Source organism: Pseudomonas sp. BF-RE-25 (assembly GCF_019956105.1).
Lineage (GTDB): Bacteria > Pseudomonadota > Gammaproteobacteria > Pseudomonadales > Pseudomonadaceae > Aquipseudomonas > Aquipseudomonas migulae.
Genome location: NZ_JAHBDB010000066.1, coordinates 54943 through 170285 on the forward strand (window position 1 = coordinate 54943; position 115343 = coordinate 170285).

At 59.5% G+C, this 115343-nt stretch carries 108 protein-coding genes (2 of these 108 only partly in view); 63 read left to right on the top strand and 45 right to left on the bottom strand.

Features of this window, described 5'->3' with window-relative positions:
- From KGB24_RS24750 to KGB24_RS24770, 5 genes are all read left to right on the top strand, one after another.
- Positions 1-289 carry the 3' portion of a thiol:disulfide interchange protein DsbA/DsbL gene (locus KGB24_RS24750; protein WP_223413966.1) on the top strand. 353 nt of this gene lie to the left of the window's left edge, so the window shows 289 of its 642 coding nt (coding positions 354-642); its start codon lies off the left edge, out of view; its stop codon occupies positions 287-289.
- Positions 290-303: 14 nt separating this feature from the next.
- On the top strand, positions 304-1182 hold the full coding sequence (locus tag KGB24_RS24755) for an endonuclease/exonuclease/phosphatase family protein (protein ID WP_008027651.1): 879 nt from the start codon (positions 304-306) through the stop codon (positions 1180-1182).
- A complete protein-coding gene (locus tag KGB24_RS24760; protein ID WP_223413968.1) occupies positions 1179-3242 on the top strand; it encodes a GGDEF domain-containing protein in 2064 nt (687 codons plus the stop codon). Before KGB24_RS24755 ends, KGB24_RS24760 begins: the two co-directional genes overlap by 4 nt.
- 102 nt (positions 3243-3344) lie before the next feature.
- Positions 3345-4127: an N-acetylmuramoyl-L-alanine amidase gene (locus tag KGB24_RS24765; protein ID WP_223413969.1), complete on the top strand. Its 783-nt coding sequence runs from the start codon at positions 3345-3347 to the stop codon at positions 4125-4127.
- Between the two features lie 76 nt (positions 4128-4203).
- Positions 4204-5817: an EAL domain-containing protein gene (locus KGB24_RS24770; protein WP_223413970.1), complete on the top strand. Its 1614-nt coding sequence runs from the start codon at positions 4204-4206 to the stop codon at positions 5815-5817.
- A gap of 7 nt (positions 5818-5824) precedes the next feature.
- Here the strand turns inward: KGB24_RS24770 and KGB24_RS24775 are convergent, their stop codons facing one another.
- Positions 5825-7615, bottom strand: a complete 1791-nt coding sequence (locus KGB24_RS24775) for an ATP-binding protein (protein WP_223413971.1) — start codon at positions 7613-7615, stop codon at positions 5825-5827.
- Between the two features lie 10 nt (positions 7616-7625).
- Complete coding sequence (algB, locus tag KGB24_RS24780; protein WP_223413972.1) at positions 7626-8972, bottom strand: sigma-54-dependent response regulator transcription factor AlgB; 1347 nt, start codon at positions 8970-8972, stop codon at positions 7626-7628.
- Between the two features lie 437 nt (positions 8973-9409).
- Here algB and KGB24_RS24785 point away from each other — a divergent pair, with 437 nt between their 5' ends.
- From KGB24_RS24785 to KGB24_RS24800, 4 genes are all read left to right on the top strand, one after another.
- Positions 9410-9697, top strand: coding sequence for a hypothetical protein (locus KGB24_RS24785; protein WP_008027638.1), 288 nt, complete (start codon positions 9410-9412; stop codon positions 9695-9697).
- Between the two features lie 81 nt (positions 9698-9778).
- Complete coding sequence (locus tag KGB24_RS24790; RefSeq protein WP_003177151.1) at positions 9779-9943, top strand: DUF1328 domain-containing protein; 165 nt, start codon at positions 9779-9781, stop codon at positions 9941-9943.
- An 832-nt stretch (positions 9944-10775) separates the two neighbouring features.
- Positions 10776-12107: a glutamate/aspartate:proton symporter GltP gene (gene gltP, locus KGB24_RS24795; RefSeq protein WP_223413973.1), complete on the top strand. Its 1332-nt coding sequence runs from the start codon at positions 10776-10778 to the stop codon at positions 12105-12107.
- A 214-nt stretch (positions 12108-12321) separates the two neighbouring features.
- On the top strand, positions 12322-13551 hold the full coding sequence (locus tag KGB24_RS24800) for a nucleoside recognition domain-containing protein (protein ID WP_008027633.1): 1230 nt from the start codon (positions 12322-12324) through the stop codon (positions 13549-13551).
- 120 nt (positions 13552-13671) lie between these two features.
- Here the strand turns inward: KGB24_RS24800 and KGB24_RS24805 are convergent, their stop codons facing one another.
- The 9 genes from KGB24_RS24805 to KGB24_RS24845 form a co-directional block, all read right to left on the bottom strand.
- The gene (locus KGB24_RS24805) at positions 13672-14298 is read right to left on the bottom strand and encodes an ABC-type transport auxiliary lipoprotein family protein (protein ID WP_223413974.1); all 627 of its coding nucleotides are present in this window, start codon (positions 14296-14298) and stop codon (positions 13672-13674) included.
- Positions 14295-15233: an MlaD family protein gene (locus KGB24_RS24810; protein WP_192228125.1), complete on the bottom strand. Its 939-nt coding sequence runs from the start codon at positions 15231-15233 to the stop codon at positions 14295-14297. The genes KGB24_RS24805 and KGB24_RS24810 overlap by 4 nt, the downstream gene beginning before the upstream one ends.
- 1 nt (position 15234) lies before the next feature.
- On the bottom strand, positions 15235-16038 hold the full coding sequence (locus KGB24_RS24815) for an ABC transporter ATP-binding protein (protein WP_223413975.1): 804 nt from the start codon (positions 16036-16038) through the stop codon (positions 15235-15237).
- Entirely contained in the window at positions 16035-17183 is a 1149-nt protein-coding gene (locus tag KGB24_RS24820; protein ID WP_032828683.1) for an ABC transporter permease, read from the bottom strand. The genes KGB24_RS24815 and KGB24_RS24820 overlap by 4 nt, the downstream gene beginning before the upstream one ends.
- Before the next feature lie 54 nt (positions 17184-17237).
- On the bottom strand, positions 17238-18266 hold the full coding sequence (locus KGB24_RS24825; RefSeq protein WP_192228126.1) for a DUF5924 family protein: 1029 nt from the start codon (positions 18264-18266) through the stop codon (positions 17238-17240).
- Between the two features lie 207 nt (positions 18267-18473).
- A complete protein-coding gene (locus tag KGB24_RS24830) occupies positions 18474-19850 on the bottom strand; it encodes a M16 family metallopeptidase (RefSeq protein ID WP_223413976.1) in 1377 nt (458 codons plus the stop codon).
- A 181-nt stretch (positions 19851-20031) separates the two neighbouring features.
- Positions 20032-21690: a Na/Pi cotransporter family protein gene (locus KGB24_RS24835; protein WP_008027617.1), complete on the bottom strand. Its 1659-nt coding sequence runs from the start codon at positions 21688-21690 to the stop codon at positions 20032-20034.
- Between the two features lie 316 nt (positions 21691-22006).
- The gene (locus KGB24_RS24840; RefSeq protein WP_192228129.1) at positions 22007-22774 is read right to left on the bottom strand and encodes a TerC family protein; all 768 of its coding nucleotides are present in this window, start codon (positions 22772-22774) and stop codon (positions 22007-22009) included.
- A gap of 85 nt (positions 22775-22859) precedes the next feature.
- Complete coding sequence (locus KGB24_RS24845) at positions 22860-24167, bottom strand: CitMHS family transporter (RefSeq protein WP_008027613.1); 1308 nt, start codon at positions 24165-24167, stop codon at positions 22860-22862.
- Between the two features lie 439 nt (positions 24168-24606).
- Here KGB24_RS24845 and KGB24_RS24850 point away from each other — a divergent pair, with 439 nt between their 5' ends.
- On the top strand, positions 24607-25008 hold the full coding sequence (locus tag KGB24_RS24850) for a GFA family protein (RefSeq protein ID WP_223413977.1): 402 nt from the start codon (positions 24607-24609) through the stop codon (positions 25006-25008).
- Here the strand turns inward: KGB24_RS24850 and KGB24_RS24855 are convergent, their stop codons facing one another.
- A complete protein-coding gene (locus KGB24_RS24855) occupies positions 25009-25335 on the bottom strand; it encodes a DOPA 4,5-dioxygenase family protein (RefSeq protein ID WP_008044035.1) in 327 nt (108 codons plus the stop codon).
- Between the two features lie 81 nt (positions 25336-25416).
- Here KGB24_RS24855 and KGB24_RS24860 point away from each other — a divergent pair, with 81 nt between their 5' ends.
- A complete protein-coding gene (locus KGB24_RS24860; RefSeq protein WP_223413978.1) occupies positions 25417-26079 on the top strand; it encodes an NAD(P)-dependent oxidoreductase in 663 nt (220 codons plus the stop codon).
- Positions 26080-26162: 83 nt separating this feature from the next.
- Here the strand turns inward: KGB24_RS24860 and KGB24_RS24865 are convergent, their stop codons facing one another.
- Complete coding sequence (locus KGB24_RS24865) at positions 26163-27113, bottom strand: choline sulfate utilization transcriptional regulator (RefSeq protein WP_223413980.1); 951 nt, start codon at positions 27111-27113, stop codon at positions 26163-26165.
- A gap of 114 nt (positions 27114-27227) precedes the next feature.
- Between KGB24_RS24865 and betC the strand changes: the two genes are divergently transcribed.
- The 3 genes from betC (at position 27228) to KGB24_RS24880 (ending at position 31403) form a co-directional block, all read left to right on the top strand.
- Entirely contained in the window at positions 27228-28742 is a 1515-nt protein-coding gene (betC, locus tag KGB24_RS24870) for a choline-sulfatase (RefSeq protein ID WP_223413981.1), read from the top strand.
- A gap of 16 nt (positions 28743-28758) precedes the next feature.
- Entirely contained in the window at positions 28759-29679 is a 921-nt protein-coding gene (gene choX, locus KGB24_RS24875; protein ID WP_008027600.1) for a choline ABC transporter substrate-binding protein, read from the top strand.
- 155 nt (positions 29680-29834) lie between these two features.
- The gene (locus KGB24_RS24880) at positions 29835-31403 is read left to right on the top strand and encodes a SulP family inorganic anion transporter (protein ID WP_223413982.1); all 1569 of its coding nucleotides are present in this window, start codon (positions 29835-29837) and stop codon (positions 31401-31403) included.
- A gap of 120 nt (positions 31404-31523) precedes the next feature.
- Here KGB24_RS24880 and aroE read toward each other — a convergent pair whose 3' ends face one another.
- A complete protein-coding gene (gene aroE, locus KGB24_RS24885; RefSeq protein ID WP_223413983.1) occupies positions 31524-32345 on the bottom strand; it encodes a shikimate dehydrogenase in 822 nt (273 codons plus the stop codon).
- 9 nt (positions 32346-32354) lie between these two features.
- Entirely contained in the window at positions 32355-33269 is a 915-nt protein-coding gene (gene hemF / locus KGB24_RS24890; RefSeq protein WP_008027593.1) for an oxygen-dependent coproporphyrinogen oxidase, read from the bottom strand.
- Between the two features lie 180 nt (positions 33270-33449).
- Between hemF and KGB24_RS24895 the strand changes: the two genes are divergently transcribed.
- A complete protein-coding gene (locus KGB24_RS24895) occupies positions 33450-34427 on the top strand; it encodes an NADPH:quinone reductase (RefSeq protein ID WP_223413984.1) in 978 nt (325 codons plus the stop codon).
- 114 nt (positions 34428-34541) lie between these two features.
- Here KGB24_RS24895 and KGB24_RS24900 read toward each other — a convergent pair whose 3' ends face one another.
- The 3 genes from KGB24_RS24900 to KGB24_RS24910 all read right to left on the bottom strand — a co-directional run bounded on the left by KGB24_RS24900 (position 34542) and on the right by KGB24_RS24910 (position 37360).
- On the bottom strand, positions 34542-35099 hold the full coding sequence (locus KGB24_RS24900; protein ID WP_008027590.1) for an L-threonylcarbamoyladenylate synthase: 558 nt from the start codon (positions 35097-35099) through the stop codon (positions 34542-34544).
- Between the two features lie 54 nt (positions 35100-35153).
- Positions 35154-36254, bottom strand: a complete 1101-nt coding sequence (gene dprA, locus KGB24_RS24905) for a DNA-processing protein DprA (RefSeq protein ID WP_008027588.1) — start codon at positions 36252-36254, stop codon at positions 35154-35156.
- 80 nt (positions 36255-36334) lie between these two features.
- Complete coding sequence (locus tag KGB24_RS24910) at positions 36335-37360, bottom strand: LysM peptidoglycan-binding domain-containing protein (protein WP_008027586.1); 1026 nt, start codon at positions 37358-37360, stop codon at positions 36335-36337.
- A gap of 171 nt (positions 37361-37531) precedes the next feature.
- Here KGB24_RS24910 and def point away from each other — a divergent pair, with 171 nt between their 5' ends.
- From def to KGB24_RS24935, 5 genes are all read left to right on the top strand, one after another.
- Positions 37532-38038 (top strand): peptide deformylase, encoded by a 507-nt coding sequence (gene def, locus KGB24_RS24915; RefSeq protein WP_008027583.1) that lies wholly within the window; start codon positions 37532-37534, stop codon positions 38036-38038.
- 71 nt (positions 38039-38109) lie between these two features.
- The gene (gene fmt, locus KGB24_RS24920) at positions 38110-39069 is read left to right on the top strand and encodes a methionyl-tRNA formyltransferase (RefSeq protein WP_223413985.1); all 960 of its coding nucleotides are present in this window, start codon (positions 38110-38112) and stop codon (positions 39067-39069) included.
- Positions 39066-40376, top strand: coding sequence for a 16S rRNA (cytosine(967)-C(5))-methyltransferase RsmB (gene rsmB / locus KGB24_RS24925; RefSeq protein WP_008027580.1), 1311 nt, complete (start codon positions 39066-39068; stop codon positions 40374-40376). The genes fmt and rsmB overlap by 4 nt, the downstream gene beginning before the upstream one ends.
- A gap of 22 nt (positions 40377-40398) precedes the next feature.
- Positions 40399-41772: a Trk system potassium transporter TrkA gene (trkA, locus tag KGB24_RS24930; RefSeq protein WP_223413986.1), complete on the top strand. Its 1374-nt coding sequence runs from the start codon at positions 40399-40401 to the stop codon at positions 41770-41772.
- A 116-nt stretch (positions 41773-41888) separates the two neighbouring features.
- Positions 41889-42203, top strand: a complete 315-nt coding sequence (locus KGB24_RS24935) for a tetratricopeptide repeat protein (protein WP_008027576.1) — start codon at positions 41889-41891, stop codon at positions 42201-42203.
- Here the strand turns inward: KGB24_RS24935 and KGB24_RS24940 are convergent, their stop codons facing one another.
- The 3 genes from KGB24_RS24940 to tag form a co-directional block, all read right to left on the bottom strand.
- Positions 42204-42443, bottom strand: coding sequence for a PilZ domain-containing protein (locus tag KGB24_RS24940; RefSeq protein WP_008027574.1), 240 nt, complete (start codon positions 42441-42443; stop codon positions 42204-42206). It abuts the gene before it with no gap.
- 182 nt (positions 42444-42625) lie between these two features.
- Positions 42626-43513, bottom strand: coding sequence for a lysophospholipid acyltransferase (locus KGB24_RS24945; protein ID WP_223413987.1), 888 nt, complete (start codon positions 43511-43513; stop codon positions 42626-42628).
- A gap of 40 nt (positions 43514-43553) precedes the next feature.
- A complete protein-coding gene (tag, locus tag KGB24_RS24950) occupies positions 43554-44111 on the bottom strand; it encodes a DNA-3-methyladenine glycosylase I (RefSeq protein ID WP_223413988.1) in 558 nt (185 codons plus the stop codon).
- 81 nt (positions 44112-44192) lie between these two features.
- On the opposite strand from tag, the gene glyQ reads away from it, so the two are divergent.
- From glyQ to KGB24_RS24970, 4 genes are all read left to right on the top strand, one after another.
- On the top strand, positions 44193-45146 hold the full coding sequence (gene glyQ / locus KGB24_RS24955) for a glycine--tRNA ligase subunit alpha (RefSeq protein WP_003213601.1): 954 nt from the start codon (positions 44193-44195) through the stop codon (positions 45144-45146).
- Positions 45143-47197 carry a glycine--tRNA ligase subunit beta gene (glyS, locus tag KGB24_RS24960; RefSeq protein ID WP_008027567.1) on the top strand — a complete coding sequence of 685 codons (2055 nt, stop codon included), beginning with the start codon at positions 45143-45145 and terminating at the stop codon, positions 47195-47197. The genes glyQ and glyS overlap by 4 nt, the downstream gene beginning before the upstream one ends.
- Positions 47198-47203: 6 nt before the next feature.
- Positions 47204-47737: a D-glycero-beta-D-manno-heptose 1,7-bisphosphate 7-phosphatase gene (gmhB, locus tag KGB24_RS24965; RefSeq protein WP_008027564.1), complete on the top strand. Its 534-nt coding sequence runs from the start codon at positions 47204-47206 to the stop codon at positions 47735-47737.
- 82 nt (positions 47738-47819) lie between these two features.
- Positions 47820-48599, top strand: a complete 780-nt coding sequence (locus KGB24_RS24970; RefSeq protein WP_008027562.1) for a lysophospholipid acyltransferase family protein — start codon at positions 47820-47822, stop codon at positions 48597-48599.
- Between the two features lie 219 nt (positions 48600-48818).
- Here the strand turns inward: KGB24_RS24970 and tssD are convergent, their stop codons facing one another.
- The 5 genes from tssD to dnaA form a co-directional block, all read right to left on the bottom strand.
- The gene (gene tssD, locus KGB24_RS24975) at positions 48819-49325 is read right to left on the bottom strand and encodes a type VI secretion system tube protein TssD (RefSeq protein ID WP_223413990.1); all 507 of its coding nucleotides are present in this window, start codon (positions 49323-49325) and stop codon (positions 48819-48821) included.
- Between the two features lie 233 nt (positions 49326-49558).
- The gene (gene gyrB, locus KGB24_RS24980) at positions 49559-51976 is read right to left on the bottom strand and encodes a DNA topoisomerase (ATP-hydrolyzing) subunit B (RefSeq protein ID WP_008027559.1); all 2418 of its coding nucleotides are present in this window, start codon (positions 51974-51976) and stop codon (positions 49559-49561) included.
- A gap of 5 nt (positions 51977-51981) precedes the next feature.
- Entirely contained in the window at positions 51982-53085 is a 1104-nt protein-coding gene (recF, locus tag KGB24_RS24985; RefSeq protein WP_008041454.1) for a DNA replication/repair protein RecF, read from the bottom strand.
- A gap of 20 nt (positions 53086-53105) precedes the next feature.
- Entirely contained in the window at positions 53106-54209 is a 1104-nt protein-coding gene (gene dnaN / locus KGB24_RS24990) for a DNA polymerase III subunit beta (protein ID WP_008027555.1), read from the bottom strand.
- A 39-nt stretch (positions 54210-54248) separates the two neighbouring features.
- Positions 54249-55769 (bottom strand): chromosomal replication initiator protein DnaA, encoded by a 1521-nt coding sequence (gene dnaA / locus KGB24_RS24995; RefSeq protein WP_008027554.1) that lies wholly within the window; start codon positions 55767-55769, stop codon positions 54249-54251.
- Between the two features lie 566 nt (positions 55770-56335).
- Here dnaA and rpmH point away from each other — a divergent pair.
- The 21 genes from rpmH to glmS all read left to right on the top strand — a co-directional run bounded on the left by rpmH (position 56336) and on the right by glmS (position 76602).
- On the top strand, positions 56336-56470 hold the full coding sequence (gene rpmH, locus KGB24_RS25000) for a 50S ribosomal protein L34 (RefSeq protein WP_003213577.1): 135 nt from the start codon (positions 56336-56338) through the stop codon (positions 56468-56470).
- A 16-nt stretch (positions 56471-56486) separates the two neighbouring features.
- Complete coding sequence (rnpA, locus tag KGB24_RS25005; RefSeq protein ID WP_028620331.1) at positions 56487-56888, top strand: ribonuclease P protein component; 402 nt, start codon at positions 56487-56489, stop codon at positions 56886-56888.
- On the top strand, positions 56881-57126 hold the full coding sequence (gene yidD / locus KGB24_RS25010; protein ID WP_010207715.1) for a membrane protein insertion efficiency factor YidD: 246 nt from the start codon (positions 56881-56883) through the stop codon (positions 57124-57126). Before rnpA ends, yidD begins: the two co-directional genes overlap by 8 nt.
- A 2-nt stretch (positions 57127-57128) precedes the next feature.
- Positions 57129-58814: a membrane protein insertase YidC gene (gene yidC / locus KGB24_RS25015; RefSeq protein ID WP_008027549.1), complete on the top strand. Its 1686-nt coding sequence runs from the start codon at positions 57129-57131 to the stop codon at positions 58812-58814.
- Positions 58815-58893: 79 nt separating this feature from the next.
- A complete protein-coding gene (gene mnmE / locus KGB24_RS25020; RefSeq protein ID WP_008027547.1) occupies positions 58894-60264 on the top strand; it encodes a tRNA uridine-5-carboxymethylaminomethyl(34) synthesis GTPase MnmE in 1371 nt (456 codons plus the stop codon).
- Between the two features lie 550 nt (positions 60265-60814).
- Positions 60815-62713, top strand: a complete 1899-nt coding sequence (gene mnmG, locus KGB24_RS25025) for a tRNA uridine-5-carboxymethylaminomethyl(34) synthesis enzyme MnmG (protein WP_192417793.1) — start codon at positions 60815-60817, stop codon at positions 62711-62713.
- On the top strand, positions 62710-63354 hold the full coding sequence (rsmG, locus tag KGB24_RS25030; protein ID WP_007948096.1) for a 16S rRNA (guanine(527)-N(7))-methyltransferase RsmG: 645 nt from the start codon (positions 62710-62712) through the stop codon (positions 63352-63354). Before mnmG ends, rsmG begins: the two co-directional genes overlap by 4 nt.
- 18 nt (positions 63355-63372) lie before the next feature.
- Positions 63373-64170 carry a ParA family protein gene (locus KGB24_RS25035; protein ID WP_008027543.1) on the top strand — a complete coding sequence of 266 codons (798 nt, stop codon included), beginning with the start codon at positions 63373-63375 and terminating at the stop codon, positions 64168-64170.
- A gap of 9 nt (positions 64171-64179) precedes the next feature.
- Positions 64180-65052, top strand: coding sequence for a ParB/RepB/Spo0J family partition protein (locus KGB24_RS25040; RefSeq protein WP_223413991.1), 873 nt, complete (start codon positions 64180-64182; stop codon positions 65050-65052).
- A gap of 148 nt (positions 65053-65200) precedes the next feature.
- Positions 65201-65608: a F0F1 ATP synthase subunit I gene (locus tag KGB24_RS25045; protein ID WP_008027539.1), complete on the top strand. Its 408-nt coding sequence runs from the start codon at positions 65201-65203 to the stop codon at positions 65606-65608.
- A 16-nt stretch (positions 65609-65624) separates the two neighbouring features.
- Positions 65625-66494, top strand: coding sequence for a F0F1 ATP synthase subunit A (atpB, locus tag KGB24_RS25050; RefSeq protein ID WP_008027537.1), 870 nt, complete (start codon positions 65625-65627; stop codon positions 66492-66494).
- Between the two features lie 133 nt (positions 66495-66627).
- Positions 66628-66885, top strand: coding sequence for a F0F1 ATP synthase subunit C (gene atpE, locus KGB24_RS25055; protein ID WP_002555987.1), 258 nt, complete (start codon positions 66628-66630; stop codon positions 66883-66885).
- A gap of 56 nt (positions 66886-66941) precedes the next feature.
- Entirely contained in the window at positions 66942-67412 is a 471-nt protein-coding gene (locus KGB24_RS25060) for a F0F1 ATP synthase subunit B (RefSeq protein WP_008027535.1), read from the top strand.
- 12 nt (positions 67413-67424) lie between these two features.
- The gene (locus KGB24_RS25065) at positions 67425-67961 is read left to right on the top strand and encodes a F0F1 ATP synthase subunit delta (RefSeq protein ID WP_008027533.1); all 537 of its coding nucleotides are present in this window, start codon (positions 67425-67427) and stop codon (positions 67959-67961) included.
- A gap of 21 nt (positions 67962-67982) precedes the next feature.
- Positions 67983-69527, top strand: a complete 1545-nt coding sequence (atpA, locus tag KGB24_RS25070; protein ID WP_008027530.1) for a F0F1 ATP synthase subunit alpha — start codon at positions 67983-67985, stop codon at positions 69525-69527.
- A 50-nt stretch (positions 69528-69577) separates the two neighbouring features.
- Positions 69578-70438: a F0F1 ATP synthase subunit gamma gene (gene atpG, locus KGB24_RS25075; protein ID WP_008027528.1), complete on the top strand. Its 861-nt coding sequence runs from the start codon at positions 69578-69580 to the stop codon at positions 70436-70438.
- Positions 70439-70465: 27 nt separating this feature from the next.
- Complete coding sequence (gene atpD, locus KGB24_RS25080) at positions 70466-71845, top strand: F0F1 ATP synthase subunit beta (RefSeq protein WP_008027526.1); 1380 nt, start codon at positions 70466-70468, stop codon at positions 71843-71845.
- Between the two features lie 45 nt (positions 71846-71890).
- On the top strand, positions 71891-72316 hold the full coding sequence (locus tag KGB24_RS25085; RefSeq protein WP_007969909.1) for a F0F1 ATP synthase subunit epsilon: 426 nt from the start codon (positions 71891-71893) through the stop codon (positions 72314-72316).
- 116 nt (positions 72317-72432) lie between these two features.
- Positions 72433-73800 (top strand): bifunctional UDP-N-acetylglucosamine diphosphorylase/glucosamine-1-phosphate N-acetyltransferase GlmU, encoded by a 1368-nt coding sequence (gene glmU / locus KGB24_RS25090; protein WP_223413992.1) that lies wholly within the window; start codon positions 72433-72435, stop codon positions 73798-73800.
- A gap of 191 nt (positions 73801-73991) precedes the next feature.
- Complete coding sequence (locus KGB24_RS25095) at positions 73992-74768, top strand: DeoR family transcriptional regulator (protein ID WP_008027522.1); 777 nt, start codon at positions 73992-73994, stop codon at positions 74766-74768.
- A gap of 1 nt (position 74769) precedes the next feature.
- Positions 74770-76602: a glutamine--fructose-6-phosphate transaminase (isomerizing) gene (gene glmS / locus KGB24_RS25100; protein ID WP_223413993.1), complete on the top strand. Its 1833-nt coding sequence runs from the start codon at positions 74770-74772 to the stop codon at positions 76600-76602.
- A gap of 69 nt (positions 76603-76671) precedes the next feature.
- Here glmS and ppk2 read toward each other — a convergent pair whose 3' ends face one another.
- Entirely contained in the window at positions 76672-77493 is an 822-nt protein-coding gene (gene ppk2 / locus KGB24_RS25105) for a polyphosphate kinase 2 (RefSeq protein WP_223413997.1), read from the bottom strand.
- Positions 77494-77599: 106 nt separating this feature from the next.
- Here ppk2 and KGB24_RS25110 point away from each other — a divergent pair, with 106 nt between their 5' ends.
- The 5 genes from KGB24_RS25110 to KGB24_RS25130 all read left to right on the top strand — a co-directional run bounded on the left by KGB24_RS25110 (position 77600) and on the right by KGB24_RS25130 (position 84769).
- Positions 77600-78502, top strand: a complete 903-nt coding sequence (locus KGB24_RS25110; protein ID WP_223413994.1) for a LysR family transcriptional regulator — start codon at positions 77600-77602, stop codon at positions 78500-78502.
- A 130-nt stretch (positions 78503-78632) separates the two neighbouring features.
- Positions 78633-79259, top strand: coding sequence for a glutathione S-transferase family protein (locus KGB24_RS25115; protein ID WP_008041372.1), 627 nt, complete (start codon positions 78633-78635; stop codon positions 79257-79259).
- 63 nt (positions 79260-79322) lie between these two features.
- Positions 79323-81353, top strand: a complete 2031-nt coding sequence (locus KGB24_RS25120) for a pyridoxamine 5'-phosphate oxidase family protein (protein ID WP_223413996.1) — start codon at positions 79323-79325, stop codon at positions 81351-81353.
- Positions 81354-81468: 115 nt separating this feature from the next.
- Positions 81469-82665, top strand: a complete 1197-nt coding sequence (locus tag KGB24_RS25125; protein WP_223415532.1) for a DUF3142 domain-containing protein — start codon at positions 81469-81471, stop codon at positions 82663-82665.
- Entirely contained in the window at positions 82652-84769 is a 2118-nt protein-coding gene (locus KGB24_RS25130; RefSeq protein WP_223415533.1) for a hypothetical protein, read from the top strand. Before KGB24_RS25125 ends, KGB24_RS25130 begins: the two co-directional genes overlap by 14 nt.
- Positions 84770-84772: 3 nt before the next feature.
- Here KGB24_RS25130 and KGB24_RS25135 read toward each other — a convergent pair whose 3' ends face one another.
- Positions 84773-85402: a LysE family translocator gene (locus KGB24_RS25135; RefSeq protein WP_008041366.1), complete on the bottom strand. Its 630-nt coding sequence runs from the start codon at positions 85400-85402 to the stop codon at positions 84773-84775.
- Positions 85403-85546: 144 nt separating this feature from the next.
- Between KGB24_RS25135 and KGB24_RS25140 the strand changes: the two genes are divergently transcribed.
- Entirely contained in the window at positions 85547-86020 is a 474-nt protein-coding gene (locus tag KGB24_RS25140; protein ID WP_008027506.1) for an Lrp/AsnC family transcriptional regulator, read from the top strand.
- A gap of 121 nt (positions 86021-86141) precedes the next feature.
- Here the strand turns inward: KGB24_RS25140 and lpdA are convergent, their stop codons facing one another.
- Positions 86142-87542, bottom strand: coding sequence for a dihydrolipoyl dehydrogenase (gene lpdA / locus KGB24_RS25145; protein WP_223415534.1), 1401 nt, complete (start codon positions 87540-87542; stop codon positions 86142-86144).
- A 217-nt stretch (positions 87543-87759) separates the two neighbouring features.
- Here lpdA and hflK (KGB24_RS25150) point away from each other — a divergent pair, with 217 nt between their 5' ends.
- The 5 genes from hflK (KGB24_RS25150) to cfaB all read left to right on the top strand — a co-directional run bounded on the left by hflK (KGB24_RS25150) (position 87760) and on the right by cfaB (position 95092).
- Positions 87760-89718 carry a protease modulator HflK gene (hflK, locus tag KGB24_RS25150; protein ID WP_223415551.1) on the top strand — a complete coding sequence of 653 codons (1959 nt, stop codon included), beginning with the start codon at positions 87760-87762 and terminating at the stop codon, positions 89716-89718.
- Positions 89715-90755: a protease modulator HflC gene (gene hflC / locus KGB24_RS25155; protein WP_032828679.1), complete on the top strand. Its 1041-nt coding sequence runs from the start codon at positions 89715-89717 to the stop codon at positions 90753-90755. The genes hflK (KGB24_RS25150) and hflC overlap by 4 nt, the downstream gene beginning before the upstream one ends.
- On the top strand, positions 90752-91810 hold the full coding sequence (hflK, locus tag KGB24_RS25160; RefSeq protein WP_223415535.1) for a protease modulator HflK: 1059 nt from the start codon (positions 90752-90754) through the stop codon (positions 91808-91810). Before hflC ends, hflK (KGB24_RS25160) begins: the two co-directional genes overlap by 4 nt.
- The gene (locus tag KGB24_RS25165; protein ID WP_192417776.1) at positions 91807-93717 is read left to right on the top strand and encodes a cation-translocating P-type ATPase; all 1911 of its coding nucleotides are present in this window, start codon (positions 91807-91809) and stop codon (positions 93715-93717) included. Before hflK (KGB24_RS25160) ends, KGB24_RS25165 begins: the two co-directional genes overlap by 4 nt.
- A gap of 190 nt (positions 93718-93907) precedes the next feature.
- Entirely contained in the window at positions 93908-95092 is a 1185-nt protein-coding gene (gene cfaB, locus KGB24_RS25170) for a C17 cyclopropane fatty acid synthase CfaB (protein ID WP_223415536.1), read from the top strand.
- Here cfaB and cls read toward each other — a convergent pair.
- Positions 95089-96528 carry a cardiolipin synthase gene (gene cls / locus KGB24_RS25175; protein WP_223415537.1) on the bottom strand — a complete coding sequence of 480 codons (1440 nt, stop codon included), beginning with the start codon at positions 96526-96528 and terminating at the stop codon, positions 95089-95091. The genes cfaB and cls overlap by 4 nt on opposite strands.
- 132 nt (positions 96529-96660) lie before the next feature.
- Between cls and KGB24_RS25180 the strand changes: the two genes are divergently transcribed.
- Positions 96661-97182: a DUF3617 domain-containing protein gene (locus KGB24_RS25180; RefSeq protein WP_008027488.1), complete on the top strand. Its 522-nt coding sequence runs from the start codon at positions 96661-96663 to the stop codon at positions 97180-97182.
- Positions 97183-97261: 79 nt separating this feature from the next.
- Here the strand turns inward: KGB24_RS25180 and KGB24_RS25185 are convergent, their stop codons facing one another.
- From KGB24_RS25185 to folE2, 7 genes are read right to left on the bottom strand one after another with little or no spacing between them, the layout of a single operon-like run.
- Positions 97262-98167, bottom strand: coding sequence for a His/Gly/Thr/Pro-type tRNA ligase C-terminal domain-containing protein (locus KGB24_RS25185; RefSeq protein WP_008027486.1), 906 nt, complete (start codon positions 98165-98167; stop codon positions 97262-97264).
- Between the two features lie 22 nt (positions 98168-98189).
- The gene (locus KGB24_RS25190) at positions 98190-99527 is read right to left on the bottom strand and encodes a dihydroorotase (RefSeq protein ID WP_223415538.1); all 1338 of its coding nucleotides are present in this window, start codon (positions 99525-99527) and stop codon (positions 98190-98192) included.
- Between the two features lie 2 nt (positions 99528-99529).
- Positions 99530-100090 carry a DapH/DapD/GlmU-related protein gene (locus tag KGB24_RS25195; protein ID WP_150630614.1) on the bottom strand — a complete coding sequence of 187 codons (561 nt, stop codon included), beginning with the start codon at positions 100088-100090 and terminating at the stop codon, positions 99530-99532.
- Positions 100087-100962 carry a metal ABC transporter substrate-binding protein gene (locus KGB24_RS25200; protein WP_008041352.1) on the bottom strand — a complete coding sequence of 292 codons (876 nt, stop codon included), beginning with the start codon at positions 100960-100962 and terminating at the stop codon, positions 100087-100089. Before KGB24_RS25200 ends, KGB24_RS25195 begins: the two co-directional genes overlap by 4 nt.
- Before the next feature lie 11 nt (positions 100963-100973).
- Positions 100974-101840 carry a metal ABC transporter permease gene (locus KGB24_RS25205; RefSeq protein ID WP_192417763.1) on the bottom strand — a complete coding sequence of 289 codons (867 nt, stop codon included), beginning with the start codon at positions 101838-101840 and terminating at the stop codon, positions 100974-100976.
- Positions 101840-102508, bottom strand: a complete 669-nt coding sequence (locus KGB24_RS25210) for a metal ABC transporter ATP-binding protein (protein WP_223415539.1) — start codon at positions 102506-102508, stop codon at positions 101840-101842. The genes KGB24_RS25205 and KGB24_RS25210 overlap by 1 nt, the downstream gene beginning before the upstream one ends.
- A complete protein-coding gene (folE2, locus tag KGB24_RS25215) occupies positions 102505-103401 on the bottom strand; it encodes a GTP cyclohydrolase FolE2 (RefSeq protein ID WP_223415540.1) in 897 nt (298 codons plus the stop codon). Before folE2 ends, KGB24_RS25210 begins: the two co-directional genes overlap by 4 nt.
- An 85-nt stretch (positions 103402-103486) precedes the next feature.
- Between folE2 and KGB24_RS25220 the strand changes: the two genes are divergently transcribed.
- Complete coding sequence (locus KGB24_RS25220) at positions 103487-104683, top strand: N-acetylmuramoyl-L-alanine amidase (RefSeq protein ID WP_223415541.1); 1197 nt, start codon at positions 103487-103489, stop codon at positions 104681-104683.
- Here the strand turns inward: KGB24_RS25220 and KGB24_RS25225 are convergent.
- Complete coding sequence (locus tag KGB24_RS25225; RefSeq protein ID WP_207284987.1) at positions 104680-105057, bottom strand: glutamine synthetase; 378 nt, start codon at positions 105055-105057, stop codon at positions 104680-104682. The two genes, KGB24_RS25220 and KGB24_RS25225, sit on opposite strands and share 4 nt — an antisense overlap.
- Positions 105058-105201: 144 nt before the next feature.
- Between KGB24_RS25225 and zigA the strand changes: the two genes are divergently transcribed.
- Positions 105202-106410 (top strand): zinc metallochaperone GTPase ZigA, encoded by a 1209-nt coding sequence (gene zigA / locus KGB24_RS25230; RefSeq protein WP_223415542.1) that lies wholly within the window; start codon positions 105202-105204, stop codon positions 106408-106410.
- Complete coding sequence (locus KGB24_RS25235) at positions 106410-107069, top strand: DUF1826 domain-containing protein (RefSeq protein ID WP_223415543.1); 660 nt, start codon at positions 106410-106412, stop codon at positions 107067-107069. The genes zigA and KGB24_RS25235 overlap by 1 nt, the downstream gene beginning before the upstream one ends.
- A gap of 4 nt (positions 107070-107073) precedes the next feature.
- On the opposite strand, the gene KGB24_RS25240 is transcribed toward KGB24_RS25235, so the two are convergent.
- Positions 107074-107430 (bottom strand): NADH:ubiquinone oxidoreductase, encoded by a 357-nt coding sequence (locus KGB24_RS25240; protein ID WP_223415544.1) that lies wholly within the window; start codon positions 107428-107430, stop codon positions 107074-107076.
- A gap of 27 nt (positions 107431-107457) precedes the next feature.
- On the opposite strand from KGB24_RS25240, the gene KGB24_RS25245 reads away from it, so the two are divergent.
- On the top strand, positions 107458-108423 hold the full coding sequence (locus KGB24_RS25245) for a CobW family GTP-binding protein (RefSeq protein ID WP_223415545.1): 966 nt from the start codon (positions 107458-107460) through the stop codon (positions 108421-108423).
- On the opposite strand, the gene KGB24_RS25250 is transcribed toward KGB24_RS25245, so the two are convergent.
- The gene (locus tag KGB24_RS25250; RefSeq protein WP_008027461.1) at positions 108420-108833 is read right to left on the bottom strand and encodes a DUF3301 domain-containing protein; all 414 of its coding nucleotides are present in this window, start codon (positions 108831-108833) and stop codon (positions 108420-108422) included. The genes KGB24_RS25245 and KGB24_RS25250 overlap by 4 nt on opposite strands.
- 120 nt (positions 108834-108953) lie before the next feature.
- Between KGB24_RS25250 and pdxY the strand changes: the two genes are divergently transcribed.
- A complete protein-coding gene (gene pdxY, locus KGB24_RS25255) occupies positions 108954-109826 on the top strand; it encodes a pyridoxal kinase PdxY (protein WP_008041336.1) in 873 nt (290 codons plus the stop codon).
- A gap of 115 nt (positions 109827-109941) precedes the next feature.
- On the opposite strand, the gene KGB24_RS25260 is transcribed toward pdxY, so the two are convergent.
- Positions 109942-110424 carry an acyl-CoA thioesterase gene (locus KGB24_RS25260; RefSeq protein ID WP_008027457.1) on the bottom strand — a complete coding sequence of 161 codons (483 nt, stop codon included), beginning with the start codon at positions 110422-110424 and terminating at the stop codon, positions 109942-109944.
- 202 nt (positions 110425-110626) lie between these two features.
- On the opposite strand from KGB24_RS25260, the gene KGB24_RS25265 reads away from it, so the two are divergent.
- Positions 110627-112390 carry a cation:proton antiporter gene (locus KGB24_RS25265; RefSeq protein WP_008027455.1) on the top strand — a complete coding sequence of 588 codons (1764 nt, stop codon included), beginning with the start codon at positions 110627-110629 and terminating at the stop codon, positions 112388-112390.
- A gap of 21 nt (positions 112391-112411) precedes the next feature.
- Here the strand turns inward: KGB24_RS25265 and KGB24_RS25270 are convergent, their stop codons facing one another.
- The 4 genes from KGB24_RS25270 to uvrD form a co-directional block, all read right to left on the bottom strand.
- Positions 112412-112819, bottom strand: a complete 408-nt coding sequence (locus KGB24_RS25270; RefSeq protein WP_003187120.1) for an SMI1/KNR4 family protein — start codon at positions 112817-112819, stop codon at positions 112412-112414.
- A 137-nt stretch (positions 112820-112956) separates the two neighbouring features.
- On the bottom strand, positions 112957-113829 hold the full coding sequence (locus KGB24_RS25275; protein WP_223415546.1) for a Tim44 domain-containing protein: 873 nt from the start codon (positions 113827-113829) through the stop codon (positions 112957-112959).
- A 178-nt stretch (positions 113830-114007) separates the two neighbouring features.
- The gene (locus KGB24_RS25280; RefSeq protein WP_007934436.1) at positions 114008-114448 is read right to left on the bottom strand and encodes an EamA family transporter; all 441 of its coding nucleotides are present in this window, start codon (positions 114446-114448) and stop codon (positions 114008-114010) included.
- Between the two features lie 156 nt (positions 114449-114604).
- Positions 114605-115343 carry the 3' end of a DNA helicase II gene (gene uvrD, locus KGB24_RS25285; RefSeq protein ID WP_223415547.1) on the bottom strand. 1445 nt of this gene lie beyond the right edge of the window, so only the last 739 of its 2184 coding nucleotides appear in the window; the start codon falls outside the window, past its right edge — the gene reads right to left on this strand; the stop codon is at positions 114605-114607.

Consider the following 115343-nt stretch of genomic DNA (forward strand, 5'->3'; position numbering starts at 1 on the left):
AGAACACAAAAAGCTGACCGATAAAGACGACATGGCCGACTTCCTGGCGACTCAAGGCGTAGACAAGGACAAGTTCCTGGCGACCTTCGATTCCTTCGCCATTAAAGGCCAGATCGTCAAGGCCAAAGAACTGGCCAAGAAATATGAAATCTCCGGCGTTCCAACCATGATCGTCAACGGCAAGTATCGCTTTGACGTGGGCTCTGCCGGCGGTGCCGAGCAAGCGCTGCAGCTGGCCGACAAACTGGTCGACAAAGAGCGAGCGACTATCAAGGCTGTTGCCCACTAAGCGCGAGGCCTGCCATGCGCCGCTGGGGTACTGAACGCGTCGTTGGCCTGCATGATCCGCAGGTCAACGAGCATCACCTAGAATCGACGGGCCTGCCCGCAGACAGCCGTCTGCGCTTGCTCAGCTTCAATATCCAGGTGGGTATCAGTACCGAGCGGTATCGGCACTACCTGACCCGGGGCTGGCAACACCTGTTGCCGCACACCGGGCGTGCCGACAATCTGCAAAAGATCGGCAATCTGCTGGGCGACTTCGATCTGGTTGCACTGCAGGAAGCCGATGGCGGCAGCCTGCGATCCGGCTACGTCAATCAAGTGGAACACCTGGCGCAACTCGGCGCCTTCCCCTACTGGTATCAACAACTCAATCGCAACCTCGGTCGTCTCGGCCAGCACAGCAATGGCGTGCTCAGCCGCCTGCGCCCGTGGGCGATTGAAGATCACCCGCTGCCGGGGCCCAAGGGTCGCGGGGCGATCCTGGTGCGCTTCGGCGAAGGTCCGGAATCGCTGGTGGTGGTCATGATGCATCTGGCGCTGGGCGCACGCACCCGCAGCATGCAACTGGCTTACATCCGCGAGTTGATTGGCGGCTATAAACACCAGGTGCTGATGGGTGACATGAACACCCATGCCAGTGATTTGCTGCAAAACTCCCCGTTGCGCGACCTCGGCCTGCTGGCGCCGCAACTGGAAGCGACCTTCCCCAGCTGGCGCCCGCAGCGCTGCCTGGACCACATTCTGCTGAGCCCGACCCTGACGCTGGAAAAGGTCGAAGTGCTGGCTCAACCCATTTCCGATCACCTGCCGGTCGCGGTAGAAATTCGTCTGCCGGGTTCGCTCACGGCCGATGCATTCCCCGCGTTGAGTCCTGCCCCTCGCGGAACCCCTGAATGAGCGACGAAGCACAGCGCTGGAAAGAGAAATACCTCAAAAGCATCGAACAACAGGAAAAACTCGAGCGTCGCTGGGACGCCCGGCTCGACTTGCTGCGGCGCGGGTTGGTGCGCAGTACGCTGGCGGCCGAGGGCACCGACCGCGCTGTTGACCAGTGCATGAAAGAAATGCGCGAGGTCATCCGCACCAATGACATGGATGCGGGCCTGGCGGCGCTGCTTCCGCGACTGGAAAAAGCCGTACTCGACTCCGAACAGCGTCGCGAAACCCGAGTCAATCAGACCAGTGCCGCGCTGACCTCGCTGGTTGCGCAACTGCAAACGTTGCCGTTGCCCCGGGAAGTGAGCCGGCCACTCAAGAACTTTGCCAAAACCCTGGACGGACGCGTCAGCCAGGCGCGTGAGATCCCGTTGCTGCTCAGCGAACTGAGCGGCCTGCAAGGCAAAGCCTTGAATCAGCTGGAGACCCCGGCAGAACCCGGTCGTCCGGGCTTGCTGCAACGACTGTTCGGCGGTCGTGAAGCGGATGAAGCCACTCCGGAAGCTGCGGCTCCGCAGGCCCAGGCGTCAGCTCCAGCGCCTGTAGAAGCCATTGTTGCTTTGCCTGCCGAGACGCCGCGAACCGCCGTCGAATCCGCGCCAGTCGCCGCTGAGCCACCAGTAACCGTGCCTGACACACCTGCGGCCGCACCCGAGCCGCCGGTGATCGAGACGCCGACAGACGCCCCGCCGCCTGCCGTCGTGGCGTTTGTCCCGCCAGTTGTTGAGCCTCAGCCAGTACCCGACGTGGAAACACCGGCCCAGCCGCAGGTTCAACAACCGGAGCAACCGACACCCGCCGCGATGACACCGGTTGTCGAGGCTCAACCGCCTGGCAATCCCGACGAACTCACCCCAGTGGTGCCTCTCGACAGCCTGCCCATGCCCTCGGCCGTGACCCAGGCGCTGGCCGCCATTGATCCGGAACAACCTGAACACGATATTCTCTACGCCCTTCCGGACTCGCCCGAGCCGTCCTACAGCTCGGTGGCCAAGCACATCGAAGACACGCTACTGGGCCTGCTCGACGACCTGTCGCTGCCCGAACGCTACCGCCCACAAGCCGAAGCGATGCGTGATCGCCTGCAAAACGGTTTGAACTGGTACGAATTGCTGCCGATCCTCGACGATCTGGCAACTTTGATGCTGGCGATCAACAACAGCGGGCAGCACGAGTTCGAAGTTTATTTGCAGCAACTCAACGAACGCCTCGAGTCGTTCCAGAGCAACTTGCAAGCCGCCAGCGATGGCCATGCCGACAACCAATCTGCCGCACGGCAAATGGACACGCAGATCCGCGAACAAGTCGATGGCTTGCAGAGCAGCATGCAGGAAGCCGCCGACCTGGACGACCTCAAGCATGTGCTGGAGAACCACCTCGAAGGCCTGTTGGGCACCATGGACCAACACCAGAAGCAGCGCGACGAACGCGAACAGGAAGTGGCCGCCCGCCTGAAAGGCCTGGCCGAACGGGTGGCGCACATGGAGCAGGAAGCCCAGGGTTATCGCGAACATCTCGAAGAGCAGCGCCAGAAAGCCTTGATCGACCCGCTGACCGGGCTGCCGAACCGGGCGGCCTGGAGCGAGCGGCTCGACCACGAAATCCATCAGTGGCAGCAGCACGGCAACACCCTTCTGCTGGCCATGCTCGACCTCGACCATTTCAAACGCATCAACGATAACTATGGTCATCTGGCGGGCGACAAAGTGCTGAAAATCATCGCCACGGTGCTGCGCAAGCGCCTGCGCGGGACAGATTTCATCGCGCGTTTTGGCGGAGAAGAATTTGTCCTGTTAATGCCCGGCACAGTGCCGGCCGTCGGCGCAAAGCTGTTGGAAAGCTTGCGAGCGGCGGTCGAAGCCTGCCCGTTCCATTTCAAAAGCGAGCCGGTGACCATCACCATTTCCATGGGACTGACAGCGTTCAAACCCGGCGAGCACAGCGATCTGGTGCTTAAAAGAGCCGATCAGGCGCTGTATCGCGCAAAACATGCCGGGCGTAACCGAGTGGAACTGGGCTGACAGCCAATTGTTCCATTTTGTTTAAAAGCTCGCGCCGACCATTCTCGCGCAAGGCAGTACGTTACACTGTTGCATTACTGTCTTGCGCGTACTGCCTCTACCATGAAATTTCTCACCCTCTTCGTGTCGCTGATCCTGTTGGCCGGCTGTGCCAGCGGACCTCGGTTCGACACCAGCCATCCTTCGGCCAATCACGACAGCCGCGTTCAATTCGTGGTGGTGCATTACACCTCGGCATCGCTGGAACGCTCGTTGCAACTGCTGACCCACGGCGAAGTCAGCAGCCATTACCTGATCGGCGACGACAAAAACGCCACTATCTATAAGTTGATGGACGAAAACCAACGGGCATGGCACGCCGGAGAGAGCGAGTGGCAGGGTCGGACCTGGTTGAATTCCAGCTCCATCGGCATTGAAATCGTCAATCCAGGATTCAAGGAACTCCCGACCGGAGAGCGTTACTGGTATCCCTACAGCGAAGCTCAGGTTCAGTCCTTGATCGTCTTGCTAAAAGACATCAGCAAACGTCACGCCATCAGCCCTCGCAGCATTATCGGCCATAGCGACATCGCGCCGTTTCGCAAGCTGGACCCGGGGCCGCTTTTCCCCTGGAAGCGCCTGGCCGCCGAAGGCCTTGGTGTTTGGCCAGACGAGCAGGCCGTGACGCGGCAACAAGTGCAGTTCGACTCGAAACTGCCAAGCGTCAGCTGGTTTCAGGCGCAGTTGGCCCGCCTCGGTTACGCCACACCGCAAACCGGCGAGCTGGACGTTGCGACGCGTCACGTGATCGGCGCCTTTCAAATGCATTTCCGGCCGTCGCGCTTCGACGGCATGCCGGATGCGCAGACAGCTGCGCTTCTCCAGGTGTTGAATCAGACAAAATAATGACGCCCGCCCGACGGTGCGGGCTTTTTCCCAATCAGCAGCTATAACTCATTGGTAATTCTTCGGATATTCCCATATGCCTGCTGCTCGAGAGACGCTTCGTAGCTGGTTCTATCGCCCGTGGTTTTTGGCGATGCTGGCGGCCGCCCTGAGCAGCGTGTTGCTATTGGCGCTTAGCCTGTTCGTGGCCATTCATCAGATCGAGCAAAACGAAAGCCTGGAAATGAACGCGCAAGGCGAGCGATTCCTTTCGCGCCTGGAGCAGTTGTTCGGGCAACTGCGCGAAGGCCTCGATGATCTGGAGGCCCAACCGCTGCGATCCTGCGACAAAGACATGATCGCCACTTTGCAGCAGGTCACCTTCAATTACCGCTTCGTTTACGAGGCCGCGTATATGGATGCCTCGAAGATCTGCTCCAACCGACCGAGCCAGGAAGGACTGTCGCTGTCACGAGCACCAGACATTCAAGACCCCACTTACAGTTATTGGCTGAACACCACCACCGAACCTGATGAAAACCGCGCCGCACTCATGCTCGGACGGGGCAACTTCCGGGTCGCGACCTCTCGCGGACATTTGACCGACATGGTCGACCTGTCGCCGGGCAGCAGTCTTTTGGTGATACTCGACAACGGCACCCGCGCGATACCGGTGCTGGGCTCCCCGCAAGCCTGGCCACCGACCGTGCCTTGGCCACCGAAAAGCAGCGAAGCCTTGCAAGTCACCCCGACTCGCTTGATTTACCTCATGCCGACCAAAAGCCCCGAATACCAATTGGTGCTGATCACCCCGCGCACCGCCGTGAATGCGCCCACCGCCTGGTGGTGGCTGGTGCCGGCCAGCCTGGCATTGGGAGTACTGGTGGGCTTCATGGTGTTTCTGCTGGTGCGTCAGCGGCAGTCGCTGGACGCCGAATTGAGCGGTGCGATACGACGTGGCGAGTTGCAGGTGTTGTATCAACCGATCTTCGACCTCGACAGCCGCAACTGCGTCGGAGCCGAAGCCTTGCTGCGCTGGCGCCGGCCGGACGGCACCCTGACCAGCCCCGACCTGTTCATTCCGATGGCGGAGAACACCGGCCAGATCCGGCAGATGACCGACTTCGTCCTGCAACGCCTGCTGGAGCAATTGGGGCAGTTGTTGCGGGCCAATCCGCAACTGTACATCTCGGTCAACCTCGCAGCGTGCGATGTCATGGTGCCGCGAATCGGTCAGGTGATGGCGCGCCTGCTGACCTTGCACCGGGTCGCAGCCAAGCAGATTGCCTTTGAGGTGACTGAACGGGGATTGATTGACGTGGTGGTGGCCCGGGAAAATCTGCAGGCCTTGCGTGATGTCGGGCATCAGGTATTGATCGATGACTTTGGCACCGGCTATTGCAGCCTCGCCTATCTGCAAACCCTGCCGGTGGACTGCCTGAAAATCGACAAGGCGTTCATCGATGCGCTGGGGCATGACGCCGCCAGCAGTGGCGTGGCGCCGCACATCATTCACATGGCCCAGTCGCTGCACTTGAAGGTGATTGCCGAAGGCATCGAGCATGAAGCCCAGGCCGCATTCTTGAGCAGTGAAGGGGTGAAGTTCGGTCAGGGCTGGTTGTTCGCCCATGCATTGAGCGCCGTACAGTTCATCGAGCTGATAACCCGGGGTCGGCGACTGGCCGGCCGACGCCTGGATGACGAAGCGTAAACGCGCGTTAAACCGCCAACGCCATGTAGAACTGCGTGCCCTGCCCCGGTCGCGAATAAACCCCCATCCGCCCACCGTGCAACTGCACGATTTCCTTGCATAACGCCAGGCCGAGCCCCGCGCCACCCTTCTTGCGCCCAACCTGCACAAAAGGCTCGAAGATCCGCCCCTGCTGGCCGTAGGCGATGCCCTCGCCATTGTCCTCGACGCTGATGATCACCCGCTCCCCATGACGCCGCGCCTGCAAGCGTATCTGGCCGTCAGGGCCGGTATGGCGCAGGGCGTTGTCGATCAGGTTGTCGAGCACACGGTCCAGTTGCGGTTGATCGGCCTGCAACCACGGTAACGGACCTTGCACCTCCACCAGCAGGTTGATGCCCTTCTCTTGTGCTGTTTCAGCGAACCGCGACCGGGCCTGCTCCAGCAGCGCCTCAATGGAACACGGCGCCAGCGAGAGTTTCTGCAGTCCGTTCTGGTAGCGGGAGAAGTTCAGCAAGTCGTTGATCAGTTGCATCAAACGCTGCATCTCTTCATTGACGGTGTCCAGCAGGTCCGCTTCTCGCGAGTCCTGCGCAAAATGCGCGCGCTCACGGAACAGGCCGAATGCCATGTGCATTCCCGTGACCGGCGTTCGCAGCTCATGGGAAGCGCGCAACACAAACTCGCTGCGCACACGCTCGAAAGCGCGCTGCTCAGTGACGTCATGCAACACCATTACCGCGCCCAGAATATGACCCTGCGTATGACTGACCGGTGTCAGGCTGTACGTGAGCAACCGCGACTCGCCATCGACCTCGATACTCAGGTCGTCCGGCGCCCGTTCCAGCGTGCCGCCACGCAGTACCAGTTGCAGCTGTTGATCCAGCTCGGGTCGTTCGAGCGCTGTGCCCAGCCCCTGGCCGAGACGGTCGGTGTCCCAACCCAACTGGCGCTGCGCCACCGGGTTGAGGTGTTCGAGATGGCCGTCGCGGTCGATCATCAGCAGCCCGTCATCAATGCTGTCGAGCACCGCCTGCAAACGCTGCTGGCCGGCGAGCAATTCGTCGATATTAGTGGCCTGGTGCTGACGCAGAGCCTCGGCCATGATCCCGAAACGCTTGGTCAGCAGATTCATTTCCACTGCCGAAGAAATCGGCAGGGTAACCTCGAAATTGCCTTGGCCGATGTTGTCGGCGGCCTGGGCCAACGCCTCGATCGGTTCGCCGAAACGACGTGCGATCGCATGAGCGGTGACGAAACCGATGATCAGCACCGCCAGCCCGACCAGACCGAGCAGGCCGGCAATCAACAGCGCTCGTTCCCGCGCCTGACGTTGCGTTTCATTGATGGTATCCAGCGCTCGCTTTTGCTCGGTAATCAGCCCGTTGCGCAACACGTTGAGTTTTTCGGCGAGGTCTTCGTTGCCACTCAGTACATGGGACGGATCGTGTGCCTGGTCCAGCGCCTGAAGAAACCGCAGGTAATCGTCCTTGGCCTGCCTGAAACCGTGTTGGCCGCTCTCTTGATTCTGCTCATGGGCGATGCCTTCATCCACCAACTGAAGATAATGCAGCCTGGACGTTTCAAACGCCGCTGGATCCGATTTTTCGCCCAGCATGAGGATCAGTTGATCGCCCAGGGTCTGGCGCATCTTCAGGCCCAGATCCAGGGTGACGAAATTGTTGCGAATCAGCGCTTCCTGGGTTCCCGCCATCTGCATCACGCTGACCAGACCGAGCAAAAGCCCCAGCAGCGCCACGGTGATCAAGGCGGAAATACTCAGGAAAAGCCGAGTACGCAACTTCATCGCCAGTTTCATCGCGCAGGGCTCACAAGTTGTACTGCTTGCGTTTGCGGTAGAGCGTCGAAGCGTCAATGCCGAGCGTCTTGGCGGCCTGATCCAGGGTGTCGGCGGTGGCGAGGACCGCGCCGATGTGGGCCTTCTCCAGTTCATCCAGGCTCAGCGCAGCGCCGATGCGTGGCGCATTGTTGACGGGGGTTTCGGCCATGCCCAAGTGGCTGATTTCAACCCGTTCCTGTGGACAAATAATGCTCGCCCGCTCGACCACGTTACGCAGCTCACGGATGTTCCCGGGCCAGCGATAGCTGAGCAGCGCTTCACGGGCTTCGTCACTGAAAACCCGCGCCGGACGTGCATATTCCTTGACGAACCGGGCCAGAAAACGCTCAGCCAGGTTCAGAATATCTTCCCGCCGTTCGCGCAGCGGTGGCAGGTGCAAGGTGATGACGTTCAGGCGATAGAGCAAATCTTCACGGAAACGTCCGTCGCGGACCATGTCTTCAAGATTGAGGTTGGTGGCCGCGAGGATGCGCACATCGGCGCGGCGGGTGACCGGATCGCCGACGCGCTCATATTCCTTGTCCTGGATGAATCGCAGCAACTTTGGCTGCAATGTCAGGGGAAAATCGCCGATTTCGTCGAGAAACAGCGTTCCGCCGTCAGCCTGGTTCACTCGCCCGAGCGTGCTTTCACTGGCGCCGGTGAACGCGCCACGGCTGTGACCGAACAACTCGCTTTCCATCAGTTCGGCGGTCAGCGATGGGCAGTTGATGGTGACGCAGGATTTTTTCGCACGCTTGCTCCAGCCGTGAATGGCCTGGGACAGTTCACCCTTACCGGTACCGGACTCGCCGAGGATCAGGATGTTGGCATCCGTGCTGGCCACCTGGCGGGCGGTTTCAAGCACCACTTTCATCGCCGGGCTGTGGGAATCCAGACCGTCCTTGGGTTTGCGCACTTCACCTTCCAGCGCCTCCAGACGGGCCGACAGTTGCCGCACTTCCAGTTGCTTGGCGGTGGCAAGGCGCAATTGATCGGGGCTGCACGGCTTGACCAGATAATCAGCGGCGCCGGCCTGAATGGCATCCACCGCGGTGTCCACAGCCGAATGTGCGGTGACAATCACCACGCGCATCCACGGCGCCTGAATGCGCATCTGCGCCAACACGTCGAGGCCATTGTCCTCGCCGAGGCGCAAATCGAGGAAGCACAGGTCGAACACCTGGCGTTGCAGCAGCGCATCGGCCTGCGCCGCGCTGGTGGCGGTGGCGACGCTGTAGCCTTCATCTTCGAGGCAGTATCGGAACGTTCGCAGGATGGCGGATTCGTCATCCACCAGCAGAATGCGGCCTTGATGCTCAGTGGCTGATTCCATTTTCCTACGCTCCTTAAAGAATGATCTTGGTTTAGTCCCGGAATAATCGGGCAAGTTGCATGGTTGATTCTGGTCGATTCCGGCTACAGCAGGGTAGCTCGCCCCTCACCCTACGGCTAATCACCTGATTTTGTTGTTTTTTTATCAGATAGCCGGTTTTCAGTTGATTCCCCATCTTTCCTTGTGACATCCGCGCCCTCCCCGCAATTCAAAAAAAATGAAAGTTCCTACAAATCCATCGTGCATTACGCACGACTGTGGAAGAGCCATCGTGCAGGATGCGTCCGGCATGATTTTCATGAAAGTCATAACCATCTGATTTTATTGGTATTTATCATCGTTAAAAGCTGGCATGCAGGCTGCAACAACCTGATTAACCAGGGCATTCAGAAACGAGGCCCATAACAAGATCACCACAGAGTGGGAGGAGCTTCAGGATGAATCGCCAACATGCCGCCCAATTGCGTATCTCGCCACTGCATATCCAGCAAGGCCTGTTTGCTGTTCTGGCGCTCCTGATCACCTTGATCGGCGGCCAGCAGTTTCAGCGTTGGGAGCAGAGCCAGCAGCAAGAAGCGCCACGCGTGTCGATTCAGCATCCGCCCCAAACCCACTTCAGCGCCGTCAGCAGCAGCTTCGCTGACAGCGTCCCGATGCGAATGATGGATGTCGACCAGGCTCAGCCTGCGGACGAGCTGACACATCAGGAACGTTGGGTGTTCTAGACACACGAACTTGGCGCGCTCGCGGCGCCGGGAAACGCACCACAAGTAGCCTCTCTAAATAGAAGCGTAAGGAGAATCACCATGTTGAGCTGGGCAATCACATTCTTGATCATTGCCATCATCGCTGCAGTACTGGGCTTCGGTGGTATCGCGGGCACCGCCACGGGTATCGCCAAGATTCTCTTTGTCGTGTTCCTGGTGATGTTCATTGCTTCGTTCTTCTTTGGCCGTCGCGGTCGAGGTTGAAGATGAGCGTTTCACCCAAAACGTTGGCAGCCGCCCTGCTCCTGGGCGGCAGTGCCATCGCGATGGGGGCCAGACGCGGCGAAGAAAACAACTGAAGAAAGATCCTGGCTGGTACTGAATTTGTCACACGAAAGAAGCAGCATTGCTTCTCTCCAATGCGCTACCTGAGGAAGGTAGACGCATGACCAAGGGGTCGGGACGTTCTGCCTGTTTCAGGGGCGGAGTGACCTACGGGTACAGGGAGTACCTGCGAAAGGGCCGGGTCAGGAAAAAGCTGCGACGCAAGTTCGTCGACCCTGCGCGGTTCGATGGACTTGCGAAGAGCTTGCGCGCAAACCTTTGAAATAGAGCGATCCATTCGGTTTCGCTGCTCTACCCTCTGATTCGCACGAACAATCACCGGAAAATACTTTCCCGGTGTTTTTTACGTGACCGTACATCGAGAAAAAACCGCCTGAATTCGCAGCGATTTCTCGCCTCTTACTCTCGGATTTTTCTGAAAAAACCCTCCCGCACAACTGATCAAAAAACACCCAGACCAGCCGGAGATGGCCGGTTCGCGGCACATATGCCTGCCGAAATGTCATATTCGAACCGTTTGCGACGTCGCTTTCAGTAAAAAAACCTCATGCCGATTCGGCATAGGGTAGGCGTTTACGGCATTAGACGTCGCATCCTTGCATCGGAATAGTTGCGCCTTTTTTCGCCTGCCAGAGAGCCATAAATACTCGCTCCGGGGCACCTTATACGGGGGCAGATGCACAAGACTTTTTCGCCAAAAGCGTTCCAGTTCCCGCATCTGCCTGAGTCAAACGCAAGTAAGGGTAAAGATATGAAGAAGGCAAAGCTTAGCCTCGCCTGGCAGATCCTCATCGGTCTGGTATTGGGGATTGCAATCGGTGCGCTGCTCAACCATTTCAGTGCCGAAAAGGCTTGGTGGATCAGCAACGTTCTGCAACCAGCAGGCGATATCTTTATCCGTCTGATCAAGATGATCGTGATCCCGATCGTGATCTCGTCGTTGGTCGTCGGTATTGCGGGCGTCGGTGACGCGAAGAAGCTCGGCAGCATCGGCCTCAAGACGATCATCTACTTCGAAGTCGTCACCACCATCGCCATCGTCGTTGGCCTGCTGCTCGCCAACCTGTTCCACCCGGGTGCCGGCATCGACATGAGCACCCTGGGTACCGTGGATATTTCCAAGTACCAGGCGACCGCCGCCGAGGTACAGCATGAACACGCGTTCATCGAAACCATCCTCAACCTGATCCCATCCAACATCTTCGCGGCCATGGCCCGCGGCGAAATGCTGCCGATCATCTTCTTCTCGGTGCTGTTCGGTCTCGGTCTGTCGAGCCTCAAGCCCGAGTTGCGCGACCCGCTGGTAACGATGTTCCAGGGCGTGTCGGAAAGCATGTTCAAGGTCACCCACATGATCATGAACTACGCCCCGATCGGCGTATTCGCACTGATCGCGGTGACCGTGGCCAACTTCGGCTTCGCGTCCCTGCTGCCGCTGGCCAAACTGGTGATCCTGGTTTACGTCGCCATCGCCTTCTTCGCCTTCGTGGTGCTGGGCCTGATCGCTCGCCTGTTCGGTTTCTCGGTGATCAAGCTGATGCGCATCTTCAAGGATGAGCTGGTACTGGCCTACTCCACCGCTTCCTCCGAAACCGTGCTGCCGCGTGTGATCGAGAAGATGGAAGCCTACGGCGCACCGAAAGCCATTTGCAGCTTCGTGGTACCGACCGGTTACTCGTTCAACCTTGACGGTTCGACCTTGTATCAAAGCATCGCGGCAATCTTCATTGCCCAGCTCTACGGCATCGACCTGTCGATCAGCCAGCAATTGCTGCTGGTCCTGACCCTCATGGTCACCTCCAAAGGCATCGCCGGCGTTCCGGGCGTGTCCTTCGTGGTGCTGCTGGCAACCTTGGGCAGCGTGGGCATCCCGCTGGAAGGCCTGGCGTTCATCGCCGGTGTCGACCGCATCATGGACATGGCGCGTACCGCGCTGAACGTGATCGGCAACGCCCTGGCTGTGTTGGTCATCGCCCGTTGGGAAGGCATGTACGACGACGCCAAGGGCCAGCGCTACTGGAACTCCCTGCCGCACTGGCGCAGCAAGGAAAAGCTGCCGGTCGGCGAAGTGTCCAGCAACTGACCCTGTAGGAGCCGGCTTGCCGGCGATGAACGATAACGTGGTGTGACTGACACACCGCGGCGTCTCGATCGCCGGCAAGCCGGCTCCTACAGGACGCAGTTGCACGTGCATTATGTGTACGACGCAATTGCACAAATGAACCCCGGAGAAATCCGGGGTTTGTCGTTTCTGGCTACCCCGCTATCATTCGCCGCATTCTTCGGGGGATTTACTGATGCTCAATGGCCTTTGGCTTGGCTTCTTCATTGTGGCGGCCGTGTCGGCGCTGGCGCAGTGGCTGATCGGCGGGAATGCCGGGATCTTCGCGGCGATGGTGGAAAGCATTTTCGCCATGGCCAAGTTGTCGGTCGAGGTCATGGTCCTGCTGTTCGGCACCCTCACCCTCTGGCTGGGTTTTCTGCGGATCGCCGAAAAAGCCGGGATCGTCGAGTGGCTGGCCAGAGCGCTGGGCCCGCTGTTCCTGCGCCTGATGCCAGAAGTGCCGGCCGGTCACCCCGCCATCGGCCTGATCACCCTGAACTTCGCCGCCAACGGCCTGGGCCTGGACAACGCCGCCACGCCGATCGGCCTTAAAGCCATGAAGGCGCTGCAAGAGCTCAACCCCAGCGACACCATTGCCAGCAACGCGCAAATCCTGTTCCTGGTGCTCAACGCCTCCTCCCTGACCCTGTTGCCGGTGACAATCTTCATGTACCGCGCGCAGCAAGGCGCGCCGGATCCGACGCTGGTGTTCCTGCCGATCCTGCTGGCCACCAGTTGTTCGACCATCGTCGGCTTCCTGGCTGTCGCGTTCATGCAACGCCTGCGCGTCTGGGACCCGGTAGTGCTGGCCTATATGATTCCCGGTGCCCTGATCCTTGGTAGTTTCATGGCGTTGCTGGCAACGCTCTCGGCCACCGCGCTAGCCAGTTTGTCGTCGATCCTCGGCAATCTGACGCTCTTCGGGATAATCATGCTGTTCCTGGTGATCGGCGCGCTGCGCAAAGTGAAGGTCTACGAGGCCTTCGTCGAAGGTGCGAAAGAAGGCTTCGACGTGGCGAAGAATCTGCTGCCGTATCTGGTGGCGATGCTCTGTGCCGTCGGTGTACTTCGGGCGTCCGGTGCGCTGGATTTCGGCCTCGACGGGATTCGGCACCTGGTGGAATGGGCCGGTTGGGACACGCGTTTCGTCGACGCGCTGCCGACAGCGATGGTCAAGCCGTTCTCCGGTAGCGCCGCGCGGGCGATGCTGATCGAAACCATGAAGACGTCCGGGGTAGACAGCTTCCCTGCCTTGGTAGCGGCGACGATTCAGGGCAGTACGGAAACGACGTTCTATGTGCTGGCCGTGTACTTCGGCGCGGTGGGGATTCAGCGGGCACGGCATGCGGTGGGGTGTGCGTTGCTGGCGGAGCTGGCCGGGGTGCTCGGCGCCATTGGCGTCTGCTACTGGTTCTTCGGCTAACCACATAACCCATTGTGGGAGCGGGCTTGCTCGCGAAGGCGTCTTGTCAGTCGGCATCAATACTGAATGACACACCGCTTTCGCGAGCAAGCCCGCTCCCACATTTGATCTTTACTGGGTTCACGGTCGTGGTGGCGGCGCGACTTTCTGTCCTTGCTCAACCGCCCAATCCACCACCTGCGCCGTCAGCTGATCGCTCGCCAGGCCAAACCCGGCCACCACCGCCGGCACCTTCACATCGCTCAGCGGCTGACGCACTTCGAAGCGGCGGCTGGCGAGAATGCGCTGGTCGTAACCACGCACCAGCAACGCATCCAGACGCACAACGACACTCGCCGCTGTGCCTTGGTATTCAGTCTGGAACGCTTGCAAACTCCCGCCCAACTCCAGATCCGCCTGGAAATTGCTGTCATCGGTGCTCAACAACGGCACCCGGCCATCGCGCTGGAAACCATCGAGCAGACGATTGCGCAGCAGCACCGGCGCCGGATCGCTCCAGCGTGAAGCCTTGTAGCTGCTGATCAGGTCGCCTTGCGGTATCACGGCGATTTGCGGACTGTTCAACGCCTCGCTGGCCTGCGGTTTGGTGAGGCGCAGTGACCAGCGTTGCGCCGTGCCATAACTGCCCGAAACGCTGCCCTGGACCGAAGGCAACCGATAGACGTCGGACGGTTCGGACTTGGGCAGGATCGAGCAGGCGCTGGTCAGCGTAAAAACGCTGAGGAGGGCGATGTGAGTCAGCTTCATGGCGTGAACTCCTTGTTCTTGTCATTGCCCAGCAAGTAACCGCTCGGGTTGGCTTCCAGGCGCTGGGAGATGGCGCGCAACGAGGTCAGGGTGTCGCGCAACTCACGTACAGCCGGGGCCAGGCCATTGAGGCCTTGCATGCCGCTGTTGAGCGAATCCTGGTTGTTGGTGAGCAATTTGTTGATGGTTGCGCTGCTTTGTTCCAGCGACTTCATGGCTTGCTCGGCGCTGCCGAACATCTGCGTGCCCTGATCGGTGAGCAGGCCGTTGGCGTTGCGCATCAGGGCGGCGGTCTGTTCCAGCGTCGCCGTCGCTTGTTTACCGATGGCAGAGAGTTGCTGCATCGCCTGACGGATGTCACCGCGCTGATCGGCGATGGTGCCGGTGGTTTGTTCCAGGTGTTCGAGGGTCTTGCTGATGCGCTCGACGTTCTCCGACGAAAACATCTGATTGGCGTTGTGCATCAACACGTTCACGCCGGCCATCAAGTCGTTGCTGTCGTTGAGCAAACGGGCGATGGGCGAGGGCGAGGCCACAATCGTCGGCAAGTTGCCGTCGTGGCCCTTGAGCGTCGGGCTCTGCGGTGTACCGCCACTGAGCTGGATGATCGAGGTCCCGGTGATCCCGGTCAGCGCCAGTTTGGCCTGGGTGTCTTCCTTGATCGGCGTATCGCCGCCGAGGCGAATCCGCGCCAGCACGCGACGCGGATCTTTCGGGTCCAGGCGCAAGCTCACCACATCGCCGACCTTGATCCCGCTGTACTGCACGGCGCTGCCCTTGGACAGGCCGCTGACCGCCTCGTTGAAGACGATCTCGTAATCCTTGAACTCGGTGTCGACGCTGGACTTGGCCAGCCACAGGCCGAAGAGCAGGGCGCTTGCCACCACAATCACAGTGAACAGGCCGATCAATATGTGATGGGCTCGGGTTTCCATGTCAGACCTCGTTAAGCTGTTGAGCAGCTGACAGCGCCGCGCGGCCGCGAGGGCCATGGAAGTATTCGTGAATCCACACGTCGTCGGTTTCCGACACCTTGTCGATGGCGTCCGCCACCAGCACTTTCTTCTGCGCCAACACCGCCACGCGGTCGGTGATGGTGTAGAGCGTGTCGAGGTCGTGGGTCACCAGAAACACGCTCAACCCCAACGCGTCGCGCAGGGTCAGGATCAATTGATCGAAGGCTGCCGCGCCAATCGGATCGAGGCCGGCGGTGGGCTCGTCGAGGAACAGGATGTCCGGGTCCAGCGCCAGCGCCCGGGCCAGCGCCGCGCGCTTGATCATGCCGCCGGACAGCGAAGCGGGGTACTTGTCGGCCGCCGACAGCGGCAACCCGGCCAACGCCAGTTTCACCGCCGCCAGGTGTTCGGCATCGTTGCGGCTCAGCCCGGCGTGTTCGATCAGGGGCAGGGCGACGTTCTCGGTCACGGTCAGCGAAGAGAACAGCGCGCCTTTCTGAAACAGCACACCGAAGCGCCGTTCGACCATCGAGCGCTCGTGCTCGGACAGGGTCGGCAGGTTTTTACCAAACACTTTCACCACGCCTTCGCTGGGCTGGCGCAGGCCGACAATGCTGCGCAACAGCACCGACTTGCCACTGCCGGAACCGCCGACCACCGCGAGGATTTCGCCCTTGTACAAATCCAGGTCGAGGTTCTCGTGCACGCTCTGGCGACCGAAGCGATTGCACAGCCCACGGACCTCAATCACCGCCTCGGAGGGCGCTCGGGGTAGACGACTCACCAGCCCATCTCCATGAAAAACAGCGCGGCCACGGCGTCGAGCACGATCACCACGAAAATCGACTGCACCACGCTCGACGTGGTGTGCGCCCCGACGGACTCGGCGCTGCCGCTGACCTTGAAGCCTTCAAGGCAACCAATGGCGGCGATCAGGAAGGCGAAGATCGGCGCTTTGACGATGCCGACCAGAAAGTGTTGAACGCCGATGTCGGTTTGCAGCAGCGACAAGAACATCGCCGGCGAGATATCCAGCGCCACGGCGCAGACCACGCCACCGCCGACAATCCCCGAGAGCATCGCCACAAAGGTCAGCATCGGTAGCGCCACCAGCAGCGCCAGCACGCGTGGCACCACCAGCAACTCCATCGGGTCGAGACCCAAGGTTCGGATGGCGTCGATTTCTTCGTTGGCTTTCATCGAGCCGATTTGCGCGGTAAATGCACTGGCGGTGCGCCCGGCCATCAGGATTGCGGTCAGCAACACGCCGAATTCACGCAGGAAGGAGAACGCCACCAGGTCCACGGTGAAGATGCTCGCACCGAAACTCGCCAGTACCGTTGCGCCGAGAAAAGCCACCACCGCACCCACCAGAAAGGTCAGCAGGGCAACGATGGGCGCGGCGTCGAGGCCGGTCTGTTCGATGTGCGCGACCATTGGCGTGATGCGCCAGCGCTTCGGGCGGAACAGCCCACGGGCGATGGTTTCCAGAATCAGACCGACAAAGCCCAGCAGTTGCAGGGTGTCTTGCCAGACGGCATCCACTGCGCGGCCGATACGGGTCAGCAACTGAATGCCGACGCTGATTTCCGCTTCCTTGATCGGTACGCAAAAATCGGTCATCGAACAATAAACGGTCTGCAACAACGCACGATCGGCGACAGACAAGGTGCAGTCCGGATGTTCGGCGGATTTGCCGAGACGGTCCGAACCGAGCAATTCCACCAGCAGCGATGCCCCGGCGGTGTCGAGTGCGCCGAGGCCATTGAGGTCGATGTGGGTTTTGTCGTCGTATTGGCCGCGAAGCTTTTCGCTCAGGTCCTTGAGTTCGGCGTAATGGGCAAGCGTCCAGTCACCCGTCACCCGCAACTGAGCGGGGGAGTGAGCGGCGTCCAGTTGGGCATTGCCGGCCATTGTGCTGCTGGTCATAAGCTCCGTGCTTGTTCGGCTGTTACGCAGAGCTACGTAATAGCACGAACCGCATTACTTTTCTTTGGTCGGTGTGCTGTCCGTGATCGTGAAGCGCAACACGCCGATCAACTGGCCGTCCTCGGTCAGCACCCGAACCTGCCACTTGCCCGCCGGGTTACCGGGGAAGTTCTGCTTGTGAGTCCAGGCGCGATAGCCTTCCTTGCGCCCGCCGTGGATGTCCAGGGCGATGCGGTCGACCTCTTTGCCGTTGAACTGCCACACATGGTAAATGCGCTCGTCGAGACCGCGCGGGGCGTTGATCGCGGTGTAGGCGTACAGGCCATCGCCACGGATCTGCTCGGCGCTGACTTCCTCCAGACTCTTGCCCGGCGTGCGGTCCTGCATTTGCGTACTGATCGCCACATCGGTCATCCACAGCGTGGCCGGCGGCACCCACGAGCGCAGCACCCAACCCACGCCGCCGATGCCGACGGTGATGCTCAGGATTGCCAGCGCGTTGCGCACAGTGCGAATAGGGAAGATCGACGCCAGGCTCGGGAACGACAGCACGACGGCGGTGCCCAGCGCCAGTTTGAAACTCTGGGAGGTGGTCAGGTGCAGGATGACGGGCAGGGCGGTCAGCAGCGCGGCAAACAGCGTCAGCGTATGCAACGCCAGGAACGCCCAGCGCCGGGGCGCCAGCCACTTGTAGTAGAGCGGATCAGTGATGGAAATCAGCGCGGCGATGCCCAGCAGCCCGGTGAAGAACAACTGGCCGCTGTTCCAGGTGGTGGTGATGAAAAAGAATGGCAGGACAAAAAACAGGCTTTCCTGGTGAATCATCTGCGTCGCATAACGCAGCAACGGCTGGGGAATTTCCCGTTTGAAGATTCGGGTGAAGAGCTTGGTGAGGCTGTTTTCCAGCATCAGCCAGATCCAGCTCAACACCATGATGATGGTGATCCACGTCGCCAGGCCTTGCTGACGATCCACCAGCATGAAGCTGCCGACCCCGGAAATGAAACCGCCGAGCGCAATGACCCCGGGATAGCGCTTCATCAGTTCGAGGATGCGCTGTACGAACAAGGTCAGGGTAGGCATTCGGCGGTTCACAGTAGTCGTAGGAAAAAACCCCGACAGGTTACCGCCCGGGGGGCGGTGTGGCGAGGGTGAAGTAGCGTTCGCTGGCCTACGCAAAACTGTAGGAGCCGGCTTGCTGGCGATGGACTCAAAGGCACCGCGTTTATTCAGAAAATACGCGTTATCGTTGACGACCATCGCCAGCAAGCCGGCTCCTACAGTGATTTGTTACCGTCGACGATGGAGGCGCCAGGCCAACAGGCCCAGCACCATCAAAGCGAACACCCCGGCAATTGCCCACAGCACCTGGTCATAACTCATCAACGGCTTCTCGATCCGCAGATAACCCGGCTGCAGGAGCAATTCACGCATGGCCTTGTTGGCTTTTTCCAGCGTAACCCCCTGGAGTTCCTTGGCCGGGTCGGCGAAGCGGCCGTCTTCGTAGTCGCTCAACGCGCTCCAGTAGTAATCGGCCAACGCGCTGTTGCCTTGCACGGCCCAGGCCTGGCGCGCGATGGCGGCCTGCTTGAGGCGGTTGAAGGTGGCGGCGTCCAGGCCGTCCTTGAGTAACCCGGCCTTCAACTCATCCAGCACCTGTTCCGCCGCCGTCACATCGTCGCGCTCAAGGTCGGCGTTGAGGCTCATGAAACCCACGCCGCCAAACACTTCGCGCTCGGCGGAGGGGCCGTAGGACAGACCATGGGCGAGGCGCATCTGGCGATAGAGCGCCCAGTCCAGATAATCCTTGAGCAGGTCGAAGGTTTCGTCGTGCTGATCCGCCAGCACGGGCTCCGGCACCAGCCAGTGCAACTTGGCACCCGCGCCGACAATACCGTGACTCAGCGTACGTTCATGGGCCGCGCTGGCGTTGATCTCCGGCAGCGGCGGGTGATCGGTAGGGTCAACCGCATCAAGCTCGCCCCAGGCCCGCTCCAGATAACCCGGCAGCAAGCGGTCGAGGTCGCCGACCACGATCAGGGTCATGTTATTGGGCGCGTACCAGGCCTTGCGTACCTTCTCCAGTTGTTCGCGGGTCAGGTAATCGACCTCGGCCCGCTCCGGGCACTTAAGGCCCAGTTCCACGGCCAGTTGATTGCTCGCGGTGTGGCCCAGGTCCTGACGATCCAGCCACCGTTGCAGGTGCGAGTAATGGCCGCCGTCTTCGCGCTCGACCACTTTCTTGGCAGCGTTGATCGCGTTGTCGTCGATTCGGGTCTGGGTCAACAGCGCCAACAGCAGGTCGAGGACCTTGCGCTGATTTTTCGCCGGGGCTTCGATGACGAACGTGGTGTCGGCGTTGCTGGTGTAGGCGTTCCACTCGCCGCCCAGCGCCTGCATGCGCTCTTCCAGACCACCTTCGCCAGTGGCGTCGATGCCACTGAACAGCAAGTGTTCGAGCAGGTGCGGCAGCTCCTTGTCGGCGCAGTTGAAATCATCGATGCCGACGCCGACCACCAGGCGAATCGCCACATGCCCGCGCTCGGTGCCGGGCTTGAGCAGCAATTGCAGGCCGTTGGGCAGCGTATAGCCCTCGACCTGGAAGCGGTCCAGGGCAAACGAGGGGAATGATCCAAGCAACAGGCAGGCGAACAACAAACAACGCATAGCGAGTTTCCATACGGCTGATTTGGAGATCCGTGTTGTCAGTCAGGGCCTCTTCGCGAGCAAGTCGAACCGTCGCACCGCCGCTCCCACAGAGGAATGCATTTCAAATGTGGGAGCGGGCTTGCTCGCGAATGGCCATCAAGCTGAATACATATAACTGACTGACCACACTGCCAGACGTTCAAGGCGAATGTGTGATGTCAGCCAAATCATCTACAGCGAGCGCACCGGTGTCAGACGTTTCCAGCACCACGTAAGCACTGCTGCAAAACAGAGAATTCAGACGCTTCATGTCGGCGATCAGCTCCAGGTGCAGCGAGCTGGTCTCGATACTCTGCACAATCTTACGTTGCAACCGGCTGACGTGAGCATGGGCCAGGCGGCGTTCCTGTGCACGAAAGCGACGCTTCTCCCGCAGCAACTGCCGGGCACTTTCCTTGTCGGCGCTGAGGAACACCGACAACCCCAGGCGCAAATTGGAAATCAGCTGGCTGTGCAGCCCCGCCAACTCGTCCAGGCCGACCTCGGAAAAAGACCGGCGCTGCGAGGTTTTCTGTTGCTGCACCTTGCGCAACATGCGCTCGATCAGGTCGCTGGCGAGTTTGAGGTTGATCGCCAGCTCAATGATTTCCGCCCAGCGCCGACTGTCCTGCTCGCTGAGGTCTTCACGGGGCATTTGCGCCAGATAGAGCTTGATCGAGTTGTAGAGCGCATCCACATCATCGGTCAGGCGACGCATTTCCTGGGTGACGGCAGTTTGCTTGCCGCGCAGCACGTCGAGCATGGCTTCGAGCATGCTGTCGATCAGATCGCCGATGCGCAGGGTTTCCCGGACAGCGTTGGCCAGCGCCAGGCTGGGGGTGACCAGCGCCGTCGGATCAAGGTGCCGCGGTTTGGCCGTGCCGTTGATTTCCGGGCGTTCCGGCAAAAGCCATGCGCACAGCCTGGCCATTATCCCGACCGTCGGCAGCAAGAGCAGGCAGCGAGCCGTGTTGTAGAGCAGGTGGAAGCCGATGACCATTTCCTGGGGGCTGAAGTCGAGGCTGTCGATCCAGTGCACCAACGGGTCGAGCACCGGAATGATCAGCAACAGGCCGATCAGCTTGTACAGCAGGCTCCCGAGCGCCACCTGACGCCCCGCGGCGTTCTGCATGCTGGTGCTCATGAACGCCAGAATGCCGCTGCCGATGTTCGCGCCAATCACCAGGCCGATGGCCACCGGCAAGCTGATCACGCTGGCCCCGGCCAGGGTCGCGGTCAGCAGGACGGCGGCTAGGCTGGAGTAGGAAACCATCGCGAACAGGGCGCCGACCAAGGCGTCGAGCAGGATATCGCCGGTCAGCGAGGCGAAGATGACCTTGACCCCTTGCGCCTGGGTGATCGGCGCCGCCGCTTCGACGATCAGTTGCAGGGCCAGAATGATCAGGCCCAGACCGATGGCCACCCGGCCCATCTGGCCGAGCCGCGTCTGCTTGCGCGACAGGAAGAAAATCACCCCGAGAAAAATCAGCAGCGGCGACAGCCATGACAAATCAAACGTCAGCACCCGCGCCATCAGCGCCGTACCGACATCGGCGCCGAGCATGGTCGCCAGCGCAGGCATCAGCGCCATCAGGCCCTGGCCGACAAAGGAGGTGACGAGCATGGCGGTGGCGTTGCTGCTCTGAACCATGGCGGTCACGACTATGCCGGCGATGAACGCCAGCCAGCGCTTGGACATGTTCTGGCCGATCACATGACGCAGGTTGGAACCGTAGACCCGCAGGATGCCGGTTCGGACGATGTGCGTGCCCCAGATCAGCAAGGCCACGGCAGATAACAAATTGAGCAGGGTGAGCATAAGGGCCCCCTGTGGTGGTAGCGCCCCAAAGGAGCAAGTTGACGGTGCCGCGCGACTGTCTACGTTGTGTACTTAAGCTGTAGTTGGCTAACGGTCTGCGCGCCAGCATCGCATAGCTAAAGAGGTGATTGAAACAAAAGTGTCATGAAAACAGCTTGATGCAGACGTGAAAAAGGGGCCCGAAGGCCCCTCTCCAATAACTGTAGGAGCGAGCCTGCTCGCGATAGTCGTTAACGAAGACGCTCGCTTACAGGATAAACGCGGCGTCCCTGAGTCCATCGCGAGCAGGCTCGCTCCTACAGGTTTTACGTGTGACTTACTGCCCAGGAATATCCTTGCGCAGTTTCACCGGATCCTGCTGTTTCTTCTTCTTCGCGATCGCGGTGCGCATCTTGATGTTGATCGCTTCCACCGCCAGCGAGAACGCCATGGCGAAGTAGACGTAGCCTTTTGGCACGTGCACATCGAAGGATTCGGCAATCAGCACGGTACCGACGATCAGCAGGAACGCCAGCGCCAGCATCTTCAGCGACGGGTGCTTGTCGATGAACGAGCTGATGGTGCCGGAAGCCAGCATCATCACCAGCACAGCCACAACAATCGCCGCGACCATGACCGGTACGTGGGAGACCATGCCGACGGCGGTGATCACCGAGTCCAGCGAGAACACGATGTCGATGATCGCGATCTGGATGATGGTGTAGAGGAAGTTGCCGCCCTTGCCGCCCGGCTCTTCATTGGTTTCGTCTTCGCCTTCCAGCGCGTGGTACATCTCTTGCGAGCTCTTCCACAACAGGAACAGACCACCGAAGAACAGGATCAGGTCTCGCCCGGAAATGCCCTGGCCGAACACTTCGAACAAGTCTGCGGTGAGGCGCATGACCCAGGTAATCGACAGCAGCAACAGAATCCGCGTAACCATGGCCAGCGCCAGGCCGAAGATTCGGGTGCGCGCCTGCATGTGCTTGGGCATGCGGCTGACCAGGATCGAAATCATGATGATGTTATCGATACCCAGGACGATTTCCAGGGCGGTCAGGGTAAAGAAGGCAACCCAGATTTCAGGGTTGGTCAGCCATTCCATGTGTATTCCTTTGAGCGAGTGTTAAACCACAAAGGGCCCGGGCTTCAAACAACGAAGCCTGGACCCCCAGTGGTGAGTCTTGGGCTTATAGAGTGCTGAACAGCGGAAAAATCCCCATCAGCAATGCTGCAACCAGTATGCACATGCACACCAGCACTGCCCATTTCAGGGTAAAGCGCTGATGGTCACCGAAGTCGATACCGGCCAGGGCCACCAACAAATAGGTCGATGGTACCAGCGGGCTCAGCAAGTGGACGGGCTGACCGACGATCGAGGCACGTGCCATTTCAACCGCGGTTATACCGTAATGACTGGCCGCTTCGGCAAGTACTGGTAACACGCCGTAATAAAATGCGTCGTTCGACATGAAGAACGTGAACGGCATGCTCACCAGCGCGGTGATCACGGCCAGGTACGGGCCGAGGAAATCCGGGATGACCGCCAACAGGCTCTTCGACATCGCATCGACCATGCCGGTGCCCGACAGGATACCGGTGAAGATGCCTGCCGCGAAGATCAAACCGACCACCGCCAGCACGCTGCCGGCGTGGGCCGCAACACGATCCTTCTGCTGTTGCAGGCAAGGGTAGTTGACGATCATGGCAATACTGAACGCCACCATGAACAACACCGGCAACGGCAGCAGGCCTGCGATCAGGGTGCACATCAGTGCGAACGTCAGGGCACCGTTGAACCAGATCAGCTTTGGACGACGGGCGTCCGGGAACTGCGAAACGCTGATTTCGCTGTGGTCGATTTCATCGCCCACCAGGTGCAGCTCACCCAGACGCGCACGTTCACGTTTGCCGTAGAAGTAAGCGATGGCCAGGATGGCCAGGACACCGGCACCCATCGCCGGAATCATCGGTACGAAGATCGCCGACGGGTCCACATGCAACGCACTGGCTGCACGGGCAGTCGGACCGCCCCATGGCGTCATGTTCATCACGCCACCGGCGAGGATGATCAGGCCAGCCATAATCCGCGGGCTCATGCCGATGCGGCTGTAGAGCGGCAGCATGGCGGCCACGCAGATCATGTAAGTGGTCGCGCCGTCACCATCGAGGGAGACGACGAGCGCCAGTACGGCGGTGCCGACCGAAACTTTCAACGGGTCGCCCTTGACCAGTTTGAGGATCTTGCGCACGGCCGGGTCGAACAGGCCGGAGTCGATCATCAGGGCGAAGTAGAGGATGGCGAACATCAGCATCACGCCGGTCGGCGCAAGTTTGGTGATGCCTTCGAGCATCATCGGGCCGATCTTCGGCGCAAAACCGCCGAACAGGGCGAAGACGATTGGAATGATGATCAGGGCGATCAGCGCAGACAGGCGCTTGGTCATGATCAGGAACATGAACGTGATGACCATGGCGAAGCCAAGGAAAGTCAGCATGGGAATACTCCAGGCGTAGCGCGGCTAGGGAATGGGCGAACCGGGTGGGTCAGCGCAGAACGGGTAGCACGAGGCGTACGGGCGGAGTTGCGGCGAAGCGGCGGGTATCAAAGGACATCAGGGTCACCATTGTTGTTGTTAAATGGGCTGTGCGAGCGATAAAACACTGGCATTGGCCGACCGGTCTGTTGCCGGTAGTGGGGGCGATCCTAATCGGGGAAGCTTTCACCCAGCTTTCGCTGATGAAAGCATTGACCGGATGTGCGACCGGTCGTCGGACGGGGGGCAGGGCGTCAGACCGAGTTGAGGCCATCGCGAGCAGGCTCACTCCCACATTGATCTCGTCGCCCCCCATTCTGTATTCACTGAAGATCTAATGTGGGAGCGAGACCGGCTTGCCGGCGATAGCGTCGGTGCATACGCATCAGGAGGAAACAGCATGGCAAACATTCACACCGGCGGCTGCCACTGCGGACAACTGCGCTATCAATTCAACGGCCCGCTGCACGACATCGCCCACTGCCACTGCTCAATTTGCCGACGAGTCAGCGGCGGGATCGTGACCACCTGGATCACCGTGCCCGCATCGACCTTTGAATGGCTGAAAGGCACACCGGCGCAGTACGCCTCGTCATCCAGTTGCGTACGATATTTCTGCCCGAACTGTGGGGCGCAACTCGCGCTGGTGACACACCTCAATCCCGAGAGCATCGACCTGACCATCGCCACCCTCGATCATCCCGAGCAGGCTCCGGCCGAGCGGCACATCTGGACCGACAGCCGTCTGCCCTGGCTGCACCTGGACGAACACCTGCCGGGCGAAGCCGAAGAAACACTCTGATCAAAAAATAGACAGGTCCAGCGGCCGGATCGCCCCCATCCAGATGGCATGTTCGGTGTGGTCGAGCAGATCGTCGCCGGTGTCCGGGTGCAGGAACACCACCAAACCCTTGCGGTTGAGCGCCAGCCACGGCAATACGTCGCCGATGAGTTCCGGCCCGAATGCCAGTTGGCAACTCCAGTCCGGGTGCGGGCCGACCGGACGTTCGTGCACCCGACCCATTTTCAGCGGGAACAGCTGCGCCGCCCGCTCACACAAGGCTCGTGCCTGGTCGATGGTGCTGGCGTCGAAATACACGTGGGCGTGGTAACCCTTGATCTGTTGCATCTGAAACCCTCTGAATCCCTGTCGAACCCTCACCGTCTCCCACAGGTCAAATGCTATACACCCAGGAAACGGAGCCCAACCATGAAAAATGCCGAAACCCCGGTGGTAAAAGTGGTGCTTTATGGTGCCATGAGTAGCCTGGGCAGTGCGCTGATGGCTGAGATGCTGCGGCGGCAACACGAAGTGATCGCCATCCTCGATGACTTGACGGCACTCGCGCCACGTCCGGGTTTGCGCACCAAGACGGGCGACCTGTTTGAGGCCGAGCGCGTCAAACAAAGCGTCGCGGGCTGTTCGGCCGTCATCTGTCTATTAGACGCACCAGGCTTGCCGTTCAACAGCGAACACGTTGAAAAAACCATTGTTCCAGGCCCGGTCGAACAGGTGCTCGCAGTCGATGCGCTGATAGCTGGCATGCAGGCTGCCGGCATTGCCCGACTGTTTCTGGTGGGGGATTTCGAGGTGTTGGACGACCCGGAGATCGAGGATCAACTGCAACGCCACGCCGCCGAAGAAATCCGCGAATCCCTGCAAAGCAGTAAGTTGCACTGGACGCTGGTGAATGCGCCACGTGGCGTCCCAGGGCTGACGATCGAGCATTTCAGCCACGCCAGCAGCAGCCTGGAACCGGGGCTGGCCGAACCGCTGGATCGCTTGAAACGTGTCGCGATAGGGATCGCCGATGAATTGCACTTCAATCTTCACGTGGGCGAACACGTGAATTTCGTGGCGACTTCAGAGTAGTGAAAAGATCGCAGCCTTCGGCAGCTCCTACACCTAATGCGTTCCCCTGTAGGAGCTGCCGAAGGCTGCGATCTTTTACATGCTCACACCGCAATCGAAGGCAAAGGCAGGCCATTCAGCGATTGCGCACTGCTGGCCTGCTCGGCCATCAACCAATCCACGAACTGTTGAATCAACACCCCACGCCGTTTGCGTTGGGGCAGGACCACGTAATAGCCCTGCCGGGACATCACCGTTTCAGCAATTGGCCGACACAACAAACCTTGCGCCAGCAAGTTATCCACAAGGTGCCGCCAGCCAATCGCCACGCCCTGGCCGCCAATCGCCGCTTGAATCAACAGCGTGTAATTGTCGAATCGCAACTGCCCGGGCGCTGGCGCCGAAGTAATCCCCAACTCGCGGAACACGCCACTCCAGTCGAACCAGTTGCTGCTGTTTTCGCCACGCAGGTGCAGCAGCGGAAATTCCAGCAGCCCCTGGGGCGGCAAGGGCAGGGGACGGTCCTTCAATAGCAGCGGACTGCACACCGGGAACACTTCTTCGCTGAACAGCCAATGGCTTTCGCCCTGTTTAAAACGCCCGTCACCAAACAGCACGGCAACATCGATATCGGTGCGTAGCATGTTGAGACTGCGTTCGCTGGTGACCAGGCTAACGTCCACGTGAGGATTGGCCGCGTGAAAGCGGTGCAATCGGGGCATCAGCCAGTAAGCGGCAAAGGCAAAATCGGTGGCGACCTGCAACACCTCATGCTGTTGCTGTGTACTGATCGCACTTAATCCTGCGTCGATATTCTGCAAACCGAGCTGAACCTGCTCGAAAAGAATAGCCCCGGCCTCGGTCAATTCGATCCCGCGATAAATGCGATCGAACAGCCGTGTGGCGAGTTGATCTTCCAGCCGCTTGATCTGCTGACTGATGGCCGGTTGCGTGGTGCCGAGCTCTACCGCAGCGGCGGTGAAGCTGTGATGGCGGGCGGCCGCTTCGAAAGCGCGAAGTAAATCCAGAGACAAATCACCGAGGGCGTCATACATAAGCTGTGCTTATCCTAGTCATTGCCTGGCATGGGCTTTACCACAAATCACATGGACTCCATGCTCGATTGCAGCACTCTCGCATAAATATTCACTATGGAATGCCGCGATCACATGAAGCGCAAGAATATTCTTTTCATCATGGCCGATCAGATGGCCGCGCCAATGTTGCCGTTCTACGGCCCTTCGCCGATCAAATTGCCCAATCTCAGCCGCCTCGCCGCCGAAGGCGTGGTGTTCGACGCCGCTTATTGCAACAGCCCACTCTGCGCGCCGTCGCGTTTTACCCTGGTCAGCGGTCAGTTACCGAGCAAAATCGGCGCCTACGACAACGCGGCCGATTTCCCTGCCGACGTGCCCACCTACGCCCACTACCTGCGGCGCCTCGGTTATCGCACCGCGTTGTCCGGCAAGATGCACTTTTGCGGCCCGGACCAGCTGCACGGTTACGAAGAACGCCTGACCAGCGACATTTACCCGGCCGACTACGGTTGGGCAGTGAACTGGGACGAACCGGACGTGCGTCCGACCTGGTATCACAACATGTCGTCGGTACTGCAGGCCGGGCCTTGCGTGCGCACCAACCAACTGGATTTCGATGAGGAGGTGGTGTTCAAGGCCCAGCAGTATTTGTTTGATCACATCCGCGAAGACGGCGACCAGCCGTTCTGCCTGACCGTGTCGATGACTCACCCACACGACCCGTACACCATTCCCAAGGCCTTCTGGGATCTGTATGACGACGCTGACATCCCATTGCCCGAAACCCCGGCACAAACCGAGCTCGATCCGCACGCCCAGCGTTTGCTCAAGGTCTACGACCTGTGGGACAAGCCGCTGCCTGTGGATAAGATCCGCGATGCACGCCGGGCTTATTTCGGTGCTTGCAGCTATATCGACAGCAACGTCGGCAAACTTCTGCAAACGCTCGAAGATACCGGGCTGATCAACGAAACGATCATCGTGTTCTCCGGCGACCACGGCGACATGCTCGGCGAGCGTGGCCTCTGGTACAAAATGCATTGGTATGAAATGGCCGCGCGCGTGCCGATGTTGATCAGTTCACCCGGCCAGTTTGGCGCCGGACGGGTCAGCGCTGCGGTTTCCACCGCCGACCTGCTGCCGACGTTTGTCGAGTTGGCCGGCGGCGCTCTGGAACCGGGCTTGCCGCTGGATGGCCGGTCGCTGGTTCCGCACCTGCAAGGGCAGGGCGGTCATGACGAAGTCTTCGGCGAATACATGGCCGAAGGCACCATCAGTCCGCTGATGATGATTCGCCGTGGCGCCTACAAATTCATCTACAGCGAAGACGATCCGTGCCTGCTCTTCGACGTACACAACGACCCGCGTGAACAGGAAGAACTCAGCCAGTCGCCGCAACATCGGCTCCTGTTCGAGGAATTTCTCGCCGAAGCACGGGCCAAATGGAACATCCCGGCGATACACCAACAGGTGCTCGCGAGCCAGCGTCGTCGGCGTTTCGTCGCCGAAGCGCTGACCATCGGCAAGCTGAAGAGCTGGGATCACCAGCCACTGGTGGACGCCAGTCAGCAGTACATGCGCAACCACATCGACCTCGACGATCTGGAGCGTAAAGCACGTTATCCACAACCCTGCCAAAACCAATAATGTTAAGGGGAAGTCCATGCAAAAGTTATCCACAGTACTGACGGTCGGACTGCTGGCTCTGGGCAGTGCGTCGGCGTATGCCGATCAGAGCTGCGAGACGGTGAAAATGGCCGACCCTGGCTGGAGCGACATCGCCGCAACCAACGCCATCACCGGGTTTCTGCTGGACGGCATGGGCTACAAGCCCAAAGTCGACACCCTCGCGGTGCCGATTACCTTTGGCGGGTTGAAGGATGGCCAGGTCGACGTGTTTCTCGGCAACTGGATGCCGGCGCAGCAGGGTTTCTATGACAAGTTCGTCGCCACCGGCGACGTCACGCAACTGGCGAAGAACCTCGACGGCACCGAGTTCACCCTGGCTGTGCCGGATTACGTGTGGGACGCGGGTGTGCATAGCTTCGCCGACCTGAACAAATTCGCCGACAAGTTCGACAAGAAGATCTACGGCATCGGCTCCGGCGCCCCAGCGAACATTTCGCTGCAAGAGATCATCAAGAAGAACGACTTCGATATGGGCCAGTGGAAACTGGTCGAGTCCAGCGAACAGGCGATGCTGGCCGAAGTGTCTCGGGCGGTGAAGAAACAGAAATTCGTGACCTTCCTCGGCTGGACGCCGCACCCGATGAACGTGCAGCTGAAAATGCATTATCTGAAGGGCGGCGAGAAATACTTCGGCGACACCGGCAGCGTCCATACCCTGACCCGCAAGGGTTACGCCGAAGCCTGTCCGAATGTGGGCAAGTTGCTGACCAACCTGAGTTTCACCCAGGAGATGGAAAACAGCATCATGGCGGATGTGGTGAACAAGAAGGTCAGCAATGCGGATGCGGCCAAGGCGTGGATCAAGGCCAATCCGGCGGTGCTGGATAAATGGCTGGAAGGCGTGAAGACCGCGGACGGCAAGGATGCGTTGCCGGCGGTGAAAGCCAAGCTCTAACCCTTTGGGTGGCGAACTGTAGGAGCCAGCTTGCTGGCGATAGCGGTGTATCGGACGCGATAAATGTTGACTGATGCGCCGCCATCGCCAGCAAGCTGGCTCCTACAAGGTGTTGTGCTGATACCCTTGCGCAAAATTTTCAACCGAGAGGACCCATGGCCTTCCCCAGCCGCCATTCACTCTTCCCCTTCCTCACGTGGTTGCCCCGGCAGACCCGCGCCAGCGTCGGCCGTGACCTGATCGTCGGCCTCAGCGGCGCCATTCTCGCGTTGCCGCAATCCATTGCCTACGCGCTGATCGCCGGTCTCCCACCGGAATACGGCTTGTACGCCGCGATCATCCCGGTGCTGATCGCCTGTCTCTGGGGTTCATCGTGGCATTTGATCTGTGGGCCTACGGCAGCGATCTCCATCGTCCTGTTCGCCAGTGTCAGTCCTTTGGCCGTCCCTGCGTCCAAGGACTACATCACGCTGATCCTGCTTCTGACGCTGCTCGCCGGCATTTTCCAGTGGCTACTGGGTTTGCTGCGATTCGGCGCGCTGGTGAATTTTGTCTCGCACTCGGTGGTATTGGGCTTCACCCTCGGCGCCGCCGTGGTGATTGCCATCGGTCAAATGCCCAACCTGCTGGGGCTGGACTTGCCCAGCCAGGCCACCGCTCTGGACAGCTTTTTGATGCTGCTGCAGCACCTCGATGCGGTGGATAAACCCTCGCTCGTGCTGGGGCTGGCAACAGTCGTCGTCGGCATAATCCTGAAAGGGTTGCTGCCTCGCTGGCCGACGCTGCTGATCACCCTGATCCTCGCCGGGCTGCTGGTTTGGCTGTGGCCATCGATGTTCGGCCACGTGAACCTGGTGAGCGCGTTTGTCGGGCGGTTGCCGCCCTTCAGCCCGTTGCCACTGGATCTGGACATGATTTTGCGATTGCTGCCCAGCGCAGTAGCGGTGGGGATGCTCGGACTGGTGACGAGCCTGTCGATTGCCCGTTCCTTGTCGGCGCGCTCGCAGCAATTGCTCGATGCCAATCAGGAAGTCCGCGCGCAGGGTTTATCGAACATGATCGGTGCGTTTTTTTCCGGTTCGCTGTCAGCCGGTTCCTTCACCCGTTCCGGCCTCAGCTACGAAGCGGGCGCCTGTTCGCCAATGGCGGGGGTGTTTTCCGCTTTGTGGGTGGCGCTGTTTGCGATCTTCGGCGCCAACCTGATTGCGCATATTCCGATCCCGGCCATGGCTGGCAGCATCCTGTTGATCGCCTGGGGGTTGGTCGATCATCGCGGTATTCGCGCGTTGCTGCGGGTCAGCCGCGCCGAGTTCATGGTGATGGCGCTGACCTGTGTCGCCACGCTGTTGCTGGAATTGCAGACAGCGATCTATGCCGGCGTGCTCGCGTCGTTGTTTTTCTACCTCAAGCGCACCTCGCAACCACGGGTGCAGCATTGGCGCGACGGCGATGAAGACATTCTGCGGGTCGGCGGTTCGATCTTTTTCGGCGCCAGCCATTACCTGCAAGTGCGCCTGCAACGCATGCACGGGGCGCGGGTGGTGATCGAGGCGCAGCAGATCAACTTCATCGACTATTCGGGGGTGGAAATGCTGCACCAGGAAGCGCGGCGGCTACGCAAGCAGGACCGTAGCCTGACCTTGCGCGGGGCGCGGCCACCGGTGGTGGAGGAGTTGCGAAAGCTGGAAGGCGCGGAGAAATGCCCGATCCATTTCGAAGATTGAAACACGACCCCCTGTAGGAGCGAGCCTGCTCGCGATGGGCGTTAACGATAACGCTGCAAACCTGACACCCAGCGGGGCTCTCAGGTTCATCGCGAGCAGGCTCGCTCCTACAGAGTGCGGTTATGCGGCCAGTTGGCGGCGCAGTTCGGCCAGCACCGGCGCGGTGTCCGGGCGTACGCCACGCCACAGCAAGAAGGCTTCTGCCGCTTGCTCAGCCAGCATCCCCAAACCATCCATCGACACGGCAGCGCCATGCGCCGTAGCCCAACGGCAGAACGAGGTCGGTTCCTTGCCGTACATCATGTCGTAGCAAACGGTCTTGCCCGGTTCGATCAGACTGCCCGCAATCGGCGGTACATCGCCTGACAAACTGGCCGATGTCGCGTTGATGATCAGGTCCACCGATTCCCGCAACCAGTCGAAACCACTGGCCGACACCGGCCCCAGATCCGCGAACAATTCTGCCAGCAGCTCGGCTTTTTCCACCGTGCGGTTGGCGATGATCACCGAGGCGGGTTGCTCGGCCAGCAGTGGCTCCAGCGCACCGCGCACTGCGCCGCCGGCGCCGAGCAGCAGGATGCGTTTGCCCTTGAGGCTGAAACCGGCGTTGACCGTCAGGTCCCGCACCAGCCCGGCACCATCGGTGTTGTCGCCCAGCAGCGTGCCATCGGCGAGCTTGCTCAGGGTGTTCACCGCGCCAGCCCGCTGCGCTCGCGCCGTCACACTGTCGGCCAGACGGAACGCCTCTTCCTTGAACGGCACCGTCACGTTCGCCCCGCAACCTTCCAGGAAAAACTCCCGGGCAAAGTCGGAAAAATCGTCGAGCGGTGCCAGCGAAGTGCTGTAGTCCAGTTGCTGAGCGGTCTGCTCGGCGAACAGACGATGGATCAACGGCGACTTGCTGTGACCAATTGGGTTACCGAAAACGACGTAACGATCCATCAGAAATCCTCAGGCCTGGGCCAACCAATCGCGGTCTTGCAGGAAGTACTCGGTCAGGCGTGCTTCTTCGCTGCCGGGCTCGGCTTTCCAGTCATAGCTCCAGCGAACTTGCGGCGGCAACGACATGAGGATCGACTCGGTACGCCCACCCGATTGCAGGCCGAACAGCGTGCCACGGTCGTAAACCAGGTTGAACTCGACGTATCGGCCACGGCGGAATTCCTGGAATTCGCGCTGTTTTGCAGTGAACGCATCATTTTTGCGGCGCTGCACGATCGGCAGGTAGGCGTCGATGTAAGCGTCACCGATGGCACGCATGAAAGCGAAGCTGGTGTCGAAATCCCACTCGTTCAAATCATCGAAGAACAGGCCGCCGATGCCGCGCGGTTCGTGGCGATGCTTGATGTGGAAATAGCTGTCGCACCAGGCTTTGTAGCGCGAATAGACGTCCGGACCGAACGGCGCGCAGGCCTGCTCGGCGACGCGGTGCCAGTGCACGCAGTCATCGATGTTGCCGTAATAAGGGGTCAGGTCGAAGCCGCCGCCGAACCACCAGACCGGTTCTTCGCCTTCTTTTTCGGCGATGAAAAAGCGCACGTTGGCGTGGGAAGTCGGCACATGCGGATTGTGCGGGTGAATCACCAGCGACACGCCCAGGGCTTCAAAGCCACGGCCGGCCAGTTCAGGTCGATGGGCGCTGGCGGACGGTGGGAGACCGCTGCCAAACACGTGGGAAAAGTTGACGCCGCCCTTTTCGATGACCGCGCCGTTCTCGATCACGCGGGTGCGACCGCCACCGCCGGCAGGCCGGGTCCAGGCGTCTTCGACGAATTGCGTGCCGCCGTCTTCGGCTTCCAGGGCAGCGCAAATGCGGTCTTGCAGGTCGAGCAGGTAGGCTTTTACGGCCTCGGTGCGGGTCGTCATGTCTTCACCTTGAATCGGGCAAAACTACGCGGCGCTCCATGGGAGCGGGGGCCGGCGCAAATGGGCGCGTAGCATAACATTGCAGATGGACTCGCCACAGTTGACGGGGATCAAGCTTGGGAGTTCGATAGGGCGCTTGGCACTACACCTCTAGTAGCTGAAGACCTAAGGAGAGTTCTGATGGCAAAGCGTATCCAGTTCCGCGCCCATGGCGGCCCCGAAGTGCTCGAGTATGTGGATTACCAACCGGCCGAGCCCGGCCCGCAGCAAGTGCGCGTGACCAACAAGGCCATCGGCCTGAACTTCATCGACACCTATTTCCGCAGCGGCCTCTATGCGCCGCCGGCCTTGCCGTCGGGCGTGGGTTCGGAAGGTGCAGGCGTGGTCGAGGCGGTGGGCAGCGAAGTCACCCGCTTCAAGGTCGGTGATCGCGTGGCGTACGGCAGTGGCCCGTTGGGCGCCTACAGCGAAGTTCACGTATTGCCGGAAGCCAATCTGGTGCACCTGCCGGACGCGATAAGCTTCGAACAAGCCGCCGGGGTGATGCTCAAGGGCCTCACCGTGCAGTACCTGTTGCGTCAGACCTATGAACTCAAGGGTGGCGAAACCATTCTGTTTCACGCCGCTGCCGGGGGTGTCGGTTCGCTGGCCTGCCAATGGGCCAAGGCGCTGGGCGTGAAGTTGATCGGCACGGTCAGTTCGCCGGAGAAAGCCGCGTTGGCGAAGGCCAACGGTGCGTGGGCGACCATCGACTACAGCCACGAAAACGTCGCACAACGCGTACTGGAATTGACCGATGGGAAAAAAGTCCCGGTGGTGTACGACGGTGTCGGCAAAGACACTTGGCTGACTTCGCTGGATAGCGCAGCGCCTCGGGGCCTGGTGGTGAGTTTTGGCAACGCATCGGGCGCGGTGGACGGGGTAAACCTGGGGATTTTGTCGGCGAAGGGATCGTTGTACGTGACCCGGCCAACACTGGCGACTTATGCCAACAACGCTGAAAACCTGCAGCGGATGGCGGATGAGTTGTTTGAGATGATCATCAGCGGGAAGCTGAAGGTGGAGATCAGCCAGAAGTATTCACTGGCTGACGCGGCGAAGGCGCAGACCGAGTTGTCGGCGCGGCGGACAACAGGTTCGACTGTTCTTTTGCCTTGAGGGCCTCTTCGCGGGCAAGCCTCGCTCCTACAGGTTCAGCGTCGTAAGCACATTATGTAAACGACCAAAATCTTGTAGGAGCGAGGCTTGCCCGCGAAGAACGATGACGCGGTCTCAACCCGGACGAATGACGTTCCCGGTCGCCAGATCGCGAATCACGCTCGGATTCTTGCGCCCACCGAGGTTGCCGCCAAGAATCAAATCAAGTTGCCCGCGAAAATACTGCTCCACGCGAATCCGCGTCCGCGCCGCCGGCCGGCCCTGCGGGTTGGCCGAGGTCGACACCAACGGCCCGACCAATGCGCACAAATCCCGCACCAACGGGTGATCGCTGACCCGCAACGCCACCGTTTCGTGCACGCCGGTAATCCACTGCGGCAACTGATTCCGATGCGGCACCAGCCAGGTATTCGGCCCCGGCCAGGTGCTGGCCATGCGGTCCATCCAAAGCTCAGGGAAGTCTTCGAACAGGAAGTCGAACTGGCGAATGTTGTCGGCAACCAGAATCAGCCCCTTGTCCACCGACCGGCCCTTGAGCATCAGCAGACGTTCGACCGCTTCTTCGTCCCACGGGTCGCAACCCAGGCCCCAGACCGCCTCGGTTGGATAGGCAATCACCGCCCCTGCGCGAATGGCTTGCGCGGCTTGTTGCACACGCCAACTGTTGACCATGAAAAACTCTCCGGAATAAGGCTCTGCGCAGTTTACCGATGTTCCTTATAAAACCTAGCTCACCCGCGCAAACCAGCGCCCGCTTTCGCAGACCGCCCGGCCGTCCATTTCCAGTTCCGTCAGCGCCGCCAGCACTTTGGGCAGCGCCCAGCCGCTGGAGACGGACAACGCTTCACTGGTGTGCGGCGCCGCATGCAGCAGCATCAACAGCGGATGAGCCACCGACGGAGCCTGCATGGCTAACGGCAACTGCTGCCAGCCGCGCAACGCTTCGAGGATATGTTCGATGGTTTCCACCAGCATCGCGCCGTCGCGAATCAGCTGATGACAGCCCTTGGCGCCGGGATGATGGATCGATCCCGGAATCGCATACACCTCACGACCTTGTTCCGCCGCCAGCCTCGCGGTGATCAAGGAACCGCTGGCGACACTGGCCTCGACCACCAGCACGCCGAGGGATAAACCACTGATGATTCGATTGCGTCGCGGGAAGTTGCTGGCCGTAGGCCCGGCGTCCAGCGGGAACTCTGAAAGCACCGCGCTGCCCGACGCAATCATGGCATCGGCAAGCCTGCGGTTGCGCTGTGGATAAAACTTTTCAAGTCCCGTGCCAAGTACACCGACCGTTTGCCCGCCCACGTCTAGAGCGGCTTGGTGCGCGGCGGCATCGATCCCCAGCGCCAGACCGCTGGTGATGACAAAACCGGCGCCAGCCAGACTGCGCGAAAACGCGGCGGCCGTGTCCATCCCCGGACGGGAAGCGCGACGACTGCCAACCATCGCCAATTGCGGTTTTTCCAGTATGCCCGGATCGCCCGCGACGAATAGCAGTGGCGGCGCGTCGCTGATTTCCGCCAGCAATGCCGGGTAGTCAGGCTGGTCCCACATCAATAAATGCTGGCCGGGACGGTCTAGCCAGGCCAATGCGTGGCTGGCGCCGTCCCGGACATCATCGGCCCGGCGAGCCTCGGCGCAAGCAAACGGCAAGCCCAGCGAACGCCAAGCACTGGCCGGCGCGCTGATGGCTTTGGACGCCGAGCCGAAGGCCTCGAGCAGTTTCCTGAAACGCGCAGGACCGAGCTCCGGCAAACGATGCAGACGTAAACGGGCTTCCAGTTCCGCAGGGGAAACCGGTGTAACAGCAGGCAGCGACATGGATCATCCTTGATCGTTATGAGCCCCGTTCAAACGGGAATAAGCTGTGGATAACTCTGTTGGTAACTTGTGGAGCCTGCTTACGGATTTCGCACCTTGTCCATCACCGCCAAGGAGCGCGATGCGGTGAGCACCAATCCGTAACTGAGTTTGTCGTAGGTGCGGAACACCATCAGCAAACCGGCGCGTTCATCAGGAATTTTCAGAGGCTGGCCGGAGACCCGGTCGCGCACGGTTTCGCCGGTCTTCATCACCACCAACACGTTGCCTTCGGCGAGTCCGTCGCGTTGGCCCCGGTTCAGCGTCACGACATCCATCGCGCCGATCTGGGTAACCCCGCGCGGTACGTCGATGATCAGGCCGTTGATCGGGGTTTTTGGTGCACTGGGCATGAAGGTCGAGTTGATCGATCGTTCCTCGCCGCTGAACAAACGATCGCCGAGGCGAACTTCCTGAGTGGTGCGTTGCAGTGCAAGCGTCGCGACATCACCCTCGGTAGCGACAATTTCACCGCCGCCGATGTCGTCGGCATTGATCCCCAGGAACTCCTTGCTCTCGGGGTCGGTATAAACCTTGCCTTGGCGGAAGATGCCGTAGACCGGCTGGTTCGGATCGAAATGGCCGCGGGCGAAAATCCGGTCGCCGGTGCCGCTGAGCACCCGTTCGGCATCGCCGGCGACGATGTAAGGCGCCTTGTCGAAATCCTCGACCTTGTCGACGATGCGGTTGCTCAGCAGAAAACTGTTGATCGACTGCAACGGAATGCTCGGGATGGCGTCGGCCACCGGCGAACTGTGCACCCGTGGCGAGAGCTTGATGGTGCCCCGGGAAGCCCCGCGATTGAGGGTCAGCCGCGGCTGCCCGTCAACGTAGACCAGCGACAGCAAATCGCCGGGGTAGATCAGATTGGGGTTCTGGATCTGCGGATTGGCCTGCCAGAGCTCGGGCCACTTCCACGGCTCACGGAGGAATTTCCCTGAGATGTCCCAAAGTGTGTCACCCGCCGCCACTGTGTATTGCTGTGGAAAACCTTCCTTGAGTTGCACTTGCCCATGCGCCAAACCGGCCGAGGCCAGAAGGAGCAAGGCGAGTAGTGATTTCCTCATGCGGTGAATCCCTTTATTATGTGCGTTCGCGTGAAACGCCAGAGCCCTCGTGGCTCGCTCCCGACTCTTTGCCAAAAAGAAAAGGAGCTACGCTTCACAACGGTAGCCTGCATCTTCGGACCTGCCAGGCCATCGACCCGACTTTACCTCACACGTGCAGCAATCAAGCTTATGGCCATTTTAGACATCCTCGAATTCCCCGACTCGCGCCTGCGCACTATCGCCAAACCTGTGGCCGTAGTGGACGACGAAGTGCGTCAGTTGGTCGACGATATGTTTGAAACAATGTATGAAGCGCCAGGCATCGGCCTCGCCGCGACCCAGGTCAACGTGCACAAACGTATCGTCGTGATGGACCTCTCCGAAGACCGCACCGAACCGCGGGTGTTCATCAACCCCGAGTTCGAGCCCCTGACCGACGAGATGGAGCAATACCAGGAAGGCTGCCTCTCGGTGCCGGGCTTCTACGAAAACGTCGATCGCCCGCAGAAGGTCAAGGTCAAGGCCCTGGACCGCGACGGCCAGCCTTACGAACTGATCGCCGAAGGCCTGCTCGCCGTGTGCATCCAGCATGAATGCGACCACCTCAACGGCAAATTGTTCGTCGACTACCTGTCGAATCTCAAACGTGACCGAATCAAGAAGAAACTGGAAAAGCTCCATCGCCAGAACGCTTGATGCCCTCCTTTCAAAGGCTTGCTGCGGCAAGCCTTTTTCTTTTGCGACTGCTTTGTAAATGAGAGCTTCCCATGACTGAGCCACTGCGCATCGTCTTTGCCGGCACCCCGGAATTCGCCGCCGAACACCTCAAGGCCCTGCTCGACAGCCCTTACGAGATCGTCGCGGTCTACACCCAACCGGACCGTCCGGCGGGTCGCGGGCAAAAGCTGATGCCGAGCCCGGTCAAGCAGTTGGCACTGGAAAACAATATCCCGGTGCTGCAACCGCCAACCCTGCGCAACGAAGACGCTCAAGCCGAACTGGCCGCGCTGAAGCCGGATTTGCTGGTGGTGGTCGCCTACGGCCTGATCCTGCCGCAAGTGGTACTGGATATTCCGCGCCTGGGTTGCATCAACAGCCACGCGTCGTTGCTGCCACGCTGGCGCGGTGCGGCGCCGATCCAGCGCGCCGTCGAAGCCGGCGATAGCGAGAGCGGCGTGACCGTGATGCGCATGGAACTGGGCCTCGACACCGGGCCGATGCTGCTCAAGGTCACTACGCCGATCAGCGCTGAAGACACTGGCGGCAGCCTTCACGACCGCCTGGCGGAACTCGGCCCGCCGGCAGTGATTCAAGCCATTGCCGGCCTCGCCGCCGGCACGCTGGAAGGCGAAGTGCAGGACGACACCCTCGCCACCTACGCACACAAATTGAACAAGGACGAAGCACGCATCGACTGGAGCCGCCCGGCCATTGAGCTGGAACGTCTGGTCCGCGCCTTCAATCCATGGCCGATCACCCACAGCACGTTGAATGGCGAAGCGCTGAAAGTGCTGGCCGCGAGCCTCGCCGAAGGCAAGGGCGCACCAGGTGAAATCCTCAGCGCCAGCAAGGACGGCCTGATCGTCGCTTGCGGTGGGCAAGCGCTGTGCCTGACCCGCCTGCAATTGCCCGGCGGCAAGGCGCTGAACTTCAGCGATTTGTTCAACAGCCGTCGTGAGAAATTCGCCGTCGGCACCGTGCTCGGTCAAACGGCGGACGCTCAATGAATCCACGTCTGGCCGCCGCCAAGGCACTTGCTGCAGTTCTCAACGGAAAAGCCTCACTCAACAGTTCGCTGCCGACACAAATGGACAAGGTCGAAGACCGCGATCGCGGCTTCACCCAAGACCTGGCGTTCGGCACCGCGCGCTGGCAGCCGCGTTTGTCGGCGCTCGCGGCCAAGTTGCTGCAGAAGCCGTTCAAGGCTGCCGACGCCGATGTCGAGGCGTTGCTGCTGGTCGGTCTCTATCAACTGCTTTACACCCGCGTCCCGGCTCACGCCGCCATCGGCGAAACCGTCGGTTGCGCCGACAAGCTGAAGAAGCCGTGGGCCAAAGCCTTGCTCAACGCCGTGTTGCGCCGCGCCCAACGTGAAAGCGAAGCGCTGCTGGCCGAGCTGGAACACGACCCGGTGGTGCGCACCGCCCACCCACGCTGGCTGCAAAAATCCCTGAAAGCGTTTTGGCCTGAGCAGTGGGAAGCCATTTGCACGGCGAACAACGCGCATCCGCCGATGATTTTGCGGGTCAACCGTCGCCATCACACTCGCGATGCCTACTTGGGTCTGCTGACCGAAGCGGGCATCGCCGCCACGGCGTGCGTTTACAGCCGGGACGGCATCATTCTCGACGCCGCCGCCGACGTACGCAGCCTGCCAGGCTTCGCCGAAGGCTGGATCAGCGTGCAGGACGAAGCGGCGCAACTGGCCGCCGACCTGCTCGACCTGGCGCCGGGCCAACGGGTGCTCGACGCCTGCTGCGCTCCGGGCGGCAAGACCTGTCACATCCTCGAAGCCGAACCCGCACTGGCGGGCGTCGTCGCCGTGGATCTGGAAGCCAAGCGTCTGGTGCGTGTGCGAGAAAACCTCGCACGCCTGGGCCTGAGCGCCGAACTGATCGCCGCCGACGGCCGCGACACGGCCACCTGGTGGGATGGCAAACCGTTCCAACGCATCCTGCTCGATGCGCCATGCTCGGCCACCGGCGTGATCCGTCGTCACCCGGACATCAAGCTGACTCGCCAACCGGATGACATCGCCGCGCTGGCAGTGCTGCAAGGTGAATTGCTGGATGCCATGTGGATAACTCTGGAGGTCGGCGGAATTCTGCTTTACGCCACCTGTTCCACGTTGCCGACCGAGAACACTGAAGTCATCGAAGCCTTCCTCGCTCGGACACCGGGCGCCCGTGAGCTGGACCTCGCCACCACGGCCGGCATCAAGCAGCCCCACGGTCGCCAGTTGCTGGCACAGGAAGGCGGCCACGACGGGTTCTATTACGCCAAGCTGATCAAGATCGCCGCCGCGCGCGGTTAACCGGTTTTAAGGGAGTGACTGGATGAAAATCATCATCCTCGGCGCAGGGCAGGTCGGCGGTTCGCTGGCGGAACACTTGGCCAGCGAGGCCAACGACATCACCGTGGTCGACACCGATGGCGAACGCCTGCGCGACCTCGGCGACCGCCTGGACATCCGCACCGTGCAAGGCCGCGGCTCACTGCCGACGGTGCTGCGCCAGGCCGGCGCGGATGACGCCGACATGCTGGTGGCGGTGACCAACAGTGACGAAACCAACATGGTCGCCTGTCAGGTCGCTCACACCCTGTTCCACACCCCGACAAAAATCGCCCGCGTCCGCGAAGCCGCGTACCTCACGCGCACCGACCTGTTCGACAACGAAGCGATTCCGGTGGATGTGCTGATCAGCCCGGAACAAGTGGTCACCAACTACATCAAGCGCCTGATCCAGCATCCGGGTGCGTTGCAGGTGATCGACTTCGCCGAAGGCAAAGCGCAGCTGGTCGCGGTGAAGGCGTATTACGGCGGACCGCTGGTGGGTCAGCAACTGCGTCAGTTGCGTGAACACATGCCGAATGTCGAAACCCGCGTAGCGGCGATTTTCCGCCGTGACCGGCCGATCCTGCCTCAGGGCGATACGGTGATCGAAGCGGACGACGAAGTATTTTTCATCGCCGCCAAGGCGAATATTCGCGCAGTGATGAGCGAAATGCGCCGCCTCGATGAGAGCTACAAGCGCATCGTCATCGCCGGGGGCGGGCAGATCGGCGAGCGTCTGGCCGAGGCCATCGAAAGTCGTTATCAGGTGAAGATCATCGAGATGAACCCGGCCCGCTGTCGCCATCTCTCGGACACCCTCGACAGCACCGTGGTCTTGCAGGGCAGTGCCTCCGACCGCGACTTGCTGATGGAAGAGAACATCGCCGACGCCGACATCTTCCTGGCGCTGACCAACGACGACGAAGCCAACATCATGTCGTCGCTGCTGGCCAAGCGCCTGGGCGCGAAGAAGGTGATGACGATCATCAACAACCCGGCTTACGTCGACTTGATCCAGGGTGGCGACATCGACATCGCCATCAGCCCGCAACTGGCGACCATCGGCACCTTGCTGGCCCACGTGCGGCGCGGCGACATCGTCAGCGTGCATTCATTGCGCCGTGGTGCGGCGGAGGCCATCGAGGCCATTGCCCATGGTGATGCGAAGTCGAGCAAGGTGATTGGCAAGGCCATCGAGAACATCGGTCTGCCACCCGGCACCACGATTGGCGCGATCATTCGAGATGAAGAAGTGATCATTGCCCACGATGACACGGTGATCGCGGCGGGCGACCATGTGATTCTGTTCCTTGTGGATAAGAAGCATATTCGGGATGTGGAGAAGTTGTTCCATGTCGGGCTCAGCTTCTTTTAAACCGTTACGCCGCCATCGCCAGCAAGCTGGCTCCTACAAGGGATTGCGTGCAACCTGTAGGAGCCGGCTTGCCGGCGATGCGATTTCGATAACGACAACCATCCGGAATTATTCCCATGATCGAATCCCTGGAAAAAATGCTCGCCAAGGGTGTGGATAACTCATTGCTGCGCTTCGGCCTCGGCAAGGGGTATCTGGATCTTGGGGAAAACGCCAAGGCCGCCGAGCATTTCCAGCGTTGCGTCGAATTCGACCCGAAGTATTCAGCGGCGTGGAAGCTGTTGGGCAAGGCTCATCTGGCGCTGGCGGACTATCCGGCCGCGCGTCAGGCGTGGGAGCAGGGTCTGGAAGCTGCTCGTGCTCACGGTGACAAGCAGGCGGAGAAGGAGATGACGGTGTTCCTGAAGAAGCTTGAGCGCCAGGCGCACTGATCAGAGGTAGCGCAGGCCAATGCCGTCAGCGTCTACCAGCACCACTTCCATGCGAACCCGCGGCGCGCCTGTGGGTAAATCCTGTACCTGACCATAGACCACCGCCCCCTTGGGTAACGCCGACAAGCCCGGATGCTTGACGTAGACGCCCGTGGTCGAGAGATTTCGGGTCTGGCCAAGGCATTCGCCGAAGCTTTCGTGACTGATCTTGATGCGAAACGATTTGCGGTGTTCGGACATCTTCTGCGCCCTTTTTATGAACAGTTGTGGATAACCCGAACTTGTAGGAGCGAACGGTGCGGCGATCCGACTTGCTCGCGAAGGCGATATCACATCCAACATCAATGTTGAATGTAATGGCCTCTTCGCGAGCAAGCTTCGCTCCTACAAGTTCAAGTTATCCACAGATCATGCCAATCAACTCAATACCAGCGCTCTTCACCCGGTGGCCGCTTCTTGAAGCGCTTCATGCTCCATAGATACTGGCTCGGATAAGCGCGCACGTAGCGCTCGACTACTTGGCTCATCGCCGCGCAGGACGTCTCGGTATCAGTGCTGTACATGGCCTCTGGCGCCGCTTCGAGGATCACCTTGTAGCCCGAACCGTCCGGCAGCCGCAGGGCGTGCAGGAACACGCCGACCGCTTTACCGCCTGCCAACATGTTCGGCACAAACTTGCTGGTCAGTGCCTGAGTAGCGAAGAACGGCACGAAGATCCCGGCGGATTCGGCCGGTTCCGGGTCAGCGGGAATGCCCACTGCACCACCTTTGCGCACTTCCTTGATGACGCTGAGGATGCCTTCCTTGGTGGAGGCGGCGACCCTGTTACCCAGTTGCACTCGCTGCTTGCGCAGCAATTCATCCACAGCCTTGAGCTTTGGCGGGCGATAGAAAATGATCGGTTTGCACTGGCTGCAATAGAAGTGGTTCAACACTTCCCAGTTGCCGAGGTGGCTGGTGATGCCGACCACACCTTTGCCGGAGGCGAGGGCGTCTTTCAAGACGTCGAGCCCTTCAACTTCGCGCACCAGATCGATGGAACGCTGCGCCGGCCAGATCCACGCGCAGGCACTTTCGGTCAGCGACTTGCCGATGTCTTTCAGGCTCTGGCCGACCAGACGCTCGCGCTCGGCAGGGTCCATCTCCGGAAAACACTTGGCCAGATTGATCCGCACCACATCACGGGAACGGTTTGGGGTTTTCCACATTACCCAGCCGATGGCCGAGCCAACCGTCTGCACTGCTCGCCAGGGAAGCAGGGCAAACAGCCGCAGAGCGCCTACCAGCAAGGCGCCTTTCAACTTATCCACAGGTCACTCCTGATCTTGTGCTGTGCGCGAGGCGGCTATTCTAACCGCCGATCGACAAGGTCGCGTAGCGATCGCAATCCCGGGTGTGGTCCATGACCATCCCCGAGGCCTGCATCAGCGCGTAGCAAATGGTCGGGCCGACGAAGGTGAAGCCGGCTTTTTTCAGGCCTTTGCTCATCTCCACAGCGACCGGCGTGACCGCCGGGACTTCGGTGCGATCCTTGAAATGATTGATCACAGGCTTACCGCCGACGAAAGACCAGAGAAACTCGACCGGGTCTTCAAGCGCCAGCCAGGCCTGGGCATTGCGCCGGGCGGCGTTGAGTTTGAGGCGATTGCGGATGATCCCGGGGTCGAGCATCAATTCATCGATTTCGGCGTCGCTCATTTGCGCCACGCGCTGTACATCGAAGCCGAACAGCACCTCGCGATATCGCTCGCGTTTACGCAACACGGTGATCCAGGAAAGGCCGGCCTGGAACCCTTCGAGCAAAAGCAACTCGAACAAACCCTGCGCATCGCGTAGCGGCGTGCCCCACTCCTGGTCGTGATAAGCCATGTACAGCGGATCTTCGGAACACCAAAAGCAGCGTGGCATAAGGCTCCAGGGGGCGTGCGCAGCAATGAATCGGGTATACTCCCGCTCTTTAAATCGCAGCCCAAGAAACAGGTGAATTTCGTGAGCCAGCCTACGCCAGCCGTGCGTACCTTCCAAGACTTGATCCTCGCCCTCCAGCAATACTGGGCCGAGCAAGGTTGCGTGGTACTTCAGCCCTACGATATGGAAGTAGGCGCCGGGACTTTCCACACTGCCACGTTTCTGCGCGCCATCGGCCCGGAAACCTGGAACGCCGCTTATGTGCAGCCCAGTCGTCGCCCGACTGACGGCCGCTACGGCGAAAACCCGAACCGTCTGCAGCACTACTATCAGTTCCAGGTGGTTCTGAAGCCGAACCCGGACAACTTCCAGGAACTGTACCTGGGCTCCCTCAAGCATGTCGGCCTGGATCCGTTGGTCCACGACATTCGCTTCGTCGAAGACAACTGGGAATCGCCGACCTTGGGCGCCTGGGGTCTGGGCTGGGAAGTCTGGCTCAACGGCATGGAAGTGACGCAGTTCACTTACTTCCAGCAGGCGGGCGGCATCGAGTGCTACCCGGTGACCGGCGAGATCACTTACGGCCTCGAGCGTCTGGCCATGTACCTGCAAGGCGTGGACTCGGTCTACGACCTGGTCTGGGCTGACGGTCCGTTCGGCAAAGTGACCTACGGCGACGTGTTCCACCAGAACGAAGTGGAGCAATCGACCTACAACTTCGAACACGCCAACGTCGAGAAGCTGTTCGAACTGTTCGACTTCTACGAAAGCGAAGCCAAGCGCCTGATCGAACTCGACCAGCCGCTGCCGTTGCCGAGCTACGAAATGGTGTTGAAGGCGTCCCATACCTTCAACCTGCTGGATGCGCGCCGGGCGATCTCGGTGACTGCGCGTCAGCAATACATTCTGCGTGTACGCACCCTGGCGCGTTCCGTTGCGCAAGCCTACTTGCTGGCTCGCGCCAAGCTCGGCTTCCCGATGGCGACCCCGGACCTGCGTGACGAAGTACTGGCCAAGCTGGAGGCTGCACAATGAGTGCTCAAGATTTCCTGGTTGAACTGGGCACCGAAGAACTGCCACCCAAGGCCCTGAACACCTTGGCCGAGGCGTTTCTTGCCGGTATCGACAAAGGCCTGCAAGCCGCTGGCCTGAACTACGAGACCAAAACCGTCTACGCCGCGCCGCGTCGTCTGGCTGTGCTGATCACCGCGCTGGCTACCCAGCAACCGGATCGCAGCATCAACCTCGACGGCCCGCCACGTCAGGCGGCGTTCGATGCCGAAGGCAACCCGACTCAAGCGGCACTGGGTTTCGCCAAGAAGTGCGGCGTCGAGCTGAGCGAAATCGATCAGAGCGGCCCTAAACTGCGTTACAGCCAGAGCATCGCCGGCAAGCCGACCGCGAGCCTGCTGCCGACCATCGTCGAAGACTCCCTGAATGACCTGCCGATCCCGAAGCGCATGCGCTGGGGTGCGCGCAAGGAAGAATTCGTTCGTCCGACCCAATGGCTGGTCATGCTGCTCGGTGACCAGGTCATCGATTGCACGATCCTCGCCCAGAAGGCCGGCCGCGATTCCCGTGGTCACCGCTTCCATCACCCGCAAAGCGTGCGCATCACCTCGCCGGCCAACTACCTGACCGACTTGCGTGCCGCTTACGTTCTGGCCGATGCCAACGAGCGTCGCGCGATTATCAGCAAGCGCACCGAAGAACTGGCGACGATGCAGGAAGGCACGGCGATCGTTCCGCCAGCCCTGCTCGACGAAGTGACCGCGCTGGTTGAATGGCCGGTGCCGCTGGTGTGCTCGTTCGAAGAACGTTTCCTCGACGTGCCGCAAGAAGCGCTGATCACCACCATGCAGGACAACCAGAAGTATTTCTGCCTGCTGGATGCCGACGGCAAGTTGCTGCCACGTTTCATTACCGTGGCCAACATCGAAAGCAAAGACCCGCAGCAAATCATCGCCGGTAACGAGAAAGTGGTTCGCCCACGCCTGACCGACGCCGAGTTCTTCTTCAAGCAAGACAAGAAGCAGAAACTCGAAGACTTCAACCTGCGCCTGCAAAACGTAGTGTTCCAGGAAAAACTCGGCAGCGTCTACGACAAGGCCGAGCGCGTATCCAAGCTTGCTGCGTTCATCGCGCAACGCATTGGCGGTAACGCTGCATGGGCTTCCCGTGCCGGCCTGCTGTCCAAGTGCGACCTGGCGACCGAGATGGTCGGTGAGTTCCCGGAGATGCAAGGCGTCGCCGGTTACTACTACGCCCTGAACGATGGCGAGCCGGAAGAAGTCGCGCTGGCGCTGAACGAGCAATACATGCCGCGCGGTGCCGGTGCTGAACTGCCGACCACCCTGACCGGTGCGGCCGTGGCTATCGCTGACAAACTCGACACGCTGGTCGGTATCTTCGGGATCGGTATGCTGCCAACCGGTAGCAAAGACCCGTATGCCCTGCGCCGTGCTGCGCTGGGCGTATTGCGCATCCTGATCGACAAGAAGCTCGACCTCGACCTGAACGACGCCGTGGCCTTTGCCGTGAATGCGTTCGGCGCCAAGGTCAAGGCTGCTGGCCTGGCCGACTCGGTACTGGAATTCGTGTTCGACCGTCTGCGTGCCCGTTACGAAGATGAAGGCGTGGACGTTGCGACTTACCTGTCGGTTCGTGCCCTGAAGCCAGGTTCGGCGCTGGACTTCGATCAGCGCGTACAAGCGGTGGAAGCGTTCCGCAAATTGCCTGAAGCGGCGGCCCTCGCTGCAGTGAACAAGCGCGTTTCGAACTTGCTGAGCAAGGTCGAAGGTTCTGTTCCTACAGTCGTTGAAGCCAAGTACTTCGACAACGCCAACGAATTCTCCCTGTACTCGGCGATTCAGCAGGCGGACCAAGCGGTTCAACCGATGGCAGCTGCGCGTCAGTACAGCGAATCGCTGGCACGTCTGGCAGCCTTGCGCGAGCCTGTGGATGCTTTCTTCGAAGCCGTCATGGTCAACGCTGAAGATGCCAAGGTCCGTGCCAACCGCTATGCGCTGCTCGCGCGTCTGCGTGGCTTGTTCCTCGGCGTCGCCGATATTTCGTTGCTGGGGTAAGACTGTTTGAAACTGCTGATTCTCGATCGGGACGGGGTGATCAATTACGACTCCGACGCTTACATCAAGTCGGTGGAGGAGTGGAAACCGCTCCCCGGTTCGATCGAAGCCATCGCGCAGTTGAGCAAGGCCGGCTGGACGGTAGCAGTCGCTACCAACCAGTCCGGCATCGCTCGCGGCTATTACGACGTCGCCACCCTGGACGCCATGCACGAGCGCTTGCGCTCGTTGGTCGCGGAGCAGGGCGGTGAAGTCGGGCTGATCGTCTATTGCCCGCACGGGCCGGACGAAGGCTGCGATTGCCGCAAGCCAAAACCCGGGATGCTGAAAACCATCGCCACGCATTACAACGTATCGCTGACTAATCTATGGTTCGTCGGCGACAGTCTTGGTGACCTGGAAGCCGCCAAAGCCGTCGATTCTCAGCCAGTTTTGGTAAAGACCGGGAAAGGCGAAAAGACTTTGGGCAAAACCCTACCGGTAGGCACTTTGATTTTTGACGATCTCGCGGCGATTGCCGCAGAACTTATCCACAATTAGAGCGTTTTCGAGATTCCTGACCAAGGATTGATCGGGAGTGCGCTTTATATAGACGGGCAGAGCCCGCACGGTAAACGTCGCCATGTCGATATTGCAGGCCATCAGAACCTTCCTCTTTTACCTGCTGCTGGGCACCAGTTCCTTGCTTTGGTGCAGCCTGAGCTTTTTTATCGCGCCTTTTCTGCCGTTCAAGGCGCGCTATCGTTTTATCAACGTGTACTGGTGTCGTTGCGCCTTGTGGCTGAGCAAAGTCTTTCTGGGCATCAGCTACGAAGTGAAAGGTGCCGAGAACGTGCCAGACCAGCCCTGCGTGATTCAGTCGAACCACCAGAGCACCTGGGAGACGTTCTTCCTCTCGGCCTATTTCGAGCCGTTGAGCCAGGTACTGAAACGCTCATTGCTGTTTGTACCGTTCTTCGGTTGGGCCATGGCCATGCTGCGGCCGATCGCCATCGACCGCGACAACCCGAAGGCCGCGCTTAAACATGTAGCGAAGCAGGGCGATGAACTGCTGAAGGATGGCGTCTGGGTACTGATATTCCCTGAAGGAACGCGGGTCCCTTACGGCACCATCGGAAAATTCTCACGAGGTGGTACGGCGTTAGCCGTCAACGCCGAACTTCCGGTGCTGCCGATTGCGCACAATGCCGGCAAGTTCTGGCCGAAAACCGGTTGGGCCAAGAAGCAGGGCGTCATCACTGTGATCATCGGCGAGCCGATGTACGCCGAAGGCAGCGGCCCCCGTGCGATTGCCAACCTCAATGACCGAGTTCAGGCCTGGAACGAGCAGATGCAACGGGAAATGGGCTCGCTCCCACCCGCTCCGCAAGCGCCGGCTGCCAATGATCAGATGGCTGTCTGAGATTCTGTGGATAACCTGTGTACCGTTTCGCTGAAAAGTAGCGTATTTAGTTTGTAGGTTTATGATTTATATACATATTTCCTAAGCTCATAAAATATGGAAAAAGGTGCATAAGTTTTTTTTGGACGTAAAAAAACCGGCTGATATAGCCGGTTTTTTTTGACGTGCCGTTTACCGCGGAAAACCCGGTTTGGGCGGACCACTCACTATGCCGTCAGCTTATTTTCCAGTACGCAAATCATAGGACATTTGAGTGTTGGCACCGAGATGAGTCCAAGTAATTCTTTGATAAGCGAAATAAACATCCTCAACATGTAGAGAGTTATCAGTCTCTGGGTTGTTGTTTGTCTGCACATCAACGACTACCGCTTCTTCCAAAGCAATGGCGTAGTAGGGTTCGTCGGACCCGGTCTCGGGCGATGGTCGATACCAGACTAATTCGAATGTGGTGAGCTGTTCACCGGAATTCAAAGCGCCCATTATTAGCGGCGACGACTTATCAACTAATTTACTGATCATCAGGGGTTTGTGCACTGCAGGACGACCTGTTGGTAACCCAGACTGGACATCACGTGGAGCAATGATTTGATGGCTGAAGTTTCGGATTAATATTTGATCAGCCATCTCAGTTCGATAGTCTGTACCAATTGATTCTTCCGATGCCACGCCAGAAGAAATAAACCCCGATTTTTTTCCTTTTAACAGTAAGTATGCGTTTGTTGACATGACTTCCTTTCCTTCTCAATACCCAAAAAATTGCTCCCGCAGGTCGTACCTTGACGAGGAGGCTGTAGGATAAAGAGCACTCGGGATAGCGTATGTAGGACTTATCTGTGAGGCTCCGAGGTAAAACGCCTGCGTTCCATACGATTTGGCACCGCTGCTGAAGGGCGAAATAGCGTAATAAAAAAGGCCAGCGCAATGCGCTGGCCTTTTTTACTTTTGGCAGAACCGCTGGATCAGAAGTCCAGGTTGGAAACCGCCAAGGCATTGCTTTCGATGAAGTCACGACGAGGTTCGACCGCATCACCCATCAGGGTGTTGAAGATCTGGTCCGCGCCAATGGCATCTTCGATGGTCACTTTGAGCATCCGGCGCTGGCTTGGGTCCATGGTGGTTTCCCACAGCTGATCCGGGTTCATCTCACCCAGACCTTTGTATCGCTGGATGGTGTGACGCTTGGTGCTTTCAGCCATCAGCCATTCAAGGGCTTCCTTGAACTCGGTGACCGGCTTCTTGCGTTCGCCACGCTGGATGTACGCGCCGTCGTCCAGCAGGGTGCTCAGCTGAGCGCCCAGGGATACGACAGTCCTGTAATCGTTGCTGCCGAAGAAGTCGCGGTTGAACGTGACGTAGTTCGACAGGCCGTGGGAGATCAGTTCGACCTCTGGCAGCCAGACGTTACGTTCACGGTCTTCACGCAGGCTGGCCTTGTAGACCAGACCGGACTTCTCGACGGTGCGCAGACGGACTTCATACTTGGCCAGCCAATCCTGCATCGCTGCGTGATCGGACAGTTGCTCCATGCTCACCGCTGGCAAGTAGATGAAGTGCTCGGTCAGTTCCTGTGGGTACAGGCGCGACAGACGCTTGAGGGTCTTCATCACCAGACGGAAGTCGTTCACCAGGCGCTCAAGGGCTTCGCCGGAGATACCCGGGGCTTCCTCGTTCAGGTGCAGGCTTGCATCTTCCAGGGCCGACTGCGTCATGTACTCTTCCATGGCGTCGTCGTCTTTGATGTATTGCTCTTGCTTGCCTTTCTTGACCTTGTACAGCGGTGGTTGAGCGATGTAGATGTAGCCACGCTCGATCAGCTCTGGCAGCTGACGGAAGAAGAACGTCAGCAGCAGCGTACGGATGTGCGAACCGTCGACGTCAGCATCGGTCATGATGATGATGTTGTGGTAGCGCAGCTTGTCGATGTTGTATTCGTCGCGACCGATACCGCAGCCCAGTGCGGTGATCAAGGTGCCTACTTCTTGCGAAGAGATCATCTTGTCGAAACGCGCCTTCTCGACGTTGAGGATCTTGCCCTTCAACGGCAGGATGGCCTGGGTTTTACGATTACGCCCCTGCTTGGCGGAGCCGCCAGCAGAGTCACCTTCCACGAGGTACAGTTCGGAAAGGGCAGGGTCTTTTTCCTGGCAGTCAGCCAGTTTGCCCGGCAGGCCGGCGATGTCCAGCGCACCTTTGCGGCGGGTCATCTCACGGGCCTTGCGTGCTGCTTCACGCGCACGTGCCGCGTCGATCATCTTGCCGACGACCAGTTTGGCTTCGTTCGGGTTTTCCAGCAGGAAGTCGGAGAAGTACTTGCCCATTTCCTGTTCGACCGCGGTCTTCACTTCGGAAGAAACCAGCTTGTCTTTGGTCTGGGAGCTGAACTTCGGATCCGGCACCTTCACCGAGATGATCGCGGTCAAGCCTTCACGGGCGTCATCACCGGTGGTGGCGACCTTGTGCTTCTTGGCCAGGCCTTCAGCTTCGATGTAGGTGTTCAGGTTACGCGTCAGTGCGGAACGGAAACCCACCAGGTGAGTACCGCCATCACGCTGCGGGATGTTGTTGGTGAAGCACAACAGGTTCTCGTTGAAGCTGTCGTTCCACTGCAGGGCGATTTCCACGCCGATGCCGTCTTCACGCTGGATGTTGAAGTGGAACACCTGGTTGACCGCAGTCTTGTTGGTGTTCAGGTATTCAACGAACGCACGCAGGCCGCCTTCGTACTTGAACAGCTCTTCCTTGCCGCTGCGCTCATCCTTGAGGACGATGCCGACACCGGAGTTGAGGAAGGACAGTTCACGAATCCGCTTGGCCAGGATGTCCCAGCTGAAGTGGATGTTCTTGAAGGTTTCAGCCGATGGCTTGAAGTGAATCTGGGTGCCCGTGGTTTCGCTCTCACCAACGATTTTCATCGGCTCTTGCGGGACGCCATGGACGTAAGTCTGTTCCCAGATCTTGCCGCTGCGGCGAACGGTCAGGACCAGTTCCTTGGACAGTGCGTTCACTACCGAAACACCTACACCGTGCAGACCGCCGGATACTTTGTAGGAGTTGTCGTCGAACTTACCGCCGGCGTGCAGCACGGTCATGATGACCTCGGCTGCCGAAACGCCTTCTTCTTTGTGTACGTCTACCGGGATGCCACGACCGTTGTCGCGAACGGTGATGGATTCGTCCGGGTGGATGATGATGCTGATGTCGTCGCAATGGCCGGCCAAAGCTTCGTCGATCGAGTTATCGACCACCTCGAACACCATGTGGTGCAGACCGCTGCCATCGTCGGTGTCACCAATGTACATACCGGGACGTTTGCGTACGGCATCCAGGCCTTTCAGCACTTTAATGCTCGTTGAGTCGTACGTATTTTCTTCGCTCAATGCCTTCACTCCCGATGGTCGTGGGTCTGGGTGATACGGCCCTGTTCCACGTGGAACAGAGCGACTGGCGTTTCCGTCTGCCAGCCTTCCCTCAATAATTCGTGATCTACACAGGTGATAAACACCTGGCAGCGTAAGTCTTCCAACAAGCGGCAAAGCGCGCGGCGGTGCTGCTCGTCCAGTTCGGACGGCAAGTCATCCACCAGATAAATACACTGGCCGCGTCGGGCCTGGCTGACCAGGTGCCCTTGGGCAATCCGCAATGCACAGACCACCAACTTCTGCTGACCGCGGGACAAGATGTCCGCGGCGTTATGTGCGCCCAATCTGAGGCGCAAATCAGCGCGTTGTGGTCCGGCCTGGGTATGACCCATCTGCTGGTCTCGCTGAACGGACCCAGCGAGCACTGCACTCAATTCGCGGTCTTTGTCCCAGCCTCGGTAATAGCTGAGCGTCAAACCTTCAAGCTCAACCAGTTCGCTCAAGGTCTGTTCAAAGACTGGTTTCAAGGCTTTGATATAGGCACGGCGGTATTCATCAATTTCAGCGCTGGCCTGGCACAGTTCCCTGTCCCAAACCGCTTGCGAAACGGCGTCAAGTGTACCATGCCGCAGCCAAGAGTTTCTCTGGCGCAGGGCCTTCTGCAAGCGCTGCCAGGTGGACATGAACCGCGGTTCCACGTGGAACACGCCCCAGTCGAGAAACTGTCGGCGAATCTTCGGTGCACCTTCAAGCAGGCGGAAGCTATCAGGGTTGATCAGTTGCAGCGGCAGGATCTCCGCCAGCTGTGCCGCACTGCGCGCGTTCTGCCCGTCAATACGGATCTGGAACTCGCCTTGGCGGTCCCGTGATATCCCCAGTGCGCTGTGCCCACCCTCAGCCAACTCAACCTGACCGAATACGGTGCAGGCCAATTGCTCGTACTGAATAACCGGCAAAAGGCGGGTACTACGAAACGAACGGGCAAGCCCCAGCAGGTGAATGGCTTCCAGAACACTGGTTTTGCCGCTGCCGTTGGCGCCGTAAAGAATGTTGATTCGGGGGGAGGGGGAGAAGGTCACCGGGTGCAGATTGCGCACCGCGGTGACCGAGACGCGACTTAATGACATCTAGCTTCTGCTGAGCATGATTACAGACGCATCGGCATGACAACGTAGGCCGAGTCATCATTGTCAGACTCTTGCACCAGCGCACTGCTGTTGGAGTCGGACAGGATCAGGCGAACCTGCTCAGTGGTCATCACGCCCAGCACGTCGAGCAAGTAGCTCACGTTGAAGCCGATTTCCAGATTGCCGCCGTTGTACTCAACGCCCACTTCTTCTTCCGCTTCTTCCTGCTCCGGGTTGTTGGCCTGGATCTTCAACTGACCGCTGGCCAGTTGCAGACGGATACCGCGGTACTTCTCGTTGGACAGAATCGCGGTACGGCTGAAAGCTTCACGCAACGCCTGACGATCGCCGAGCACCAGTTTGTCGCCGCCCTTCGGCAGAACACGCTCATAGTCCGGGAATTTACCGTCGACCAGTTTAGAGGTGAAGGTGAACTCGCCTGTGGTGGCGCGGATGTGATGCTGACCCAGGACGATGCTGACATTGCCGTCCGGCTCGGTCAGCAGGCGCGCCAGCTCAAGGATACCCTTGCGCGGCACGATGACCTGGTGGCGATCCGGCTGACCGATGTCGGCCTGCATCGAGCACATGGCCAGACGGTGACCGTCGGTGGCCACGGCCCGGATGATCCCTGCCGAGACTTCCAGCAACATGCCGTTCAGGTAATAACGCACGTCCTGCTGGGCCATGGCGAAGCTGGTGCGTTCAATCAGACGACGCAGTTTGCTTTGCTCAAGGCTGCAAGTCAGCGAACCCGGGCCTTCTTCAACAGTCGGGAAATCGTTCGCCGGCAGGGTCGACAGGGTGAAGCGGCTACGGCCAGCCTTCACCACCAGCTTCTGCTCGTCGACCTTGATGTCGATCAGCGCGTCGTTCGGCAGGCTTTTGCAGATGTCCATCAGCTTGCGCGCAGGCACAGTGATGGAACCCGGGTCAGCCGGCTCTTCGAGTTGTACACGACCGACCAGCTCGACTTCCAGGTCGGTACCGGTCAGCGACAGTTGCTGGCCTTCGACAACCAGCAGCACGTTGGAGAGCACCGGCAAGGTCTGTCGGCGCTCGACGACGCCTGCGACCAGTTGCAGGGGTTTCAACAGGGCTTCGCGTTGAATGGTGAAATGCATGGTCTAGTCCCTTGCCTTAATAAGCTGCGCTGGTGTTCATCAAGTTGTCAGAGTACGCAGCAGGTTCTTGTAGTCCTCGCGGATGTCCGCGTCGGATTCCTTAAGTTCGTTGATCTTGCGGCAGGCGTGCAAAACAGTCGTGTGGTCGCGGCCGCCAAACACATCGCCGATTTCCGGCAGGCTGTGGTTAGTCAACTCTTTGGACAACGCCATGGCAACCTGACGCGGACGAGCGACCGAGCGTGAACGACGCTTGGACAGCAGGTCTGAAATCTTGATCTTGTAGTACTCGGCAACAGTGCGCTGAATGTTATCCACAGAGACCAGTTTGTCTTGCAGCGCCAACAGATCTTTCAGGGATTCGCGAATCAGCTCGATGGTGATATCGCGGCCCATGAAGTGCGAGTGGGCGATCACGCGTTTAAGCGCACCTTCCAGCTCACGGACGTTGGAGCGAATACGTTGGGCGATGAAGAACGCTGCGTCGTGGGGCAGATCGACTTTGGCCTGGTCGGCCTTTTTCATCAGGATCGCGACACGGGTTTCCAGCTCCGGCGGCTCGACGGCTACCGTCAGGCCCCAGCCGAAGCGGGATTTGAGGCGCTCTTCAAGGCCTTCGATTTCTTTAGGGTAGCGGTCACTGGTGAGAATGACCTGCTGGCCACCTTCGAGCAGGGCGTTGAAGGTGTGGAAAAACTCTTCCTGCGAACGTTCCTTGCGGGCAAAGAACTGAATGTCATCGATCAGCAATGCGTCCACCGAACGGTAGAAACGCTTGAACTCGTTGATCGCGTTCAGTTGCAGAGCCTTGACCATATCGGCCACGAAACGCTCCGAATGCAGGTACACGACCTTGGCATTCGGGTTCTTCTTTAATAGATGGTTACCCACAGCGTGCATCAAGTGAGTTTTACCCAAGCCAACACCGCCATAAAGGAAGAGCGGGTTGTAACCGTGCTTGGGGTTGTCCGCCACCTGCCAGGCCGCAGCCCGGGCCAGTTGGTTGGACTTACCTTCGACGAAGTTCTCGAAGGTGAAAGTGCGGTTCAGGTAACTGGTGTGCTTGAGCGCACCTTCGACCTGCACCGTGCGCTGCTCGGAACGCACCGGAGCCTGTTGAGAACTGGCGCCAGCCATCGGATCGAAGCTGTCGCGCGATGGCTCTTCACTGACTTCGGCAACTTTCTGTGTCGAACGCTTGGTCGGTGTGGCCGTCGGGGCAGGTGCCGGAGCACTGACAGGCGCTTGAGCCGCCTGTGCCTGAGACGCGGCGGCAGCCAGTGGAGCATTCGGGGCAGCCCGTGGAGCCGAACTGCGTTTGCTGCCTATTAATAAGGAAAGCGCCGGCGCCATGCCGTTGCCATGCTCATCCAGCAGTTCAAGGACGCGGCCCAGGTACTTTTCGTTGACCCAGTCGAGAACAAAACGATTCGGTGCGTAGACACGCAACTCGTCGCCTTCGGCTTCGACCTGTAGTGGACGGATCCAAGTGTTGAATTGTTGGGCAGGCAGCTCATCGCGCAAAAGCTCCACGCACTGCTGCCAAAGTTCCACTGACACGGATATCCCCTAAGTTGAAAGCCGGTGAGGCAAAAACAAGCGGCCATTGTAGCGACCAGACGCCGACTTATCCACACGTAGGTGGCTCACTGACCAAGAAGAATCAACGTTTTATAGGTAAAAAAGACGACCAGTGGTCTGTGCATAAGCTCTGTGGATAACCGCCCTTGAGGTCGTTGCACAAGTGGGGGCGAAACTCGGTGGATAACCTGCCTGTGGATAACAGCCCCTTTCACACACAGCTTATCCGACAGCGCAGCACAGGCTGACCACCGTTTTCCACCGTAGTTGTCATTCTCTGTACATCACGGGATAGAAGGTCTGAAGGTAGTTATCCACAGATGATCGGTGTCCTAGCTTTTATAAGCTTTACAGAAAAGCTTTAAATACTTTCCTTCTTTATTTTTATATTTGGCTGGAGGTGAAGACGAGCAAAACGTCTGGAGATCTATTTATAAGGAAACGTTGGTTGGAAATTGACCTAGAGGCTTGCTTTCTCTAGAATCCCCGGTCTCTTAAAACGGGGGCCATTCCGGCCCGTTGTGGACGAACCAGGTAACACGACAATGAAACGTACTTTCCAACCAAGCACTATCAAACGCGCTCGTACCCACGGTTTCCGTGCTCGCATGGCTACCAAGAACGGTCGTGCCGTTCTGTCGCGTCGTCGCGCCAAAGGTCGTGCGCGTCTGGCAGTTTGATAAGCCGGCACTGGAGGTGAGTCAGGACTTCAGTCGGGAAAAGCGTCTGCTTACTCCCCGGCATTTCAAGGCAGTCTTTGACTCCCCTACCGGCAAGGTTCCGGGGAAAAATCTCCTGCTCCTTGCGCGCAACAACGATCTTGATCACCCCCGTCTCGGGCTGGTTATCGGGAAAAAGAGCGTAAAGCTCTCCGTCGAGCGCAATCGCCTCAAACGTCTGATGCGCGAATCGTTCCGTCTGAACCAGGATTCACTGGTCGGCTGGGATATCGTTATCGTCGCGCGCAAAGGTTTGGGTGACGTAGAAAACCCCGAATTGATTCAGCATTTCGGCAAACTCTGGAAGCGTCTGGCACGCAGCACGCCGGTACCAGCAGTCAAAACCGAAACTGTAGGGGTAGACAGTCCAGATGCGTAAACTGGCACTCGTTCCGATCCAGTTTTATCGCTATGCCATTAGTCCTCTGATGGCCAGTCACTGTCGTTTCTACCCCAGTTGTTCCTGCTACGCGTTAGAAGCCATAGAAAATCATGGCCTTCTGCGCGGTGGCTGGCTGACCTTTCGTCGTTTAGGTCGCTGTCATCCGTGGAATCCCGGTGGTTATGACCCGGTTCCACCTATCCCTACCTCCCGTTCTTCTTCGATGGCCGAGTAATCATGGATATCAAACGCACGATCCTGATCGTCGCCCTGGCAATCGTGTCCTACGTTATGGTTCTTAAATGGAACCAGGACTATGGCCAGGCTGCCCTGCCGACTCAGAATGTTGCTTCCAGTACTACCGCACCGGGCCTACCGGATACGGCGACTGGCAATAATGCTTCTGTCAGTGACGACATTCCGCGCGCCGCAAGCGATACCAGTGCCACTGCACCTGCTGAAACACCAGTAGCTGCAAGCAAAGACCTCATCCAGATCAAAACGGATGTGCTCAACCTGGCTATCGATCCACAAGGTGGCGATGTTGCACAGTTGACTCTGCCGCTGTATCCACGTCGCCAGGACCATCCGGAAATTCCATTCCAGTTGTTCGATAACGGCAACGAGCGGACTTATCTGGCTCAAAGCGGTTTGATCGGTACCGATGGTCCGGACGCAAGTCCTGCCGGTCGTCCGGTTTACTCCTCCGAGAAGAAGATCTACCAACTGGCCGACGGTCAGAACCAATTGGTTGTAGACCTGAAGTTCAGCAAGGACGGCGTCAACTACATCAAGCGTTTCACACTGAAACGTGGCCTGTACGACGTAACCGTTTCCTACGTGATCGACAACGAAAGCGCCAAGCCTTGGTCCGGTGCGATGTTCGCCCAACTGAAGCGTGACGCCAGCTCCGATCCTTCCTCCAGCACTGCCACCGGCACCGCGACTTACCTGGGCGCCGCCCTGTGGACAAGTAACGAGCCGTACAAGAAAGTGTCGATGAAGGACATGGACAAGGCTCAGCTGAAAGAAACCGTGAACGGTGGTTGGGTTGCCTGGTTGCAACACTACTTCGTGACCGCATGGATTCCGGCGAAGGGCGAAAACAACGTCGTCCAGACCCGTAAAGACAGCAAAGGCAACTACATCATCGGCTACACCGCCCCGGCAATGACTGTTGCGCCAGGTGCGAAAGCCGAAACCAGCGCTGTTCTGTACGCCGGTCCGAAAAGCCAGGCTGTGCTGAAAGAGTTGTCCCCAGGTCTGGAACTGACCGTCGACTACGGCATTCTGTGGTTCATTGCCCAGCCAATCTTCTGGCTGCTGCAACACATCCACGCGCTGGTCGGTAACTGGGGCTGGTCGATCATCTTCCTGACCATGCTGATCAAAGGGATTTTCTTCCCGCTGTCGGCAGCCAGCTACAAATCCATGGCCCGCATGCGCGCAGTGGCACCGAAACTGGCCGCGCTGAAAGAGCAACATGGCGATGACCGGCAGAAAATGTCGCAAGCCATGATGGAGCTGTACAAGAAAGAGAAGATCAATCCGCTGGGTGGTTGCTTGCCAATCCTCGTGCAGATGCCGGTTTTCCTCTCGCTGTACTGGGTTCTGCTGGAAAGCGTTGAAATGCGCCAAGCGCCGTTCATGCTGTGGATTACTGACCTGTCGATCAAGGATCCGTTCTTCATTCTGCCGATCATCATGGGTGCAACCATGTTCATCCAGCAGCAGTTGAACCCGACTCCTCCGGATCCGATGCAGGCCAAGGTGATGAAGCTGATGCCAATCATCTTCACCTTCTTCTTCCTGTGGTTCCCGGCTGGTCTGGTGCTGTACTGGGTAGTGAACAACTGCCTGTCCATCGCCCAACAGTGGTACATCACTCGTAAAATCGAAGCGGCTACTAAAGCAGCTGCCTGATTTACACTGTGGATAACCACTCAAAACGCCCCCTAGTGGGGCGTTTTGCTATCTGTCACTTTTGTCTGGATACCGGTTTATGAGCGCTCCTCGTGAAACCATCGCCGCCGTCGCCACCGCTCAAGGTCGTGGCGGCGTAGGCATCGTCCGTATTTCCGGGCCGCTGGCGAGCGTTGCGGCCAAGGCCTTCAGCGGTCGTGAACTCAAGCCGCGATTCGCCCACTACGGCCCGTTTTTCGATCAAAACGAAGAGGTGCTGGACCAAGGCATTGCCTTGTATTTTCCGGGCCCGAACTCGTTCACCGGCGAAGATGTGCTGGAACTCCAGGGTCATGGCGGCCCGATTGTTCTCGACATGCTGCTCAAGCGATGCCTTGAACTGGGGTGCCGTCTGGCACGACCAGGTGAATTCAGCGAACGTGCGTTCCTGAATGACAAACTCGATCTGGCACAGGCCGAAGCAATCGCCGACCTGATCGAGGCCAGTTCTGCACAGGCCGCCCGCAATGCATTGCGCTCCTTGCAGGGGGCATTTTCCGATCGTGTGCATAACCTCACCGAGCAACTGATCGGCCTGCGGATTTACGTAGAAGCGGCCATCGACTTCCCGGAAGAAGAAATCGACTTCCTTGCCGATGGCCATGTACTGAGCATGCTCGACAAAGTCAGGGACGAGTTATCCACCGTGCTGCGCGAAGCCGGGCAGGGTGCGTTGCTGCGTGACGGCATGACGGTGGTGATCGCCGGTCGGCCAAATGCCGGTAAATCCAGTTTGCTCAACGCACTGGCCGGTCGTGAAGCAGCGATCGTGACCGAGATTGCCGGCACCACCCGTGACATTTTGCGCGAACATATCCACATCGATGGCATGCCGCTTCACGTGGTAGATACCGCTGGTCTGCGAGATACCGATGACCATGTGGAAAAAATCGGTGTTGAACGGGCGTTGAAAGCCATTAGCGAAGCTGATCGAGTGCTGTTGGTGGTCGATGCCACCGCACCGGAAGCGCTTGATCCGTTCGCGTTGTGGCCAGAGTTCCTGGAAACCCGCCCGGATCCGGCAAAAGTCACGTTGATCCGTAACAAGGCCGACCTCACGGGTGAAGCGATTGCCCTGGAAGTCAGTGAGGATGGCCATGTGACCATCAGCCTGAGTGCCAAGTCGGCTGGCGAAGGCCTGGAACTGCTGCGTGATCATCTCAAGGCCTGCATGGGCTATGAGCAGACGTCGGAAAGCAGCTTCAGCGCTCGCAGGCGTCACCTTGAGGCGTTACGTCATGCCAGTGCATCTCTCGAGCACGGCCGTGCACAGCTGACGCTGGCGGGTGCCGGTGAGCTACTGGCCGAAGATTTGCGTCAGGCTCAACATGCCTTGGGCGAGATCACCGGTGCATTCAGCTCCGATGACCTGCTGGGACGGATCTTTTCCAGTTTCTGTATCGGCAAATAGCCCTCTCGTTGTCCACAGACAGGCCATTCGCGCCTGTCTGTTCTTCCCCTTTTCCTGAATTGCCTCCAGTGCCGAGCAGATTCTTTCTGCCAGGGCGGATTTTCTGCGCCCGGGATTTGATCAATCGGCGCGTTTCTGTGGATTAAGCCCTGTGAATAACTGCCGCTAAGGGCAGTTGATAACAGGGCCTCAAAACTGAAGATAACCGCCTCTGTGGATAACCACCCCTTTCATCCACAGGCTTACACCGGTTATCCAAGGGCCTCATTGGCACATGACCACAGGGTTTTGATTCTCTGTACATATTGAAAACAAAGGGCTGTACGAATCTATCCACAGAAATGGTGCTCAGTAGAAATAAACATAAAAACAAAGATTTAATAAATTTCTTTCTTTTTAATTTCTATAACCCCGACTTCTCCACAGCTGGTTAAATTTTGTGCAAAGGGTTCTTTAGGAAGGGCGAAGTCCCTATACTTGTCGACCAGGTCCAAAAACCTGAGCTCAAACTATTCCTGAATTACCTACTTAAGCAGGCACGAGGTGCGTGGTGGATTTCCCTTCCCGTTTTGAAGTGATCGTCATCGGCGGCGGTCATGCCGGTACCGAGGCAGCACTGGCCTCAGCACGTATGGGGGCAAAAACCCTGTTGCTGACGCATAACGTGGAAACCCTCGGTGCCATGAGTTGCAACCCGGCCATTGGCGGGATCGGCAAAAGCCACCTGGTAAAAGAAATCGATGCCCTTGGCGGAGCGATGGCCATGGCTACCGATAAAGGCGGCATTCAGTTTCGCGTGTTGAACAGCCGCAAAGGCCCGGCCGTGCGTGCAACCCGCGCCCAGGCAGACCGGGTTCTGTACAAGGCCGCTGTCCGCGAAGCATTGGAAAACCAGCCTAACCTGTGGATATTTCAACAAGCCGCTGATGACCTGATCGTTGAACAGGAACAAGTGCGCGGTGTTGTCACCCAAATGGGCCTCCGTTTCTTCGCCGACTCAGTGGTGTTGACCACTGGCACCTTCCTCGGTGGACTTATCCACATCGGAATGCAGAATTATTCCGGTGGTCGTGCCGGTGATCCGCCGTCGATCGCCCTGGCTCACCGTCTGCGCGAATTGCCACTGCGTGTTGGCCGATTGAAAACCGGTACGCCGCCGCGTATCGACGGTCGGTCTGTGGATTTCTCGGTGATGACCGAACAAGCAGGTGATACGCCGATCCCGGTGATGTCGTTCATGGGTTCCAAAGAGCAGCATCCGAAACAGGTGAGCTGCTGGATTACCCACACCAACGCCCGGACCCACGAAATCATCGCAGCGAACCTCGACCGTTCGCCGATGTACTCCGATGCAGGGTTGATCGAAGGTATCGGCCCGCGCTACTGCCCGTCGATCGAAGACAAGATCCACCGCTTTGCCGACAAGGAAAGCCACCAGGTCTTCATCGAACCGGAAGGTTTGACCACTCACGAGCTGTACCCGAACGGGATATCCACATCCCTGCCGTTCGACGTGCAATTGCAGATCGTGCAATCGATTCGCGGCATGGAAAACGCGCACATCGTGCGTCCGGGCTACGCCATCGAGTACGACTACTTCGACCCGCGTGACCTGAAGTACAGCCTGGAAACCAAAGTCATTGGCGGTCTGTTTTTCGCCGGGCAAATCAATGGCACCACCGGTTACGAAGAAGCCGGCGCCCAGGGTTTGCTGGCCGGGGCCAACGCTGCACTGCGTGCGCAAGGCAAAGACGCCTGGTGCCCGCGTCGCGACGAGGCGTACATCGGAGTGTTGGTTGACGACCTGATTACCCTTGGAACTCAAGAGCCGTACCGGATGTTCACATCCCGCGCCGAGTACCGTCTGATCCTGCGTGAAGACAACGCGGACCTGCGCCTGACCGAAAAAGGTCGAGAGCTGGGTCTGGTGGATGACGCGCGCTGGGCGGCGTTCTGCACCAAACGCGAAAGCATCACGCTGGAAGAGCAGCGCCTGAAAAGTACCTGGGTTCGTCCCGGCACCGAGCAGGGCGATGCGATATCCGAGAAATTCGGCACGCCGCTGACTCACGAATACAACCTGCTCAACCTCTTGAGCCGTCCGGAAATCGACTACGCTGGTCTGATCGCCGTGACTGGCGGGGGAGCAGAAGATCCACAAGTCGCCGAGCAGGTTGAAATCAAGACCAAATACGCCGGTTATATCGATCGTCAGCAAGATGAAATCGCACGTCTGCGGGCGAGCGAAGACACGAAGCTGCCTGTGGATATCGATTACACGAACATTTCCGGTCTCTCCAAAGAGATCCAGAGCAAGCTCGGTGCGACCCGTCCAGAAACACTGGGCCAGGCGTCACGCATTCCGGGTGTCACACCGGCAGCCATTTCGCTGTTGATGATTCATTTGAAAAAACGCGGCGCGGGCCGTCAGTTGGAGCAAAGCGCTTGAGTTCGTTGGTCACCTCGCAACACGCTGAAGAGTTATCCACAGGTGCTCGCCAGCTCGGTGTCACATTGACCGAAACCCAGCACGCGCAGTTGTTGGGTTATCTGGCCCTGTTGATCAAATGGAACAAGGCCTACAACCTGACCGCCGTGCGCGATCCGGACGAAATGGTCTCGCGTCACCTGCTCGATAGTTTGAGCGTGATGTCGTTCATCGAAAACGGTCGCTGGCTGGACGTTGGCAGCGGTGGCGGCATGCCGGGCATTCCGCTTGCAATCCTGTTTCCAGAGTCCCAAGTGACCTGCCTGGACAGCAACGGCAAGAAAACCCGCTTCCTGACCCAGGTCAAACTCGAACTCAAACTGGATAACCTGCAAGTTATCCACAGTCGCGTCGAAGCCTTCCAGCCTGCACAGCCTTTCAACGGGATCATTTCCCGGGCGTTCAGCAGCATGGAGAACTTCAGCAACTGGACGCGCCACCTTGGCGATGCCGATACACGTTGGCTGGCAATGAAGGGCGTTCATCCGGCCGATGAGCTGGTAGCATTGCCGGCAGACTTCCACCTCGATAGCGAACACGCCCTGGCCGTACCTGGTTGCCAAGGCCAACGCCATCTGCTGATACTGCGCCGCACGGCATGATTGGGAACACAAGCAAGAATGGCTAAGGTATTCGCGATAGCGAACCAAAAGGGTGGTGTGGGTAAAACCACCACCTGCATCAACCTCGCAGCTTCCCTGGTTGCTACCAAGCGCCGGGTGCTGTTGATCGATCTCGATCCACAGGGCAACGCCACCATGGGTAGCGGTGTGGATAAACACGGCCTGGAAAACTCGGTCTACGACTTGCTGATCGGCGAATGCGATCTGGCCCAGGCCATGCACTTCTCCGAGCACGGTGGCTACCAGCTGTTGCCGGCCAACCGCGACCTGACCGCGGCCGAAGTGGTTCTGCTGGAAATGCAGATGAAGGAAAGCCGCCTGCGCAGCGCGCTGGCGCCGATCCGTGAAAACTACGATTACATTTTGATCGACTGCCCGCCGTCGCTGTCGATGCTCACGCTGAACGCTTTGGTCGCGGCTGACGGGGTAATTATCCCCATGCAGTGCGAGTACTTTGCGCTCGAAGGCCTGAGCGACCTTGTGGATAACATCAAGCGCATCGCTGAACTGCTGAACCCGAACCTGAAAGTCGAAGGCCTGTTGCGCACGATGTATGACCCGCGCCTGAGCCTGATGAACGACGTGTCGGCGCAGCTGAAAGAACACTTCGGCGAGCAGCTCTACGATACGGTTATCCCACGTAACATCCGCCTGGCCGAAGCGCCAAGCTATGGCATGCCGGCACTGGCCTACGACAAGACTTCGCGGGGCGCCATTGCCTATCTGGCACTCGCTGGCGAGATGGTTCGCCGTCAGCGCAAAAATTCACGCACTGCCGCTGCTCAGGCAACTTAAGGAATCCCCATGGCCGTCAAGAAACGAGGTCTCGGACGTGGACTGGATGCACTGCTGAGCGGTCCGACCGTCAGCTCGCTGGAAGAGCAGGCTGTACAAGCCGATCAGCGTGAGCTGCAGCATTTGCCCCTGGACCTGATCCAGCGCGGCAAGTACCAGCCGCGTCGGGACATGGACCCGCAAGCGCTGGAAGAACTGGCGCAATCGATCAAGGCCCAGGGCGTGATGCAGCCGATCGTGGTTCGCCCGATCGGCAGCGGTCGCTTCGAAATCATCGCCGGCGAACGTCGCTGGCGTGCCAGCCAGCAGGCTGGCCAGGAAACCATCCCGGCGATGGTGCGCGATGTGCCGGATGAAACCGCCATCGCCATGGCGCTGATCGAGAACATCCAGCGCGAAGACCTCAATCCGATCGAAGAAGCGGTGGCCCTGCAGCGTTTGCAGCAGGAATTCCAGCTGACTCAGCAACAAGTGGCCGACGCGGTGGGCAAATCCCGCGTGACTGTGGCCAACCTGCTACGCTTGATCTCGTTGCCGGAAGTTATCAAGACCATGCTGTCGCACGGTGACCTGGAAATGGGTCATGCCCGTGCTTTGCTTGGTTTGCCGGAGAATCAACAGGTTGAAGGGGCGCGACATGTTGTCGCACGGGGGCTGACTGTGCGCCAGACTGAAGCACTGGTTCGCCAGTGGTTGAGTGGCAAACAGGAGCCTGCCGAACCGGTAAAACCGGACCCGGATATCGCCCGACTCGAGCAGCGTCTGGCTGAGCGCCTAGGCTCTGCGGTGCAGATCCGACACGGAAAGAAGGGGAAAGGGCAGTTGGTCATTGGTTACAACTCCCTTGATGAGCTTCAGGGTGTGCTCGCACACATTCGCTGAAACATTTCCTCATGTAGCGTGCAGTCGGAAATCACTACCTGACAGTTGAATAGGGGCAGAACCGCCCCTATACTCTGCGCGCATTTTGTCGGCACAAATTATGCCAAGTTATTGAATTCTGGCAGCCGACCATTGGGGAGTATTAGTGATGGAAACCCGCACGCCAAACCGCTTGCCGTTCCATCGCCTGGCAGTTTTTCCGGTGTTGATGGCTCAGTTTGTCGTGTTGCTGATCGCCGCTTTGGCGCTGTGGCAATGGCACGGAGTCGTTGCCGGGTACTCAGGACTCTGCGGAGGCCTGATAGCCTTGCTACCCAATGTTTATTTCGCTCACAGGGCATTTCGGTTTTCCGGCGCCCGAGCAGCTCAAGCCATCGTCCGGTCTTTTTATGCTGGCGAGGCGGGCAAACTGATTTTGACGGCAGTGCTTTTTGCATTGACGTTTGCAGGTGTGAAGCCATTGGCGCCGCTAGCTGTATTCGGCGTCTTCGTGTTGACCCAACTGGTCAGCTGGTTCGCGCCCCTGCTGATGAGAACAAGACTTTCGAGACCTTAGGGCGTTTGAGGCAACCATGGCAGAAACAACCGCTTCGGGCTATATCCAGCACCACTTGCAGAACCTGACCTTCGGTCAGCACCCAACCGGCGGGTGGGGTTTTGCCCACACCGCAGCAGAAGCCAAAGAAATGGGCTTCTGGGCTTTCCACGTCGATACCCTCGGCTGGTCGGTCGCTTTGGGTCTGATCTTCGTTCTTCTTTTCCGCATGGCGGCAAAGAAAGCGACTTCCGGTCAGCCTGGTGCTTTGCAGAACTTCGTTGAAGTATTGGTCGAATTCGTCGATGGCAGCGTGAAAGACAGCTTCCATGGCCGTAGCCCGGTGATTGCACCGCTGGCACTGACCATCTTCGTCTGGGTCTTCCTGATGAACGCCGTCGACCTGATCCCGGTCGACTGGATTCCTCAGCTGGCCATCCTGATCACTGGCGATGCGCACATTCCGTTCCGTGCCGTATCGACCACTGACCCGAACGCTACCCTGGGCATGGCCCTGTCGGTGTTCGCGTTGATCATTTTCTACAGCATCAAGGTCAAGGGCATCGGCGGCTTCGTCGGCGAGCTGACCCTGCACCCGTTCGGCAGCAAGAACATCTTCGTTCAGGCCCTGCTGATTCCGGTGAACTTCCTGCTGGAGTTCGTGACGCTGGTAGCCAAGCCAATCTCCCTGGCACTGCGTCTGTTCGGCAACATGTACGCCGGCGAGCTGGTCTTCATTCTGATTGCTGTGATGTTCGGCAGCGGTCTGCTCTGGCTTAGCGGCCTGGGCGTAGTTCTGCAGTGGGCGTGGGCTGTGTTCCACATCCTGATCATCACCCTGCAGGCGTTTATCTTCATGATGCTGACCATCGTTTACCTTTCGATGGCGCACGAAGAGAACCATTAAGGCCAGTCTCGACTAGTCTGATGTCCCACCCGGTCAAACGGGTGGGGGCCCGAACAGGGCTATGAAACGATTTGTTTTACCGCTTTAAAATCTAAAAAACCTAAACCATACGACGTAAAAGTCGGGAGGAAAGATGGAAACTGTAGTTGGTCTAACCGCTATCGCTGTTGCACTGTTGATCGGCCTGGGCGCACTGGGTACCGCAATTGGTTTCGGCCTGTTGGGCGGCAAGTTCCTGGAAGGCGCAGCGCGTCAGCCAGAAATGGTTCCAATGCTGCAAGTTAAAATGTTCATCGTTGCCGGTCTGCTCGACGCCGTAACCATGATCGGTGTTGGTATCGCTCTGTTCTTCACCTTCGCGAACCCATTCGTTGGTCAACTCGCTGGCTAATCACTCGAACCTTCGAGTGATTGGTTTGATGTGCAACGAACGAGCGAGGTGTTGGCGTGAACATTAATGCAACCCTGATTGGCCAGTCCGTTGCGTTCTTCATTTTTGTACTGTTTTGCATGAAGTTCGTGTGGCCTCCGGTCATCGCGGCTTTGCACGAACGTCAGAAGAAGATCGCGGATGGACTGGACGCTGCCGCCCGAGCAGCTCGCGACCTGGAGTTGGCCCAAGATAAAGCGGGTCAACAACTGCGCGAAGCTAAGGCTCAGGCAGCTGAAATCATTGAGCAAGCCAAGAAACGCGGTAACCAGATTGTTGAAGAGGCTGTTGAAAAAGCCCGTATCGACGCTGACCGTGTGAAGGTTCAGGCTCAGGCCGAGATCGAGCAGGAACTGAACAGTGTCAAAGACGCGCTGCGTGCCCAACTGGGTGCACTGGCCGTTGGCGGCGCCGAGAAGATCCTGGGTGCCACAATCGATCAAAACGCGCACGCGGAGCTGGTAAACAAACTGGCTGCTGAAATTTAAGCGAGGGCGATCATGGCAGAATTGACCACGTTGGCCCGACCTTACGCTAAGGCAGCCTTCGAGCACGCCCAGGCCCACCAGCAACTGGCCTCTTGGTCAGCCATGCTCGGCCTGGCTGCAGCAGTGTCGCAAGACGACACCATGCAGCGCGTGCTCAAGGCCCCGCGACTGACGAGCGCAGACAAGGCCGCCACGTTTATTGACGTGTGCGGCGACAAGTTTGATGCCAAGGCACAGAACTTCATCAACGTCGTTGCCGAAAACGACCGTCTCCCGCTGTTGCCGGAGATATCCGCTCTGTTCGACCTGTACAAGGCCGAACAAGAGAAGTCGGTAGACGTTGAAGTGACCAGTGCTTTTGCATTGAACCAAGAACAGCAAGACAAACTCGCCAAGGTTCTCAGTGCACGACTCAACCGGGAAGTGCGCCTGCAAGTCGAGGAAGACAAATCCCTTATTGGGGGCATTGTCATCCGCGCCGGCGACCTGGTTATCGATGGCTCGGTTCGCGGCAAACTCGCGAGCCTTGCCGAAGCATTGAAATCTTGAGTTTGAAGGGGCAGCAGAGCAATGCAGCAACTCAATCCTTCCGAAATAAGTGAAATTATCAAGGGCCGCATCGACAAGCTCGATGTGACCTCCCAAGCCCGTAACGAAGGCACTGTCGTCAGCGTATCTGACGGTATCGTGCGGATTCACGGTCTGGCCGACGTAATGTACGGCGAGATGATCGAGTTTCCGGGCGGCGTCTTCGGTATGGCCCTCAACCTGGAGCAAGACTCTGTAGGTGCCGTTGTATTGGGCGCATACCAGACTCTGGCTGAAGGCATGAGCGCCAAGTGCACCGGCCGCATCCTCGAAGTTCCGGTTGGTAAGGAACTGCTGGGTCGCGTAGTCGACGCACTGGGTAACCCAGTTGACGGCAAAGGTCCGCTGAACAACACCGAGACCGACGCGGTCGAGAAAGTTGCTCCAGGCGTGATCTGGCGTAAGTCGGTAGACCAGCCTGTACAGACTGGCTACAAGGCTGTCGATGCCATGATCCCTGTCGGCCGTGGCCAGCGTGAGCTGATCATCGGTGACCGTCAGATCGGTAAAACCGCTCTGGCGATCGACGCGATCATCAACCAGAAAAACAGCGGCATTTTCTGCGTCTACGTAGCGATCGGTCAGAAACAATCGACCATCGCCAACGTGGTTCGCAAGCTGGAAGAAAACGGCGCACTGGCTAACACCATCGTCGTGGCAGCGAGCGCTTCGGAATCTGCAGCACTGCAATTCCTGGCACCGTACTCCGGTTGCACCATGGGTGAATACTTCCGCGACCGCGGTGAAGACGCGCTGATCGTTTATGACGATCTGTCCAAGCAAGCAGTGGCTTACCGCCAGATTTCCCTGCTGCTGCGCCGTCCACCAGGCCGTGAAGCTTACCCAGGCGACGTGTTCTATCTCCACTCCCGTCTGCTGGAGCGCGCATCCCGCGTTTCGGAAGAATACGTAGAGAAGTTCACCAACGGCGCAGTGACCGGCAAAACCGGTTCCCTGACCGCACTGCCGATCATCGAAACCCAGGCTGGCGACGTTTCCGCGTTCGTTCCGACCAACGTGATTTCCATCACCGACGGTCAGATCTTCCTGGAATCGGCCATGTTCAACTCCGGGATCCGTCCTGCTGTGAACGCCGGTGTTTCGGTATCCCGTGTGGGTGGTGCCGCTCAGACCAAGATCATCAAGAAGCTCTCCGGTGGTATCCGTACCGCTCTGGCTCAGTACCGTGAACTGGCGGCATTCGCCCAGTTCGCTTCTGACCTGGACGAAGCGACCCGTAAGCAACTTGAGCATGGTCAGCGCGTTACCGAGCTGATGAAGCAGAAGCAATACGCACCAATGTCGATCGCTGACATGGCGCTGTCGCTGTATGCCGCTGAGCGTGGGTTCCTGACTGACGTTGAAATCGCCAAGATCGGCAGCTTCGAACAAGCGCTGATTGCTTTCTTCAACCGCGATCACGCCGAATTGATGGCGAAGATCAACGTGAAGGGTGACTTCAATGACGAAATCGACGCTGGCATGAAAGCCGGTATCGAGAAGTTCAAGGCCACCCAAACCTGGTAAGCCGCAGCGGGAGCCGCAAGGCTCCCGCTTGCTAACCTGATAGGTGTTACATGGCAGGCGCAAAAGAGATTCGCAGTAAGATTGCGAGCATCAAAAGCACGCAAAAGATTACCAGCGCCATGGAAAAAGTGGCGGTCAGTAAAATGCGCAAGGCACAAATGCGCATGGCTGCTAGCCGTCCTTACGCGGAGCGCATCCGCCAGGTTATTGGCCATTTGGCCAACGCTAACCCGGAATATCGCCACCCATTCATGATCGACCGTGAAGTAAAGCGTGTTGGTTATGTCGTGGTGAGCAGTGACCGTGGTCTGTGTGGTGGCTTGAACACCAACCTGTTCAAGGCTCTGGTCAAGGACATGGCGGTAAACCGCGAAAACGGCGTCGAGATTGATCTGTGTGTAGTTGGTAGCAAGGGTGCGGCTTTCTTCCGCAACTTCGGCGGTAACGTCGTAGCAGCTATCAGCCACCTGGGTGAAGAGCCGTCGATCAATGACCTGATCGGCAGCGTCAAGGTGATGCTGGATGCCTACCTGGACGGCCGTATTGACCGCCTGTCCGTGGTGTCCAACAAGTTCATCAACACCATGACGCAAACGCCTACCGTGGAGCAGTTGATTCCATTGGTGGCAACCCCGGATCAAGGACTCAAGCACCACTGGGATTATCTGTACGAACCGGACGCCAAAGAGCTGCTTGACGGCTTGATGGTCCGTTACGTGGAGTCGCAGGTCTACCAGGCGGTGGTCGAGAACAACGCGGCTGAACAAGCTGCGCGGATGATCGCGATGAAGAACGCTACCGACAACGCCGGTGATTTGATCAGCGATTTGCAGCTGGTCTACAACAAGGCGCGTCAGGCTGCGATCACCCAAGAGATCTCGGAAATCGTCGGCGGCGCTGCCGCGGTTTAACGGTTCAAATATTCAGAGGATCCAGCTATGAGTAGCGGACGTATCGTTCAAATCATCGGCGCCGTTATCGACGTGGAATTCCCACGCGACAGCGTACCGAGCATCTACAACGCTTTGAGTGTAAAAAGCGATGCAGGCACCACTCTCGAAGTTCAGCAGCAGCTGGGCGACGGCGTGGTTCGTACCATTGCGATGGGTTCCACCGAGGGCTTGAAGCGCGGTCTGGAAGTCACCGACTCTGGCGCAGCCATCTCCGTACCGGTCGGTAAAGCGACTCTGGGCCGGATCATGGACGTACTGGGCAACCCGATCGACGAAGCTGGTCCGATCGCCACCGAAGAGCGCTGGGGCATTCACCGTCCTGCGCCAACCTTCGCTGAGCAAGCGGGCGGCAACGACCTGCTGGAAACCGGCATCAAGGTTATCGACCTGGTTTGCCCGTTCGCCAAGGGTGGTAAAGTTGGTCTGTTCGGTGGTGCCGGTGTAGGCAAAACCGTAAACATGATGGAACTGATCCGTAACATCGCCATCGAGCACAGCGGTTATTCCGTGTTCGCCGGTGTGGGTGAGCGTACTCGTGAGGGTAACGACTTCTACCACGAGATGAAGGACTCCAACGTTCTGGACAAAGTGGCACTGGTTTACGGTCAGATGAACGAGCCGCCGGGTAACCGTCTGCGCGTAGCACTGACCGGCCTGACCATGGCCGAGAAGTTCCGTGACGAAGGTAACGACGTTCTGCTGTTCGTCGACAACATCTATCGTTACACCCTGGCCGGTACTGAAGTATCCGCACTGCTGGGCCGTATGCCTTCCGCAGTAGGTTACCAGCCGACCCTGGCCGAAGAGATGGGTACTCTGCAAGAGCGTATCACTTCGACCAAAAACGGTTCGATCACCTCGATCCAAGCGGTATACGTACCTGCGGATGACTTGACTGACCCGTCGCCAGCGACCACCTTCGCCCACTTGGACGCCACCGTCGTTCTGTCCCGTGACATCGCTTCCCTGGGTATCTACCCAGCGGTCGATCCACTCGACTCGACTTCGCGCCAGCTGGACCCGAACGTAATCGGCCAGGACCACTACGATACCGCTCGCGGTGTACAGTACGTTCTGCAGCGTTACAAAGAACTGAAGGACATCATTGCGATCCTGGGTATGGACGAGCTGTCGGAAGCCGACAAGCAGTTGGTAAACCGTGCTCGTAAGATCCAGCGCTTCTTGTCGCAGCCGTTCTTCGTGGCTGAAGTCTTCACCGGTGCCTCGGGTAAATACGTTTCCCTGAAAGACACCATTGCTGGCTTCAAAGGCATCCTCAACGGTGACTACGACCACCTGCCAGAACAAGCGTTCTACATGGTCGGCGGCATCGAAGAAGCGATCGAGAAAGCCAAGAAACTGTAATCCCGGCGCCCGGCAACGGGCGCTAATTTAGGTTGAGGCAATCAGATGGCTATGACAGTCCATTGCGATATCGTCAGCGCGGAAGGAGAAATCTTTTCCGGCCTGGTCGAGATGGTGATTGCGCACGGTGCACTGGGTGATCTTGGTATCGCCCTGGGCCACGCGCCGCTGATCACTAATCTCAAGCCTGGCCCGATCCGCCTGGTCAAGCAGGGCGGGGAAGAGGAGGTGTATTACATCTCCGGTGGTTTCCTCGAGGTTCAGCCGAACATGGTCAAGGTTCTTGCCGACACCGTGCAACGAGCTGCCGACCTGGACGAAGCCTCCGCTCAGGAAGCCGTTAAGGCTGCCGAGAAGGCCTTGCATGAGCGGGGCGCGGAATTCGATTACGGTTCTGCTGCCGCACGTCTGGCCGAGGCTGCAGCTCAGCTGCGCACCGTCCAGCAGATCCGCAAGAAGTTTGGCCACTAACAGGCCATCACTTGTTGCGCGATTGATTAAAAAGGGTAGCCTCGGCTACCCTTTTTTCTTTTCCGATTTTCATAACCTGGTCGCAGCCGCTGACCATCCAGGATTGGTAGCCAGTCATGTCTCTTGAAATTGTTATCCTCGCTGCCGGCCAAGGCACTCGCATGCGCTCGGCACTGCCGAAAGTCCTGCATCCGATTGCCGGCAACTCGATGCTTGGTCATGTTATCCACAGCGCGCGGCAACTTGATCCACAGCGCATCCACGTGGTGATTGGCCATGGTGCCGACGCCGTTCGTGAGCGACTGGCAGCCGATGATCTGAATTTCGTCCTGCAGGACAAACAGCTGGGTACTGGCCACGCGGTTGCTCAGGCAGTGCCGTTCATTGAGTCCGACACCGTCCTGATTCTTTACGGCGACGTGCCGTTGATCGAAGTCGAGACCCTTCAACGTTTGCTCAAGCAGGTTGCACCGCAGCAATTGGGTTTGTTGACCGTTGAGCTGGATGATCCAACCGGCTATGGCCGCATCGTTCGTGATGCTGCCGGCAAGGTGACGGCTATCGTCGAGCAGAAAGACGCCAACGAAGCCGAGCGTGCGATCACTGAAGGCAACACCGGCATTCTCGCGCTGCCGTTCGCGCAACTGGGCGGCTGGATGAGCCGTCTTTCCAACAACAACGCCCAGGGCGAGTACTACCTGACTGACGTGATTGCCATGGCAGTCAGCGATGGTCTGGTGGTGGCGACCGAGCAGCCTCACGATGCGATGGAAGTGCAGGGCGCCAATGATCGCAAGCAGCTTTCCGAGCTCGAGCGTCATTATCAACTGCGCGCGGGTCGTCGGTTGATGGCCCAGGGCGTGACCCTGCGCGACCCGGCACGTTTCGATGTCCGTGGTGACATCACTGTTGGTCGCGATGTGCTGATCGACATCAACGTGATTCTCGAAGGCAAGGTTGTCATCGAAGATGACGTGGTGATCGGCCCGAACTGCGTGATCAAGGACAGCACTTTGCGCAAAGGTGTGGTGATCAAGGCCAACAGCCATATCGAAGGCGCGATCATGGGCGAAGGCAGTGATGCCGGTCCATTCGCACGCCTGCGCCCCGGCTCCGTGCTGGAGGCCCGCGCGCATGTGGGTAACTTTGTCGAGCTGAAAAACGCTCACATGGGTGAAGGCGCCAAGGCTGGTCACTTGGCGTATCTGGGCGATGCCGAGATTGGCGCACGCACCAACATCGGTGCGGGCACCATCACGTGCAACTATGACGGTGCCAACAAGTGGAAAACCGTGTTGGGTGAGGATGTGTTCATCGGTTCCAACAACTCGTTGGTGGCGCCTGTGGATATCTCTAGCGGTGCGACCACAGCGGCCGGATCGACAATTACGCAGAATGTGGATAACGCGCAGTTGGCCGTCGGCCGTGCACGCCAGAAGAATATCGATGGCTGGAAGCGGCCAGAGAAAATCAAAAAGACCTGAGTTATCCACAATCCTGTAGGAGCCGGCTTGCCGGCGATAGCGGTTTACCTGAAACACCGCGTCGGCCCATCGCCGGCAAGCCGGCTCCTACAAGGTTATCCACAGACCTTTTTATCGCCTCGCGCTTGACGAAGTTTCGCCAATAGGTTTTGATTGCTTCCGTTATCTTTCGAATCGAAACTTACCAAGTCATGTCGAAGCGCAATACACCTCAACGCCGTCACAATATCCTCGCCTTGCTCAATGAGCAGGGCGAAGTCAGTGTTGATGAACTGGCCAAGCGCTTCGAAACCTCGGAAGTTACGATTCGCAAGGACCTGGCAGCACTCGAAAGCAATGGTCTTCTGTTACGCCGTTATGGCGGTGCGATCACCATGCCTCAGGAACTGGTCGCCGATATCGGGCAGCCGGTTTCCAGGTACAAACAGGCGATCGCCCGTGCTGCCGTTGCGCGGATCCGCGAGCATGCCCGGATCATCATCGACAGCGGCAGCACCACGGCAGCGATGATTCCGGAACTTGGTCAGCAGCCGGGCCTGGTGGTGATGACCAACTCGCTTCATGTCGCCAACGCCTTGAGTGAACTCGAGCATGAACCGGTGCTGCTGATGACCGGCGGTACCTGGGACCCGCATTCCGAGTCTTTCCAGGGGCAGGTCGCCGAGCAAGTGCTGCGCTCCTACGATTTCGATCAGTTGTTCATCGGTGCCGACGGCATCGACCTGGTGCGCGGTACCACCACTTTCAATGAATTGCTGGGACTCAGCCGCGTCATGGCGGATGTTGCCCGCGAAGTGATCGTGATGGTGGAGTCCGACAAGATAGGCCGCAAGATTCCCAACCTGGAGCTGCCATGGAGCAGCGTCCATACCCTAATTACCGATGATCGCCTGCCGCTGGAGGCACGCGATCAGATACAAGCCCGCGGTATCACGCTGATATGCGCGGCTGTCAGTCAGGAGAAATAGCATGTGTGGAATTGTCGGTGCAGTCGCAGAACGTAACATCACTGCCATCCTCCTCGAAGGCCTCAAGCGCCTGGAATACCGTGGCTATGACAGCGCCGGTGTGGCGGTCTATACCAATGACCAACAGCTCGAGCGCATGCGTCGTCCGGGTAAAGTCAGCGAGCTGGAACTGGCGCTCGAAGCCGAGCCGCTGGTCGGTCGCCTGGGCATCGCCCACACTCGCTGGGCCACTCACGGTGCGCCGTGCGAGCGCAATGCTCACCCGCATTTCTCCGGTGATCTGGCGGTGGTGCACAACGGCATCATCGAGAACTACGAAGCCCTGCGCGAACAACTCAAGGCATTGGGCTACGTGTTCACATCGGACACCGACACTGAAGTCATCGCCCACCTGCTGAACCACAAACTCAAAGATCTGAACGACCTGACCGTGGCCCTCAAGGCCACCGTGAAGGAGTTGCACGGCGCTTACGGCCTGGCCGTGATCAGCGCTCGGCAACCGGATCGCCTGCTCGCCGCTCGCAGTGGCAGCCCGCTGGTGATCGGCCTTGGCCTGGGTGAAAACTTCCTCGCTTCCGACCAATTGGCCCTGCGCCAGGTCACTGACCGCTTCATGTACCTGGAAGAAGGCGATATCGCCGAAATTCGTCGCGATAGCGTGCAGATCTGGGACGTTAGCGGCAAGGTCGTAGAGCGCCAAACCGTGCAGTACCGTGACGGTGCCGACGTGGCGGACAAAGGCGAATTCCGCCACTTCATGCTCAAGGAAATCCACGAACAACCGACTGTGGTGCAGCGTACCCTCGAAGGTCGTCTGAGCCCGGACGGTGTGCTGGTGCAAGCTTTCGGCCCACAGGCTGCCGAGCTGTTCGCCAAAGTGCGCAACGTGCAGATCGTCGCCTGCGGCACCAGCTACCACGCCGGCATGGTCGCCCGTTACTGGCTGGAAGAACTGGCCGGCATCCCGTGCCAGGTCGAAGTCGCCAGTGAATTCCGCTATCGCAAAGTCGTGGTGCAGCCCGACACCCTGTTCGTGACCATTTCCCAGTCCGGCGAAACCGCCGACACCCTGGCCGCGCTGCGCAACGCCAAGGAGCTGGGCTTCCTCGCCAGCCTGGCGATCTGCAACGTCGGCATCAGCTCGCTGGTGCGTGAGTCCGACCTGACCTTGCTGACCCAGGCCGGTCGCGAAATCGGCGTGGCCTCGACCAAAGCCTTCACTACTCAGTTGGTTGGCCTGCTGTTGCTGACGCTGTCCCTGGGTCAAGTGCGCGGCACCCTGGCCAAAGGCGTCGAAGCCACCCTGGTCGAAGAACTGCGTCGCCTGCCGACCCGTCTGGGCGAAGCCCTGGCCATGGACAGCACTGTGGAGAAAATCGCCGAGCTGTTCGCCGAGAAACACCACACTCTGTTCCTCGGTCGTGGCGCGCAATTCCCGGTAGCGATGGAAGGTGCCCTGAAACTTAAGGAAATCTCCTACATCCACGCTGAAGCCTACCCGGCCGGCGAACTGAAGCACGGCCCGTTGGCGCTTGTGGATAACGACATGCCGGTCGTGACCGTGGCGCCCAACAACGAACTGCTGGAGAAGTTGAAGTCCAACCTCCAGGAAGTGCGCGCCCGTGGCGGCCAACTGATCGTCTTCGCAGACGAACAGGCCGGCATGACCAACGGCGAAGGCACCCACGTTGTGCACATGCCGCACATTCACGACATCCTGTCGCCGATCCTCTACACCATCCCGCTGCAGTTGCTGTCGTACTACGTCGCGGTGTTGAAAGGCACAGACGTTGACCAGCCGCGCAACCTGGCGAAGTCAGTCACCGTGGAATAAGTTATCCACAGCTGAATCAAGGGGCAGGGTTCCTGTTGTTCACTGGACCTTGCCCCTTTTACATTCAGCTCAGAATTTTTCCGGTATCAATTGCAGTGGATAATCCGGCTCTCGATAGCTGCCTGGCTTCTGGCGTTTGGGCAACTTCACAGGCTCCCTCGGAACATCCTTATAGGGAATGCGGCTGAGCAGGTCGGTGATGATGTTCAGGCGAGCCCGTCGCTTGTCATTGGAGTTGGCCACGAACCAGGGGGCATGTTCGGTGTCGGTCATCTTGAACATGTCGTCACGGGCGCGTGAATAGTCGTACCAGCGGCTATATGACTTGAGATCCATGCCGGTGAGCTTCCAGATTTTGCGTCCATCCTTGATGCGTGCCTGAAGACGTCGTGTCTGTTCCTCTTGGCTGACCTCCAGCCAATATTTGATCAGGATGACGCCCGAATCGACGATTGCACGTTCCACCAAAGGAATCGACTTCAGGAAACGGTCGACCTGATCTTGGGTGCAGAACCCCATCACGCGCTCAACGCCCGCACGGTTGTACCAACTGCGATCGAAGATCACCACTTCGCCAGCCGCCGGCAGATGCGGCAGGTACCGCTGGACATACATCTGGGTTTTTTCACGTTCGGTCGGCGCGCTCAACGCCACCACCCGAAAGATACGTGGGCTCACCCGTTCAGTCAGGGCCTTGATTGTCCCTCCCTTGCCGGCACCGTCGCGGCCCTCGAAAACAATGCACACCTTGATCCCTTTTTGCCGTACCCACTCCTGCAACTTGACGGTTTCGACGTGCAGTCGGCGCAGTTCTTCCAAGTAATCCTTGTTAGTCATCTTCGAGCTGTCGGCAGCGTTCTGCTTAAGCGGGCGCTTCTTATCCTTTGCCATAATCAAGACCTCGCAAATTCCCGGTTATGTCAGACTAGATTGTTTTGAACGCCGTATTGGATTCGCAGCCTGACGGTAGCGAATATCTGAGTAGAGGACATACCCAGTGGACCGATTCCAGGAAATGCAGGTCTTCGCCGCCGTCGCCCAGGACCAGGGTTTCTCGGCAGCGGCGCGGCGTTTGGGCCTGTCGGCGGCCAGTGTTACCCGTGCCGTGGCCGCGCTGGAAAAACGCATTGGCACACGGTTGCTGACGCGCACCACCCGCAGCGTGCATTTGAGCGAGGCGGGTCAGCGGTATCTCGAAGACTGTAGGAGGATTCTTGCCGAGGTGCAGGAAGCGGAGGATTCAGCTGCGGGCAGTCATGCCGAACCCCGTGGGCAACTGACGATCACCGCGCCGGTGTTATTTGGCGAGTTGTTCGTTACGCCGGTAATGGTGAGTTATCTGAAGCAGTTTCCTGAAGTCTGCATCAACGGCTTGCTGGTCGATCGGGTAGTGAGCATGGTCGAGGAGGGGATTGATGTGGCTGTGCGCATCGGTGAGTTGCCCGACAGCAACCAGCACGCGATCCGCGTCGGCGAAGTACGGCGGGTGATTTGCGCTGCTCCGCCATTTCTGGAGACGCAGGGCAGGCCGGTGCATCCTCAGGATCTGGCGCGTGCACCGGTTATTTCAACGTCTGCTATCGGTCAGCTTAAAAGCTGGCCTTTTCAGGAAGCGGGCGAGCCACTCAGCGTACGGGTTGAATCGCGATTGGTGGTGACGGCGAATCAGGCAGCCATTACGGCAGCGTGTCTCGGGCTGGGATTCACCCGTGTCCTGTCTTATCAGGTCGCCAGTAAAGTCGCTTCCGGCGAACTGGAAATCGTATTGGCTGACTTCGAATTGCCGCCATTGCCCATCCATGTGGTGTATCAGGGCGGCCGCAATGCGCCGGCCCGAATTCGCAGTTTTGTCGACTTCACGGTGAAAGCGCTGCGGGAACACCCGGCCTTGCAGGGCTGATGGGTTATTGCACTGGCTGAAATAATTGATTGCGTTTGCTGGTTATTCTGTTGTTTTGGTTGGGGGTGGAAGATGGCTCCCATCGGCGCTGATCGTTTCAGAACGGCGCCACCACCCAGCGGAGTCGACCATGCAAGCGATCAAACTCTACAACTTCCCACGTTCCGGCCATGCTCACCGTGTGGAGCTGATGTTATCCCTGCTGCAACTGCCGACCGAGCTGATCCTGGTCGATATGGCCAAGGGCGCGCACAAACAACCGGATTACCTGGCGATCAACCCGTTCGGACAGGTCCCGGCCATCGACGATCAAGGCGTGGTGCTGGCCGATTCCAACGCGATTCTGGTTTACCTGGCGAAAAAATACGGTAACGGTCGCTGGCTGCCAGACGACCCGCTCGGCGCCGCCAAGGTTCAACGCTGGTTGTCAGTGGCAGCTGGACCGATTGCCTTTGGCCCGGGCCGGGCCCGGCTGATCACGGTGTTTGGCGCGCCTTACAGGGCTGAAGAGACGATCGCTTACGCCCACGTCTGGCTCAAACTGATCGATCAGGAACTGGCGGATACGGTTTACCTGACCGGCAGCGAACCGACCATTGCCGACGTGGCCGCCTACAGTTACATCGCCCACGCACCGGAAGGCAACGTGTCGCTCGAGGACTACGCCAACGTGCGAGCCTGGCTGGCGCGCATCGAAGCCTTGCCAGGGTTTGTCGGCATGCCGCGCACCGTCGCCGGCCTGCAAAAAACTGCCTGATACCTGCGGCCCGGCATTGTCGGGCCGTTCACACTGCGCCTGACGCGCAGGGGAGAAGCCGTAATGGACCAGTCAACTTGGCACGCGGGCGAAAAACAGTTGCAGGCACACGTCGGTGTTGCCGAGCGAATGGAGGAGTTGGGTCGTAGGGTGGTTCGCACTGAGATGCCGGACCAACACCGCAAATTCTATGAGCAACTGCCGTTCATGCTGTACGGCGCAGTGGACGTCGACGGTAACCCTTGGGCGAGCATTCTTGAAGGGCAACCGGGATTCGCTCACTCGCCCGAGCCAGGTGCGCTGCAATTCAACAGCTTGCCGGGGGCGGATGACCCGGCGCAATTGACCAATGGCGCGGCGATCGGCTTGTTGGGGATCGAACTGCACACGCGGCGGCGCAACCGCCTCAATGGTCGCGTCGGCGCCGTGACGGCGAATGGCTTCGGCGTAACTGTCGAACAGTCCTTCGGCAACTGCCCGCAATACATTCAATTGCGGCAGTTTCGTTCGGTGCCGCTGGCGGATCCCTCGACGCGCATCGCGCAGCACCTGGGCGCTCTGGATGACGCTGCCAAAGCCATGATTGCCGATGCCGATACCTTCTTCGTCGCCAGTTATGTGGATGTCGACGGTCGGCACTCAGTGGACGTTTCCCACCGTGGCGGTCAGGCCGGTTTCGTACACGTGGAAGGTAATCGTCTGACCATCCCGGACTTCGCCGGCAATCTGTTCTTCAATACCCTGGGCAACCTGTTGATCAATCCACGGGCGGGTTTGCTGTTTATCGATTTCAACTCCGGTGACCTGCTGCACCTCAGCGGTCGCACCGAAATCATCCTAGAAGGCCCCCAAGTCGAAGCCTTTCAAGGCGCCGAGCGTCTGTGGACATTCGAGGTGGAGCAGGTGGTGCGTCGGCCTGCAGCACTGGCTTTGCGCTGGCGCTTCGACGGCGTATCGCCCACCAGTTTGCTGACGGGCAACTGGGAGCAGGCCAACGCACGCCTGCAAGCCCGGGCGCTGGGTGATCATTGGCGGCCGCTGCGGGTGGTGCGCATCGAAGCGGAAAGCCACAACATCCGCTCGATCTATCTGGAGCCCGCCGATGGCGCCGGGTTGCCGCTGTTTCAAGCGGGGCAGCATTTACCGCTGCGGTTCAACATTGGCGGTGAGGTGCATATCCGCACCTATAGCCTGTCGAGCGCGCCGTCCGATGACTTTTTCCGCATCAGCGTGAAGCGAGAAGGGCGGGTGTCTTCGCATCTGCATGAGCAGGTTCGTGTCGGTGACCTGCTGGAAGCCCGCGCGCCTCAAGGGCATTTCACCGTGGCAACCCATGAGCGTCGGCCGCTGGTGTTGTTGGCCGCCGGCGTAGGCATTACGCCTTTGCTGTCGATGGTGCGGGAGGTGGTGTATCAAGGCCTGCGCACCCGGCACATTCGGCCTACATGGTTTTTCCAGAGTTCGCGCACGCTGGCGGATCAACCGTTTCGCTCCGAGCTGGATCGTTTGCTCGATGACGCCGGAGATTCGGTGCGGGTGCTGCGTCTGCTCAGTCAGCCGGAGGCCGATGCTCACGAGGGTGAGGACTTTGACCTGACCGGACGGATAGACGCCGCGTTGCTGAAGAACATCCTTGAAGTGGAGGACTACGATCAGCTGGATTTTGTACTCTGCGGGCCGGGCAGTTTTACCCAGGGGCTGTACGACAGCCTTCGGGAACTGGACATCCGTGACAGCAGGATTCACGCCGAGACCTTCGGCCCGTCGACCTTGCGTCGCCGGCCGGACCCCGACGCGGTGGTCATCGAGCAACCGCCGGCCGCGACCACGTCGGTGCCGGTGGTGTTCGAGCGTTCGGCCAAAGAAGCCCGCTGGCAACCCGACGGCGGCAGTTTGCTGGAGTTGGCGGAAAGCCGCGGGTTGCGCCCGGAATTCAGTTGCCGCGGGGGTTCCTGCGGGACCTGTAAGACTCGCCTGATCAGCGGTCAGGTGAATTATCCACAGCCGCCAGCGGAAGTGCCGGAAGTAGGACATGTCCTGATTTGTTGTGCGATTCCGGCGCAGGGCTCGCAGCCTTTGGTGCTCGACCTGTAGCATCTGACGCGGCGTGTAGGAGCGAGGCTTGCCCGCGAAGCTTTTGGCGGAGTTTAGGACGCCTTCGCGGGCAAGCCTCGCTCCTACAAATATGAGATTCAGCCTTAGGAGTTTTATGGTTTTTCTCGCTCGCCTGTCAGGCTTGCTGGTGATGCTGGCTTTGCTTAGCGGTTGTGAACGACAGGACGCACCGCCGCTCGATCAGCAACTTTATGTATGGCAACGACAATGGACGCCGGCCCACGAAGCCGCACTCAAAGACAGTCGTGCGGATTTCTCGACCTTGCGGGTGCTGGCCTTGCAAGCATTCCCCAAGGCGGGCTGGAGCCGGGCGCGAATCGACCCGGTGCTGCTCAAACGGGATGGCCGGCCGCTGATTGCGGTGATTCGTCTCGATGGCCAGCTCAAGTCGCTGGATCAGGACGAGGTCGCTGCGCAGATCCTGCAAGTGCTCAGCGATTGGCAGGCGCAGGGGCTGGTGCTCTCCGGCGTGGAAATCGACCACGATGCCGGGAACGCTCGGCTACCGGCTTATCGGAAATTCCTCACGGACTTGCGCGCGGTGCTGCCGGCTTCCATGCCGTTGAGCATTACCGCGCTGCCGGCGTGGCTCGACAGTCCTGAACTGCCTGCATTGTTATCCACAGTCGATAGCAGCGTGTTGCAGGTGCATGCGGTGAGCGACCCGCGCATGGGATTGTTTGACCCGGATCAGGCCAGAAAATGGGCCGGCGCCTGGAGCCGCATCACGTCGAAACCTTTTTATCTGGCGCTGCCGGCCTATGGCGTAGCGTTGTTGCCGCAGGCCGGCGGCGCACTCGACGTGGAAAGCGAAGCGCCCATTGAGCGCGTCGGCGAGCGCCGGGAATTGCTGGCTGATCCGCAGCAACTGAGCGCACTTGCCACCCAATTGCGTAACGATCCACCGGCTCATCTGGCCGGGTTGATCTGGTTTCGCCTGCCGTTGGCCAATGATCGCCGGGCCTGGAGCCTGACGACCTTGCGCGCCGTAGCCCGTGGCGATGCACTCGATAGTCGCCTGACGCTGAAACTCTCGGCGCAGGATGGCCTCTATGACGTCAGCATCAGCAATCAAGGCAACCTCGACAGTGCCTGGCCCGAACGCCTGACGCTCGCCGCACGAGGTTGTGAGGGCGCCGATGCCCTGGCCGGTTATGCGTTGCAACAAAGCCCGGATCTGCTTACCTTCACCCGCCTGCGCGACGGTCGGATCCAGGCCGGTGGGCAGCGCGCCATCGGTTGGGCGCGCTGCACAAACATTGATCAAGGAGGTTCAAATGTTCACCCGTAACTGGCCCCGCCATTTGCTTTGCCTGAGCCTCGGTTTTCCACTGGGTTCGGCAGTGGCCTGCGGGCCGGATTTCCCTATGCGCCTGCTCGATAACCGGGGTCAGTCGCTGGCGGAGCTGCCGGAAGGCAACTTCCGGTTCGAGATCAGTCGTCTCGGGCAGGCGATTACGGGTTTGAAGAACGTCAGCGAAGTCGTCTACAGCATGGACGCGCCTGACTATGCCGTGCAGCGGGACGACGCCGAACAGGCTGGTTTGACGGTGCCGCAGCAGGCGCTGGTCAAAGAACTGCGCACGCTGAGCGATGCTCATCAGGTCGAGGCGCAGGGCGCAAGCCTGCCGACCGAGCTCAGGCTCTATCTGGCGGGCGCCGTGGCGTTCAGCGCCGGTGACCATGGATTGGCCGCCGATTACTTCCAGAAAGTGCTCGCATTGCCGGCGGATCAACGCGCGTTGCGCAGCACGTGGGCAGCTTATTCGCTGGGCCGGGCGCTGTTCGCCATGAGCAGCGAAGCGGACGCCACGCCCGATCTGCTGACGCAATCTCGCAAGGCCTTTGAGCAGGTGCGCCAGTTGAGCATCGACGGCTTCAGCGATCCATTGGAGCTGGGTGTCGCCAGCCTCGGCGAAGAGGCGCGTGTCGCTCGCACGGCGGGCGATTGGGACAGTGCCATCGGACTTTACGCCACGCAAAACCTCCATGGTTCCGCAGTGGGTTACACCTCATTGAAGCTGTTGATGGCCGATCTGGCGGCGATGCCAGACGAGCAACTGGCCGCGTTGCTTAAAGGCAAACCGGTGCAGCAACTGGTCACGGCGTCGTTGATCAGCCGGTTGGGTTGGTCATTTGGTGATCAACCGCCGAACGAGCAAAAACTGATCAAGCTGCTGCAAAACAGCACGCGCGGCAGCCTCGACAATGCTGATCGGCTGGCGGCCGTGAATTATCAACAGGGCGATTACGCCAGCGCCAAGGCGTTCCTTGAACACGCCGGCGACGGTGGCCTGGCGTGGTGGCTGCGGGCGAAGCTGGCGATGCGCGAGGGTGATAAAACGGCTGCCGCCGCCGCGTACGCCAAGGCTGCCCAGGCCTTCCCGCAGAGCGAATCCTGGGGCGAGCGACGGACGCCGGACTGGGATTTCGAAACGCTTCAGCCGAAGTGCCGCGTCGAGGGGGAAAGCGCGATCCTGGCGTTGCAACGTGGGGATTATTTGCAGGCATTCGATCAGCTTTATCGCAGCAACGACATTTACTGGTTCGACGCCGCGACCGTCGCTGAGCGTGTGCTGACCGTCGATGAACTCAAGCATTACGTCGACACTCAAGTGCCGGCGCCGCCAGCGCTGACTCAACAGGATCGCGATAACTACGTGCCGTTGTCGGTGGCGGCGAAGTTGCGCAACCTGCTGGGGCGGCGCTTGTTGCGTGAGGGCCGTTACGACGAAGCGCCCGCGTACTTCGACAGCGAGACGTTGCACCATCGGGCCAAGTGGTACGGGGAGTTGCGCCACGACGCCGAATCGAAATGGTGGCCGAGCAAACGTGCCTTCGCTTACTACAATGCCGCGACGCTGGCCCGTTTCAACGGGATGGAGCTCTTGGGCTACGAGATGTCTCCGGATTACGCCACTTTCGGTGGCAATTACAGTCTCGAGACTCCCGAGCTCAAGGTCGGCCCATTGATGGCCGAGGGTGAGGTGAAACGCCAGCAAGCCACGTTGGCGCAACCTGATGAGCGTTTCCATTACCGGTTTGTTGCCACCGCGCTGGCGAGTAAAGCGGCTGATCTTTTACCCCACAGCAGTCAGGCTTTCGCGTCGGTGCTGTGCAAGGCTTCGTCGTGGGGTACGAACCTGCAAGAGCAAAGCGCGTTCTACCGTCGTTATGTCGAGGAAGGCCCGTATGTCGTCTGGGCGGGGGATTTCGGTCACCAATGCCAGGACCCGGACTTTCAGCGCGCCGACAAGCGCTACGTCACCCAGGTCACCGACGCCGTGCGCTCCGAGCTGCGGCCTTACAAAAAAACTTTGCAGATCGGCGGTGTGTTGGCGGTCACGGCAGCGGCATTGTTACTGATCAATCGTCGTCGCCGTAAGTCGCAGTAAGGTTCAAACCTGTTGAACAAAGGTCAGTCGCAGGGCAAAACCAATCAACAGGCTGCCAAACAACCACTGCTGTACGCGCTGGGCCGAAGGACTGCGTTGCAGCCAGCGGCCAAGCGCGGCGCCGGCCAAGGCGTACGCGCTGTCGAACAACAAACCGACACTGACCAGCACCACGCCCAGGGTTGCGAATTGTGCGAGCACCGGCCCTGCATGCGGATCGATAAACTGCGGCAGCAGCACCGAGCAGAACAGCAGCGCCTTGGGGTTCAGCAGGTTGGTCAACAATCCGCGCTGAATGGCTTCGCGCCAACGAGGTTTTCCACAGGCTGAATCTGCACCGTTCAGGCTCGGGAGCATCGTGGTCCGCAGGCATTGAATGCCGATCCACAACAGGTACGCAGCCCCGGCCAGGCGCACCAAATCGAACGTCCAGGGCGCGGCCTTGAACAGTGCCGCCAGCCCCAGTGCCGCCAACGCCACGTGACATCCTCGGGCAATGCCCAATCCCACTGCAGTGGCCAGCGCCGCGCCTTTGCCCTGACGAGCGCCGGTTTGCAGCAGCAGAATCATGTCCGGGCCTGGGAGCAGGTAAACCACTGCCAGCGCCATGAAAAACAGCCAAAGCCCCGCCATGCTGCACCCCTTTCGTTGTCGATTCGGTAGCGCCAGTCTAGGGCTGAAGCACAGGGCAGGTGGTTGCGTAGTTTGCTTCTAAACAGTCTTGAATTGGCATAACCTGCCATTCTCTGACGCTTGAACCATCAGGATCTGCCAAACATGAAACTGGACGCTTACGACCGAAAAATTCTCGCGGCCCTGCAACGTGACGGTCGTCTGAGCAACGTACAACTGGCTGACGAGATTGGTCTGTCCGCGTCCCCCTGTTTGCGTCGGGTGCGGATGCTGGAGGAGGCCGGGGTGATTCGCGGCTATCAGGCCAACCTGGACCGCGATGAAGTCGGGTTGGGGCTGACGGTGTTTGTCGGGGTCAAGGTCGAACGCCACAACGACGAACAGGCCGAAGCCTTCCGTGTGGCGGTGATGGCGTTGCCCGAGGTGATTTCGGCGTTTCTGGTGTCAGGGGAGTCGGATTTTCTGTTGCAGGTGGTGGTGCCGGATTTGCGTGCTTATGACCGCTTTCTCACCGGGCGTTTGCTCAAGTTGCCGGGCGTGAGTGACATCCGCAGCAACTTTGCGATTCACACGGTGAAAACGCCGGGCGCGTTGCCTCTAGAGCATTTGCCGCTTTAGACCGAGTTGTTCCCATCGCGAGCAGGCTCACTCCTACATTGGTCTGTGGCGTACACAAAATCCATGTAGGAGTGAGCCTGCTCGCGATGGCGATGGAACAGTCGCAGCAAATCCCCGAGCCCTACATCTGCGTCGCCATCCCCTCCACATTCATCGCCGCCTGGCGCAAAGCCTCGGAGCGCGTCGGGTGTGGATGACAGGTCAGGGCAATGTCTTCAGCCGAAGCACTGAACTCCATGGCCACGCAATATTCGCCAATCATTTCACTGACGCTCGGGCCTACCAGGTGCACGCCGAGAATTTCGTCGGTGCGCTCATCGGCCAACACTTTGGCGAAGCCTTCAGTCTCGTGGTTGATCTTCGCCCGGCTGTTGGCGGTGAAGGGGAATTTACCGACCTTGTACGCGCGGCCCTCAGCCTTGAGTTGCTCTTCGGTCTTGCCGACGCTGGCCAGCTCCGGCCTGGTGTAAATGACGTTGGGGATCAGGTCGTAATTGACCTCGCCTGCCTTGCCGACGATCTGCTCGATACAGGCCATGGCTTCATCTTCGGCCTTGTGCGCGAGCATCGGCCCCGACGTGACATCGCCGATGACCCACACGCCTGCCGCTTCAGTGCGATGACCCTTGTTGGCGAGCATGCCGCGTTTATCCGTGGCGAGGCCGACGTTCTCCAATCCCAGCCCCTCGGTGTAAGGCCGGCGCCCGATGGCGACCAGCACGTAATCGGCTACGAGTAGTTCGGCAGTACCGCCAGCGGCCGGTTCGACGCTGAGTTGAACACCGCTCGCCGAAGTCGTGGCGCGGGTGACTTTCGAACTCAACTTGAAGCTGATGCCTTGCTTGCTCAGCGAGCGTTGCAGGGTTTTGCCCGCTTCGCCGTCCACACCAGGGCAGATCCGGTCGAGAAACTCGACCACGGTCACCTGTGCGCCCAAACGCCGCCACACCGAGCCCAATTCCAGGCCAATGACCCCGGCGCCAATCACCACCAGATGCTTGGGCACTTCGGACAAAGAAAGCGCACCTGTGGAATCGAGGATGCGCGTGTTGTCGATGTCCACGCCGGGCAGGGGAGTGGGCTCGGAGCCGGTGGCAATGATGATGTCCTTGGCGCTCAGCTCAGTCTTGCCGCCCTGGCTGTCCGTCACCGTGACTTTGCCCGGCCCGTCGATATGGCCCCACCCCTTGATCCAGTCGACCTTGTTTTTGCGGAACAGAAACTCGATGCCCTTGGTCAGCCCGGCAACACTGTCATCCTTCTGCTTCATCATTTGCGCGAGGTTCAGCGTGGGTTTGACCTCGATACCGAGGTTGGCAAATTCCGCACCCATGGCCGCGTCATACAATTCAGAAGCATGCAGCAATGCCTTGGACGGCATGCAACCGACGTTCAGGCAAGTGCCGCCGAGGGTGGCGCGGCCTTCGACACAGGCGGCTTTAAGGCCCAACTGGCCGGCGCGAATTGCCGCGTTATAGCCGCCGGGGCCTCCGCCCAGTATCACGACGTCATAGTTGCTCATGGATGTACTCCTGAATTGGATGGGAATCGGGCTGGATAAACGTAGTTCCTGAATAAAATTACGAGCGTAATATGTGCGCAGCCATGCCTTTCGGTCAAGGCTTCAGCCAAGTGACAGGTTGAGCGTCTTTAGATAAAGAGATTTAGTACGAAAATTTCACGGCTTTCGTTATATCGTAACGAATTGCGACGTGAGCAAAGAAAATCACTGGGGTGGTATGCAAGTCGATCTCGAGATTGAGGGCGCAACGGTAGCCGGGCTGCCGCGCTTTCAGCAGGCAGTCTTTCAAGGGCGGCGATTGCGGCAGTTGGCAATCGGCCTCGGCGCGCTCGCAGGGGCAGGCTGGGTGCTGGCGTTTTTCGTCGGGCTGTTTGCACCGCAGTCGCTTTGGCCTGCGGTGCTGGTCAATCAGAGCGCCGGTTTGCTGGTGCTGGTCGCCGGGCTGCAATCGGCGTGGTGGGTGACGCAGTGGCGTGAAATGGCGATGAACCCGGCGATGCTCCCTGTGGAAGTCGTCGCTGAATCGCCGTCGGAGGGCTGGTATGAACGGCTGCTGGAGCGGATCAGCCAGCGATGGTTGCGGTTGCTGGCGCAGATCGGCGCTTCGACGCTGTGGCTTGGCGCTTGGGCGCTGCTGGTAGTGTTCAGCATCAATCAAGTCTGGAACCTGGCCCTGCCTCCCGCTGCGCTCGGTTTTTCCGCGAGTGTCGCGGCGGCATTGTCGTTACTGCTGGCCTTCGGTTTGCTGGTGCTGGAGCGACAACTTGCCCAGGAAAATGTGGCCCAGTGGCCCGAAGCAGGTTCGCTGGCGCAGCTGACGCGCGTGGCAATCATCTGCCTTGTGCTGAGCGCGCTGTGCCTGTTGTTCGGCAGCGAGGCGTCGGTTTGGCCGGTACGTCTGGCTGTACTGATTGGCCTGCTGCCGGGTCTGGTCGCGGTCGAACTGCTGCTACGCGCGGTGTTGTCACTGTTCAGTCCGCAGCGTGAACAACTCGAACCTGCGTTGCTGGCGCGAAGTTTCGTCGCCGACATGCTGCGCTGGCCGCCCCAACCGTTGCTGGTGCTGCAACACGAATTACATAACCGCTTCGGCATCGATCTGCGGCAGATCTGGGCCTTCACTTACATGCGCCGGGCATTCGTTCCGGTGCTGGCGGTGGTGGCACTGGTCGGTTGGTCGCTCACCGGCATTCACGAAATTTCCCTGCAAGGGCGGGGCATCTATGAGCGTTTCGGTAAGCCGGTGGAGGTCTTTGGCCCCGGTTTGCACGCAGGTCTGCCGTGGCCGCTGGGTCGAGTGTTGAGTGTCGAGAACGGCGTGGTTCACGAGTTGGCCACCAGTGTTGGCGAAGCGACGGCGCCGATTGTGGCTGAACCAGCTGAAGGTCCGGCGCCGACGACGGCCAATCGCTTGTGGGATGCCAGCCATGTGAATGACAAGTCTCAGGTGATTGCCAGCAGTCGCGCCGACAAACAGAGCTTCCAGATCGTCAACATGGACGTGCGTTTTGTCTATCGCATCGGCCTCACGGATCAAGCGGCGTTGGCCGCGACGTACAACAGCGCCAACGTGCCGACACTGATCCGCAGCACCGCCAGCCGGATTCTGGTGCACGACTTCGCGTCTCGTACCCTTGACTGTCTACTCGGTGAGGACAGGGTAGGGCTCGCCGAAGAGATTGGCCGCGCGGTGCAGGCTGACCTGGAAAAGCTCGACAGCGGCGTGGAAATTCTCGCGACCGTGGTTGAAGCGATTCACCCACCGGCCGGCGCGGCCAACGCTTATCACGGTGTGCAAGCGGCGCAAATTGCTGCGCAGGCCCTGATCTCGCGTGAGCGCGGCGCAGCTGCAGAGGCCACTAATCAGGCGCAATTGCAGGCCAGCATCGCACGGGATCAAGCGACGGCCAGCGCGCGTGAAATCAATGCGGCTGCGCAAGCGGCCGATCTGAAATTCAGCGCCGAGCAAAAAGCCTACGCCAGCGCGGGCCAGGCTTTCGTGCTGGAACAGTATTTCAGCCAGCTCTCCCAAGGCCTGACCAACGCCAGGTTGCTGGTTCTCGATCATCGTCTGGGCGGCAGCGGTAACGCGCCGACCATCGACCTCCGTACTTTCACGCTGCCGGTTGACCCTGCATCGGCGCGTAAAACTGCTCAGCCAGGAGCTGCCAATTGAGCCAGTCGCACACTCACGATCACGATGATCACGCCGGCCACGATCACGGCCATGGCGGGCATCACCACGGGCATCACCATCACCACCACGGCGATCCGCAGGAAGCGGGTCCATTCCCGTGGCGGCGCATGGGGTGGGCGGCGTTGCTGGTGGCGTTTGCCATCGCCGCCGCGAGCCTGGTGCAGGTGCGCTCCGGCGAAGCCACGGTGATCACGCGCTTCGGCAATCCGTCGCGGGTGTTGTTGGAGCCGGGGCTGGGCTGGCGTTGGCCCGCGCCTTTTGAAGCGGCGATTCCGGTCGATCTGCGTCTGCGCACCACATCCAGTGGTTTGCAGGATGTGGGCACGCGCGACGGTTTACGCATCATCGTTCAGGCTTACGTGGCGTGGCAGGTACAAGGCGATCCGGACAATGTGCAGCGCTTCATGCGCGCCGTGCAGAATCAGCCGGACGAAGCGGCGCGGCAGATTCGCACCTTCGTCGGCTCGGCACTGGAAACCACGGCCAGCAGTTTTGACCTGGCCAATCTGGTGAACACCGATGCCAGCCAGGTACACATCGCTGATTTTGAAGCGCAGTTGCGTCAGCAAATCGATCAGCAGTTACTCGCCACGTATGGCGTTCGTGTGCTGCAAGTCGGCATCGAACGATTGACCTTGCCGTCGGTAACCCTGACCGCCACCGTCGATCGCATGCGCGCCGAGCGTGAAACAATCGCCACCGAACGCACGGCCATCGGCAAACGTGAGGCAGCGCAAATTCGCTCTGCTGCCGAGCGTGATGCGCGAATCGTCCAGGCCGATGCCACGGTAAAAGCTGCCGACATCGAAGCTCAATCCCGGGTCGAAGCCGCACAGATTTACGGCCGCGCTTACGCGGGTTCGCCGCAGCTGTATAACTTGCTGCGCTCCCTCGACACCTTGGGCACCATCGTCACGCCTGGCACCAAACTGATTCTGCGCACCGATGCCGCGCCGTTCCGGGTGTTGGTTGACGGTCCGCCGACGCTCGATAACAAGTCCGGATCGCAGCCATGAGTTTGGTTCCACGTGGAACAATTGAGTTAAGCAGCCCCTGGATTCAGGCCGGGCGATTGGCTTTTCTCGCCCTGTATGCGGTGACAGTCTTGGCCGCGTTGGCGTGGGCATTCTCCAACGTGCGGCAAATCGACCCGCAAAATCGTGCGGTGGTGTTGCACTTTGGCGCGCTGGATCGCATTCAGAATGCCGGTCTGCTGTTGGCGTGGCCGAGGCCGTTCGAGCAAGTGGTTTTGTTGCCGGCGGCAGATCGGGTGATCGAGCGTCGGGTCGATAATCTACTGCGCAGCGATGCCGCGTTGCAGGCCGACCGAGCAGCCACTTTCGCCACGCCGCTCAGTGATGCGCTGGCAGGTTCCGGTTATCTGTTGACGGGTGACGCGGGTGTGGTGCAACTGGATGTGCGGGTGTTTTACAAAGTCACTGAACCGTATGCGTTCGTTGTTCAAGGTGAACACGTGCTGCCGGCACTGGATCGCCTGGTGACTCGCAGCGCCGTGGCACTCACCGCCGCACGAGATCTGGACACCATCCTGGTGGTGCGCCCTGAGTTGATCGGCGCGGATAATCAAGCGGCGGAAAGACGCGAACGCCTGCGCGGGGATTTGGTACAAGGCATCAATCAACGTCTCGCGCAATTGACCGCAACGGGGCAGGGATTGGGGGTCGAAGTGGCGCGCGTGGATGTGCAGTCGAGTCTGCCAGGACCTGCGGTCAATGCTTTCAACGCCGTTCTGACCGCAAGTCAGCAAGCCGATAAAGCCGTGGCCAATGCCCGCACTGAAGCCGAGAAACTCACCCAGGCCGCCAACGAGCAAGCCGACCGTGCGCTGCAAGTCGCCCACGCTCAAGCCAGCGAACGGCTGGCCAAAGCCTCCGCCGACACGGCCACGGTATTGAGCCTGGCCAAGGCGCAACAACAAGGCACCGACCCGCAAATGCTGTTGCGCATTTACCGCGAGCGCTTGCCGAAAATCCTCGGTCAGGCCGGCTCGGTGACCACGGTTAATCCGAAAGACGATTCCCGCCTGATCATTCAGGGAGCTGCACAATGACCGCCCAAACTGCCGCCGCACCGAGCATGTTGTCCTCGGCCGAACAACGCAGCGCTGCACGCCAACTGACCCTGGCCATGCTCGCGCTCGGCTTGCTGGCGCTCGGTTTGATCTGGCGCTGGTGGTCGCCGGAGCAGACGGGCGTCAGTCAATTGCTGCTGGGTTTTGCCTCGTTGCTGGTGGCCGTGCCGGTGATGCGTTCGGCCTGGTACAGCCTGCGTTATCCCAGCTTGCACGGGATCACCGATCAGTTGATTGCGTTGGCGATGTTGGGTGCCTGGGCGACTGGCGATCTGCTGACCGCTGCGTTATTGCCGATCATCATGATCTTCGGCCATGTGTTGGAAGAGCGCAGCGTGATCGGTTCCCAGGAGGCGATTCACGCACTCGGCAAACTGACACGCAGCCATGCGCGCAAGGTTCAGGCGGATGGCTCCATCGTCGAAGTCGACAACGGCACACTCAAGGCTGGCGACCGCGTGGAGGTCCGCGCCGGTGATCGAGTGCCGGCCGATGGTCGTGTGCTCTCCGGTCAGGCGAGTCTCGATACCGCATCGATCACGGGCGAGTCGGTGCCGGTGGAGGCGGGCGTCGGCATGACGGTGTTCGGCGGGGCGATCAACCTTGATGGCTTGCTGCGCATTGAAGTGACCCGTACCGGCAACGAATCGACTCTCGGTAAAGTCATTGCACTGATGCAAAGTGCCGAGCGTTCCAAGCCGCCAATCACCCGCTTGCTGGAGCGCTACGCTGGCAGCTACATGGTGCTGGTGTTGTTGCTGGCCGCAGTGACCTGGTTCATCACCAACGATGCGCAAGCGATGCTCGCGGTGTTGGTGGCAGCCTGTCCGTGTGCGTTGGTGTTGTCGGCACCGGCCACGGCGATTGCCGGTGTCGCGGTTGCTGCACGACACGGGATTCTGATCCGCAGTTCGGCGTTTCTCGAAGAGCTGGCGGATCTGACGTCGCTGGTGGTCGACAAGACCGGGACGCTGACCTTCGGCACCTTGCGCCTGCAATCCATCGACAGTCCGCTGGAAGATCGCAACCACGTGTTGAAACTGGCCGCCAGCCTGGGTTCTGCCAGCAGTCACCCCGTCAGTCGCGCGCTCGCCGGGTTGGTTACTCAGGAACATTTTCTGCTGCTCACGGACATTCACGAACGTCAGGGCCTGGGCGTGGTAGCGATGACCGAACAAGGCGAAGCAGCACTCGGGCGACCGGAGTTGTTCGCGCAATTGGCGATCGCCACTTCAGCCGTTCCTGAACACGATGGCCCGATCGCCGGGTTGGCGCTCAACGGTGAATTCCTGGCCTGGCTGTTGCTCGCGGACAGCGTCAAACCTGAAGCGCGGTTCGCCTTGAGTGAGTTGCGTGAACTCGGGTTGGGCCGGCAATTGTTGCTCACTGGCGATCGCCAAAGCGTCGCGAATACGTTGGCCCTGGATGTCGGGATCAGCGATGTCGAAGCCCAGGCCTTGCCCGAGGACAAACTCAACCGTGTGCTGAAAGAAATCGGCAGCGGCTTCCGGCCGATGGTGGTCGGGGATGGCATCAATGATTCGCTGGCACTCAAGGCCGGTGTGGTGGGCGTCGCCATGGGTGCGGGCGGTGCGGATATTGCCTTGGCTTCAGCCGATATCGTGCTGATCGGCAGCGACCTGCGTCGGCTCGGCACTTGCGTACGTTTGAGTCGCCAATGCCGGCAGACCTTGCAGGTCAACGTGATCATAGGTCTGGGCTGGACACTGGCAATTGTTGCTTTCGCTGCCTTCGGCTGGCTCGGTGCGGCAGGGGCGATGATTGCTGCGCTGCTGCATAACCTGAGTACGTTGCTGGTTTTGGGCAACGCCGGGCGGCTGCTGCGTTTCCAAGAGCCGTTGCTCAAGATGAAGGAAGACGTCTGAGGGATGTGAACATTTCAGAACTGTGCGCGAAATTCGCAGTCATCTAGTGTGAGGGCAATCACTTCTGCGAATTTGCGGCGCTTGATTCAAGCGCTGCAAATCATAGAAGACGGCTATTAAATCGATAGCCTGCTATTTTTCAAGGATGGTCTACCCTCACATCAGACGTCTGAAACAAGGGGGATATTCCATGCTCGCGCAACTTCCACCGGCCTTACAGAATCTGCAGTTACCGCTACGCCTGCGACTCTGGGACGGCCATGAAATTAATCTGGGGCCGACGCCCAGCGTCACGATTGTGGTCAAGGACCCACAAATGGTTACCCAGTTGACTCATCCCAGCCTCGATGCGCTCGGAGCGGCATTCGTTGAGGGCAAACTTGAGCTGGAAGGCTCCATCAGCGAGGTGATCCGCGTCGTTGATGAATGGAGTCAGGCCTTGCTGGGCGACATCGACAGTCAGCCTGTTCGCACTCCCCACGACAAGGAAACCGACGCGAAGGCGATTTCCTATCACTACGACCTTTCCAACGCGTTTTATCAGCTGTGGCTCGACAGTGACATGGCGTATTCCTGCGCCTATTTCGAGACCGGCAGCGAAACGCTTGAGCAGGCCCAGCAAGCCAAGTTCCGCCACCTGTGTCGCAAACTACGCCTGCAACCTGGCGAGTATCTGCTGGATGTCGGGTGTGGCTGGGGCGGTTTGGCGCGCTATGCGGCGCGGGAGTTTGGCGCGAAGGTATTCGGGATCACACTGAGCAAAGCGCAACTGGCCCTGGCCCGTGAGCGGGTGAAGGAGGAAGGCCTCGACGATCTGGTCGAGCTGCAACTGCTGGACTACCGCGATCTGCCCCAGGACGGGCGCTTCGACAAAGTGGTCAGCGTTGGCATGTTCGAACATGTGGGGCACGAGAACCTGGCCGAGTACTGCAAAACCCTGTTCGGCGCGGTGAAAGAGGGCGGCCTGGTGATGAACCACGGCATCACCGCCAAGCACACCGATGGCCGGCCGGTGGGACGTGGCGCGGGTGATTTCATCGAGAAATACGTGTTCCCCAACGGCGAGTTGCCGCACCTGTCGATGATCTCTGCCGAGATCAGCGAAGCGGGGCTGGAGATCGTCGATGTCGAGAGTTTGCGCCTGCACTACGCGCGCACCCTGGACCATTGGAGCGAGCGCCTGGAGGACAACCTGGAAGCGGCCGCCCGGCAGGTGCCGGAGCAGGCCTTGCGAATCTGGCGGCTGTACCTGGCAGGATGTGCTTATGCATTCGCCCGGGGCTGGATCAACCTGCACCAGATCCTTGCAGTGAAAGCCCACCCCGATGGCAGTCATGAACTGCCCTGGACCCGCGACGACATCTACAACCCTTAAAGTATCGGTGAAATAAGCCGGGCGATCCGCATGCCGACCTGTTGCAGGCGGCGGGTCTCCCGGCTTTCTTCTTTGGCGACTTCATGCGCCTGGTCGAAGTCGTCGTTGAGCATCTGTTCCACCTCGCCGGCAAACACTCGGTCGACAGTCAGCAACATCACTTCAAAATTCAGCCGGAACGAACGGTTGTCCATATTGGCGCTGCCGATGGCGCTGATTTCGCTGTCGATCAACACCACTTTCTGATGCAGGAAACCGGGCTGGTAGCGGAATACCCGCACACCGGCGCGCACGGCTTCGAAGGCATACAGGCTGGAGGCGGCGTAGACGATGCGGTGATCCGGTCGTGAAGGCAGCAGCAATCGCACATCCACGCCGCGCAGAACCGCCAGCCTCAAGGCGGCAAACACCGCTTCATCGGGGATGAAGTAGGGGCTGGTGATCCACACCCGCTCGGTCGCCGCGTGAATGGCTTCGACGAAGAATAACGAACAGGTTTCGTAGGAATCTGCCGGTCCGCTGGCAAGCAATTGGCAGAGTACGCCGTTGTCCGGATACGCGTCCGGCAGTATTAACGGCGGCAAGGAGCGCGCTGCCCAAAACCAGTCTTCGGCGAAGGACTCCTGCATGCACGCCACCACCGGCCCGCGCACCCGCACGTGGGTATCGCGCCAAGGGGCGAGGGGTGGTTTCTCGCCCATGTATTCGTCGCCCACGTTATGCCCGCCAACGAAGCCCAACACGCCGTCCACCACGACGATCTTGCGATGGTTGCGGAAGTTGACCTGAAAGCGATTGAGCCAGCCGCTACGCGTCGCGAAGGCTTTGACCTCGACACCGGCATCGCGCAACGGCTGCACATAACTGTGGGGCAGGGAGTGGCTGCCGATGCGGTCGTACAGTAAATAAACGGCGACGCCTTCGGCGGCTTTTTTCAGCAACAAGGTTTGCAGGCGTTGGCCCAGACGGTCGTCGTGGATGATGAAAAACTGGATCAGCACGGCTTCCTTTGCCTGGCTGATGGCCTCGAAGATCGCCTCGAAAGTGGCGTGGCCGTTGATCAGCAGGCTGACTTCATTGTTCGCCAGGCAGGGCATGTTGCCCAGTTTTGGCATCGCCCTCAATGATGCGTAGGCGCTGGAGGCACGGGCGGTCAGTGCTTCTTCGACCCACGGGCGCCAGTTCAAATCGGAGATGGCCTTGCGCATTTCCTCGTTGGCCTGTCGCCGTGCCTTGATGTAGCCATCGAAGGTGCTGCGGCCGAAGACCAGATAGGGAATGAGCGTGAGGTAGGGAATGAACAGCAGCGACAAGGCCCAGGCGATCGAGCCCTGAGCGGTCCGAACGGTCAACACGGCATGAATGGCGGCGATCATGCCTAACGAGTGCAGCAGGGCGATCAGGTAACCGAAAATGTGCGGTCCAAAGTAATCCATGGGGGCAGCCTTGCTCCTGAAGATTCAGTGCTTAACAGACCATGTTCCGTGCAGAATGTCGCTATTTAATTGGCCCATGAACCGAAGCTCGTGGCTGACGTCTAACGGCCACTATCGATCAGGAGTTACTCAATGAACGTTCGTCTGCTGGGTTTGGCCGTAGCTTTAGGTTTAGCACTTCCGGTGGCCGCTCAGGCGCAGATGCTGCAGCCGGGTTTGTGGGAATTGACCTCGAGCAACATGAAAGTCGATGACCAGAACCTGCCGGATCTGCAACTGATCCTCGGCCAGATACAGAGCCAGATGACGCCTGAACAGCGTGCGCAGCTGGAGAAGCAGGGCATCACCATGGGTGGCAAGGGGATCCGGGCTTGCCTGACGCCGGAGCAAGTGAAGACCGACAACATTCCGCTGACGGATCCACAATCGGGCTGCAAGCAGGAAATCACCGAGCGCACCGGTAACCAGTGGAAATTCCGCTTCAGCTGCCCGAAAGCGCAGGGTGCGGGTGTCGCCACATTCCTCAGTGATCGTGAGTTCACCACCAAGGTGAATGGCACGTTCAACGCTACCGGCATTCAGCAGAAGGGTAGCCTTGATACTCGCGCGGTGTGGTTGGGGCAGGATTGCGGGACAGTGAAGCCAAGGGCTTAAAAGCTTCGCGGGCAAGCCTCGCTCCTACAAGATTTATACCGTCCCTGTAGGAGCGAGGCTTGCCCGCGAAGGCGTCCGTTCAGACACCCGCAATCCCCGTTGATCTCAGCCAATCACACACCGCCTCAATGGCCATCCGGCCAAAATCCTCTCCGGTGCGACTGCGCACGCTGACAAACCCGCCTTCTTTTTCCTTCTCCCCGATCACCACCAGATACGGCACTTGCTGGCTGTGTTCGCGAATCTTGTGGCGGACCTTTTCGTTGCGCAGGTCCGCACGGGCGCGTACGCCGCTTCGGCGCAAGGCCTCGGTCACCCACTGTGCGTAATCCGTTTGGCGATCATCCATGCTCACGACCATCACGTGCGGCGGTGCCCGCCAGTCGTCCAGTTCCTCCTGGCAAGACCAGCACGTGCCATAGATCCGCTGTGGCGCAAGGCCGCTGATGTGATCGAGCGCGAATGCCTGCAACACTCTGGTTGCCGGAGCATGCGGGCCCATCGACACACATTCGAAGTCCCCGAGCAGGTAGGTCGCAAGTTTTTCCATGTACTTGGAACGCGGTGACGGCTCGCGCCGGCGGATCGAATGATTGGTCGCCGCCAGGGTCTTCATGCGCGCTTCGATGCCCGCAAGGTCGTCCGGGTTTAACGGTCGTTCAAAGGCAAACTCATAATAGAACCCGTCACCCAGTGCCGATCCGGTCTGCAATTGCGCTTTTGGATAGAGCTGTTTCACGGCCATCGCCAGCATCAATGCGCAGGAGCGGCGCAATATCTCCAGGCCATCGGGCTCTTGGGGCGTGACGATGCTGACCCGGGCATCGGCCTCGATCAAGAACTGACAGTCCACCAATACGCCGTCCACCCGGCCGGCGACAGCTGCTTTGGCAAGCCCGGGACCAATGCTCGCGGCGAACTCGTACACCGACAACGGTTGGTCGTATTCACGCAATGAACCATCGCTCAGAGTGATGTGGATCATGTCGGTGCTCTCGAGTGCTGCACTAGCGTGTAAACCGTAGCGGTAAACCCTGGCAGCTGTCATTAAGACATTTGTCGTGCCACGCCATTTGCCCCGATACCAACGTGGTGCTCACGCTGTGGCGAAAGCGCCGCTGCGCGAAGGGCGTCCAGCCGCATTGAGACAGGATCGGCTGTTGGGAGACGGCAACGCCACCAGGTTCGGGTTTGATCAACACCAGGTCGGCCCAATACCCTTCGCGCAAATAGCCTCGGTCGGGAATCGCAAACAGATCGGCGACACGGTGACTGGTCTTGGCCACAAGGGTGGTGATCGGTAGAACGTCATCCGCCACCAACTCCAGCAGGGCGGGCAGGGCGTGTTGCACCAATGGCAAGCCGGACGGTGCCTGGCAGTAGGGACGTTGCTTTTCGTCCCAGGTGTGAGGCGCGTGATCGCTGCCGATGACGTCCAGTCGATCACTCATCAGGGCCCGGCGCAAGGTGTCTCGGTCGGCCTGGGTTTTGATCGCCGGGTTGCATTTGATCAAGTTGCCGAGCGTTGCGTAGTCGCGATCGTCGAAGAGCAGATGGTGCAGACAGACTTCGGCGGTAATGCGTTTTTGTGTCAGTGGCTTGTCTTCGAACAACGCCAGTTCGCGGGCGGTGGTCAGGTGCAACACATGAAGCCGGGTGCCATGTCGCTTGGCCAGATCCACGGCCATCGAGGACGAACGGAAGCAGGCCTCGGCATTGCGGATCAGCGGATGGGCTGCGGCGGGAATGTGCTCGCCGAACAGCTCTCGCAGGTTCACCGCATTGGCGTCGATGCTGGGCGTGTGTTCGCAGTGGGCCAACAGAATCGTCGGCACTTCAGCGAATAGCCGCTCCAGAACCTTGGGATCATCTACCAGCATATTGCCCGTGGACGCGCCCATGAACACTTTTACGCCGGCCACTTCGCAAGGATTGAGCGCGGCGACGGTGTCGAGATTGTCGTTGCTCACGCCGAAGTGAAAGCCGTAGTTGGCCACCGAATTGATCGCTGCGCGGCGCTTCTTGTCGGCCAATGCTGCCAGCGTCAGGGTCGCCGGATTCGTGTTGGGCATGTCCATGAAACTGGTGATGCCGCCGGCCACCGCTGCTCGCGATTCGGTGTAGAAACTGCCCTTGTCGGGCGAGCCGGGATCGCGGAAGTGCACCTGATCATCGATCATTCCAGGCAACAACCACTGGCCGTCAGCATCGATTTCGACGGCAGCATTTTCCCCTTCGATGCTGCTCGCGATCTTGACGATGCGACCATGGCCGACCAACAGATCACCATCGAACTCACGTCCTTCATTCACCATCCGGGCATTGCGAATCAGCACGTTGTTCATGGTCAGAACTCGTTTTGCAGGGCTTTGTAGCCGCGCACCAGATCGACGTTGGTGCGCGCCACGTCTTCGGAAAACTCCGAGGCGCTGACGCTCACCGGCGGGAATTGCGACAGGTCGGTGTTGGGCCCAATGCGGGTGGTGGAGGGCACGTAGAAGTCGGCAGGCAAGTCGCGACCGTCGACCACCGAGTTGTGCCGCACCACGCAGCCATCACCGACGGCGCAGTTGAATAGCACACTGTTGAATCCGATGAACACCCGGTCGCCCACGGAGCACGGTCCATGAACGATGGAGCGGTGGGCGATCGAGCTGAACTCGCCGATCGTCACCGCCGCACCGGACTTGGAGTGGATCACCACGCCGTCCTGGATGTTCGAGTTGGCGCCAATGGTGATCGGCTCCATCTCGCCCGAGGCGTCGACTTCGTCCGCGCGAATCACCGCGTAGGGGCCGACGAATACGTTCTCGCCGATCACCACTTTGCCGCAGATGATCGCGGTCTTATCGACGTAGGCGGACTCCGCAATCAACGGCAAATCACCTGAGGGGTTCTTGCGGATCATGGCTTGCTCAAAGCCTCGTACAAGGTGTTGAGGTTGTACTCGAACAACCCGGTGAAGGTGCTCGCCGGACCGGTGGCGGCGAGCGCATCGGAGTACAGCGTGCCGCCGATGTGCGCGCCGCTTTCATCGGCAATCTGCTTGAGCAGGCGGGCATCCTTGATGTTCTCCATGAACACCGCTTTGACCTTGGCCTGGCGAATCTGGGTGATCAGCGCAGCGACTTCGGCGGCGGAAGGTTCGCGCTCGGTGGACAGACCTTGTGGCGCCATGAAGTCGATGCCATAGGCCTGACCGAGATAACCGAATGCATCGTGGGACGTCACGATCTTGCGGTTGCCCGGTGGCAGCGAACCGAGCTTGGCTTTGGCTTCGGCGAGCAGCGCGTAGATCTGTTTCAGGTAGGCCTGGCTGTTGCGTACATAGTCGGCTTTGTTCGCCGGGTCGGCGGCGATCAGCGCCTTGGTGATGTTGCTGATGTACAGCTCGGTGTTCGCCAGGTTGTGCCAGGCGTGAGGGTCGGGGACGGTCTCGCCATCTTCATCCAGCGAGCGTGGGATGACGCCGTGGCTCGCGCTGATGACCGGGGCTTTGGTCTCGGTGCTGGTCACCAGGCGGTCCAGCCACGGCTCGAAACCCAAGCCGTTTTTGATGATGAGTCTGGCCTTGAGCAATGCCTTGGCATCGTCCGGAGTCGGCTCATAGGTGTGAGCATCGGCATCGGGGCCGACCATGTTGGTGATCTGGATGTGCTCGCCACCGACCTGATGGGTCATGTCGGCGAGGATGCTGAAGCTGGTGACCACCTGCAGTTTTTCCGCCGCAGACAACGACATCGACAGCATCAAACTGAACAGCACGAGTAAAGCGCGCATCGGGAAACACCTCATTGGGATGTGAGCAAGGGCGGGCGGCGCAGCAAGCCGTGTACCGGTCCGAACACCACGGACAGCAGATACCCGCCGCCAGCCACCAGCACGATCGCGGGGCCGCTGGGCAGCGAGTAATAGAACGACAGCAACAAGCCGAGCCACACCGAGAGGCAGCCGAGCAGCCCGGCGATGGCCATCAACACGGGCAAGCGTCGACTCCAGAAACGCGACGCGGCGGCGGGCAACATCATCAGACCGACGACCATCAACGCACCAATGGCTTGAAATCCGATCACCAGATTCAGCACCACCAATGTCAGGAATACGCCGTGTGCCAGTGGACCGAGACGGCTGACGGTTTGCAGAAAGAGCGGATCGAGGGTGTCCAGCAACAACGGTTTGTAGATGAGCGCCATGGCGACAAGGCTGAGCCCTGAGACCCACAACATGCCGGTCAACGTCGGACCGTCGACTGCCAACGCCGAGCCAAACAGCAAGTGCAGCAGGTCCAGGCGTTTGCCGGCGATGCCGAGGATCAGCACGCCGCTGGCGAGGGAGATTGGGTAGATTGCGGCGAGGCTCGCGTCTTCTCTCAGACCTGTGCGGCGAGTGATCCATGCCGCGAGCCCGGCCATGCTCAGGCCTGCACCGAGGCCGCCGAAGGTCAGTGCCGGAAGGCTCAGCCCGGCGAACCAGAAGCCGAGCGCGGCGCCGGGCAGGATGCCGTGAGCAACCGCGTCGCCGATCAGACTCATGCGTCGCAGAATCAGAAACACCCCGAGCGGTGCCGTGCTGCAGGCCAACACCAATCCACCGAGCAGTGCCCGGCGCATGAACACGAACTCGTGGAACGGTTGCCAAAGATGGGCAGCGGCGAGCATCAGGCCACCTGCGTCTGTGGTTGTTGGCGGATAAGCTCGGTGCTGGAGCCGAGGACGCAGCCGCTGCTTTTGATCAGCAGCGTTTGAGGAATGTGTTGGCGCACGGCGGCGAGGTCATGACACACGACCACCAGGGTTCGACCTTCGGCGTGCCAGGCGTGGATGTTTCTCCACAGCAGTGATTGACCGAGTTCGTCGAGGGCGGCGTGAGGTTCATCGAGCAACAGCAAGGGTGCTTCGGCGAGACTCAATCGGGCGAGCAGGGCGCGCTGCAATTCGCCGCCGGAGAGGGCCATCAATGGGCGCTGCTCCAGACCGGTCAGGCACCAGTTTTCCAGCACGGCTTTAAGGCGTTGGCTTCGGACTTCGGGGGAAAGCTTGCTGCCCCAGAAACCAGCGGCGACCAACTCTTGCAGACTGATCGGGAATTGCCGGTCGAGGTTCTGTTGCTGGGGGAGGAACGAGAGTGAGCCTTTGCGTGGAACACCCAGGATCACTTTGCCGGTCAGTGGTTTTTGCAGGCCGGCGATGACTTTCAGCAGGCTGCTTTTGCCTGAGCCGTTGGCGCCGATCACGGCGGTCAGGCTGCCTTGGTTCAGTTCGAAATCTACCGGCGGCGTGAGCGGTTGCCCCGGCGCACCCCAGCGCAATGCCTCGCAGCGAATCATGCGGCCTCCCAATTCCATCGGCTTTCGGCGACGGCGTCGTGGGCGTGCAGGCTCTCGGCGTGGACGACTTTCAGGTGGAAGGCATTGATGCCGGGGGAGCGCTTCAACGCCAGATTCAAACGGCGAGCGGCGTCTTCGCAGAACATCAGGTTTTGACCATTGGCCAGCGCGAAGGCTTGTTCGTCGGCACGCTTTACCGCGGTTTGCACGGCGGTACCGAGGGCGGCTTCGGCGTCGTTGATCAGCGCAATCAGTGGCAGGTCATCGAGATAATCATCGAGACGCAGCCTCAGCTGTGCATTGCTGCGTTGGCTGTGAGGCGTGGCAACGATGCCTTTTGTGGCGCCGAGCCAAGCCAAAACATCGGCGTGTTGCAGTGGCTGGTTGGCAAAGTCGTCGACGAATTGCTGCTGAATCAACTGCCGCGCCAGTGCAGCTGAACAGGGGCAAGTTGAGGAATAGGGGATGTCGATGTTTAGTTCCACGTGGAACATCGCGTTTTTCAAACGCGCATTGATGCTGACTGGATAGGATTTCCAACCGGACAATGGACTGATCAGCGCTGGCCGTTTGAGCAGCAAATCTGCGTGAATGTTCAGGTAAGCGCTGTTGGATAAACCTTCATGGGTATCAAGAAATCGCTGCAAGACACGCCGCAACAGGGCGGGTGTCAGCCGTTCCTGTTCGAGCATTTCCAGTGCCAGGTACAGCCGCGACATATGAATGCCGCGCGCTTCCCCATCATCGAGGCTCACGCCCGCATCGGCCTTCGCGCTCAATCGTTGGCCATCGAATAAAACTGGAAGAGCAATGCCGCACATGCCCACCCATTCAAGTGGCAGGGCTTGGCGTGAGGCCTGCGCGGCGATATCCGGCAGAGTCAGCGCATTCATGAGCAGGTCCATCGTGGAAGTCGGTTCGACATGTTATGTTATTACATTAAAATCGACTACGCCTTTTTCACGAGCGGCTTTCACCATGCACAGACGTCACTTGCTCAACTTGATCCTGGCCAGCGCGGCCTTCGCATTGCCCTTCGGTGTTGGTGCCACGCAAATTCGCAACGCGCGGCTCTGGCGCTCGGATGACAAGCTGCGCCTGGTGTTCGATCTGAGCGGGCCGGTGCAGTACAAAACCTTTTCACTGAGCGCGCCTGAGCGGCTGATCATTGACCTGAGTGGCGCCAACTTCAGTGGCGACTTCAGTCAGCTGGTGCTTGGTAACACGGTGATTCGCTCGATCCGCTCCGGGCACTTTGGTCAGGGCGATACGCGGATCGTCCTCGACCTCAGCGGCCCGGTGCAGCTCAACAGCTTTTTGTTGCCGCCGCAGGACGGGCAGGGTCATCGGCTGGTGCTCGACCTGAAGACCGCGGCCCCCTTGCAAATCGCTGCAGCGCCCATTGCAGCCATCGACAAGGCTCACCCGAAACGGGACATCATCGTGGTGGTCGACCCCGGCCATGGCGGCAAAGACCCGGGCGCAGTCGGTGCCAAAGGCGAGCGTGAGAAAGACGTGGTGTTGTCCATCGCTCAGCTGTTGGCCAAACGGCTGAAAAGGGAGAAGGGCTTCGACGTGAAACTGGTGCGCAACGACGACTTCTTCGTCCCGCTGCGCAAGCGCGTGGAGATCGCCCGCAAACACAACGCCGATATGTTCATCTCGGTGCATGCCGATGCGGCGCCGCGTCTCACGGCTTCTGGCGCGTCGGTGTATTGCTTGTCTGAGGGCGGAGCGACGTCGGCCACGGCGCGCTTCATGGCGCAGCGAGAGAACGGCGCGGACCTGTTGGGCGCCACCAGCCTGCTCAATCTCAAGGACAAGGACCCGATGCTGGCCGGGGTGATTCTCGACATGTCGATGAACGCCACCCTCGCCGCGAGTTTGCAGTTGGGCAACACGGTGCTCGGCAGTCTGGCGGGCATCACCACGTTGCATCAGAAGCGCGTGGAGCAGGCAGGATTTGCCGTACTGAAATCGCCGGACGTGCCTTCGATCCTGGTGGAAACCGGCTTCATTTCCAACGCTCGCGACAGTCAGCGGCTGGTCACGGCGCGGCATCAGCAGGCCGTGGCTGACGGTTTGTTCGAAGGATTACAGCGCTACTTTCAGAAGAATCCGCCGCTCAACAGTTACATCGCCTGGCAACAAGAACAGCAAAAAGCGCAGGCCTAGCAGCCAGTGATCCGGCTGCAAGTGAACCTGGCACTGCTGCCACCGGAACTGGAAAACCGGTTGATGGTGGTCCAGCCAACCCGACGGTTGTAGCCCACCCAGGCTTCGCCGTCGGAAGCGATCCCGGTGAAGAATGTCAGTTGCCCGTAGCGACTGTTGGTTTGCGCCCAATAGCGCTTGCCCGCCCGTTCGAAGCCTCGCAAGTAGATCGTGCTGCCGACGGTGTTGACGCTGTAAGCGTTGCCGTCGGCATCCACGCAGGCCAGCAGGTTGGCGCTGCGGGTGCAGCTGGCCAGGCTCGGGATTTGCGCCCAGGCGTCTACGGCGAGCAGCAACGAAACGCTCATCAGCGTTAATTTCAAGGCAGTGCGCATGGGATTTCTCTCGGGGCGAACGGGCTTCAGCATCCTGCCCTTTGTCACTGCCGGCAAGAGGGGAGTAGTTTAATTGCATTGTTATACTATAACATTGAATTAAGCCCGACACTGCGACCGGGCATCTCCTGTGAGGACTACCTGATGCCCAATCGTCTCCCCGTGACCGTTCTGTCGGGCTTTCTCGGCGCCGGCAAAAGCACGCTGCTCAACTACGTGCTGCGTAACCGCGACAACCTGCGAGTCGCCGTGATCGTCAACGACATGAGCGAAATCAACATCGATGGCAGCGAAGTTCAGCGTGATGTCACCCTGAACCGCGCCGAAGAAAAACTCGTGGAAATGAGCAACGGCTGCATCTGCTGCACCTTGCGCGAAGACCTGCTCGAAGAAGTCAGCCAACTCGCCAGGGACGGCCGCTTCGATTACTTGCTGATCGAATCCACCGGCATTTCGGAACCCCTTCCCGTGGCGGAAACCTTCACCTTCCGCGACGAAGAAGGGCAAAGCCTGGCCGACATCGCACGTCTCGACACCATGGTCACTGTGGTCGATGGCATGAACTTTTTGCTCGATTATCAGGCCGCCGAAAGCCTCGCCTCGCGTGGCGAAACCCTGGGCGAAGAGGACGAGCGCTCGATCACCGACCTATTGATCGAGCAGATCGAATTCGCCGACGTGATCCTGATCAGCAAGATCGATTTGATCAGCAGCCGCGAGCGTCATGAGCTGATCGCGATCCTCGAGCGATTGAACTCGCAAGCCGAAATCATCCCGATGGTCATGGGCGAAATCCCGCTGAAAAAGATCCTCAACACCGGTCGTTTCGACTTTGAAAAAGCGGCACAGGCACCAGGCTGGTTGCAGGAGCTTCGCGGTGAACACGTGCCGGAAACCGAGGAATACGGCATCGCTTCCACGGCGTATCGAGCACGCAGGCCGTTTCATCCACAGCGTTTTTTCAGCTTCATCGACCGTCCATGGGTGAATGGCAAATTGCTGCGCTCGAAAGGTTTTTTCTGGCTGGCGAGCAAACCCATGGACGCGGGCAGTTGGTCTCAGGCGGGCGGTTTGATGCGCCATGGTTTTGCCGGACGCTGGTGGCGTTTCGTGCCGAAAACCCAGTGGCCGCAGGACGAAGAAAGCACCGCCGGGATCATGGAAAACTGGACCGCCGCCACTGGCGATTGCCGGCAGGAACTGGTGTTCATTGGTCAGAACATCGACTTCAACTTACTCACCACGGAACTCGACGAGTGCCTGCTGAGTGATGAAGAAATGGCGTCTGGCGTCGAGGGCTGGCGATTGTTGCCCGATCCGTTCGGCCCCTGGCATGAAGAGGAAGCCGCGTGATGCTGGCGCCGACCTTGAAGTTACGACCGGTCATTAGTCAGGTTCAGGGCGAGACGCCGCAAGCCCTCGCGCGAATTCTGGACGATGGCGTGAACCTCGCCATTTGGCAGCGCCGACTCCCGGTGCACATCGCCGATTTCGGCCGTTTGTTGCTGTCCCTGAACGAGCCATTGGCCGAGTCGCTGGTTTTGGAAATGCCCGCTGACGACACCGAGCCCAATCTGCAAGGACTGGCCTCGGGCTTCAACGATCTTGAGGGCTATGAGGGCTATGAGGGCTTTATCGCCGACGTTTCCTGGTTGGTCAGCGCATTCGCCTGTCTGTTGGGCGCCAAGCGTATCGGCGTGCGTCTACGGGTTCTGGACAAAGCCATGTGCCCGCGTTTTCACGTCGATCATGTGCCCGTGCGCTTGATCACCACGTACGCCGGAATCGGCAGCGAATGGCTGAAGGAAGGGGCAATGGATCGCCGCCAATTGAGTAAACCCGAAGCTGAACCTACGGATGATTCGCTGATCCAGCACATCGGCAGCGGTTACGTGGCTTTACTCAAGGGCGAGAAATGGCACGGCAACGAAGGCTTTGGCCTGATCCACCGCTCGCCGCAACCCGCGCCGGGCGAGCGCCGCTTGATCCTGACCCTCGACTGGTTGGGATAGCGGATCAAGGCTTGAGCCAGTTGCCCTGGCTCTGGCCTTCGCAAAACGGCTTCAGATACGCCGCGTCGGTGGCCACGCCGTAATAGTGAATATCCTGCCGGTAAGGCATATTGGTGACTTGGGCATTGCTGCACACACCGAATGCGCCGCCGGGGCATTGGTCAACGTATTGCACATCGACTTTCTGGCCTGCAAGGTTGGGCTGGCAGAACCCGTCGGCGAAGAGCTTTTCCGGGATGTTGCGGTTCTGCTGGCAGACTTTTACGTCGAGTCGCTCAGCCGTGCTATGTACTACGCAGGCCTGGGCCAGCGCCTCACCGCAAACCAGCGCCAGAAGCAACGTCCAGCCAATCAACCGCATCCTTTACCTCCTCAGAAAACACCGACCATGTTGCAGAACATTCCAACGCACGTCATTGCCGGCCCCTTGGGCGCAGGCAAGACCAGTTTGATCAAGCATCTGTTGGCGCAGCGGCCGGCGAACGAGCGCTGGGCGGTGCTGATCAACGAGTTCGGCCAGATCGGCCTCGACGCTGCGTTGCTGACCCGGGACGCCGATGGTATCGCACTGGGCGAAGTGGCCGGGGGTTGTTTGTGTTGCGTCAATGGTGCGCCGTTTCAGATCGGCCTCGGACGTTTGCTGCGCAAGGCGCGGCCGGATCGGTTGTTTATCGAGCCGTCCGGGCTGGGCCATCCGGCGCAGTTGCTCAGGCAACTGCAAGAGGCGCCGTGGCTGGGTGTGCTGGCCGTCCAGCCCAGCGTGCTGGTGCTGGATGCCCAAGCGCTGGCAGCCGGCAAACCGCTGCCTGTGACGCAGCAGGAGGCGTTGGGCAGCGCCGGGCTGTTGCTGCTGAACAAGTCGGAAAACCTCGACACAGGCGATCGTCAGCGAGTCGTCGCGCAGTTGTCGGCGCGTCGCGTGTACTGGACACAGCAGGCTGTGTTGCCGTTGAGCGAGTTGCCCGGCCTGGAGGCGAAGGCTGTGGTGGGTGTGGATAACTTCGTCCAACCCAAAGGAATGGCGCAGATGCCGACCGTCTGGACTGATCCCGAGGTGCCGATTTGCTTGAGTCAGGAGCAGGAGGGGGGCTGGAGCATTGGCTGGCGCTGGCATCCGAGCCAGACATTCGATTCCGCGCGCGTTGGCCGATGGCTTGAAAGCCTTGCCTGGCGGCGGGCGAAGCTGGTTATCCACAGCAGCGCCGGCTGGGTTTCAGCGAATGCCCTGGATAACTCGCCATTGGCGTGGCAGCCCAGTGAATGGCGCCGGGATTCGCGGATCGAGCTGATCTTCAGCGAGCCGCAGCAGGTTGATTCATTGCAGAGCGCACTGGCCGACTGTCGGTTGAATTAAGGACGCCATTTTGTGTGTTCTTGCCGCCACTGACTAAGCTCAATCACTTCAGCGCGAGGCTTCGCCACGTCGACCACCGGAGGCGTGTCGTCGAACGGCATCGGGTAGGGCGCCAGTTCGATCTGCGCGCTGTGGGCGCCGAACTGGGTGATGGTGCCGTTATGGCGGGTTTCGCCGGTCACCGTGAATTCGAAGTTATACACGCGGGCCAGGCGTCGCCGCCCGTTGGCATCCTTGATGAAGGCGATTTTTTTCAGCGCCACGTTGCCGTCCAGCAACTCGATCCCGAGCTTGACGCAATGCAGCTTGACCCGCTCCAGCGCGCGCTCGCGCAAGCCATGGTTGTGCCACAGCCACGCGCCGCCAGTGGCGAGCAGCATCAGCACGAAGATATTTCCGAGGGTCAGCATCAACAGGGTGCTCCAACTAGATAGTGTCAGCTTAACTGCGTCGCCGGTCTGTCGTACAGGCTGCGTTTAGTCGCATACTGCGCGGCTTGAATTTCAATCGGTTTACGGAAAACTCACCGCATGAAACGTACGCCCCATCTGCTCGCCATTCAGTCCCACGTGGTGTTCGGCCACGCTGGCAACAGCGCCGCGGTTTTCCCGATGCAGCGGGTCGGGGTGAATGTCTGGCCGCTCAATACCGTGCAGTTCTCCAACCACACCCAATACGGGCAATGGGCGGGCGACGTGCTGGCACCGCAGCAGATTCCCGAATTGGTCGAGGGCATCGCAGCGATTGGCGAGCTGGGCAATTGCGATGCGGTGTTGTCCGGTTACCTCGGCAGTGCAGCCCAGGGCCGGGCGATCCTGACGGGCGTGGCGCGGATCAAGTCGATGAATCCCAAGGCACTGTATCTGTGCGACCCGGTGATGGGCCATCCAGAGAAGGGTTGCAGCGTGCCGGCCGAAGTCAGCGATTTTCTGCTGGAAGAAGCGGCAGCCATGGCGGACTTCATGTGCCCGAACCAACTTGAGCTGGACAGCTTCTCGGGCCGCAAGCCGCAGTCGCTGTTCGATTGCCTGGCCATGGCGAAAGCGTTGCTGGCACGCGGTCCGCAGGCGGTGCTGGTCAAGCATCTGGCCTATCCCGGCAAACCGGAGGATGTGTTCGAAATGTTGCTGGTGACGAGCGAAGGCAGCTGGCACCTGCGACGTCCAATGCTGGCGTTTCCGCGTCAGCCGGTGGGCGTTGGCGACCTGACATCCGGCCTGTTTCTGGCGCGTGTACTGTTGGGCGACAGCCTGGTGGCGGCGTTCGAATTTGCTGCGTCGGCGGTGCATGAAGTGCTGCTGGAGACCCAGGCGTGCGCCAGCTACGAGTTGGAGCTGGTGCGGGCGCAGGACCGTATTGCGCATCCGCGAGTGCGGTTTGAGGCCACCGCGATCAGCCTTTAAAAGCTTCGCGGGCAAGCCTCGCTCCTACAAGTTCAAGCCGTACACAAAACGTGTGAATGACTTTGACTTGTAGGAGCGAGGCTTGCCCGCGAATGCGATTTAACGGTCAAACGTATCAGGCGTCGCCCTTGATCTCCTGATACCGCTTTTCCAGCTCCTGACGAATCTGCCGACGCTGCTGGGCCTGCATGTAGCGGCGTTTGTCTTCGCTGTTCTGTGGTTGCAGCGGCGGTACGGCGGCCGGTTTACGGTCGTCATCCACCGCAACCATGGTGAAGAAGCAGCTGTTGGTGTGGCGCACCGAGCGCTCGCGGATGTTTTCGGTCACCACCTTGATGCCGACCTCCATGGAGGTGTTGCCGGTGTAGTTGACCGACGCCAGGAAGGTCACCAGTTCGCCGACATGGATCGGCTCGCGAAAAATCACCTGATCCACCGACAGGGTCACCACGTAGCGGCCGGCATAGCGGCTGGCGCAGGCGTAGGCCACTTCGTCCAGGTACTTGAGCAAGGTGCCGCCGTGGACATTGCCAGAGAAGTTGGCCATGTCGGGAGTCATCAGTACCGTCATCGACAGCTGGGCGTTTCCGGGTTCCATAACGTTCTCACGGTTCAAGGCAGGTTTCGGAGGAGTGCACCTCTGCGGGTGCCTGTTCGGTTTTTTTCAAACCACAGTTATCGGGACGCCGGGCGGGTGATCGCCGTCACGCCGGATCGATCTGTTTCCATATATTGCACCGCCTTTCTGGCGGAAGTCGCGGTGTTAACCTCCGAAAGTCGACCTTAAGGAGCCCCACGCCATGCATGCCATCAGTTTTATTCAGGATCTGGCAGTGATCATGCTGGTCGCAGGCGTGGTGACCGTACTGTTTCACCGCCTCAAACAACCGGTCGTCCTCGGCTACATCGTCGCCGGGTTCATCATCGGCCCGCACACGCCCCCCTTCGGCCTGATCCACGACGAAGAAACCATCAAGACCCTCGCCGAACTCGGGGTGATTTTCCTGATGTTCTGCCTGGGCCTGGAGTTCAGCCTGCGCAAACTGTTCAAGGTCGGCGCCACGGCGTTTATCGCGGCGTTCCTGGAAATCGTGCTGATGATCTGGATCGGCTACGAAATCGGCCGCTGGTTCGACTGGAACACCATGGACTCGCTGTTCCTTGGCGCGATCCTGGCCATCTCTTCGACCACCATCATCGTCAAGGCACTCAATGACCTGAAGATGAAAAACGAGCGCTTCGCGCAGCTGATTTTCGGCGTACTGATCGTCGAGGACATTCTCGGCATCGGCATCATTGCCTTGCTGTCGAGCATCGCGGTCAGTGGCACGGTCAGTTCCGGCGAAGTGTTTTCCACGGTCGGCAAGCTCTCGCTGTTCATGATCGTCGCGCTGGTGATCGGGATTCTGCTGGTGCCGCGCCTGCTGGCCTACGTGGCCAAATTCGAAAGCAACGAGATGCTGTTGATCACCGTGCTGGGCCTGTGTTTCGGCTTCTGCCTGTTGGTGGTCAAGCTCGAGTACAGCATGGTGCTCGGCGCGTTCCTGATTGGCGCGATCATGGCCGAGTCGCGGCAATTGCTGAAGATCGAGCGACTGATCGAGCCGGTTCGCGACCTGTTCAGTGCAATCTTTTTCGTCGCCATCGGGCTGATGCTCGACCCGATGATCCTGCTGCAATACGCTTGGCCAATCGCAGTCATTACCGTCGCTGTGGTACTCGGCAAGATGCTGTCCTGTGGCCTCGGCGCCTTTATCGCCGGCAATGACGGACGCACCTCACTGCGCGTGGGGATGGGTCTTTCGCAGATTGGCGAATTCTCTTTCATCATCGCGGCACTGGGGATGACCCTGCAGGTCACCAGCAACTTCCTCTACCCGGTCGCCGTGGCGGTGTCGGTGATCACTACGCTGCTGACGCCGTATCTGATCCGCGCGGCTGATCCGCTGTCGATCAAACTGGCTGGCGTGATGCCGCAGCGGTTGGGCCGCGTATTGGGGATGTATGGCGAATGGCTGCGCAGCATCCAGCCTCAAGGCGAGGGCGCGCTATTGGCGTCGATGATCCGGAGGATTCTGTTGCAGGTGGGGGTCAATCTGGCGCTGGTGATTGCGATCTTTTTCTCGGGCGCTTTTTTTGCCGAGCGGATGTCGCCTTATTTGCAGGACTGGATCAGCGACCCGAGCTGGCAGAAGGCGTTGATTTGGGGAGGGGCATTGCTGTTGTCGCTGCCGTTCCTGATCGCCGCCTATCGCAAGCTCAAGGCGCTGTCGATGTTGTTGGCGGAGATGGGCGTGAAACCGGAGATGGCCGGCCGTCACACGCAGCGAGTGCGTCGGGTGATCGCCGAGGTGATCCCGATCCTTTCGCTGTTGGTGATCTTCCTGCTGTTGGCAGCCTTGTCGGCCAGTATTCTGCCGACCAACAAGTTGCTGGTGTTGATTGTCGTGGTCGCGGCCGCCGTGGCGGCGCTGCTCTGGCGCTGGTTCATCCGCGTGCACACGCGGATGCAGGTGGCCTTGCTGGAAACCCTGGACAATCACAAGGAATCTTCGGGGCATTGACCACGCGGCGCGTCAGACGGCTCAGCTCTCCAGCCAGACGTCTCGTGCCCAGTGCCACACCGATTCCCAGGTTTCTTCGGCGATCAGCTCTTCTTCAGCTTGCCACAGCACTACAGTGCCGTCTTCTTCGACGCAGTAGTAGTCGTCACCGTCCTGGCAGATCGGGATCAGGCTGCGATCGACACCGGCGTCCCAGGCGTTGGCGGCAACGTCCGGCAGGTAGGTGTGGGATTGCGGGTCGGTGACGGTCACCGGCTCCAGGCTGCCGTAGACCACGTCGCTGACGGTCAGCAAAAATTCTCTGAAAACAAATGGGATGTCGATGAACAGTTGTTCTTCGATTTCGACCAGCAGATCTTCGTCGGGCAGCTCCAAGGGGACCGGTACCGGTTCGTTGGCTTCACGCAGTTGTTCGATGATTTCTTCCACGTCCGGGATCCTCTTGCTTGTATGGCGCGGTTTAGTTGGGGCGGTTTATACAGTAGCTCGCTATAGATGCAACCGTGAAATAGAAAACCCCGGCCGAGGCCGGGGTTTTTGTTGCGACACATTTAACGCAGGTCGGTTCAGCCGTTCTGGCGGATACCGGCAACCAGCCAAGGCTGGTTTTCGCCCTGTGGACGTTCCATGTTCCAGCTTTCACTGAACACTTCGCCCTGGTCGAAACGCGAGGTTTTCGACACGCCGCTGAAGGTCAGGGTGGCGATGGTCTTGTCGGCGCGATCATCGACGCCATCCAGTTGAACATTGAGGTTATCAATGTAGGTGGACTGGAAACCCTCACCCAGATCGGCACGTTCGCGCTTGAGGAACTCAAGCAGCTGCGGGGTCACGAACTCGGCGATCTTGTCCATTTCGTTGGCGTCCCAGTGTTGCTGCAGGGACTGGAAGTGGTTGCGGGCCGCTTCAATGAAGTTCTTTTCATTGAACCAGGCTGGCGCGTTGATGACCGGACGGGCGGCAGCCGGAGCGGCCGAACCACCGAAGATCGAGCCCATGGCGCTTGGCTTCTGCTCGAACACTTCACGCTGCATCGGTGCGCCAGCCGGAGCCAGGTGCTCCTGTTGCTTGCGACGACGAGCGGCGATGAAACGGAAGACCAGGAAGGCAATGACGGCCATGATCAGGATGTCGAAGAACTGCATGCCCTCGAAGCCGCCGCCCATGAACATGGAAGCCAGCAGGCCACCGGCCGCGATACCGGCCAGAGGGCCGAGCCAGCGCGAAGCACCGCCGGCCTTGGTGGCAGCGCCAGCGGCACCGGCCGCGCCCGCAGTGGCAGCAGCGCCACCTGCAGCAGAAGAAGGAGCCATTTGGCTGGTCTGGTGAGTCGGCGCAGCGCCGGAGCTCTTGCCGCCACCAAAGCGCTTGGCGTTGGCATCGAGGCTCATCGTCAGGCCGATGCACAACGCCATGGCGATGCTAAGAAAACGTTTCATAAAGGGAATTCCCATTTGTGGATGGCACGCGCGCCATGTTGCACAGCTGAAGTGTTACTGGCTAGCGGCAGAGTGTTTCGGGCTTTTGCCTGACAGGTCGTGTTCAGCTTCAGTCAGGGCAATAAGGCCTGTTAACTTCGGTCCGTAGGACGAGTGGATAGGTTCTGTAGGAAGGGGCCTAGCGTCGTAGCGCAAGCATGACCACACCGGCCGTGATCAGGCCGATTCCGCCCCATTGGCGCAGGTCGAGTTTTTCACCCAGCAGGATCACGCCGAGCACCGCCACCAGTACCACACTGAGTTTGTCCACCGGAGCGACCAGCGAGGCCGGCCCCAGTTTCAATGCGCGGAAGTAGCAGATCCACGAGGCGCCGGTGGCCAGTCCCGACAGCAGCAGGAACAGGTAGCTCCTGGCCGAGATCGATCCTAATGATTGATATTGGCCCGTGGCGTACAAAATCAAGGCCAGGCTGACCAACACCACCACGGTGCGCAGCAACGTGGCGAAGTCGGAGTTGACGTTTTCGATGCCGATTTTGGCAAAGATCGCGGTCATGGCGGCAAAAGCTGCCGACATCAGGGCCCAGAATGTCCAGGAAGAAAAGAAGCCTGAGCCCATGGTTCGCGCCTTTATAAGATCAACCAGCCGAAGTGGATTAAACACAAACCCCTGTGGGAGCGAGCCTGCTCGCGAAAGTTGCACCTCGGTTTATCAGGTATACCGCGGTGCCCTCAATCGCGAGCAGGCTCGCTCCCACAGAAAAGCCGATAGCCCTTAGACCGCTTCCAGTTTGGCGTAACCCAACATCAGCCACTTGCTGCCTTCGCTGAAGTTCACCTGCACCCGGGCCTGCGCGCCGGCACCTTCGAAGTTCAGGATCACGCCGTCGCCAAACACCGAATGCCGTACGGTCTGACCGAGGCTGAACCCGGTGTCGGGAATCTCGCTGCCGCCAAACAGGCTGCTGGAACTCTGCTGCTGGCCGCCGCCAAACGGGCGACTGACACTGTTGGACAGGCGCACTTCCTGAATCAGGCCTTTCGGCACTTCACGTACGAAACGCGACACCTTGTTGTAGGTTTCGCTGCCATACAGGCGTCGGGTTTCAGCATAGGTCATCACCAGGTTCTGCATCGCCCGGGTAATGCCGACGTAGGCCAAACGGCGCTCTTCCTCAAGACGACCCGGCTCTTCCAGGCTCATCTTGTGCGGGAACAGGCCTTCTTCCATGCCCACCAGGAACACGTAAGGGAATTCCAGGCCTTTGGCGCTGTGCAACGTCATCAGCTGAATGCTGTCTTCGTGCTCATCGGCCTGAGTGTCACCCGCCTCCAGCGACGCATGACCGAGGAACGCCGCCAGTGGGGTCAGGTCCTCGTCTTCTTCAGCGTTCTCGAAGTTGCGCGCTGCGCTGACCAGCTCCTCAAGGTTTTCTACCCGAGCCTGGCCTTTTTCGCCTTTTTCCGCTTCGTGATAGGCAATCAGTCCGGACTGCTCGATGACGGTCTGGGTC

Excerpts from the sequence above, each read along its gene's own strand:
- KGB24_RS25190 (WP_223415538.1), bottom strand. The coding sequence starts at position 99,527 with ATGAACAACGTGCTGATTCGCAATGCCCGGATGGTGAATGAAGGACGT.
- pdxY (WP_008041336.1), top strand. The coding sequence starts at position 108,954 with ATGAAACGTACGCCCCATCTGCTCGCCATTCAGTCCCACGTGGTGTTC.
- KGB24_RS24785 (WP_008027638.1), top strand. The coding sequence starts at position 9,410 with ATGAATCGCCAACATGCCGCCCAATTGCGTATCTCGCCACTGCATATC.
- hflK (WP_223415535.1), top strand. The coding sequence starts at position 90,752 with ATGAGTTTGGTTCCACGTGGAACAATTGAGTTAAGCAGCCCCTGGATT.
- KGB24_RS25035 (WP_008027543.1), top strand. The coding sequence starts at position 63,373 with ATGGCTAAGGTATTCGCGATAGCGAACCAAAAGGGTGGTGTGGGTAAA.
- KGB24_RS24810 (WP_192228125.1), bottom strand. The coding sequence starts at position 15,233 with ATGGAAACCCGAGCCCATCACATATTGATCGGCCTGTTCACTGTGATT.
- tssD (WP_223413990.1), bottom strand. The coding sequence starts at position 49,325 with ATGTCAACAAACGCATACTTACTGTTAAAAGGAAAAAAATCGGGGTTT.
- KGB24_RS25245 (WP_223415545.1), top strand. The coding sequence starts at position 107,458 with ATGTTGCAGAACATTCCAACGCACGTCATTGCCGGCCCCTTGGGCGCA.
- KGB24_RS25135 (WP_008041366.1), bottom strand. The coding sequence starts at position 85,402 with ATGGCGGGGCTTTGGCTGTTTTTCATGGCGCTGGCAGTGGTTTACCTG.
- KGB24_RS25085 (WP_007969909.1), top strand. The coding sequence starts at position 71,891 with ATGGCTATGACAGTCCATTGCGATATCGTCAGCGCGGAAGGAGAAATC.
- KGB24_RS25225 (WP_207284987.1), bottom strand. The coding sequence starts at position 105,057 with ATGCGCACTGCCTTGAAATTAACGCTGATGAGCGTTTCGTTGCTGCTC.
- glmS (WP_223413993.1), top strand. The coding sequence starts at position 74,770 with ATGTGTGGAATTGTCGGTGCAGTCGCAGAACGTAACATCACTGCCATC.
- gltP (WP_223413973.1), top strand. The coding sequence starts at position 10,776 with ATGAAGAAGGCAAAGCTTAGCCTCGCCTGGCAGATCCTCATCGGTCTG.
- KGB24_RS25140 (WP_008027506.1), top strand. The coding sequence starts at position 85,547 with ATGAAACTGGACGCTTACGACCGAAAAATTCTCGCGGCCCTGCAACGT.
- def (WP_008027583.1), top strand. The coding sequence starts at position 37,532 with ATGGCCATTTTAGACATCCTCGAATTCCCCGACTCGCGCCTGCGCACT.
- glyS (WP_008027567.1), top strand. The coding sequence starts at position 45,143 with ATGAGTGCTCAAGATTTCCTGGTTGAACTGGGCACCGAAGAACTGCCA.
- KGB24_RS25200 (WP_008041352.1), bottom strand. The coding sequence starts at position 100,962 with ATGCGCGCTTTACTCGTGCTGTTCAGTTTGATGCTGTCGATGTCGTTG.
- KGB24_RS25210 (WP_223415539.1), bottom strand. The coding sequence starts at position 102,508 with ATGATTCGCTGCGAGGCATTGCGCTGGGGTGCGCCGGGGCAACCGCTC.
- KGB24_RS24835 (WP_008027617.1), bottom strand. The coding sequence starts at position 21,690 with ATGCTCACCCTGCTCAATTTGTTATCTGCCGTGGCCTTGCTGATCTGG.
- KGB24_RS24845 (WP_008027613.1), bottom strand. The coding sequence starts at position 24,167 with ATGCTGACTTTCCTTGGCTTCGCCATGGTCATCACGTTCATGTTCCTG.
- KGB24_RS24770 (WP_223413970.1), top strand. The coding sequence starts at position 4,204 with ATGCCTGCTGCTCGAGAGACGCTTCGTAGCTGGTTCTATCGCCCGTGG.
- cls (WP_223415537.1), bottom strand. The coding sequence starts at position 96,528 with ATGGATTACTTTGGACCGCACATTTTCGGTTACCTGATCGCCCTGCTG.
- KGB24_RS24860 (WP_223413978.1), top strand. The coding sequence starts at position 25,417 with ATGAAAAATGCCGAAACCCCGGTGGTAAAAGTGGTGCTTTATGGTGCC.
- dprA (WP_008027588.1), bottom strand. The coding sequence starts at position 36,254 with ATGTCGCTGCCTGCTGTTACACCGGTTTCCCCTGCGGAACTGGAAGCC.
- KGB24_RS24820 (WP_032828683.1), bottom strand. The coding sequence starts at position 17,183 with ATGACCAGCAGCACAATGGCCGGCAATGCCCAACTGGACGCCGCTCAC.
- zigA (WP_223415542.1), top strand. The coding sequence starts at position 105,202 with ATGCCCAATCGTCTCCCCGTGACCGTTCTGTCGGGCTTTCTCGGCGCC.
- KGB24_RS25165 (WP_192417776.1), top strand. The coding sequence starts at position 91,807 with ATGACCGCCCAAACTGCCGCCGCACCGAGCATGTTGTCCTCGGCCGAA.
- KGB24_RS24790 (WP_003177151.1), top strand. The coding sequence starts at position 9,779 with ATGTTGAGCTGGGCAATCACATTCTTGATCATTGCCATCATCGCTGCA.
- KGB24_RS25180 (WP_008027488.1), top strand. The coding sequence starts at position 96,661 with ATGAACGTTCGTCTGCTGGGTTTGGCCGTAGCTTTAGGTTTAGCACTT.
- atpB (WP_008027537.1), top strand. The coding sequence starts at position 65,625 with ATGGCAGAAACAACCGCTTCGGGCTATATCCAGCACCACTTGCAGAAC.
- cfaB (WP_223415536.1), top strand. The coding sequence starts at position 93,908 with ATGCTCGCGCAACTTCCACCGGCCTTACAGAATCTGCAGTTACCGCTA.
- KGB24_RS25095 (WP_008027522.1), top strand. The coding sequence starts at position 73,992 with ATGTCGAAGCGCAATACACCTCAACGCCGTCACAATATCCTCGCCTTG.
- hflK (WP_223415551.1), top strand. The coding sequence starts at position 87,760 with ATGCAAGTCGATCTCGAGATTGAGGGCGCAACGGTAGCCGGGCTGCCG.
- KGB24_RS25250 (WP_008027461.1), bottom strand. The coding sequence starts at position 108,833 with ATGCTGACCCTCGGAAATATCTTCGTGCTGATGCTGCTCGCCACTGGC.
- dnaN (WP_008027555.1), bottom strand. The coding sequence starts at position 54,209 with ATGCATTTCACCATTCAACGCGAAGCCCTGTTGAAACCCCTGCAACTG.
- tag (WP_223413988.1), bottom strand. The coding sequence starts at position 44,111 with ATGCCACGCTGCTTTTGGTGTTCCGAAGATCCGCTGTACATGGCTTAT.
- KGB24_RS25275 (WP_223415546.1), bottom strand. The coding sequence starts at position 113,829 with ATGAAACGTTTTCTTAGCATCGCCATGGCGTTGTGCATCGGCCTGACG.
- hemF (WP_008027593.1), bottom strand. The coding sequence starts at position 33,269 with ATGACGACCCGCACCGAGGCCGTAAAAGCCTACCTGCTCGACCTGCAA.
- KGB24_RS25220 (WP_223415541.1), top strand. The coding sequence starts at position 103,487 with ATGCACAGACGTCACTTGCTCAACTTGATCCTGGCCAGCGCGGCCTTC.
- yidD (WP_010207715.1), top strand. The coding sequence starts at position 56,881 with ATGCGTAAACTGGCACTCGTTCCGATCCAGTTTTATCGCTATGCCATT.
- atpG (WP_008027528.1), top strand. The coding sequence starts at position 69,578 with ATGGCAGGCGCAAAAGAGATTCGCAGTAAGATTGCGAGCATCAAAAGC.
- KGB24_RS25240 (WP_223415544.1), bottom strand. The coding sequence starts at position 107,430 with ATGCGGTTGATTGGCTGGACGTTGCTTCTGGCGCTGGTTTGCGGTGAG.
- KGB24_RS25065 (WP_008027533.1), top strand. The coding sequence starts at position 67,425 with ATGGCAGAATTGACCACGTTGGCCCGACCTTACGCTAAGGCAGCCTTC.
- KGB24_RS24830 (WP_223413976.1), bottom strand. The coding sequence starts at position 19,850 with ATGCGTTGTTTGTTGTTCGCCTGCCTGTTGCTTGGATCATTCCCCTCG.
- fmt (WP_223413985.1), top strand. The coding sequence starts at position 38,110 with ATGACTGAGCCACTGCGCATCGTCTTTGCCGGCACCCCGGAATTCGCC.
- KGB24_RS25040 (WP_223413991.1), top strand. The coding sequence starts at position 64,180 with ATGGCCGTCAAGAAACGAGGTCTCGGACGTGGACTGGATGCACTGCTG.
- KGB24_RS25125 (WP_223415532.1), top strand. The coding sequence starts at position 81,469 with ATGGTTTTTCTCGCTCGCCTGTCAGGCTTGCTGGTGATGCTGGCTTTG.
- glmU (WP_223413992.1), top strand. The coding sequence starts at position 72,433 with ATGTCTCTTGAAATTGTTATCCTCGCTGCCGGCCAAGGCACTCGCATG.
- KGB24_RS25185 (WP_008027486.1), bottom strand. The coding sequence starts at position 98,167 with ATGATCCACATCACTCTGAGCGATGGTTCATTGCGTGAATACGACCAA.
- KGB24_RS25120 (WP_223413996.1), top strand. The coding sequence starts at position 79,323 with ATGGACCAGTCAACTTGGCACGCGGGCGAAAAACAGTTGCAGGCACAC.
- KGB24_RS24760 (WP_223413968.1), top strand. The coding sequence starts at position 1,179 with ATGAGCGACGAAGCACAGCGCTGGAAAGAGAAATACCTCAAAAGCATC.
- mnmE (WP_008027547.1), top strand. The coding sequence starts at position 58,894 with ATGAGCGCTCCTCGTGAAACCATCGCCGCCGTCGCCACCGCTCAAGGT.
- KGB24_RS25280 (WP_007934436.1), bottom strand. The coding sequence starts at position 114,448 with ATGGGCTCAGGCTTCTTTTCTTCCTGGACATTCTGGGCCCTGATGTCG.
- KGB24_RS24900 (WP_008027590.1), bottom strand. The coding sequence starts at position 35,099 with ATGGTCAACAGTTGGCGTGTGCAACAAGCCGCGCAAGCCATTCGCGCA.
- algB (WP_223413972.1), bottom strand. The coding sequence starts at position 8,972 with ATGGAATCAGCCACTGAGCATCAAGGCCGCATTCTGCTGGTGGATGAC.
- KGB24_RS24910 (WP_008027586.1), bottom strand. The coding sequence starts at position 37,360 with ATGAGGAAATCACTACTCGCCTTGCTCCTTCTGGCCTCGGCCGGTTTG.
- rsmB (WP_008027580.1), top strand. The coding sequence starts at position 39,066 with ATGAATCCACGTCTGGCCGCCGCCAAGGCACTTGCTGCAGTTCTCAAC.
- KGB24_RS24970 (WP_008027562.1), top strand. The coding sequence starts at position 47,820 with ATGTCGATATTGCAGGCCATCAGAACCTTCCTCTTTTACCTGCTGCTG.
- KGB24_RS24850 (WP_223413977.1), top strand. The coding sequence starts at position 24,607 with ATGGCAAACATTCACACCGGCGGCTGCCACTGCGGACAACTGCGCTAT.
- KGB24_RS24895 (WP_223413984.1), top strand. The coding sequence starts at position 33,450 with ATGGCAAAGCGTATCCAGTTCCGCGCCCATGGCGGCCCCGAAGTGCTC.
- KGB24_RS24825 (WP_192228126.1), bottom strand. The coding sequence starts at position 18,266 with ATGCCTACCCTGACCTTGTTCGTACAGCGCATCCTCGAACTGATGAAG.
- atpD (WP_008027526.1), top strand. The coding sequence starts at position 70,466 with ATGAGTAGCGGACGTATCGTTCAAATCATCGGCGCCGTTATCGACGTG.
- recF (WP_008041454.1), bottom strand. The coding sequence starts at position 53,085 with ATGTCATTAAGTCGCGTCTCGGTCACCGCGGTGCGCAATCTGCACCCG.
- KGB24_RS24840 (WP_192228129.1), bottom strand. The coding sequence starts at position 22,774 with ATGGAATGGCTGACCAACCCTGAAATCTGGGTTGCCTTCTTTACCCTG.
- KGB24_RS24800 (WP_008027633.1), top strand. The coding sequence starts at position 12,322 with ATGCTCAATGGCCTTTGGCTTGGCTTCTTCATTGTGGCGGCCGTGTCG.
- KGB24_RS24805 (WP_223413974.1), bottom strand. The coding sequence starts at position 14,298 with ATGAAGCTGACTCACATCGCCCTCCTCAGCGTTTTTACGCTGACCAGC.
- KGB24_RS24865 (WP_223413980.1), bottom strand. The coding sequence starts at position 27,113 with ATGTATGACGCCCTCGGTGATTTGTCTCTGGATTTACTTCGCGCTTTC.
- KGB24_RS24880 (WP_223413982.1), top strand. The coding sequence starts at position 29,835 with ATGGCCTTCCCCAGCCGCCATTCACTCTTCCCCTTCCTCACGTGGTTG.
- KGB24_RS24775 (WP_223413971.1), bottom strand. The coding sequence starts at position 7,615 with ATGAAACTGGCGATGAAGTTGCGTACTCGGCTTTTCCTGAGTATTTCC.
- lpdA (WP_223415534.1), bottom strand. The coding sequence starts at position 87,542 with ATGAGCAACTATGACGTCGTGATACTGGGCGGAGGCCCCGGCGGCTAT.
- KGB24_RS25265 (WP_008027455.1), top strand. The coding sequence starts at position 110,627 with ATGCATGCCATCAGTTTTATTCAGGATCTGGCAGTGATCATGCTGGTC.
- KGB24_RS25260 (WP_008027457.1), bottom strand. The coding sequence starts at position 110,424 with ATGGAACCCGGAAACGCCCAGCTGTCGATGACGGTACTGATGACTCCC.
- KGB24_RS24855 (WP_008044035.1), bottom strand. The coding sequence starts at position 25,335 with ATGCAACAGATCAAGGGTTACCACGCCCACGTGTATTTCGACGCCAGC.
- KGB24_RS25205 (WP_192417763.1), bottom strand. The coding sequence starts at position 101,840 with ATGCTCGCCGCTGCCCATCTTTGGCAACCGTTCCACGAGTTCGTGTTC.
- choX (WP_008027600.1), top strand. The coding sequence starts at position 28,759 with ATGCAAAAGTTATCCACAGTACTGACGGTCGGACTGCTGGCTCTGGGC.
- atpE (WP_002555987.1), top strand. The coding sequence starts at position 66,628 with ATGGAAACTGTAGTTGGTCTAACCGCTATCGCTGTTGCACTGTTGATC.
- KGB24_RS25235 (WP_223415543.1), top strand. The coding sequence starts at position 106,410 with ATGCTGGCGCCGACCTTGAAGTTACGACCGGTCATTAGTCAGGTTCAG.
- rpmH (WP_003213577.1), top strand. The coding sequence starts at position 56,336 with ATGAAACGTACTTTCCAACCAAGCACTATCAAACGCGCTCGTACCCAC.
- yidC (WP_008027549.1), top strand. The coding sequence starts at position 57,129 with ATGGATATCAAACGCACGATCCTGATCGTCGCCCTGGCAATCGTGTCC.
- KGB24_RS24935 (WP_008027576.1), top strand. The coding sequence starts at position 41,889 with ATGATCGAATCCCTGGAAAAAATGCTCGCCAAGGGTGTGGATAACTCA.
- aroE (WP_223413983.1), bottom strand. The coding sequence starts at position 32,345 with ATGGATCGTTACGTCGTTTTCGGTAACCCAATTGGTCACAGCAAGTCG.
- trkA (WP_223413986.1), top strand. The coding sequence starts at position 40,399 with ATGAAAATCATCATCCTCGGCGCAGGGCAGGTCGGCGGTTCGCTGGCG.
- KGB24_RS24755 (WP_008027651.1), top strand. The coding sequence starts at position 304 with ATGCGCCGCTGGGGTACTGAACGCGTCGTTGGCCTGCATGATCCGCAG.
- KGB24_RS25195 (WP_150630614.1), bottom strand. The coding sequence starts at position 100,090 with ATGATCCGCAAGAACCCCTCAGGTGATTTGCCGTTGATTGCGGAGTCC.
- KGB24_RS25130 (WP_223415533.1), top strand. The coding sequence starts at position 82,652 with ATGTTCACCCGTAACTGGCCCCGCCATTTGCTTTGCCTGAGCCTCGGT.
- KGB24_RS24940 (WP_008027574.1), bottom strand. The coding sequence starts at position 42,443 with ATGTCCGAACACCGCAAATCGTTTCGCATCAAGATCAGTCACGAAAGC.
- KGB24_RS24765 (WP_223413969.1), top strand. The coding sequence starts at position 3,345 with ATGAAATTTCTCACCCTCTTCGTGTCGCTGATCCTGTTGGCCGGCTGT.
- betC (WP_223413981.1), top strand. The coding sequence starts at position 27,228 with ATGAAGCGCAAGAATATTCTTTTCATCATGGCCGATCAGATGGCCGCG.
- KGB24_RS25045 (WP_008027539.1), top strand. The coding sequence starts at position 65,201 with ATGGAAACCCGCACGCCAAACCGCTTGCCGTTCCATCGCCTGGCAGTT.
- ppk2 (WP_223413997.1), bottom strand. The coding sequence starts at position 77,493 with ATGGCAAAGGATAAGAAGCGCCCGCTTAAGCAGAACGCTGCCGACAGC.
- folE2 (WP_223415540.1), bottom strand. The coding sequence starts at position 103,401 with ATGAATGCGCTGACTCTGCCGGATATCGCCGCGCAGGCCTCACGCCAA.
- KGB24_RS25115 (WP_008041372.1), top strand. The coding sequence starts at position 78,633 with ATGCAAGCGATCAAACTCTACAACTTCCCACGTTCCGGCCATGCTCAC.
- atpA (WP_008027530.1), top strand. The coding sequence starts at position 67,983 with ATGCAGCAACTCAATCCTTCCGAAATAAGTGAAATTATCAAGGGCCGC.